The organism is Actinoplanes nipponensis (genome assembly GCF_016862275.1).
Lineage (GTDB): Bacteria > Actinomycetota > Actinomycetes > Mycobacteriales > Micromonosporaceae > Actinoplanes > Actinoplanes nipponensis.
The window spans coordinates 1-112,362 of record NZ_BOMQ01000081.1; the positions used below are offsets into that span (position 1 = coordinate 1).

Annotated in this window: 95 protein-coding genes and 3 pseudogenes; 28 read left to right on the top strand and 70 right to left on the bottom strand. The window is 73.4% G+C overall.

From position 1 onward, the window contains the following. Nucleotides 1–277: 277 nt before the first annotated feature. Complete coding sequence (rny, locus tag Ani05nite_RS33750; RefSeq protein ID WP_203775123.1) at nucleotides 278–2,002, bottom strand: ribonuclease Y; 1,725 nt, start codon at nucleotides 2,000–2,002, stop codon at nucleotides 278–280. 376 nt (nucleotides 2,003–2,378) lie between these two features. Then, nucleotides 2,379–2,969 carry a hypothetical protein gene (locus tag Ani05nite_RS33755; RefSeq protein WP_203775125.1) on the bottom strand — a complete coding sequence of 197 codons (591 nt, stop codon included), beginning with the start codon at nucleotides 2,967–2,969 and terminating at the stop codon, nucleotides 2,379–2,381. A gap of 612 nt (nucleotides 2,970–3,581) precedes the next feature. Between Ani05nite_RS33755 and Ani05nite_RS33760 the strand changes: the two genes are divergently transcribed. Continuing rightward, a complete protein-coding gene (locus Ani05nite_RS33760; protein WP_203775127.1) occupies nucleotides 3,582–3,968 on the top strand; it encodes a hypothetical protein in 387 nt (128 codons plus the stop codon). 422 nt (nucleotides 3,969–4,390) lie between these two features. On the opposite strand, the gene Ani05nite_RS33765 is transcribed toward Ani05nite_RS33760, so the two are convergent. The 6 genes and pseudogenes from Ani05nite_RS33765 to Ani05nite_RS33790 form a co-directional block, all read right to left on the bottom strand. Beyond that, nucleotides 4,391–5,110, bottom strand: a complete 720-nt coding sequence (locus Ani05nite_RS33765) for a hypothetical protein (protein ID WP_203775129.1) — start codon at nucleotides 5,108–5,110, stop codon at nucleotides 4,391–4,393. A gap of 732 nt (nucleotides 5,111–5,842) precedes the next feature. Further along, a pseudogene (locus Ani05nite_RS33770) lies at nucleotides 5,843–6,469 on the bottom strand (regulatory protein RecX); the annotation flags it as partial. A gap of 720 nt (nucleotides 6,470–7,189) precedes the next feature. Continuing rightward, nucleotides 7,190–8,236, bottom strand: coding sequence for a recombinase RecA (gene recA / locus Ani05nite_RS33775; RefSeq protein ID WP_203775131.1), 1,047 nt, complete (start codon nucleotides 8,234–8,236; stop codon nucleotides 7,190–7,192). A gap of 198 nt (nucleotides 8,237–8,434) precedes the next feature. Then, nucleotides 8,435–8,635: a DUF3046 domain-containing protein gene (locus Ani05nite_RS33780; RefSeq protein WP_203775133.1), complete on the bottom strand. Its 201-nt coding sequence runs from the start codon at nucleotides 8,633–8,635 to the stop codon at nucleotides 8,435–8,437. Nucleotides 8,636–8,872: 237 nt separating this feature from the next. Next, a complete protein-coding gene (locus Ani05nite_RS33785; RefSeq protein WP_203775135.1) occupies nucleotides 8,873–9,535 on the bottom strand; it encodes a UdgX family uracil-DNA binding protein in 663 nt (220 codons plus the stop codon). A 177-nt stretch (nucleotides 9,536–9,712) separates the two neighbouring features. Further along, a complete protein-coding gene (locus tag Ani05nite_RS33790) occupies nucleotides 9,713–11,059 on the bottom strand; it encodes an aminotransferase class I/II-fold pyridoxal phosphate-dependent enzyme (protein WP_203775137.1) in 1,347 nt (448 codons plus the stop codon). 46 nt (nucleotides 11,060–11,105) lie between these two features. Here Ani05nite_RS33790 and Ani05nite_RS33795 point away from each other — a divergent pair, with 46 nt between their 5' ends. Further along, a complete protein-coding gene (locus Ani05nite_RS33795) occupies nucleotides 11,106–12,344 on the top strand; it encodes a bifunctional pyridoxamine 5'-phosphate oxidase family protein/GNAT family N-acetyltransferase (protein ID WP_239130903.1) in 1,239 nt (412 codons plus the stop codon). 148 nt (nucleotides 12,345–12,492) lie between these two features. Then, nucleotides 12,493–13,185 (top strand): leucine efflux protein LeuE, encoded by a 693-nt coding sequence (leuE, locus tag Ani05nite_RS33800; protein WP_203775139.1) that lies wholly within the window; start codon nucleotides 12,493–12,495, stop codon nucleotides 13,183–13,185. A 141-nt stretch (nucleotides 13,186–13,326) separates the two neighbouring features. On the opposite strand, the gene Ani05nite_RS33805 is transcribed toward leuE, so the two are convergent. From Ani05nite_RS33805 to Ani05nite_RS33835, 7 genes are all read right to left on the bottom strand, one after another. Next, entirely contained in the window at nucleotides 13,327–14,106 is a 780-nt protein-coding gene (locus Ani05nite_RS33805) for a sporulation protein (protein ID WP_203775141.1), read from the bottom strand. Beyond that, on the bottom strand, nucleotides 14,106–15,161 hold the full coding sequence (locus Ani05nite_RS33810) for a hemolysin family protein (RefSeq protein ID WP_203775143.1): 1,056 nt from the start codon (nucleotides 15,159–15,161) through the stop codon (nucleotides 14,106–14,108). Before Ani05nite_RS33810 ends, Ani05nite_RS33805 begins: the two co-directional genes overlap by 1 nt. Next, nucleotides 15,158–16,504, bottom strand: coding sequence for a hemolysin family protein (locus tag Ani05nite_RS33815; RefSeq protein WP_203775145.1), 1,347 nt, complete (start codon nucleotides 16,502–16,504; stop codon nucleotides 15,158–15,160). Before Ani05nite_RS33815 ends, Ani05nite_RS33810 begins: the two co-directional genes overlap by 4 nt. 147 nt (nucleotides 16,505–16,651) lie before the next feature. Continuing rightward, nucleotides 16,652–18,157 carry a M28 family metallopeptidase gene (locus tag Ani05nite_RS33820; RefSeq protein ID WP_377882337.1) on the bottom strand — a complete coding sequence of 502 codons (1,506 nt, stop codon included), beginning with the start codon at nucleotides 18,155–18,157 and terminating at the stop codon, nucleotides 16,652–16,654. 126 nt (nucleotides 18,158–18,283) lie between these two features. Next, complete coding sequence (locus Ani05nite_RS33825) at nucleotides 18,284–20,074, bottom strand: serine/threonine-protein kinase (protein ID WP_203775149.1); 1,791 nt, start codon at nucleotides 20,072–20,074, stop codon at nucleotides 18,284–18,286. A 63-nt stretch (nucleotides 20,075–20,137) separates the two neighbouring features. Then, a complete protein-coding gene (locus tag Ani05nite_RS33830) occupies nucleotides 20,138–20,866 on the bottom strand; it encodes a class F sortase (RefSeq protein ID WP_239130904.1) in 729 nt (242 codons plus the stop codon). An 11-nt stretch (nucleotides 20,867–20,877) separates the two neighbouring features. Continuing rightward, nucleotides 20,878–21,732 carry a DUF4397 domain-containing protein gene (locus Ani05nite_RS33835; protein WP_239130905.1) on the bottom strand — a complete coding sequence of 285 codons (855 nt, stop codon included), beginning with the start codon at nucleotides 21,730–21,732 and terminating at the stop codon, nucleotides 20,878–20,880. Between the two features lie 257 nt (nucleotides 21,733–21,989). Here Ani05nite_RS33835 and Ani05nite_RS33840 point away from each other — a divergent pair, with 257 nt between their 5' ends. Continuing rightward, nucleotides 21,990–26,510 carry an ATP-dependent helicase gene (locus Ani05nite_RS33840; protein WP_203775285.1) on the top strand — a complete coding sequence of 1,507 codons (4,521 nt, stop codon included), beginning with the start codon at nucleotides 21,990–21,992 and terminating at the stop codon, nucleotides 26,508–26,510. Between the two features lie 39 nt (nucleotides 26,511–26,549). Here Ani05nite_RS33840 and Ani05nite_RS33845 read toward each other — a convergent pair whose 3' ends face one another. Further along, complete coding sequence (locus tag Ani05nite_RS33845; protein WP_239130907.1) at nucleotides 26,550–27,074, bottom strand: GNAT family N-acetyltransferase; 525 nt, start codon at nucleotides 27,072–27,074, stop codon at nucleotides 26,550–26,552. A gap of 1,131 nt (nucleotides 27,075–28,205) precedes the next feature. Continuing rightward, the gene (locus Ani05nite_RS33850) at nucleotides 28,206–29,135 is read right to left on the bottom strand and encodes an LLM class F420-dependent oxidoreductase (protein WP_203775155.1); all 930 of its coding nucleotides are present in this window, start codon (nucleotides 29,133–29,135) and stop codon (nucleotides 28,206–28,208) included. 82 nt (nucleotides 29,136–29,217) lie between these two features. Here Ani05nite_RS33850 and Ani05nite_RS33855 point away from each other — a divergent pair, with 82 nt between their 5' ends. After that, nucleotides 29,218–30,003, top strand: coding sequence for an SAM hydrolase/SAM-dependent halogenase family protein (locus Ani05nite_RS33855; RefSeq protein ID WP_203775157.1), 786 nt, complete (start codon nucleotides 29,218–29,220; stop codon nucleotides 30,001–30,003). Between the two features lie 44 nt (nucleotides 30,004–30,047). Here Ani05nite_RS33855 and Ani05nite_RS33860 read toward each other — a convergent pair whose 3' ends face one another. After that, the gene (locus Ani05nite_RS33860; RefSeq protein WP_203775159.1) at nucleotides 30,048–30,746 is read right to left on the bottom strand and encodes a hemerythrin domain-containing protein; all 699 of its coding nucleotides are present in this window, start codon (nucleotides 30,744–30,746) and stop codon (nucleotides 30,048–30,050) included. Between the two features lie 67 nt (nucleotides 30,747–30,813). On the opposite strand from Ani05nite_RS33860, the gene Ani05nite_RS33865 reads away from it, so the two are divergent. Both Ani05nite_RS33865 and Ani05nite_RS33870 read left to right on the top strand, forming a co-directional pair. Beyond that, the gene (locus tag Ani05nite_RS33865; RefSeq protein ID WP_203775161.1) at nucleotides 30,814–33,618 is read left to right on the top strand and encodes an AfsR/SARP family transcriptional regulator; all 2,805 of its coding nucleotides are present in this window, start codon (nucleotides 30,814–30,816) and stop codon (nucleotides 33,616–33,618) included. Continuing rightward, on the top strand, nucleotides 33,605–34,390 hold the full coding sequence (locus Ani05nite_RS33870; protein WP_203775163.1) for a DNA-formamidopyrimidine glycosylase family protein: 786 nt from the start codon (nucleotides 33,605–33,607) through the stop codon (nucleotides 34,388–34,390). The genes Ani05nite_RS33865 and Ani05nite_RS33870 overlap by 14 nt, the downstream gene beginning before the upstream one ends. A 68-nt stretch (nucleotides 34,391–34,458) precedes the next feature. On the opposite strand, the gene Ani05nite_RS33875 is transcribed toward Ani05nite_RS33870, so the two are convergent. The 9 genes from Ani05nite_RS33875 to Ani05nite_RS33915 all read right to left on the bottom strand — a co-directional run bounded on the left by Ani05nite_RS33875 (nucleotide 34,459) and on the right by Ani05nite_RS33915 (nucleotide 44,446). Continuing rightward, a complete protein-coding gene (locus Ani05nite_RS33875) occupies nucleotides 34,459–35,040 on the bottom strand; it encodes a dihydrofolate reductase family protein (protein WP_203775165.1) in 582 nt (193 codons plus the stop codon). 63 nt (nucleotides 35,041–35,103) lie between these two features. Beyond that, nucleotides 35,104–35,943, bottom strand: a complete 840-nt coding sequence (locus Ani05nite_RS33880; RefSeq protein ID WP_239130908.1) for a helix-turn-helix domain-containing protein — start codon at nucleotides 35,941–35,943, stop codon at nucleotides 35,104–35,106. A gap of 144 nt (nucleotides 35,944–36,087) precedes the next feature. After that, nucleotides 36,088–36,840 (bottom strand): phage shock envelope stress response protein PspM, encoded by a 753-nt coding sequence (gene pspM, locus Ani05nite_RS33885; protein ID WP_203775167.1) that lies wholly within the window; start codon nucleotides 36,838–36,840, stop codon nucleotides 36,088–36,090. 25 nt (nucleotides 36,841–36,865) lie between these two features. Continuing rightward, nucleotides 36,866–37,735: a PspA/IM30 family protein gene (locus Ani05nite_RS33890; protein WP_203775169.1), complete on the bottom strand. Its 870-nt coding sequence runs from the start codon at nucleotides 37,733–37,735 to the stop codon at nucleotides 36,866–36,868. Nucleotides 37,736–37,954: 219 nt separating this feature from the next. Further along, on the bottom strand, nucleotides 37,955–38,434 hold the full coding sequence (locus tag Ani05nite_RS33895) for a helix-turn-helix domain-containing protein (RefSeq protein WP_203775171.1): 480 nt from the start codon (nucleotides 38,432–38,434) through the stop codon (nucleotides 37,955–37,957). A gap of 192 nt (nucleotides 38,435–38,626) precedes the next feature. Continuing rightward, nucleotides 38,627–39,142 carry a CinA family protein gene (locus Ani05nite_RS33900; RefSeq protein WP_203775173.1) on the bottom strand — a complete coding sequence of 172 codons (516 nt, stop codon included), beginning with the start codon at nucleotides 39,140–39,142 and terminating at the stop codon, nucleotides 38,627–38,629. Between the two features lie 35 nt (nucleotides 39,143–39,177). Further along, nucleotides 39,178–39,771 (bottom strand): CDP-diacylglycerol--glycerol-3-phosphate 3-phosphatidyltransferase, encoded by a 594-nt coding sequence (gene pgsA, locus Ani05nite_RS33905; protein WP_203775175.1) that lies wholly within the window; start codon nucleotides 39,769–39,771, stop codon nucleotides 39,178–39,180. Continuing rightward, complete coding sequence (gene rimO / locus Ani05nite_RS33910; RefSeq protein ID WP_203775177.1) at nucleotides 39,768–41,249, bottom strand: 30S ribosomal protein S12 methylthiotransferase RimO; 1,482 nt, start codon at nucleotides 41,247–41,249, stop codon at nucleotides 39,768–39,770. The genes pgsA and rimO overlap by 4 nt, the downstream gene beginning before the upstream one ends. A 635-nt stretch (nucleotides 41,250–41,884) precedes the next feature. Then, entirely contained in the window at nucleotides 41,885–44,446 is a 2,562-nt protein-coding gene (locus Ani05nite_RS33915) for an FtsK/SpoIIIE family DNA translocase (RefSeq protein WP_203775179.1), read from the bottom strand. A gap of 88 nt (nucleotides 44,447–44,534) precedes the next feature. Here Ani05nite_RS33915 and Ani05nite_RS33920 point away from each other — a divergent pair, with 88 nt between their 5' ends. After that, entirely contained in the window at nucleotides 44,535–44,948 is a 414-nt protein-coding gene (locus tag Ani05nite_RS33920) for a type III secretion system chaperone family protein (protein WP_239130909.1), read from the top strand. Between the two features lie 21 nt (nucleotides 44,949–44,969). Here Ani05nite_RS33920 and Ani05nite_RS42300 read toward each other — a convergent pair. The 6 genes and pseudogenes from Ani05nite_RS42300 to Ani05nite_RS33950 all read right to left on the bottom strand — a co-directional run. Then, nucleotides 44,970–45,287: pseudogene (locus tag Ani05nite_RS42300) on the bottom strand (DUF2784 domain-containing protein); the annotation flags it as partial. Nucleotides 45,288–45,366: 79 nt separating this feature from the next. Next, entirely contained in the window at nucleotides 45,367–46,674 is a 1,308-nt protein-coding gene (locus Ani05nite_RS33930; RefSeq protein ID WP_203775181.1) for a S1 family peptidase, read from the bottom strand. A gap of 113 nt (nucleotides 46,675–46,787) precedes the next feature. After that, nucleotides 46,788–48,476, bottom strand: a complete 1,689-nt coding sequence (locus tag Ani05nite_RS33935; protein ID WP_203775183.1) for a ribonuclease J — start codon at nucleotides 48,474–48,476, stop codon at nucleotides 46,788–46,790. Between the two features lie 13 nt (nucleotides 48,477–48,489). After that, nucleotides 48,490–49,395, bottom strand: coding sequence for a 4-hydroxy-tetrahydrodipicolinate synthase (gene dapA, locus Ani05nite_RS33940; protein ID WP_203775185.1), 906 nt, complete (start codon nucleotides 49,393–49,395; stop codon nucleotides 48,490–48,492). A 52-nt stretch (nucleotides 49,396–49,447) separates the two neighbouring features. Continuing rightward, entirely contained in the window at nucleotides 49,448–49,981 is a 534-nt protein-coding gene (locus Ani05nite_RS33945) for a DUF2752 domain-containing protein (protein ID WP_203775187.1), read from the bottom strand. Nucleotides 49,982–49,986: 5 nt separating this feature from the next. Further along, on the bottom strand, nucleotides 49,987–51,219 hold the full coding sequence (locus Ani05nite_RS33950; protein ID WP_203775189.1) for a winged helix-turn-helix domain-containing protein: 1,233 nt from the start codon (nucleotides 51,217–51,219) through the stop codon (nucleotides 49,987–49,989). Between the two features lie 40 nt (nucleotides 51,220–51,259). Here Ani05nite_RS33950 and Ani05nite_RS33955 point away from each other — a divergent pair, with 40 nt between their 5' ends. Genes Ani05nite_RS33955 through Ani05nite_RS33965 form a run of 3 tightly spaced genes read left to right on the top strand, consistent with a single transcriptional unit; the run spans nucleotide 51,260 to nucleotide 54,364 of the window. After that, nucleotides 51,260–51,781 (top strand): GNAT family N-acetyltransferase, encoded by a 522-nt coding sequence (locus Ani05nite_RS33955; RefSeq protein ID WP_203775191.1) that lies wholly within the window; start codon nucleotides 51,260–51,262, stop codon nucleotides 51,779–51,781. 10 nt (nucleotides 51,782–51,791) lie between these two features. Further along, the gene (locus Ani05nite_RS33960; protein WP_203775193.1) at nucleotides 51,792–52,370 is read left to right on the top strand and encodes a GNAT family N-acetyltransferase; all 579 of its coding nucleotides are present in this window, start codon (nucleotides 51,792–51,794) and stop codon (nucleotides 52,368–52,370) included. Between the two features lie 2 nt (nucleotides 52,371–52,372). After that, nucleotides 52,373–54,364, top strand: a complete 1,992-nt coding sequence (locus Ani05nite_RS33965; RefSeq protein WP_203775195.1) for an amylo-alpha-1,6-glucosidase — start codon at nucleotides 52,373–52,375, stop codon at nucleotides 54,362–54,364. Between the two features lie 35 nt (nucleotides 54,365–54,399). Here Ani05nite_RS33965 and dapB read toward each other — a convergent pair whose 3' ends face one another. The 6 genes from dapB to Ani05nite_RS33995 all read right to left on the bottom strand — a co-directional run bounded on the left by dapB (nucleotide 54,400) and on the right by Ani05nite_RS33995 (nucleotide 61,386). Next, nucleotides 54,400–55,158 carry a 4-hydroxy-tetrahydrodipicolinate reductase gene (dapB, locus tag Ani05nite_RS33970; RefSeq protein ID WP_203775197.1) on the bottom strand — a complete coding sequence of 253 codons (759 nt, stop codon included), beginning with the start codon at nucleotides 55,156–55,158 and terminating at the stop codon, nucleotides 54,400–54,402. Then, a complete protein-coding gene (locus tag Ani05nite_RS33975; protein ID WP_239130929.1) occupies nucleotides 55,155–56,042 on the bottom strand; it encodes a phosphatase PAP2 family protein in 888 nt (295 codons plus the stop codon). The genes dapB and Ani05nite_RS33975 overlap by 4 nt, the downstream gene beginning before the upstream one ends. A gap of 80 nt (nucleotides 56,043–56,122) precedes the next feature. Beyond that, a complete protein-coding gene (locus Ani05nite_RS33980) occupies nucleotides 56,123–57,418 on the bottom strand; it encodes a M16 family metallopeptidase (protein ID WP_239130910.1) in 1,296 nt (431 codons plus the stop codon). Nucleotides 57,419–57,509: 91 nt separating this feature from the next. Further along, on the bottom strand, nucleotides 57,510–59,843 hold the full coding sequence (locus Ani05nite_RS33985; RefSeq protein WP_203775203.1) for a polyribonucleotide nucleotidyltransferase: 2,334 nt from the start codon (nucleotides 59,841–59,843) through the stop codon (nucleotides 57,510–57,512). A gap of 192 nt (nucleotides 59,844–60,035) precedes the next feature. After that, nucleotides 60,036–60,305 carry a 30S ribosomal protein S15 gene (gene rpsO / locus Ani05nite_RS33990; protein WP_023561775.1) on the bottom strand — a complete coding sequence of 90 codons (270 nt, stop codon included), beginning with the start codon at nucleotides 60,303–60,305 and terminating at the stop codon, nucleotides 60,036–60,038. A gap of 136 nt (nucleotides 60,306–60,441) precedes the next feature. Further along, nucleotides 60,442–61,386: a bifunctional riboflavin kinase/FAD synthetase gene (locus Ani05nite_RS33995; protein ID WP_203775205.1), complete on the bottom strand. Its 945-nt coding sequence runs from the start codon at nucleotides 61,384–61,386 to the stop codon at nucleotides 60,442–60,444. Nucleotides 61,387–61,464: 78 nt separating this feature from the next. Here Ani05nite_RS33995 and Ani05nite_RS34000 point away from each other — a divergent pair, with 78 nt between their 5' ends. Further along, complete coding sequence (locus tag Ani05nite_RS34000) at nucleotides 61,465–64,116, top strand: response regulator (protein WP_203775207.1); 2,652 nt, start codon at nucleotides 61,465–61,467, stop codon at nucleotides 64,114–64,116. Further along, nucleotides 64,113–64,535, top strand: a complete 423-nt coding sequence (locus Ani05nite_RS34005; RefSeq protein WP_203775209.1) for a response regulator — start codon at nucleotides 64,113–64,115, stop codon at nucleotides 64,533–64,535. Before Ani05nite_RS34000 ends, Ani05nite_RS34005 begins: the two co-directional genes overlap by 4 nt. Nucleotides 64,536–64,540: 5 nt before the next feature. On the opposite strand, the gene truB is transcribed toward Ani05nite_RS34005, so the two are convergent. Beyond that, nucleotides 64,541–65,428, bottom strand: coding sequence for a tRNA pseudouridine(55) synthase TruB (gene truB, locus Ani05nite_RS34010; protein WP_203775291.1), 888 nt, complete (start codon nucleotides 65,426–65,428; stop codon nucleotides 64,541–64,543). 34 nt (nucleotides 65,429–65,462) lie between these two features. Next, nucleotides 65,463–65,858, bottom strand: coding sequence for a MarR family winged helix-turn-helix transcriptional regulator (locus tag Ani05nite_RS34015; RefSeq protein WP_203775211.1), 396 nt, complete (start codon nucleotides 65,856–65,858; stop codon nucleotides 65,463–65,465). A 50-nt stretch (nucleotides 65,859–65,908) separates the two neighbouring features. On the opposite strand from Ani05nite_RS34015, the gene Ani05nite_RS34020 reads away from it, so the two are divergent. After that, nucleotides 65,909–66,364 carry a MarR family winged helix-turn-helix transcriptional regulator gene (locus Ani05nite_RS34020; protein WP_203775213.1) on the top strand — a complete coding sequence of 152 codons (456 nt, stop codon included), beginning with the start codon at nucleotides 65,909–65,911 and terminating at the stop codon, nucleotides 66,362–66,364. Here the strand turns inward: Ani05nite_RS34020 and Ani05nite_RS34025 are convergent. The 9 genes from Ani05nite_RS34025 to rimP form a co-directional block, all read right to left on the bottom strand. Then, a complete protein-coding gene (locus Ani05nite_RS34025) occupies nucleotides 66,354–67,670 on the bottom strand; it encodes an MATE family efflux transporter (RefSeq protein ID WP_203775215.1) in 1,317 nt (438 codons plus the stop codon). The genes Ani05nite_RS34020 and Ani05nite_RS34025 overlap by 11 nt on opposite strands. Nucleotides 67,671–68,108: 438 nt before the next feature. Next, a complete protein-coding gene (locus Ani05nite_RS34030; RefSeq protein ID WP_203775217.1) occupies nucleotides 68,109–69,143 on the bottom strand; it encodes a DHH family phosphoesterase in 1,035 nt (344 codons plus the stop codon). Next, entirely contained in the window at nucleotides 69,140–69,607 is a 468-nt protein-coding gene (gene rbfA / locus Ani05nite_RS34035) for a 30S ribosome-binding factor RbfA (protein ID WP_203775219.1), read from the bottom strand. Before rbfA ends, Ani05nite_RS34030 begins: the two co-directional genes overlap by 4 nt. A gap of 128 nt (nucleotides 69,608–69,735) precedes the next feature. Then, a complete protein-coding gene (locus Ani05nite_RS34040; protein WP_203775221.1) occupies nucleotides 69,736–70,029 on the bottom strand; it encodes a DUF503 domain-containing protein in 294 nt (97 codons plus the stop codon). 34 nt (nucleotides 70,030–70,063) lie between these two features. After that, nucleotides 70,064–71,089 carry a TRM11 family methyltransferase gene (locus Ani05nite_RS34045; RefSeq protein ID WP_203775223.1) on the bottom strand — a complete coding sequence of 342 codons (1,026 nt, stop codon included), beginning with the start codon at nucleotides 71,087–71,089 and terminating at the stop codon, nucleotides 70,064–70,066. Between the two features lie 61 nt (nucleotides 71,090–71,150). Then, nucleotides 71,151–74,225, bottom strand: a complete 3,075-nt coding sequence (gene infB, locus Ani05nite_RS34050; RefSeq protein WP_203775293.1) for a translation initiation factor IF-2 — start codon at nucleotides 74,223–74,225, stop codon at nucleotides 71,151–71,153. A 132-nt stretch (nucleotides 74,226–74,357) separates the two neighbouring features. Beyond that, nucleotides 74,358–74,717: a YlxR family protein gene (locus Ani05nite_RS34055; RefSeq protein WP_203775225.1), complete on the bottom strand. Its 360-nt coding sequence runs from the start codon at nucleotides 74,715–74,717 to the stop codon at nucleotides 74,358–74,360. Then, a complete protein-coding gene (nusA, locus tag Ani05nite_RS34060; protein ID WP_203775227.1) occupies nucleotides 74,695–75,714 on the bottom strand; it encodes a transcription termination factor NusA in 1,020 nt (339 codons plus the stop codon). The genes Ani05nite_RS34055 and nusA overlap by 23 nt, the downstream gene beginning before the upstream one ends. Next, the gene (gene rimP / locus Ani05nite_RS34065) at nucleotides 75,711–76,379 is read right to left on the bottom strand and encodes a ribosome maturation factor RimP (protein WP_203775229.1); all 669 of its coding nucleotides are present in this window, start codon (nucleotides 76,377–76,379) and stop codon (nucleotides 75,711–75,713) included. The genes nusA and rimP overlap by 4 nt, the downstream gene beginning before the upstream one ends. A 287-nt stretch (nucleotides 76,380–76,666) precedes the next feature. Here rimP and Ani05nite_RS34070 point away from each other — a divergent pair, with 287 nt between their 5' ends. From Ani05nite_RS34070 to Ani05nite_RS34085, 4 genes are read left to right on the top strand one after another with little or no spacing between them, the layout of a single operon-like run. Then, nucleotides 76,667–77,122: a hypothetical protein gene (locus Ani05nite_RS34070; RefSeq protein ID WP_239130911.1), complete on the top strand. Its 456-nt coding sequence runs from the start codon at nucleotides 76,667–76,669 to the stop codon at nucleotides 77,120–77,122. After that, nucleotides 77,119–77,283: a hypothetical protein gene (locus Ani05nite_RS34075; protein ID WP_203775233.1), complete on the top strand. Its 165-nt coding sequence runs from the start codon at nucleotides 77,119–77,121 to the stop codon at nucleotides 77,281–77,283. Before Ani05nite_RS34070 ends, Ani05nite_RS34075 begins: the two co-directional genes overlap by 4 nt. Next, nucleotides 77,280–77,702: a ferritin-like domain-containing protein gene (locus Ani05nite_RS34080; RefSeq protein WP_203775235.1), complete on the top strand. Its 423-nt coding sequence runs from the start codon at nucleotides 77,280–77,282 to the stop codon at nucleotides 77,700–77,702. Before Ani05nite_RS34075 ends, Ani05nite_RS34080 begins: the two co-directional genes overlap by 4 nt. A 59-nt stretch (nucleotides 77,703–77,761) precedes the next feature. Continuing rightward, nucleotides 77,762–78,490 (top strand): nucleotidyltransferase domain-containing protein, encoded by a 729-nt coding sequence (locus Ani05nite_RS34085; protein ID WP_203775237.1) that lies wholly within the window; start codon nucleotides 77,762–77,764, stop codon nucleotides 78,488–78,490. A gap of 6 nt (nucleotides 78,491–78,496) precedes the next feature. On the opposite strand, the gene Ani05nite_RS34090 is transcribed toward Ani05nite_RS34085, so the two are convergent. Both Ani05nite_RS34090 and map read right to left on the bottom strand, forming a co-directional pair. Beyond that, on the bottom strand, nucleotides 78,497–79,189 hold the full coding sequence (locus tag Ani05nite_RS34090; RefSeq protein ID WP_275410690.1) for a VIT1/CCC1 transporter family protein: 693 nt from the start codon (nucleotides 79,187–79,189) through the stop codon (nucleotides 78,497–78,499). Beyond that, the gene (gene map, locus Ani05nite_RS34095; RefSeq protein WP_203775239.1) at nucleotides 79,186–80,043 is read right to left on the bottom strand and encodes a type I methionyl aminopeptidase; all 858 of its coding nucleotides are present in this window, start codon (nucleotides 80,041–80,043) and stop codon (nucleotides 79,186–79,188) included. The genes Ani05nite_RS34090 and map overlap by 4 nt, the downstream gene beginning before the upstream one ends. 118 nt (nucleotides 80,044–80,161) lie before the next feature. On the opposite strand from map, the gene Ani05nite_RS34100 reads away from it, so the two are divergent. After that, on the top strand, nucleotides 80,162–80,485 hold the full coding sequence (locus Ani05nite_RS34100; protein WP_239130915.1) for an STAS domain-containing protein: 324 nt from the start codon (nucleotides 80,162–80,164) through the stop codon (nucleotides 80,483–80,485). A gap of 3 nt (nucleotides 80,486–80,488) precedes the next feature. Here Ani05nite_RS34100 and Ani05nite_RS34105 read toward each other — a convergent pair whose 3' ends face one another. Beyond that, complete coding sequence (locus Ani05nite_RS34105) at nucleotides 80,489–84,130, bottom strand: SpoIIE family protein phosphatase (RefSeq protein WP_239130917.1); 3,642 nt, start codon at nucleotides 84,128–84,130, stop codon at nucleotides 80,489–80,491. Between the two features lie 96 nt (nucleotides 84,131–84,226). Between Ani05nite_RS34105 and Ani05nite_RS34110 the strand changes: the two genes are divergently transcribed. Further along, complete coding sequence (locus Ani05nite_RS34110) at nucleotides 84,227–84,799, top strand: HD domain-containing protein (RefSeq protein ID WP_203775241.1); 573 nt, start codon at nucleotides 84,227–84,229, stop codon at nucleotides 84,797–84,799. Between the two features lie 6 nt (nucleotides 84,800–84,805). Here the strand turns inward: Ani05nite_RS34110 and Ani05nite_RS34115 are convergent, their stop codons facing one another. The 6 genes from Ani05nite_RS34115 to Ani05nite_RS34140 all read right to left on the bottom strand — a co-directional run bounded on the left by Ani05nite_RS34115 (nucleotide 84,806) and on the right by Ani05nite_RS34140 (nucleotide 91,625). Further along, nucleotides 84,806–85,555, bottom strand: coding sequence for a gamma-glutamyl-gamma-aminobutyrate hydrolase family protein (locus tag Ani05nite_RS34115; RefSeq protein WP_203775243.1), 750 nt, complete (start codon nucleotides 85,553–85,555; stop codon nucleotides 84,806–84,808). 58 nt (nucleotides 85,556–85,613) lie between these two features. Then, the gene (locus Ani05nite_RS34120) at nucleotides 85,614–86,300 is read right to left on the bottom strand and encodes a gamma-glutamyl-gamma-aminobutyrate hydrolase family protein (RefSeq protein ID WP_203775245.1); all 687 of its coding nucleotides are present in this window, start codon (nucleotides 86,298–86,300) and stop codon (nucleotides 85,614–85,616) included. Nucleotides 86,301–86,518: 218 nt separating this feature from the next. Continuing rightward, nucleotides 86,519–87,283, bottom strand: coding sequence for a 3-oxoacyl-ACP reductase (locus Ani05nite_RS34125; RefSeq protein ID WP_203775247.1), 765 nt, complete (start codon nucleotides 87,281–87,283; stop codon nucleotides 86,519–86,521). 10 nt (nucleotides 87,284–87,293) lie between these two features. Then, nucleotides 87,294–88,658 carry an aldehyde dehydrogenase family protein gene (locus tag Ani05nite_RS34130; protein ID WP_203775249.1) on the bottom strand — a complete coding sequence of 455 codons (1,365 nt, stop codon included), beginning with the start codon at nucleotides 88,656–88,658 and terminating at the stop codon, nucleotides 87,294–87,296. Between the two features lie 38 nt (nucleotides 88,659–88,696). Then, a complete protein-coding gene (locus Ani05nite_RS34135; protein ID WP_203775251.1) occupies nucleotides 88,697–90,043 on the bottom strand; it encodes a glutamine synthetase family protein in 1,347 nt (448 codons plus the stop codon). Nucleotides 90,044–90,098: 55 nt separating this feature from the next. Then, nucleotides 90,099–91,625 carry an amino acid permease gene (locus tag Ani05nite_RS34140; RefSeq protein WP_203775253.1) on the bottom strand — a complete coding sequence of 509 codons (1,527 nt, stop codon included), beginning with the start codon at nucleotides 91,623–91,625 and terminating at the stop codon, nucleotides 90,099–90,101. A gap of 620 nt (nucleotides 91,626–92,245) precedes the next feature. On the opposite strand from Ani05nite_RS34140, the gene Ani05nite_RS34145 reads away from it, so the two are divergent. Continuing rightward, a complete protein-coding gene (locus tag Ani05nite_RS34145) occupies nucleotides 92,246–92,644 on the top strand; it encodes a helix-turn-helix domain-containing protein (protein WP_203775255.1) in 399 nt (132 codons plus the stop codon). On the opposite strand, the gene Ani05nite_RS34150 is transcribed toward Ani05nite_RS34145, so the two are convergent. After that, on the bottom strand, nucleotides 92,602–93,450 hold the full coding sequence (locus Ani05nite_RS34150) for an SDR family NAD(P)-dependent oxidoreductase (protein WP_239130919.1): 849 nt from the start codon (nucleotides 93,448–93,450) through the stop codon (nucleotides 92,602–92,604). The two genes, Ani05nite_RS34145 and Ani05nite_RS34150, sit on opposite strands and share 43 nt — an antisense overlap. Nucleotides 93,451–93,498: 48 nt before the next feature. On the opposite strand from Ani05nite_RS34150, the gene Ani05nite_RS34155 reads away from it, so the two are divergent. Continuing rightward, nucleotides 93,499–94,173, top strand: coding sequence for a DUF998 domain-containing protein (locus Ani05nite_RS34155; RefSeq protein ID WP_203775257.1), 675 nt, complete (start codon nucleotides 93,499–93,501; stop codon nucleotides 94,171–94,173). Here Ani05nite_RS34155 and Ani05nite_RS34160 read toward each other — a convergent pair. Genes Ani05nite_RS34160 through Ani05nite_RS34170 form a run of 3 tightly spaced genes read right to left on the bottom strand, consistent with a single transcriptional unit; the run spans nucleotide 94,151 to nucleotide 97,685 of the window. Then, nucleotides 94,151–94,738 (bottom strand): TetR/AcrR family transcriptional regulator, encoded by a 588-nt coding sequence (locus tag Ani05nite_RS34160; RefSeq protein WP_203775300.1) that lies wholly within the window; start codon nucleotides 94,736–94,738, stop codon nucleotides 94,151–94,153. The two genes, Ani05nite_RS34155 and Ani05nite_RS34160, sit on opposite strands and share 23 nt — an antisense overlap. 2 nt (nucleotides 94,739–94,740) lie before the next feature. Further along, nucleotides 94,741–96,885 (bottom strand): YhgE/Pip domain-containing protein, encoded by a 2,145-nt coding sequence (locus tag Ani05nite_RS34165; RefSeq protein ID WP_239130921.1) that lies wholly within the window; start codon nucleotides 96,883–96,885, stop codon nucleotides 94,741–94,743. Continuing rightward, nucleotides 96,882–97,685, bottom strand: a complete 804-nt coding sequence (locus tag Ani05nite_RS34170) for an ABC transporter ATP-binding protein (protein ID WP_203775259.1) — start codon at nucleotides 97,683–97,685, stop codon at nucleotides 96,882–96,884. The genes Ani05nite_RS34165 and Ani05nite_RS34170 overlap by 4 nt, the downstream gene beginning before the upstream one ends. 129 nt (nucleotides 97,686–97,814) lie before the next feature. Here Ani05nite_RS34170 and Ani05nite_RS34175 point away from each other — a divergent pair, with 129 nt between their 5' ends. Then, nucleotides 97,815–98,780, top strand: coding sequence for an LLM class F420-dependent oxidoreductase (locus Ani05nite_RS34175; protein ID WP_203775302.1), 966 nt, complete (start codon nucleotides 97,815–97,817; stop codon nucleotides 98,778–98,780). Nucleotides 98,781–98,799: 19 nt separating this feature from the next. Here the strand turns inward: Ani05nite_RS34175 and Ani05nite_RS34180 are convergent, their stop codons facing one another. Continuing rightward, nucleotides 98,800–99,639, bottom strand: a complete 840-nt coding sequence (locus Ani05nite_RS34180; protein ID WP_203775261.1) for a GNAT family N-acetyltransferase — start codon at nucleotides 99,637–99,639, stop codon at nucleotides 98,800–98,802. Between the two features lie 124 nt (nucleotides 99,640–99,763). Between Ani05nite_RS34180 and Ani05nite_RS34185 the strand changes: the two genes are divergently transcribed. Continuing rightward, nucleotides 99,764–100,375: a PadR family transcriptional regulator gene (locus tag Ani05nite_RS34185; RefSeq protein WP_239130923.1), complete on the top strand. Its 612-nt coding sequence runs from the start codon at nucleotides 99,764–99,766 to the stop codon at nucleotides 100,373–100,375. A 267-nt stretch (nucleotides 100,376–100,642) separates the two neighbouring features. On the opposite strand, the gene Ani05nite_RS34190 is transcribed toward Ani05nite_RS34185, so the two are convergent. Next, entirely contained in the window at nucleotides 100,643–101,293 is a 651-nt protein-coding gene (locus Ani05nite_RS34190) for a class I SAM-dependent methyltransferase (RefSeq protein ID WP_203775263.1), read from the bottom strand. Nucleotides 101,294–101,447: 154 nt separating this feature from the next. Here Ani05nite_RS34190 and Ani05nite_RS34195 point away from each other — a divergent pair, with 154 nt between their 5' ends. After that, nucleotides 101,448–102,380 carry an AraC family transcriptional regulator gene (locus Ani05nite_RS34195; RefSeq protein ID WP_203775306.1) on the top strand — a complete coding sequence of 311 codons (933 nt, stop codon included), beginning with the start codon at nucleotides 101,448–101,450 and terminating at the stop codon, nucleotides 102,378–102,380. Nucleotides 102,381–102,556: 176 nt separating this feature from the next. Here the strand turns inward: Ani05nite_RS34195 and ispG are convergent, their stop codons facing one another. From ispG to Ani05nite_RS34215, 4 genes are read right to left on the bottom strand one after another with little or no spacing between them, the layout of a single operon-like run. Then, a complete protein-coding gene (gene ispG, locus Ani05nite_RS34200) occupies nucleotides 102,557–103,729 on the bottom strand; it encodes a flavodoxin-dependent (E)-4-hydroxy-3-methylbut-2-enyl-diphosphate synthase (protein ID WP_203775265.1) in 1,173 nt (390 codons plus the stop codon). Nucleotides 103,730–103,739: 10 nt separating this feature from the next. Then, nucleotides 103,740–104,996, bottom strand: a complete 1,257-nt coding sequence (locus Ani05nite_RS34205; protein WP_203775267.1) for a M50 family metallopeptidase — start codon at nucleotides 104,994–104,996, stop codon at nucleotides 103,740–103,742. Continuing rightward, nucleotides 104,996–106,207, bottom strand: coding sequence for a 1-deoxy-D-xylulose-5-phosphate reductoisomerase (dxr, locus tag Ani05nite_RS34210; protein WP_203775269.1), 1,212 nt, complete (start codon nucleotides 106,205–106,207; stop codon nucleotides 104,996–104,998). The genes Ani05nite_RS34205 and dxr overlap by 1 nt, the downstream gene beginning before the upstream one ends. Nucleotides 106,208–106,221: 14 nt before the next feature. Beyond that, nucleotides 106,222–106,800: a YcxB family protein gene (locus Ani05nite_RS34215; protein ID WP_203775271.1), complete on the bottom strand. Its 579-nt coding sequence runs from the start codon at nucleotides 106,798–106,800 to the stop codon at nucleotides 106,222–106,224. A 42-nt stretch (nucleotides 106,801–106,842) separates the two neighbouring features. On the opposite strand from Ani05nite_RS34215, the pseudogene Ani05nite_RS34220 reads away from it, so the two are divergent. After that, nucleotides 106,843–107,682 (top strand): annotated as a pseudogene (locus tag Ani05nite_RS34220) (YhjD/YihY/BrkB family envelope integrity protein); the annotation flags it as partial. On the opposite strand, the gene Ani05nite_RS34225 reads toward Ani05nite_RS34220, so the two are convergent. Further along, nucleotides 107,666–109,804: an MMPL family transporter gene (locus Ani05nite_RS34225; protein ID WP_203775273.1), complete on the bottom strand. Its 2,139-nt coding sequence runs from the start codon at nucleotides 109,802–109,804 to the stop codon at nucleotides 107,666–107,668. The pseudogene Ani05nite_RS34220 and the gene Ani05nite_RS34225 overlap by 17 nt on opposite strands. Nucleotides 109,805–109,912: 108 nt before the next feature. Here Ani05nite_RS34225 and Ani05nite_RS34230 point away from each other — a divergent pair, with 108 nt between their 5' ends. Continuing rightward, nucleotides 109,913–110,620 carry a TetR/AcrR family transcriptional regulator gene (locus Ani05nite_RS34230; protein ID WP_203775275.1) on the top strand — a complete coding sequence of 236 codons (708 nt, stop codon included), beginning with the start codon at nucleotides 109,913–109,915 and terminating at the stop codon, nucleotides 110,618–110,620. An 11-nt stretch (nucleotides 110,621–110,631) separates the two neighbouring features. Beyond that, nucleotides 110,632–112,227: a phytoene desaturase family protein gene (locus tag Ani05nite_RS34235; protein ID WP_203775277.1), complete on the top strand. Its 1,596-nt coding sequence runs from the start codon at nucleotides 110,632–110,634 to the stop codon at nucleotides 112,225–112,227. Nucleotides 112,228–112,362 lie beyond the last annotated feature (135 nt).

A 112,362-nucleotide genomic window follows, 5' to 3' on the forward strand; every position in this document is an offset into this window, starting at 1 on the left:
GCCTGCCTGCCTGCCTGCCTGCCTGCATCTTGATGAGTTCGTCCGTGCGTTGAGGTCCAAGCGCTTCAAGATCCAGCGAGGGAGGCAGGTCAATCCGCCTCGCGGGTTCGGAAAACCGCGCCCCTCACCGGCTGTGCCGGCGCTAGACAAGCCCGGCCAGGCAACCAGCTCGAACCGGATGGGACAAAGCACGGACCTTGCGTTCGGCGGGAGCGACGGTCGGTGCCATGCAATCAGGCACGACATCGCCTTCAAGATTTTGATCTTGAACCGGTCGTTACCGTGCCAGCTCCGTCACCCGGGATTCGCGGACGACCGTCACGCGGATTTGTCCGGGATAGGTGAGTTCTTCCTCGATCTGCTTGGCGACGTCGCGGGCGAGCACCGCCGCGCCGATGTCGTCCACGTCCTCGGGCCGGACCATGACGCGGATCTCGCGGCCGGCCTGCATCGCGAAGACCTTGTCGACGCCGACCTTGCCGGCGGCGATCTCCTCGATGCGCTCCAGGCGCTTCACGTAGGCCTCGAGGCTTTCGCGGCGCGCGCCCGGCCGGCCGCCGGAGCAGGCGTCCGCGGCCTGGGTCAGCACGGCCTCGATCGTCTGCGGCTGGACCTCGTTGTGATGCGCTTCGATGGCGTGCACGACGTCGTCGGACTCGCCGTACTTGCGGGCCAGGTCCGCGCCGATCAGCGCGTGGCTGCCCTCGACCTCGTGGGTCAGCGCCTTGCCGATGTCGTGCAGGAAGGCCGACCGCTTGATGGTCGGGACGTCGAGGCCGAGTTCGGCGGCCATGATGCCGGCGATGTGGGCCGTTTCGACCAGGTGCTTGAGCACGTTCTGGCCGTAGCTGGTGCGGTAGCGCAGGCGGCCCAGCAGCGTGGCCAGTTCCGGGTGGATGTCGGTGATGCCGACGTCGACCAGGGCCTCCTCGGCGGCGCGCTCGCAGAGCCGGTCGACCTCGCTGCGGGCGCTGTCGAAGACCTCCTCGATGCGGTGCGGGTGGATGCGGCCGTCCAGGACCAGTTTCTCCAGCGTGAGGCGGCCCACCTCGCGGCGCACCGGGTCGAAGCAGGAGAGCAGCACCGCTTCCGGGGTGTCGTCGATGATCAGGTTGACGCCGGTCGTCGACTCGAAGGCGCGGATGTTGCGGCCCTCGCGGCCGATGATCCGGCCCTTCATCTCGTCGCTGGGCAGGTGCAGGACGCTGACCACGCTCTCGGAGGTCTGCTCGCTGGCGATCCGCTGGATGGCGTCGACCACGATGTGCCGGGCGCGGGTGTCGGCGGTGTGCTTGGCTTCGCTCTCGATGTCGCGGATCAGGATCGCAGCCTCGCGCTTGGCCTGGTTCTCGATCGAGTCGATGAGCTCGGCGCGGGCGGCGTCCGCGGTCAGGCCGGCCACCCGCTCGAGCTCCTTGCGGCGGCTCTCCTCCGCGGCGGTCAGCTCGGCCTCGCGGACGGACAGCGCGGCCTCCCGCGCGGCCAGGTCGGTGTCCATCGCGGCGAGCCGGCGCTCCCGCTCGACCAGGCGTTCCACCTCGTCGGCGTGCAGGCGTTCGCGCTCGTCGATGCGGGCCGCGCGGCGCTCGACCTCCGCGGCGTGCTCCTTGGCCGTCGCGTTCAGCAGGGCGACCTCGCGCTCGCCGCTGCGCCGGGCGGCCGCGCGGACCTGCTCGGCGTCGGACTCGGCCTGGCGGTGCGCGTGCTCGAGGATCGTGTCGGCCTCCTCGTGGGCGGCCTCCAGAACCCGGCGGGCCTCGGCCCGGGCGGAGGTGGCCTCCGCCTTGGCGGCGGCGGCTTCCGCGCGTACGGACGCAGCCTTCGCGTTCGCGTCGTCGACCTTGGCCTTGGCGGCGTCGAGTGTCTGCTCGCGACGATCCCGGTCGGCGGTTTTCGTCTCCTGCAGTTGCCGCAGGGCGCGCAGACCCAGGGACAGCCCGACCACCAGGAAGACGGCGAGAACGACGAACGCCACTACGAGTACCCACTCCAGGGCGGTCATCTCGCCGAGTCTCCCTTCGCCGCGCCGCATCACTGCGTCGGCTGCCTGAGGGGTTGCCCGACCAAGGCGACGGAACCGCAGGCGTGAACAGCCGTCGGCGCCACAAGTGGCGTCGATGGCCGACCGCCGGGTATGTCTGGCCCCCACCCGCGCGGTCTGCGGGCGGCGGAGGCATCGACGGCGCCCTGCGCCTGGAAGTGATGCCGTAATGTAATGCGATCTATGTTGTGCGATTAGCCTGCGATGGTCGAGCAAACCTTGTGTAACGCGAGGCTAGGTCGCGAGTGCCGCTTCGGTCAAGGACTCATGATTCGGCAGCGGATGGGACGTAGGGCACAGACCTGCTCACGCCCTGCTCAGGAACGTTGGGGGCAATTCAGGCGTAGCGGGCCCAGACGTCGCGCATCGGCTCCCACTTCTGCCCGGTCCCTTCCTTCCAGTACGCGAGCAGGTAGGCGGCCACCGGAGTGGCCGAGTCGTCCCACCAGATGCCGCTGACAGTCCGGCCGGCTGTCTGGTACGCGTACTCCACGTAGTTGCCGTTGGTCCGGCCCGAAGGGCTGGCCCGCTCGACGGCGGCATCCGCGACGCCCGGGGTGAGGGTGCGCGCATCGACGTTCTGACCGAGCGTCTTCACCCGGGCCTTGTCGCGATCGGCGACGGTCATGTACTCCACGAAGATCACACTCATGGCGTCCATCTCGCAGCGGACGCGGGTCTTCTCGCCCTTGTTGAGCACCGGGCCGTCCTTCTCCCCGCTGCGGGAACAGCCGGAAAGCTGCGGAAGCCAACCCTGGGCGACCACGGCGAGCGGGCCGGTGAACTTCGGCTGGTTGATCGTCACCTGGTTCTGCTCGTACGGCGGCAGGGCGGCGGCGCTGGGGGCCGGGGCGGCCTGGGTGGGGGTGGGATCCGGGGCGTCGGCGGTGGAACGGCCGAGGAACCAGCCGCCGGTTCCGAAGATCACGAGGCCGGCGAGGAGGCCGGCCAGGGCGGGGAGGAGGAGGCGGCTTCTGGGCTGCTTGGGGGTGGGCTCGATGCGGGGGCCCGGGTTGTAGGAGAAGCCGTACGGGTCGGCGAGGGGGGTGCTGCCGGAGATCGGGTCGGCGGCGGACCAGTTCGGTGGGGCTGAGGTGGGGCCGGATCCCGAGGTGGGGATTGGTCCGTACGGGGAGTTTGCTCCTGAGGTCGGGTAGGAATCGGTCGGTGGGGGTGGGCTTGCTCCTGGCGGTGCGGTTGCGCCGAAGGTTGGGCCTGGTCCTGGCGGTGGGGGCGCGCCGAAGGTTGGGCCTGCTCCTGGCGGTGGCGTCGCGCCGAAGGTTGCGCCGTAGGCCGGGTCTGCTTCGAGGGGCGCGTCGGCTTGGGGAGGCGGTGGGGCGCCTTCGGGGGCGGGGTTCGTTCCCGACGGGTCGGTGTTCCAGGCGGCGGGCGTTGCGGTGGGATAGCCAGGTGTGCCGCTTGTGGCCCTATTTGCAGGGGCGGGCGGGGTCGTTGCGCCGAGGGCTGTCGGATAGGGAGCGGGTCCGGGGCCGGCCGCCTGGGGATGGATCGCCGGCGCGACGGGCCGGTAGGTCTGCGGGTGACCGGGCTGGTGGGCCGGATCGGGGTAGTGAGCAGGCACTTCGGCGGCCAGGGGCGGGGCCTCGGGCTGGCCGGCGGGCGCGGTGTGCTGGACGACGTGAGCCGTCGCGTCGGCGTCCTCGCGAAGCGGGCCGCCACCGCGCTGAGCAGGGTGGAAGTCGTCTGTCACGACGCAGCAGATTACCAGCCCTGGGCGATCGGGGAGGTCCCGGAAGATCAGCTGTGGATTGTGGATCTGCAGGTTGGTGGGGGTGGGCGGGGTTCGGGGTGGGGTGTTCTTTCGGGGCCGTGGTGGTGGTTATGGCTCATCAGGGTGCGTGATGGGCGGTCGGCGTTGGCCGTGCTGGGCGGGGGCTTTGCTGGCAATCGGCGGGGCCTTTGCTGAGCGACTGGGGCGGTCCCCCGCTGGGCAACCGGCCTTGCTGAGCAACCATCCCGCGCCCTTTGCCGAGCCACCAGCCCGGACCTTTGCTGAGGAACCATCCCGCGTTCCTGCGCCGAGCCATCAGCCGGGACTCTTGCTGAGCCGTCAGCCCGAGACTTGCCGAGGCACCAGCACGGACTCTTGCGGAGAGCTCGGCGCGGGCTCTTGCCGGGGCACCGGCACGGACTCTTGCTGAGGCACCGGTGCCAGCCTTTCTGAGCAACCAGCCCGGACGGGTGCGGGTCGGGGTCGGCTCGGCTGGGTGGTGATCGTCGATCGATGCGGAGCTGTCGGGCGTACCGGTCAGGTCCTGGTGGTGTTGGCAGGGCGAGTGCCCGGTCCGGTTCGGACCGGGCACTCGCAGCCGAATGATCCGGATCGGATCAGGCGTCCGCGCCTTCGGGACGACGACGCCGCGTCACGAGGACGAGGCCCACGCCGCCCGCGGCGATCGCGGCGCCGAGGCCCGCGATGCCGATGGCGTTGGCGCCGGTCACCGGGAGGCCACCGCCGCCGCCGTTGGAACCGCCGCCGTTGCCTGCGGTGTTCGAGTCGCCGTTGTCGCCGCCGTTGCCGGAACCGCCACCGTTGCCGGAATCAGTGTCGGAGCCGGAACCGCCGCCCGTGCCGGAGTCAGGCGGAGTGGTCGGGTCGGTGGGACCGGAGCCTCCCCCTGGCTCCTCACCGCCGGGGCTTCCCGGGTCCTCACCACCGGGGTTGCCGGGGTCCTCGCCACCCGGGTTGCCGGGGTCCTCACCGCCCGGGTTACCCGGGTCCTCACCGCCCGGGTTACCCGGGTCCTCACCGCCCGGGTTACCCGGGTCCTCACCGCCCGGGTTACCCGGGTCCTCGCCACCCGGGTTACCCGGGTCCTCGGTGCCACCGCCGCCTCCCGGCGGATCCTCCTCGGCCTTGGTCACCGTGCCGTCGTCGCCGGTGGCCGGCTCGGCGAGCACGGCGACGCCCCGCAGGGAGTCCGTGACGGTCGCGGCGCTGGCGGCGTTGGCGCCCGCGAACGCAGCCACACCAACGGCACCGATGATGACGCCCAATCGAGCCGCAGCACGCACGCCGCGATGGCGCGCGAGTCGATTCGTCTTCATTTTCCTCCCCGTACCGTGGAAGGACCGCCGTCCGCAATGGACAGCGGTCCCCTTAGTCCGGGCTGCAACCTACCGGGAAACAGCGCCCGACTTCTATCCACGGTTGACAATATGGCAGAAGTCGGACAACTCTCGCCGACGGGCAGTCGCGGGCGTTTTCGAACCGGCCGCAGCCATGGCGGAAAGGCGCCGGCCAAGGCGTACGGGCGCCAGAGGATTACACGCAGAGCCATCTCGGGCACATCGGCGCCGCGGAAAGGGCGCACACTCCGGTGCAGTCACACCGACATGCTTCCGTTCGGACCCATCGACGGCCCCGCGGGCGCTGGGCGCCGGGCTGGGGAGCGGCGAGGTGGGTCCGAACCCGAGAACTAAATCCAGGTCACCGCTGCGCGAGACCAGTTGCTTAACGGTGGGCGGTGAACGGTTCTTGAAGGCCGGCGGGTGGGGCTCGCCAAGGTTCGCCGATGTCCATAGTGAGCGGTGACGGCGCCTGTCTCGCCACGGGGTTGGCGAGGCGGACATGGTGCATCGAGATTCGCGGACGGTTCGCGAGCGCCTATTTGGTTGTCGACGCGCATCTGCCCGCCTTCGAGTTCACCAGATGACGAAGGGCACCGCTCGCCACCACCACGGACATCATGCACTCGCCGGGACGACGAAGAGCGCCGCTTACCGGGACGGGGGAACAGCCGGTTTTATCGCGGCGGCAAGAGGAGACGACTCGAGCTGTCAGGACAGGGAATCGGTTGCCTCGTCCGCGAGGGCGTCGGCGTCGATCTGGTCGGCGAATTCGGCGGCCTCCTCGTCTCGTGCCGCGAGCGCTTCCTTCACCGCCTGGATGGCCACGCCGGCCGGATAACCCTTGCGGGCCAGCATGCCGACGAGCCGGCGGAACACCTGGTCCGGTGTGCCCCGCGCGGAGCGCAGCTTGCGGTCCACCAGGGCACGCGCGGTGGTCGCCTCCGCCTCGTCGTCGAGGGTCTCCAGCGCCTCGGTGGCCACCTCGGACTCCACGCCGTGCTGGCGCAGCTCGTTGGCGAGGGCCCGGCGGGCCAGCCCGCGCCCCTGGTGCCGGGTCGACACCCACATCCGCGCGAAGGCCGCGTCGTCGATGATCCCGACTTCGTCGTAACGGTCGAGGACCTCCGCGATCACCTCTTCGGAGATCTCCTTGCGGGCCAGCACCTTCGCCAGCTCGGCGCGGGTGCGGGGGCGCACGGCGAGTTGCCGGAGGCAGATGTCCCGTGCCACCTCGGATTCGCTGCGCGGAGGCTCGGGGGGCCGCTCGGTGGCGCCCTTCCCGCCGCGGCCGCCGCTGCCGGCACGCCAGCGACCGCCGGCACCTTTGCCACGGCTGTCGGTGAGTCCGTCGTCTTCCCACGCGCCCCGGCCGCGGTCCCCGGCACGTCCGTCGAGGTCTCCGGCATGTCCGTCGGAGTCGCCGGCGCGTCCGCCACCGGCCTCGGTGTGACCGTCACGGGCCTCGGTGTGACCGTCACGAGCCTCGGCGCGGTCGCCGCGGTCGCCGCGGTCGTCGGTGCGGTCGCCGCGGCTTGCGAGGCGTCTGCCGGCGGCGGAGCGGCTTCCGCTGCCGAAGGCGCGACTGCCGGATGCGCCGAAGGCTCCGGACGAGGATCCGCCTGACGAGCCGAAGCGGCGCCGGCCTGCGCCGTTGCCGCGTTCGGAGTCGTCGGGGCCGAGTTCAGCATCGGGAGACTCGTCCGCCGTCGGCCGTGGGGGGATCGCATCCCAGCCTCGTCCCGACCTGGCGCCACGCCGACCGGCCATGTCTCAGCTCCACCCCGGCAGAGAGATGGATCTCGCCATTTCTGCGGGCGAGAGCTCCATCGTCAGTGCGTTCTCAGGACTTTCGTGAGGCGTTGGGAGAGAAGACGGCGGGAACTTCGAGGCGGGCAGAGGTGTTCTGACCACACGCACCGTAGTTCTCACGGCATTCCGCTCTTCCGCGCTTACCTCATCTGATCGGACCGCAGGCCACAGCCCGGCGGCTCGCCGGGTCGAACCCGGCCCTCGCGGGCCGGGTTCGATGGACGGTGGCGTCGGCATGGGTACGGATCAGAAGTCGACCGGGGGCAGTTCCGGGCCGCCGGCGGCGTCGCCGGTGGTCTGGCCGACGCCCAGCTTCTCGAGGATCTTCTTCTCGATTTCGGCGGCTACGTCCGGGTTCTCCTTCAGGAACTCGCGCGCCTTCTCCTTGCCCTGGCCCAGCTGGTCACCGTCGTACGTGTACCAGGCGCCGGACTTGCGCACGATGCTCTGCTCGACGCCGACGTCGATCAGCGAGCCCTCGCGGGAGATGCCCTTGCCGTACATGATGTCGAACTCGGCCTGCTTGAAGGGCGCGGCGACCTTGTTCTTCACGACCTTGACCCGGGTGCGGTTACCCACCACGTCCGTGCCGTCCTTGAGGCTCTCGATGCGGCGCACATCGAGACGCACCGACGAGTAGAACTTCAGCGCCCGGCCACCGGTGGTGGTCTCGGGCGAGCCGAACATGACGCCGATCTTCTCGCGGAGCTGGTTGATGAAGATCGCGGTCGTGCCGGAGTTGTTCAGGATGCCGGTGATCTTGCGGAGCGCCTGGCTCATCAGGCGGGCCTGCAGACCGACGTGGCTGTCGCCCATCTCGCCCTCGATCTCGGCGCGCGGCACGAGCGCGGCCACCGAGTCGATGACGATGATGTCGAGCGCGCCGGAACGGATCAGCATGTCCGCGATCTCCAGCGCCTGCTCACCGGTGTCGGGCTGGGACACGAGCAGCGCGTCCGTGTCGACGCCGAGGTTGCGCGCATACTCCGGGTCGAGCGCGTGCTCCGCGTCGATGAACGCCGCGATGCCGCCGTTGCGCTGGGCGTTCGCCACCGCGTGCAGGGCCACCGTCGTCTTACCGCTGGACTCCGGTCCGTAGACCTCGATGACGCGGCCGCGCGGCAGGCCGCCGACGCCGAGCGCGATGTCGAGCGCGATGGAGCCGGTGGGGATGACGGCCATCTGGATGACCGGCCGTTCCCCGAGGCGCATCACCGAGCCCTTGCCGAACTGCTTGTCGATCTGCGCGAGAGCAAGATCTAGCGCCTTGTCCCGGTCAGGTCCTGCCACCATGTCCGCCACCCCTGTATTCGACTTCCCAGGCGTCTTCGCCGAAGAGCTTCTGTTCACCACGCGGGTCACGCTAGACCTTGGGTCTGACAAAAACCGGCGGCCGGCCCTGACCTGTGGATGACTACGCCGCCGAGGAGAATAGCCGAACAGGTGTACGACTACGAGCGACACGCCAGAACAAGCGTACGAAAAAAGACGTCAGCGCAGGCGGGAAGGCACCCGATCGGGGTACGCGGAAACCACCGCACGCCAGATAGTAACCGTCTCCACACCCTGAGCTATGGATTCGTTAATGGTGCGTCCGCCGAGGGCGGAAAACGTCTGGTCCGCGGCGAGACTCCGCGCATAGGCGGGGCCGAAGGCCTGTTCAAGGCGCCCCCAGAAGTCCGTCAACCGCACGGGGAAAGCGTACCCGCGGCGGCCGAGAGGCCCTCCTTGCCACCACGCTGAGATGCACGTCACTTTGACGGAAGACTGTGGACCTTTTGCCGAGCGCACGCCGGGGAGCGCCACGGCAGTCGGCGGCTCGTGGGGTCTCGCGTCGGATTTACCCCGTCTTGAGCGGGTTCAGCCAGGCTGGCGGCCCGGCCGGTCGCTCTTGCCGCGAGACAGCACCGGCGAGGTGCGCGTACCCCGTCAGGCCAGCACCTCCGCGGCGACCTTGAGGTCGTCGACCAGGCCGCGGTAGGCGGCGTCCCGGTCGTCGGCCCGCAGCACCGCGGACGGATGGATCGTGGCCAGGGCGCGCGACTCGGCGACCGGGAAGTCCTGCGGCCGCTGGGCCGAGGCCGGCCAGGGCAGCAGCTCGCCGCGCGACCTGGTGACCCGGAACGACGGTCCGAACAGGGCCTTGGCCGCGGTCGCGCCGAGCGCCACCACCAGATCCGGCTTCAGCAGCGAGAACTCCGCGACCAGCCACGGCCGGCAGGCGGTGATGTGCGCCGGGCCCGGCGTCTGGTGGATGCGGCGCTTGCCGCGCAGCTCGAAACGGAAGTGCTTCACCGTGTTGGTCAGATAGATGACCGACGGGTCGATGCCCGCGTCGCCGACCGCATCGCGCAGCAGCCGTCCCGCCGGGCCCACGAACGGCAGGCCCTGCTGGTCCTCGATGTCCCCGGGCTGCTCCCCCACCAGCACCAGCCGGGCGTGTTCGGCGCCTCGGCCGAAGACCACCTGGGTGGCGTCCTCGTAGAGCTCGCAGCCGCGGCAGGCGGGCGCCGCCGCCTTGAGCTCGCCGAGGCTGTGCGCGTCGGCGGGGATGAACTCCTGGGCACCGGGCGGGGCTTGCGTCGTAGCCATGCAGACGTTCTACCCCTTGGCGGGCGGTCCACGCGCGGGGCTCACCGGATCGAGCATGATCGACATGCGGGCTCGATGCGGCAGCCGTGGCTGGTGCCCTCGGGAGAACGACTCGCGTGCGGAAATCGGGCGGTGTTGGTGGATTCCGGATCGTCGCGGCCGACGACGCGGCGGGGATCATCGCGAGGGAGCCGACACGGCGGTGGGCCGGGCCGCAGCGGCGACCTTGTCGGCCAGGGCCTCGATCGCGTCATCATCCACGGGGCTCACTGTCAGCCGTACGCCGGGAGGCGCCTGCATGCGGAACAAGGAACCCGGAGCGACCGCATAGCCGGCGTCGCGCAGGCTGGCCACCATGCTGGTCTCGTCCTCGACGGTGACCCAGATGTTGATGCCGGTGGCACCGCGCGCCCGCACTCCCCTGGCCCCGAGCGCCTCGCACAGCGAACGGCGCCGCCGGTCGTAGTCCGCGCCTGCCGCGACGATGTGGGCCTGGGCTTCCTCGTCCAGCCACAGCCTCAGCAGGAGGCGTTGCAGCAATGTGGACACCCAACCGGCCCCGATGCGCATGCGGCCCACCACGCGGGCGATCGTCGCCTCGTCGCCGGCCAGGACGGCGATGCGCAGATCGGGACCGAACGGCTTCGAGGCGGACCGGACGAACGCCCACGACCTGGTCACGCCACCGAGGCAGTGCAGGGGTACACCGGCCAGCTCGGCGGCGTGGTCGTCCTCGATGAGGAGCACGTCGGGTCGGTCGGCGAGAACGGCGCGTAGCTCGGTGGCACGCTCGGCGCTGACTGCGGCTCCGGTGGGGTTCTGCGCGCGCGCAGTGATCACCGCCGCGCCCACACCGGAGGCGAGAGCGGCCCCGAGGTGATCGGGCAGCGGACCGTCGTCGTCGACGGCGACCGGGACGGCGGTGAGGCCCAGGGCGGCCAGGAGGTCGAGCAGGTTGGCCCAGCCCGGGTCCTCCACCGCGACCGAGTCGCCGGGTCGCAGATGGGCCGTCAGGAGTCGCTCGATGGCGTCGAGAGTGCCGTTGGTGACGGTGATGGCGGCGTCGTCGACGGGCACCCCGTCGGCGGCGAGACGGGGCCGGGCCGCGTCCACGAGCTGGGGCATCGCGCCGGCTGCCGCGTACCCCAGGGGTGGACCGACCTCCTCGGACACCGCCCGCAGATGCCTGCCCAGGGCCGGCAGCAGCCGGGTGTCCGGGTCGCCGGCCGAGAGGTCGAGCGCGCCCGGCGGCACCGGCAGGCGCAGCGCGGAACGCGGGCCGGCCACCGCCGGCCGGACCCTGATCCGGGTGCCCTGCCGGCCCACGGACTCGACGATGCCGCGCTGCCGCAGCTCCTGATAGGCCTTGGCGACCGTCGCCGGGCTGACGTGCAGGTTGTCGGCGAGGACCCGGATGGGCGGCAGTCGATCGCCCCATCCCCAGTCGCCGTGACGGACCCCGGCCTCGATGCTCGCGGAAATCGAGGCGGCGCTGGAACCGGTGACCTGATACTGTGCTGACACACGAGAGATTGTGTACTAGTACAAGCTTCAACGCAAGGAGGGTCCCGTGACCGGCCTCTACCAGCCCACCGCTCGGACCACGGCGACCCGGAACCGCGACCGCATGCACTACGAGCGGGAGAAGGCGCACGCCATTCTCGACGAGGCGTACGACTGTTCCGTCGCCTTCGTGGTCGACGGTGAGCCGCGGGTTCTGCCCACACTGCACGTGCGTGTGGAGGACACCTTGTACCTGCACGCCTCCACGGGCGGACGCCTCGGGTTGCAGGCCCGTGCCGACGGCGTGCCGGTCGCCGTGTCGGTGACGCTGCTCGACGGCATCGTCTACGCCCGCTCCCAGTTCCACCACAGTGCGAACTATCGGTCGGTGGTGGTGCACGGCAACGCCCGGCCGGTTGCGGACGAGGCCGAGAAGCGGGCAGCGATGAACGCCCTGGTGGAGCGGATGGGCCGCGGCCGCAGCGCGGAGAGCAGACCGCCGACGGCCCGGGAACTGGCGACGACCACGGTGCTGGCGCTGCCGCTCGTCGAGGTCTCCGTACGGGCCCGCACCGGTGGCGTCGCCGACGACATCGAGGACGCGTCCCTGTCGCACTGGGCCGGCGTGCTGCCGCTCCGCCGGATCGCCGGGCCGCCCGAGCCGGATGCCGGAGTGAGCGGGCCACCGCCCGCCTACCTGCCGGGACCGACGTCGCCGTGGCACCTCGCGGCGCCGATGCGCGGAGAACACGTCGCGCTGGAGCCCCTCGCTCCCGGGCACGCGGACGGACTGCTCGCGGCGTTGGGGGACGACGAGGTGTGGCAGTTCCTGCCCACCGAACGGCCGCGCGGCGTCGCCGAGATCAGCGAACTCATCACCGTCGCCGCCCGCCAGCAGTGGGAAGGCGAGCGGGTGTCGTGGGCGCAGGTGGATCCGCGGACCGGCGAGGTGATGGGCATGACGAGCTATCACGACATCGATACGGAACGGCGGGCCGTCGGCATCGGCCACACCGTCCTGGGGCGCCGGTGGTGGCGTACCGGGGTGAACACCGAGGCGAAGCTGATGTTGCTCCGGCGGGCCTTCGAGGTGCTCGGCGCGGAACGGGTGTTCTGGTACACCGACATCCGCAACGAGCGGTCGCAGCGGGCCATCGCGCGGCTGGGCGCGACGCGGGACGGAGTGATTCGGCGGCATCGGCTGCGGCCTGACGGCACGTGGCGGGACACGGTGCTGTTCGCCATGACGGTGGAGGAATGGCCCGCCGCGGCCGAACGGCTCCGGGCCCGGCTGGCGGCGGCGTGACGGCTGGGCCGTGGCCTGACGGGCTGACGGGCTGACGGGCTGACGGGCTGACGGGCTGACGGGCGGTGACAGCGTCCTTGGCGCCGTGGGCAAGGCCACAACGTTCTGACTCTCCGGGCACTGCCGGCCCGGCGCCGACACGCTGAGGATGGGAGCCGTGCTGGGAATCACCGACTTCTGGACGTACGTGCTGGGCACTGCCGCGATCGTGCTGTTGCCCGGGCCCAACTCGATCTTCGTGTTGACCGTTGGCGCGCAACGCGGGGTCCGCGCGGGATATCGGGCCGCCGCCGGGGTGTTCATCGGCGACGCCGTGCTCATGGCGCTGGCCGCCGCCGGGGTCGCATCCCTGCTCCGGGCCTATCCGCCGGTCTTCATGGTGATCAAATACGCTGGCGCCGCCTACCTGGCGTGGGTGGGGCTCGGCATCATCCGCGGCGCTTGGCGCAAGGTGCGGGACGCTGAGGGTCACAGGCAGACAGACGAACGCAAGCGGTTGGCGGAGGACGGGCGGCCGACCGGGCTCAGCGCCGGCCTGCAGCGGCCGTTCCGCCGAGCCCTGGTCGTCAGTCTGCTCAACCCGAAGGCGATCCTGTTCGTGGTCTCGTTCTTCATCCAGTTCGTCGAGCCGGGGTACGCCCATCCCGCGCTCTCGTTCCTGGTCCTCGGCGCCGTCCTGCAGGTGTTCAGCGCGCTCTACCTCACCGCACTGATCTTCGGGGGCCAGTTCCTGGCCGGCCAGTTCCGGCGCCGGCGGCGACTCTCCGCGGGCGTCGCTACCGGGGTGGGGGCGGTTTTCGTCGGCTTCGGCGTCAAACTCGCCACTGCTACCACCGGCTGACCACCGGTTCGGGCCGGCGCGCCACCTATCGGGCAAAGCTCGAGGTCTGGCTCCGGGGCTGTGGCGCGGTTCGGGAGCCATGGAAGCGCAAGCCACACAACCCCATCAAACGGAGACAGCGCCCCACACAAAACCGAACCGCTACCCCGCCCCACCCCGAAGCGAAACAACCCCCCGCCGAACCCACCCCTCCACCACCGAGACCACATCAACCCCCGAGACGTCCCCATGCGCCACCCGGTACCGCGCATAGGAGTCCCGCCCCTCCCGCAACAACCCCCCACGCTTGTCGAACTCCAGGATCACCTCGACACCCTCGCGGTCGGCCACGAACGTCACCTCCACCTCGTCCATCGACGAGGCGTGCTCCGGCGGGGCCGCGTACTCGATCTCCTGGTAGAACGGCAGCTCCTGGCGTACCCCGTAGATCCCGCCGCGTTCGACGTCGGCGTGCCTCAGCTGGAAGCCCAGGCGGTCGAAGGCCGCCAGGATGGTTTCCTGGGCCGGCAGCGGGTGGATCTCCACCGCGTCCAGGTCGCCGCGGTCGACCGATTTCGCCACCGACAGCTCGGTGCGCACGCCCATCGTCATGCCCGCGAGCGGCTTGCCGGCCAGGTGGGTCACCGGCGTCTCCCACGGCACCGCCAGGGTGAACGGGATGTCCTCGCGGGCGCCGGCGGCCAGCGTGAAGTTGCCCGCCACCGACGCCCGGTGGAAGTCCAGCAGCGCTTCGCCGTCCTCCGCCTCCGCGCGGGTCACCAGGGCCAGCACGATGTTGTCGATCAGCACGTCGTAGTCGCCGCCGGCCACCCGCACCGTGCCGGTCAGCGTGCCGCCGGGGCGGGAGGCCGGATCGGCCAGGACCGTGTCGACGCTCGGGCCGCCGACCCCGAACGCCCGCCGCATTCTCGCGAAGACCATCAGCGCATGCGCCTTCCCACCGGCACCGGGTCCGTCTCGTCGTCGAACTCGCCGATCACCTGCTCCAGCAGGTCCTCCAGGGCCACGAAGCCGACCCGGGCCCGGGCCCGGGTGACCAGCGCGAACTGCGCGCGGGCGGCGCGCATCCGGGTCACCGCGTCGGTCACCGTCACCGCCGCCTCCAGGGTGAACGGCGGGTCCATCAGCTCGGCCGCGGTCGCGGAGCCGCCCGGGGTGGTGACCCGGATCGCGTCCCGGACGTGCACGACGCCGAGCACCTCGCCGGACGGCATCACCACGGCCAGCCGGGACCGGCCGCTGCGCAGCGAGGCCGCCTCCACCTCCAGCGCCGGGGCGTCCGGCGGGATCGTCACCAGCTGGTCGTCGGGGGTCATGACGTCGCCGACCTTGGTGTCCTGCAGCTTCAGCATGCTGGTCAGCAGCTCCGTCTGCTCCGCGCCGATCAGGCCCTCCGCCCGGGAGCGTTCCAGCAGGATGTGCATCTCCTGCGGGCCGTGCGCCTGGGCGAGCTGGTCCTGCGGGTGCACCCCGAACGGCTTCAGGGCCAGGTTGGCCAGCGCGTTCAGCGCCACCAGGGCCGGGCGGACCAGCCGGACGAAGCCGCGGAACGGCAGCGCCAGCAGCGTCACCGAGCGTTCCGGGTCGGTGATCGCCCACGACTTCGGCATCATCTCGCCCAGCACCAGGTGCAGGAACGTGACGACGAGCAGCGCCAGCAGGAACGCGATGATGCCGCTGGGCACGTCCGGCAGGCCGATGCCGTGCAGCAGCGGGTGGACCAGGTGTTCGATGGCCGGCTCGGCCAGCGCGCCCAGGCCCAGCGAGCACAGGGTGATGCCGAGCTGGGCGGCGGCCAGCATCAGGGACAGCTCGCGGCTGCCGTCCAGGGCCGCCCGCGCGGCGCGGCTGCCCCCGGCGGCGGCGTGTTCCAGCCGGTAGCGCTTGCTGGCCACCAGGGCGAACTCGGCGGCGACGAAGAACGCGTTCCCGGCGAGCAGCAGCACGGAGCTGATCGCGGCCCAGGTGGGGCTCATCGGGACTGCTCCTCGTGGGCGCGGGCGGTGGCGGAGACGGCGCGGGCCGGGGTGGCGGACAGGCGTACGGCCTGCGGCACGTGCCGGTCCACCGACAGCACCGCCAGGTCGGTGCCGGAGGCCAGCGACACCGCGTCGCCCACCTGCGGCACCCGGCCCAGGGCCGACATCACCAGGCCGGACACCGTGTCGTACTCGTCGCTCTCGGGCAGGTCGACGCCGGTCGCGTCGCTCACCTCGTCGATGCGCCAGCGGGCCGGGACGATCCACGAGCCGTCCTGCTGCCGGGCCGGCGCGGGCTCGGGCAGGTCGTCCTCGTCGCGGATCGGGCCGACCAGTTCCTCGGCGATGTCCTCCAGGGTGATGATGCCGGCGAAGCCGCCGTACTCGTCGACGACGCAGGCCAGCTGGCGGTGGTCGCCGCGCAGCCGGTCCAGCACCCCGGGCAGCCGCAGCGAGGACGGCACGAACAGCGGCGGCACGATCAGCGTCTCGACCGGCACCGTCGCGCGGTCGGCCGCGGGCACCGCCAGCACGTCGGCGATGCCGACCACCCCGATGATCTCGTCCACGCCGGCGTCGGCGCGGACCGGGAACCGGGAGCGGCCGGTGTCCAGCAGCTGCACCACGCGCGCAGCCGGGTCGCTGCCGCGGACCGTGTGCACGTCCACCCGGGGCACCATCACCTCGGCCGCGGTCCGGCGGCGGAAGTCCAGGCCGCGGTCGAGCAGCGCGGACAGCTCCGGGTCGAGGTGGCCCTCGGCACGGGACTCGGCGATGATCTGCTCGAGGTCCTCCTCGGTGGCGCCCTCGGGCAGCTCCTCGATCGGCTCGATGCCGACCCGGCGCAGCAGCTTGGCCGCGGCGACGTCGAAGAGTCTGATGACCGGCCCGAAGACCGCCAGATACAGCAGCGTGGAGCGGCCGAGCGCCTTGGCCAGCGACTCGGCGCGGGCGATGGCGAAGTTCTTCGGGGCCAGCTCGCCCAGGACCATCTGCACGACGGTGGCGATGAGCAGGGCCAGCACGATCGCGAGCGGCATGCTCACCGCGGCCGGCACGCCGGCCACGCCGAGCAGGTCCGCGAGCCCCTCACCGAGGAACGGCTCCGCGACGTAGCCGACGATCAGGGCGGTGACGGTGATGCCGAGCTGCGCGCCGGACAGCACGAACGAGAGCCGTTCGGTGACCCGGAGCGCCCGGAGCGCGGCCTTGTCGCCGTGCTCGGCCTGCTGGCGCAGGCGGCTGCGGTCGACCGCGACGTAGCCGAACTCCTGGGCGACGAAGTAGCCCGTCACGGCCGTCACCAGGATGACAAGAAGAAGGCCGACCAGGATCAACATGGCCGGACCGGGAAGACCAGAAGCCGGGCCGAGCCCGGCTGGATACTGCCGCTCATCGACAAAAGATAGCAGCGGGGGCTGCGCGGTCGCTGGGAGAAACCCGAGCGGGGGTACGGCCTGAGCCGCACCCCCGCCTGGCCCCGTGCGTCAGGCCCGGGTGATGGTGACGTTGTCCACAGCCGCCTCGACGAGGCTGGCCGTGCCGGTGTCCGCCGCCTCGACCTGGAGCCGGATCGACTGCCCGGCGTACGCGGAGAGGTTGACGGTGGCCGTCTGCCACGCGGCGGCCCGGTTGCTGGCCGCCCCGGCCTGGGTGAAGACCGTGGTGGTGGTCGTGCCGGAGATCACCCGGACCCGGAAGTAGTCGCCGCTCGTGGCGTTGTTCAGGTGGGCCAGGTACCACGAGAACGACAGGCTCAGCGTGCCGGTGGGCAGCGTGATCGCCGGGGACCGGACGGTGGTGGCGCCGCCGTCCACGTCGTTGGCGCCGGCGCTGGCACCCGCCGCCGCGCCGGTGACCAGGTCGTTGCTGCCGCTCACGGTGGTGCCGAGCTGGGTCGCCACGCCGGAGGTGGTGGCCGCCGGGTCGCCGCGCTCGAACTGACCCAGGGTGGCCGTGTCCGTGCCGCCCGCGTTGGTGGTCCAGCCGGTGGCGGTCTCGAACGTGTCCGAGTACACCGTCTCGCCGGTGGGCGGCGGCACGGTGCCGGAGGACAGCGACCACACGGCCGAGGCGATCGCGTCGGAGTTGCGGTCCAGCGCCGTGTCGTTGAGGTTCGCGATGGTGTCGCAGGCGGCGTGGTAGCAGGGGTCGAACGCGCCGGTCGTACCGCCCCAGAGGCTGACCTGGGCCGAGGTCTTGCGGCCCTCCGCACCGGTGAAGATGCCGCCGGCGGGGATGCCCGCCGAGATGAACGGGCCGTAGTCGCTGCGCCCGTCGAAGTCGGTGCCCCGGGTCGGCACGCCGATCGAGGCGAAGTACGCCTCCAGCGTGTCCTCGATCTCGGCGGAGCCCGCGGGGCCGGGGCCCGCGCCGGTGCCGTCGGAGTTGTCGCCGTCGTACAGGAAGTAGCCGGGGTTCGGCGAGGCGACCATGTCGAAGTTCAGGTACGCGCCGATGGCGGCCTTCTGGGCCGAGCTCAGCGAGTTCACGTATGCCGTGGAGCCGCGCAGGCCCAGTTCCTCGGCGCCCCACCAGCCGAAGCGCAGGTGCCGGGTGGGCTGGAAGCCGGTACGGGCGACCGCGAGGGCCACCTCGAGGTTGGCCGCGGAGCCGGAGCCGTTGTCGTTGATGCCGGGCCCGGCCGTGACGCTGTCCAGGTGCGCGCCGATCATCACCGTGTCCGAGGTGTCCCCGCCGGGCCAGTCCGCGATGAGGTTGTACCCGGTCGCGCCGTTGTAGGTGAACGACTGCTGCTGGGTGGTGAAGCCGGCGGCGTCGAGCAGGCCCTTGACGTAGGTGACCGAGGCCAGGTAGCCGGGCCGGCCGTGCGCGCGGTTGCCGCCGTTGGCGGTGGCGATCGACTGGAGCTGGTTCAGGTGCGCCTTGACGTTCGCGACGGCGATGTCCGGCGGGGCCGCCGCGGCCGCCAGGACGGGGGCGGCCTGGGCGGGAATGGCGAAGAGGGCGCCGACCAGGGCTGTAGCGCCGATGAAGGGGACTGCTCTCACGGGGTGTCCTCCGCGGGGCTCGGGGCGCCGTCGCCGAGGGTGTGGCGACGGCCACGCCGAGCATGGCAGAGAGGGCGGTCTATGGACTCATACCGCTTGAGCCATATCTCAGGAGTCCGTGAAGAAGGTGCTCTGGATCATGCCCCACTTCTCGAAGTTGCCGGGCCAGTCCAGGTCCAGGGTCATCAGGCCGATCGCGTACGCCTTGCCGTCGTCGGCCGTCCGCCACCGGGTCATCGCGTGCACCCGCGCGCCGTCGCGCCCGTCGTACGTGTATTCCCAGTCGGCCGCCCGGGCCAGCCCGGGCACCCGGTCGATCCGCAGCTGGGTGTAGTTCCTCAGGTCGCCGGCGGCCCGCAGCCGGCTCACCTCGCGGCGGCAGGCCTGCACCGGGTCGCCCTGCGGGCTGCGGCCGGGATCGATGCTGAGGATCCGCGGACCGGCCGGGTCGCGGAAGCAGATGGTCGTGCCGATCGTCTGGTATGTCCAGCCGTCCGGCACCGCGATGTGGAAGCCGGCGTCGCTGAAGTACGACCAGCCGGGGTAGAGGGCCCAGCCGTCGCGCAGCTTGCCGGCCCCCGCGACCGGCGTGCGGGGCAGGCCGGCGGGCGCCGGGCTGGAGCAGTTGACCGGGCTGAAACCGCCGGAGCTGCCGCCGGTGCCCGACGACGTGACCGCGCCCGGGGTCCGGCCGGTGGCGCCGGGCAGGGCCGCCGAGGGTTCGGCGTCGCCGCGCAGGGCCAGGCCGGTGGCGATGCCGCCGCCGGCCAGCACGGCCACGACCAGCCCGGAGACGAGCATGCGGCGGCGCGGGCGCGGCGGGACGGGCGCGGCCGGGGCGTCGTGAGCGGGTGGGATCGGCGGCTCGAGCGGAGGATCCTGTGCGGCCGTGACCGGCGCAGGACCCATGCCGGGCGCGGCCGTGGCCGGCGCCCCGGGGCCGCCGCCGTTCGGCCCGGTCCTCGCCTGGACCGGCCGGGGGTCCGGTGCGGGCTGATCGTCGGCGGGCCGGCGCGGCGCGGGTACGACCGCGCGGCCGGACGTCGTCCCGGGCGTCCTCGGGGCCGGTGGGATCGCCCCCGCCCCGGCCGCGATCACCGCGAGCCGCTCGGCGACCTCGGCCCCGGTGAGCCGTTCCGTCGGTTCCCGGCGCAGCAGCCCGGCCAGCACCGGCGCCAGCGCCCCGGCCCGGACCGGCGGATCCGGCTCGTCGGTGGCCAGCGCCATCAGCGTCGCCATCGCGCTGTCCCGGGCCAGCGGCGACCGCCCCTCGACGGCGAAGTACAGGGTCGCGCCGAACGACCACAGGTCGGACTCCACGGTCGACGCCCCCTCGCGGGCGCGTTCCGGGGAGACGTACTGCGGGGAGCCGACGACCATGCCGGGACCGGTCACCGAGCCGTCGTCGACGAACGTGGCCAGCCCGAAGTCGGTCAGCACGACCCGGCCGTCCGGGCCGATCAGCACGTTGTGCGGCTTGACGTCGCGGTGCAGCACGCCGGCGCGGTGCGCGGCGGTGATCGCCTCCAGCACGTCCAGGCCGATCCGGGCCGCCTCGGCCGCCGGGAACGGGCCGTCCTCGTCGACCACCTGGTGCAGCGAGCGCGACGGGACGTACTCCATGACGATCCAGGGCAGGTCGTCGGCGTGCACCACGTCGTAGATGCGGACCACGTGCGGGTGGTTGAGCCGGGCGGCGCTGCGGGCCTCGCGCAGCGTACGGGTGCGCAGCCGGGCCTGTTCCTCGTCGGTCATCCACTCCGGCGGGACGAACTCCTTGACGGCCACGTCCCGGTCGAGCATCTCGTCGCGCGCCAGCCAGACCCGTCCCATACCGCCGGAGCCGACCGGCTCCAGCAGACGGTACCGACCGGCGATGAGCATGCGCCTGACCGCCATCAGCCTCCACCCGTCGCCTCTCCGGCCAGGATAGTCACCGGCGGCCGGCCCACGGAACGTCGATCACCCGGCCACCGCGTAGACCACCAGGTTGTCCCGGTACGACCGCAGCGTCCGGTCGAACACCCCGCCGCACGTGATCAGCCGCAGCTGCCGGTCCGGGGTGGGCCCGTAGACCTCGTCCGTGGGGAAGGCCTTCTTCGGGTACCAGGCCGTGGCCGTGACCGTGAAGGTGACCGTGCGGCCGCCCCGGACCACCTCGATCTTGTCGCCCGTGGTGAGCTCGCGGAGCCGGTAGAACACGGCCGGGCCGCGCCGGGAGTCGACGTGGCCGGCCAGCACCGCGGGGCCGACGTCGCCCGGGGCCGTGCCGTCGGCGTACCAGCCGGCCCGCTCGTTGGTGCGGGGCGGCTGAAGAGCGCCGTCCGTGCCGAGCTTCAGGGTCTCGAGCGCGGTGTCCACCCCGATCGCCGCGACCCGCAGGCGGGCCGGCGGGCCGCTGAGGTCCGAGGGCACGGTACGGAACGGGTTGGGCGCACCCGTCATGTTCTCCGCCGGCGGCGCCGAGGCCGGGGCGCCGGCCCAGCGGCCCAGGCCCGCGGGGTCACGGGGCTCGCGGATCAGCAGGTACCCGGTCGCCACGATCAGCGCCACCAGGAGCGGCACCACGATCGGCAGCAGGAGGCGCGGCGCTCCGGGGCGTACCGCCGGCTTCTCCGGCGCCGCGGCCCGGTCCGGCCGCAGCGGGCCGGACCCGGCATCGCGGGCGCTCGCGGGGGTGTCGATGGTCATCCGGTACGCCGTCAGCGGAAGCGGGAGCGGCGCCGGAGCGCGACGATCCCGCCGCCGGTCACCAGCGCTGTGCCCCCGGCGAGCAGCAGCGCCATGGGCATCGGCGACTGTGGCTGCGTGCCGCCCGCGCCGGTGGCCACGCCGCCCTGTGGCACGCCGCCCTGGCGGGCCGCGTCGATGTGCAGCTCCGGCCTCAGGCCCCCGTTCCGGTCGTCGAGCACGAGCAGCGAGTACACGTTGCCGGCGCCGAGCGTGCACGGCAGGTCGCTGGGGTCACCGCCGCCGGTGGGCTGGACGCGGACGGTCCATTTGCCCGGGTTGACCGGGCGGTAGGCGGTCGTGGTGGCGAACTGCACGCCGTCGGCGATCTTCCGGCCGTTGGCGCCGCCGACGTCGAGGACCGGCGCGCGCACCGAGGCCTGGATGATCCGGATCTTGGACTCGCCCGCCCGCGGCAGTTTCAGGTCGTCCTTGAGCACGCGCAGGCCCAGGTCGGCGTAGCGGCCGACGCCGGCCACCGTGTACGCCGCGCCGTTCTCGACCGTGACCTGCGTGGTCAGCACCGGCGGGGTGCTCGCCGCGGCGCCGGCCTTGCGCATCGCCACCGAGTACGTGCCCGTCGGCAGGCGCAGGTAGTCCGACATGGCGCCGTACGCGACGCCGTCGAACTTCTGGGCCCCGGCGGCGCCGGAGTCGGACTTGAGGTACACGTCGACGGCGGGCGTGTCCGGCGAGAGATGGGCAAGCCGGACGTAACCGTCACCGGCCGCCCGGGCCGGGCTCACGGCGAGGACGACGGTCGCCAGCGCGGCGAGCGCGGCCGCCGCGCCGCCGAGGCGCCGTAGGGCGGGTACGCGGTGGGTCACGGTGCCTCCTGATCGTGGAGCCTGTACGGCATCGGCGGTGGCGGCCCTTGATGTGCGGCACGTCACTGTGCCTGCACCATGGTCCGCCGGGTGGCCGGTCGACGCCGGCCGAGTGCCCATCCTGTGGGCCAACGTCTGATTGATGCCCCTCCCCGAAGGCCATTCACCTCTGGTTCGGAGCCGTGGCCCGGACGGATGTTTTCGCCGGCCCCCCGATTTCTGTCACACCCCGGGGGCACCATGGACACGTGTCAGACGTGCTGGAGCAGTTCGGCCTCGCCACCCGGGAGTGGTTCCGGGCCGCCTTCGCCGCGCCCACGGCCGCGCAGGCCGGCGCGTGGCGGTCGATCGGCGCCGGGCGCAACGCGCTGGTGGTCGCGCCGACCGGCTCGGGCAAGACGCTGGCCGCCTTCCTGTGGTCGATCGACCGGCTCGCCCACGAGAGCGTCCCGGCCGAGCCCAAGCACCGCTGCCGGGTGCTCTACATCAGCCCGCTCAAGGCGCTGGCCGTCGACGTCGAGCGCAACCTGCGGGCGCCGCTGACCGGCATCCGGCAGGCGTCCGGCCGGCTCGGCCTGCCGCCGCCGGACATCACCGTCGGCATGCGCACCGGCGACACCCCGGCCGACGAGCGCCGGGCCTTCAGCCGCACCCCGCCGGACATCCTCATCACCACGCCCGAGTCGCTGTTCCTGCTGCTCACCTCGGCCGCCCGGGAATCACTCAAGGGCGTCGAGACGGTGATCATCGACGAGGTGCACGCGGTCGCGGCCACCAAGCGCGGCGCCCACCTGGCGCTCTCCCTGGAGCGCCTCGACGCGATGCTGGGCCGCCCGGCCCAGCGGGTCGGGCTGTCGGCCACCGTACGGCCGATCGACGAGACGGCCCGGTTCCTCGGCGGCGCCCGCGACGTCGAGATCGTGCAGCCGCGCAGCGCCAAGACGATCGAGGTCTCGGTGACGGTCCCGGTCGAGGACATGACCCGGCTGGACGAGGTGCCCGAGGTGGACGCGGACGACCCGGGCGCGACCCGGCGCACCGCGTCGATCTGGCCGGCCGTCGAGGAACGCGTGCTCGAGCTGATCCAGCAGCACCGCTCGACCATCGTGTTCACCAACTCCCGGCGCGGCGCCGAGCGCCTCTGCGCCCGGATCAACGAGCTGGCCGCCGAGGCCGCCGCCCCGCCGGCCGAGATGCCCGCCGCCATGATGGCCCAGTCGCCCGTCGCCACCGGCGCGGCGCCGGTCGTCGCGCGCGCCCACCACGGCAGCGTCTCCCGCGAGGAGCGCAAGCAGATCGAGGAGGCGCTCAAGTCGGGCCGGCTGCCGGCCGTGGTCGCCACCTCCAGCCTGGAGCTGGGCATCGACATGGGCGCCGTCGACCTGGTGGTGCAGATCGAGGCGCCGCCCTCGGTCGCCGCCGGGCTGCAGCGCATCGGCCGGGCCGGGCACCAGGTCGGCGCCGTCTCCCGCGGCGTCGTGTTCCCCAAGCACCGGGGCGACCTGGTCAGCTGCGCGGTCGTCGCCGAGCGGATGAGCGAAGGCGCGATCGAGGAGCTGCGCTATCCCCGCAACCCGCTGGACGTGCTGGCCCAGCAGATCGTCGCCATGGTCGCGCTCGACGCATGGCCGGTCGACGAGCTGGCCGCGCTGGTGCGCCGGGCCGCGCCGTACGCGGAGCTGCCCGACTCCGCCCTGCACGCCGTGCTCGACATGCTGTCCGGGCGCTATCCGTCCACCGCGTTCGCGGAGCTGCGTCCCCGCCTGGTCTGGGACCGCACCACCGACGAGCTGACCGGCCGGCCGGGCGCGCAGCGCCTCGCCGTCACCAGCGGCGGCACGATTCCCGACCGCGGCATGTTCGGCGTCTTCCTGGCCGGCTCCGAGAAGGCCTCGCGGGTCGGCGAGCTCGACGAGGAGATGGTCTACGAGTCCCGGGTGGGCGACGTCTTCCTGCTCGGCTCGACCTCGTGGCGGATCGAGGACATCACCCCCGACCGGGTGCTGGTCTCCCCCGCGCCGGGCGCCCCGGCCAAGATGCCGTTCTGGAAGGGTGACGCGCTGGGCCGCCCGATCGAGCTGGGCCGGGCCATCGGCGCCCGGCTGCGCTCGCTGACCCGCGCCGGCGACCCGGAGGCGATCGCCTCGCTGCGCACCTCGGGCCTGGACGAGTGGGCGGCCGACAACCTGGTGGCCTACCTGCGCGAGCAGCGCGAGGCCACCCGCAACCTGCCCGACGACCGCACCATCGTGGTCGAGCGCTTCCGCGACGAGCTCGGCGACTGGCGGATGACGGTGCACTGCGTGCTCGGCGCCCGGGTCAACGCGCCCTGGGCGCTGGCCATCGCCCGCCGGCTGTCCGAGCGGTACGGCGTCGACGGCCAGGTCATGCCCTCCGACGACGGCATCGTGGTGCGGCTGCCGGACACCGCCGAGGAGCCGCCCGGCGCCGAGCTGGTCGCCTTCGACCCGGAGGAGATCGCCCAGATCGTCGAGGAGTCCGTCGGCACGTCGGCGCTGTTCGCCTCCCGGTTCCGCGAGTGCGCCGCCCGGTCGCTGCTGCTGCCGCGCCGCGACCCGCGCCGGCGCCAGCCGCTCTGGCAGCAGCGCCAGCGCTCGGCCCAGCTGCTCGACGTGGCCCGCGAGTTCGCCGACTTCCCGGTGACCCTGGAGGCGGCCCGCGAGTGCCTGCAGGACGTCTTCGACGTGCCCGGCCTGGTCGGGCTCATGCGCGAGATCGGCGGGCGCAAGGTCCGGCTGGTCGAGGCCGAGACGCCGCGGCCGTCGCCGTTCGCCCGCTCGCTGCTCTTCGGCTACGTGGGCGCCTTCCTCTACGAGGGCGACGCGCCGCTGGCCGAGCGGCGCGCCGCGGCGCTGGCCCTCGACTCGACGCTGCTGGGTGAGCTGCTCGGCCGGGTCGACCTGCGCGAGCTGCTCGACCCGACGGTGGTGGCCGAGACCGAGGCCCAGCTGCAGTGGCTCACCACCAACCGCAGCCCGCGCGACCCGGAGGACGCGGCCGAGCTGCTGCGCCTGCTCGGCGACCTGTCGGCGGCCGACCTCACCGCCCGCGGCGTCGAGCTCGACTGGGCGTCGACGCTGCAGGCCAACCGCCGGGCGATCCAGGTCCGGATCGCCGGCGAGGAACGCTGGATCGGCGTCGAGGACGCGGGCCGCTACCGCGACGCCCTCGGCGTGGCCCTGCCGGTCGGCGTCGCGGAGGCCTACCTCGAGCCGGTGGCCGACCCGCTCGGCGACCTCGTCGCCCGGTACGCCCGCACCCACGGCCCGTTCGCGGCGGCCACCTGCGCGGCCCGCTTCGGGCTCGGCGTCTTCGTCGTCGAGCAGGCCCTCAAGCGGCTCAGCGCCACCGGCCGGGTGGTCTCCGGCGAGTTCTCCCCCGGCGGCGCCGGCACCGAGTGGTGCGACGCCGAGGTGCTGCGCATGCTGCGCCGCCGGTCGCTGGCCGCGCTGCGCAAGGAGATCGAGCCGGTGCCGCCGCGAGTGCTGGCCGCATTCCTGCCCCGCTGGCACCAGATCGGCGGCAACGCCCGCGGCGTGGACGCGCTGGCCGCCACCATCGAGCAGCTGCAGTCCGTGGCCGTGCCGGCCTCGGCGTGGGAGCGGCTGGTGCTGCCGGCCCGGATCGCCGACTACGCGCCGCCCCAGCTCGACGAGCTCTGCGCGAGCGGCGAGGTGCTGTGGGCGGGCTCGGGCTCCATCGCCGGCGGCGACGGCTGGGTGACGCTGGCGTACGCCGACAGCGCCCCCCTGCTGCTCCCGCCACCCGACGACGGGCTGACCCTGACCGAGCAACACCAGTCGGTGCTCGACGCGCTGGCCGACGGCCAGGCGCTGTTCTTCCGCAACCTTTCCGACAAGGTGCGCGCCACCGACGACACCGCCCTGGCCGCGACGATCTGGGAGCTGGTCTGGGCCGGGCACCTGACCAACGACACGTTCGCCCCGCTGCGCGCCCTGCTCGGCGGCAGCGGCGCACACAAGGCCAAGGCGGCGCCGGCCCGCACCCGCTACCGGCGTCCCGGCCGGCCGACGATGCCGGCCCGGTCGGGTCCGCTGATGATGGCCGGCCGCTGGTCCCGCCTGCCGGAACGCGACCTCGACCCCACCCGGCGGGCGGCGGCCCTGGCCGACCTGCTGCTGGAACGGCACGGGGTGGTGACCCGCGGCGCGGTGATGGCCGAGGGCGTCACCGGCGGCTTCGCGGCGGTGTATCCGGTGCTGGGGGCGCTGGAGGAGCGCGGCGCGGCCCGGCGCGGGTACTTCGTGGAGGGGCTGGGCGCGGCCCAGTTCGCGGTCCCGGGGGCGGTGGACCGGCTACGCGCCCTGGCCGAGCCGGCGGAGCTGGCGAAACGCACGGGCACGAGCGCCGTGGTGCTGGCGGCGACGGACCCGGCCAACCCGTACGGGGCGGCGCTGCCCTGGCCGGAACGCGTGGTCGACAGCGGCAACGGCGAGACGACACCGGCGACCGGCCACCGGGCGGGCCGCAAGGCAGGAGCCCTGGTCGTCCTGGTCGGCGGCGACCTCGTGCTGTACGTCGAGCGCGGCGGCCGCACCCTGCTGTCCTACGTGGACGACACCGAGGCGCTGACGGCGGCCGGGCAGGCGCTGGCGGGATCGGTACGGTCCGGGGCGCTGGGCCCGATGTCGGTGGAGCGGGCCGACGGGGAGTCGGTGCATTCCTCGCCGCTGCGGGACGCGTTGACCGGAGCCGGTTTCCGCGCTACGCCGAGAGGACTGCGGCTGCGCGGGTGACGGCGGCTCGATCCATGTCCCGCCGCCGGCCGGTTGGCGTCAGGACCGGTCGGCGGGCCACCGCGTGACGAAGAGCCAGTCGGGGCCGTCCTCGCCCTCATCGTCCAGGTGCTCGGCTCGGCTCAGGCCCGCCCGCAGCGCCACCCGCTGCGACGCGACGTTGGCCGGGCGGACCCGGGCGAGAATCGGCCAGTCCGGCAGGTGCTGCCCGGCCCAGGAGACGACCGCGGTCGCCGCCTCGGTTGCCACGGCGTTGCCCCAGGCCGCCGGGTCGAGGCGGTAGAAGAGGTTCAGCACCTCGATCTCGCGGAAGCGGACCACCTTCAGCCCGGCGAAGCCCAGGATCTTCCGGGACCCGCGCTCCTCGACCACCCAGTAGCCGAAGCCGTGCCGGCGCCAGTGATCGTCCCACCGGCTGTACAGGTGTTCCGCGTCGGCCACGGTGACGAGCAGGTCCGACGGGTTGTGCCGGCAGGCCTCGGGATCGCGGTGGATCGCGAAGATCGTTTCGAGGTCGGCGGGCTCGGGGCGACGCAAAGCGAGTCGCGCGGTGACAATCTCCACGCAACAGACTTTAGGCCCCGAGCCCGGACAGCTCCGTCCCGCCACCATCAAGACCGTCCCCACCAGGGCCAACCGCCCGCAATGACTGGCGCCTGGCTGGGGGTGCGGGATGTGGGGGTGCGGGATGTGGGGATGTGGGGGTGCCGGATTTGTGGGAAGGCGGGGGACGGCGTGGGCGTGGGAACGCTGGGGGTGCGGGGGTGCGGGGGTGCGGGGGTGCGGGGGTGCGGAGGCGTGAGGTGCGGAGGCGTGAGGCGCGGAAGGGCGAAGCCCGGGAGCCCGGAAGCGCGGAAGCGCGAGCCCGGAAGCGCGAAACCCGGAAGCCCGGAGGCGCGGAAGCCCGGAAGCGCGGAAGCGAGGAAGCGCGGAAGCGCGGAAGCCCGGAAGCGCGGAAGCCCGGAAGCGCGGAAGCCCGGAAGCGCGGAAGCGCGGAAGCCCGGAGACCCGGAGCGCAGAATCACGCAAGCGTGGGAATCGTGGGAACGGAAAGAGACGCGGGTGTGGAAACGCGCGGGAGTGGACACGCGGCACAGCGCGGCAGCGCGGCGCCCCGCAAGCGCGGGAGTGCAGAGGCGCATAGGCGCGGAAACACGTAGACCGCAGGCGCGGGAGCGTGAGAGCGCGCAGGCCAGCAGACGCAGAATCGCGCGGGCGCGGAAACGCGGAATCGTGGGGCCCGGAAGCGAGTAGGCCGCAGGCACGGAAGCGCGCGGGACCATGGGCGCGGAAGCCCGCAGCCACGGAAGGGCGGGAGCACGCTGGCGCGCATACCCGCAGGCGTGCAGCCCGCAGGCGCGGAAGCATACCGGCGCGCAAGCCCACAGAAGCGCAAACCCGCAGGCGCGGAGGTGCGGGCGCGGAGGGTGCAGGCGCGGAGGGTGCAGCCCTGCAGCCCCGCAGCTCCGCAACTCCGCAATCCTTCGACGCGCAGCACCCGCAGACGCGACAGGCACGCAAAGCCCGGAGAAGGAAAAGCGCGGACCCCCGCAAAGCCGCAAACACGCGAAAACGCAACCTCAGCTCAAACCGGCCCAGCACCCACCCGCGCTACAGCCCAAAAAGGACAGCAACCTCAACGCCCCGATGACCAACTGCCCTCAAGGCCCGCCTCAACCACCACCACCCCAGCCCTCACCCCACCTGCCCCATGACCTCCGCAGCCACCAACTCCACCTGCTCCAGATCCCCCAGATCCAGCACCTGCAGATAAACCCGCGAAGCCCCCGCCTCCCCGTACCGCCCCAGAATCTCCACCGCCTGATCCGGCGTCCCCACCACCCCGCCGTTCTCCCGCATCTCCCCGACCTCGCGTCCGATCGCCGCCGCCCGCCGCCGTACCTCGGCGTCGTCGCGGCCGACGCAGAGCACCGCCGCTGCCGACAGGGCCGGCGGCTGTTCCCGGCCGATCTGTTCGCTCGCCGCGCGGACCCGGTCGAACATCTCCGGCAGGTCCTCGAGCTTCGCGAAGGGGGCGTTGAACTCGTCGGCGAAGCGGGCCGCCAGGGCGGGGGTGCGCTTCTTGCCCCCGCCGCCCACGATGATCGGCGGGCGCGGGGACTGGACCGGTTTGGGCAGGGCCGGGGAGTCCGTCACCTGGTAGTGGCGGCCGGTGAAGGTGTACTGCTCGCCGGGCGGGGTCGTCCACAGGCCCTCGATGATTTCCAGTTGTTCCTCGAGGCGGTCGAAGCGCTCGCCCAGCGGCGGGAACGGGATGCCGTAGGCGGCGTGCTCGCGCTCGAACCAGCCGCCGCCGAGTCCGAGTTCGACGCGGCCGCCGCTCATCGCGTCGACCTGGGCGACGCCGATCGCCAGGGGGCCGGGCAGCCGGAACGTCGCCGAGGTGACCAGCGTGCCGAGCCGGATGCGGGAGGTCTGCACGGCCAGCGCGGCCAGGGTCAGCCACGCGTCGGTCGGGCCGGGCGTGCCGTCGCCGCCCATCGCGACGTAGTGGTCGGAGCGGAAGAAGCCGTCGTAGCCGGTCTGCTCCGCAAGCTGGGCCACCCGCCGCAGGTCGTCGTAGGCGGCACCCTGCTGGGGTTCGGTGAAGATGACAAGACGCATAGATCAACAGTGCCAGATGCCGCCCGACGCGCCCGGCGGCGTTCCGGACACCGAGCGTGCCGGGGCAGTAACGTGGACCACCATGGGCGGCTATGGATGGATCAGCTTCACCACCGACTACGGCACCTTCGACGGTTTCGCCGCCGCGTGCCGCGGGGTGATCGCGCGCATCGCCCCGGAGGTGCGCATCAACGACATCACCCACCACGTGCCGCCCGCCGACGTGCCGCGCGGCGCGGCGGTGCTCGCGCAGACCGCGCCGCACCTGCCGGCGTCGGTGCATCTCGCGGTGGTCGACCCGGGCGTCGGCACCCAGCGCCGCGGCATCGCGGTCGGCACCCCGGGCGGGGTCCTGGTCGGCCCGGACAACGGGCTGCTGATCTGGGCCGCCGAGGCCCTGGGGGGCATCGACACGGTGGTCGAGCTGGCCAACAAGGAGTGGCTGCTGGGCGACGTCTCGCGGACCTTCCACGGCCGGGACGTGTTCGCGCCCGCCGCCGCGCGCCTGGCGCTGGGCGCGCCGCTGAGCGAGGCCGGGCCGGCGGTCGCCCCGGCGACGCTGGTGCGGCTGCCCGATCCGATCGTCGCCGTCGGCGACGGCTGGATCGAGTCCGAGGTCGTCACGGTCGACCGGTTCGGCAACGTGCAGCTCGCGGCCGGCGGCGGCACGCTCGCCGGGCTCGGCCCGGACCTGGTGATCGGCGGGATCAAGGCCCGGCGGGCGCAGACCTTCGCCGAGGCCCAGCCGGGCGAGATGATCGTGTACGAGGACTCGGCCGGCCGGGTGGCGATCGCGGTCAACGGCGGCCGCGCCGTCGTCCTGCTCTCGGTGCGCCCGGGCGACGTCGTCCGCGTCGCCGAACGCTGACGCCCCACCCGCGCCCCGGCGCGGAGCCGGCAGGGGACGGAGGGTCACCCCCGGCGGATCGCGTCCCGCGACTTCGCGTACGTGCGGGGCCCGAACAGCCGCCACAGCACCCGGGCCGGCGCGGGGAGCTGCGCCAGGAACTTCCTGGCCTCCAGCGGGTTCGCCTCCTCCAGGATCGCGCCGACGAAGACCAGCGCCAGCTTGTTCTTCGGGATCGCCTCCCGGGCCCGCTCGTTGAGCGCGTCCCACTCGGCCGGCGTCACGTGCTCCGACACCAGCGGCAACAGCTCGCGTTCCTCGTCGCCGAGGTGTTCGTCCAGGCCGCCCGACGCCTGCGCGAGCACGTCGGCCAGTTCGTCGCGGACGTCGGCGGCGGCGTGCGCCCGCCAGCGGGCGGTCAGGTCGTCGATGCGGGTCAGCAGGCCGGCCAGGCGCTCGTGCTGGGCCTCCATCCGGTGCACCAGGTCGGCCCGCAGCCCGACCCGGTTCAGCATGACCGGCCAGAGCAGCTCGTCCTCGGCCGCGTGGTGGTGGTGCAGCGCCCCGGCCACGTTGGCCAGGTGTGAGCCGATGGTCTCGGCGCGGGCGGTGTCGCCGGGCGGCGCCGCCCGGATCAGCGCGGGCAGGATGCGGAACTCGCGGCGGAACACCCGGTGCACGAGCACCATCTCCCAGGTGTCGACGCGCGCGGTCTGGTCACGGACCTGGGTGGGTTCCCCGCCACGGTGGGGCTCAGTCGTCATGGGGCTCAGGGTGCCGGGGTCGGCTTGCAGACTGCCTGCAACCGGCCTGCGTTTGTATGCTCCACCCGTGCTGACCTGCCGCGTTCTCGGGCCGACCGAGCTGGGCGCGGGCCGCGGGCCGGTCGAGCTCGGCGGCCCGCTGCCCCGCCGGCTGGTCACCGCGCTCGTCGCGGCGGCCGGGCGGCCGGTCGGCGGGGACGCGCTGGCCCAGGCCGTGTGGGGGGACGAGCCGCCGGCCAGCCCGGAGGTGTCGCTGCAGGCGTACGTGTCGCGGTTGCGCCGGGCGCTGGGGCCCGGGCACCGCGACGCGCTGGAACGCGTCGGCGACGGCTACCGGCTGACCGGCGCGCAGACGGATGCGGCGGCGTTCGAGGCGGAGGTCGCCCGCGGCCGCGAGCTGCTCGACGCCGAGCGGCCGGCCGAGGCCGTCCGCGTCTTCGACGCGGCCCTGCGGCTGTGGCGCGGGGAGGCCTTCGCGGATCTGGCCGGGACCGCCGTGGTCGAGGCCCCGCGGGCCCGGCTGGAGGAGCTGCGCCAGGTCGCGGTCGAGGAACGGCTGGCGGCGCGCCTGGCCGCGGGCGACGCGCCCGGGGCGGTGGCCGAGCTGGCCCCGGCGGTACGCGCGGAGCCGTACCGGGAACGCCGCTGGGAGCTGCTCATCCTCGGTCTCTACCGCAGCGCCCGCCAGGCCGAGGCGCTGTCCGCCCTGCGGCAGGTCCGCGCCCTGCTCGCCGACGACCTGGGGGTGGATCCCGGTCCCGCCCTGCAGAGCCTGGAGCGCCGCCTGCTCGCCCAGGACCCGGGCCTGCTGCTCCCCAGCCGTCCCCCCGCGCGGCCACGCCCGGCGGCGCCTCGGCCGGTGGTGACGCGCCCGCTGTCCACGTTCGTCGGCCGCGCCGCGGAGATCGCCACGCTGGCCGCCACCGGGCCGTCGGCGCGCCTGCTCACGCTGGTCGGCCCGGGCGGCGCCGGCAAGACCCGGCTGGCGGTGGAGTACGCGGCCACCCGCCACGACGGCGCCGGCGACGGCCCCTGGCTGGTCCGGCTGGCCGACGTCACCGAGCCCGCCCTGCTGACCTCGGCGGTTGCGGCGGCGGCCGGCGTGCACCAGCCGGCTGAGCCGGGCCCGGACGGCCTGGCGCTGGCCCTGGCCGACCGGGCGGCGCTGCTGATCCTCGACAACTGCGAGCACCTCGTCGCCGCGGTCGCCGACCTGGTCGTCGCCCTGCTGGCCCGCTGCCCCCGGCTGCGGATCCTGGCGACCAGCCGCGAACCGCTCGGCGTCGACGGCGAACGGCTGCTGCCGGTGGCGCCGCTGCCGCCGGAGGACGCCGTGGCGCTGCTGGTCGACCGGATCGGCACGGTCCGGCCGGGCTGGCGCCCCGACCCCGGCGAGCAGGCGCAGCTGGAGAGGCTGGCGGGCGCGCTGGACGGCATACCGCTGGCCCTCGAGCTGGCCGCCGCGCGGGCCCGGGTGCTGGGTCTCGGCGAGCTGGTGACGCTGCTCGGTGAGCGGTTCCCCGCGCTGGGCCGGGTGCCGCGGGGCGCGCTGGCCCCGCACGCCACGCTGGAGGCGGCGGTGGCCTGGAGCGTCGACCTGCTGCCGGCCGCCGACCGGGCGCTGCTGCTGCGGCTGTGGCCGTTCGAGGGCGGGTTCACGATGGAGGCGGCGGTGTCCGTCGGCTCCGACCTGGAGGCGTTGTCCTCGCTGGTCACCCGGTCGGTGGTGGCCGCCGACACGACCGTCGCGCCCACCCGCTACCGGCTGCTGGGCATCATCCGGGCGTACTGCCGCGAGCACGACCCCGATCCGGCGGCGAGCCGGGCCGCGCACGCCGCCTGGGTCCGCGCGCTGATCGAGCGCTCCGCGCCGGAGCTGCGCGGGGAACGCTCCGCGCACGCCATCCGGCTCCTCAACCGGGAGGTGCCCAACCTGCGCGCCGGCCTGACCCACGACCTGGGCGCCGACCCGGCGGCGGCGCTGCGGTCGGCGGGCCTGCTGGAGTGGTTCTGGTTCCGCGGCGGGCACGTGAGCGAGGGTCTGCGGATGCTGACCGCGGCCCTGACCGCCGCGCCGGACGCGCCGGCCGTCGACCGGGCGCTCGCGCTGGCCGGCTGCGGGATCCTGCGGTTCATCGGCGGCGACATCGACGGCGCCGCCGAATGCCTGTGGCAGGCCAAGGCCCTGCTGGCCGAGCCGGACAGCCAGGACGGCCGGCGCCTGGTCAGCCAGCTGCTGTACTACGAGGCGCTGCTGTGGGCGGCGACCGGGGACTACGCGACCGGGGCCGCCCGGGCCCGGGAGTCGATGGCCGTGAGCGAGCGGATCGGTGAGCGGTGGGCCACCCCGGCGGGCGAGATGGCGCTGGGCGGGGCGCTCGCCGGCTCCGGTGAGCTGGCCGAGGGCCGCCGGGTGCTGGAGGCCGCCGCCGCGCACGCCGGGGAGCTGCGGCAGAACTGGATCGCCGCGATGAGCGAGCTGCTGCTGGCCCGGGCCTGGCTGGCCCCGGCCGACCCCGATCCGGCGGCGGCGCTGCGGGCGCTCGGCGCCGCGCTGGAACGCTTCCGCGAGGAGGACGACGTCGGCAACGTGCTGTCCTGCCTGCACACCGGCGCGTACGCGGTCACGCTGAGCGGCCGCCCGGCGCAGGGCGCGACGTTGCTGGCCGCCGTACGCCGGCACGGGTCCCGCCGCGGGCTGCGACCCGACGCCACCGACCCGGCCACCACGACGTCCCTGGCCGCCGCCCTGGACGAGGCCCTCGATCCGGTGACCCGGGCGGCCGCCGAGGCCGACGGGGCCGCCCTCGACGAGGCCGCGATGATTGCGACGCTGTGGGCGGGGCAGGAGCAGAGCCATGCCCGAAGGTGACACCGTATGGAACACCGCGCGCGTCCTCGAACGCGCCCTGCAGGGCGACGTGCTCACCGGCTCCGACTTCCGGGTGCCGCAGCTCGCGACGACCGACCTGACCGGCTGGACGGTGGCCGAGTCGGCCAGCCGCGGCAAACACCTGCTGCTGCGACTGACCCACGGCGAGCGGGAAATGACGCTGCACTCGCATCTGCGGATGGACGGCGCGTGGCGGGCGTACGCGCCGGGTGAGCGCTGGACCGGCCGGCCCGCGTACCTGATCCGGGTGGTGTTGCGCACCAAGCGGTCGGTGGCGGTCGGCTACCACCTGCACGAGGTGGCGCTCTATCCCACCGCGGAGGAGGGCCGGCACCTCGACCACCTCGGCCCGGACCTGCTCGGCGCCGACTGGGACACCGACGAGGCGGTCCGCCGGATCGCCGCGAAGCCGGACGTGCCGATCGGCGAGGCGCTGCTGGACCAGCGCAACCTGGCCGGGGTGGGCAACCTCTACAAGGCCGAGACGCTGTTCCTGCGCGGGCTGTGGCCGTGGACGCCGGTCGCCGCGGTGCCCGACCTGGCCGGAACGGTGCAGCTCGCGCAGAAGCTCGTGGCGTCGAACCGCGGGCGCTGGACCCAGACCACCACCGGCTCCCTGCGCCGGGGCCAGACCAGCTACGTCTACGGGCGCCGGGCGCAGCCGTGCCGGCGGTGCGGCTCGGCCATCCAGAAACAGGACACCGAGGAGCGGATCACCTACTGGTGCCCCCGCTGCCAGCCGAAACCCTGACATTCTCCGGTACGCGCCCAGGCCCGAGCCTGCCGTTGACGGCCTCCGTCGGTCCGTTGTCAGACCGGTCAAAGGCGCACCCGATAGCGCAGGTGAAGCACCCGGTTGCCCTGAACAACCACGTCTGGGCCTGCCAGCAGGTGCTGCGCCTCGACGGAGCCGAAGTAGCGCTTACCCGACCCGAACACGACGGGTACGACGTCCATGCGCACCTCGTCGACCAGACCTGCCGCGAGCACCTGCCCACCGACGTCGCCGGCGGCGACCTCGACCATGCGGTCACCCGCGAGCTCCTTCGCCTTGGCCACGGCCGCCTCGACGCCGTGGACGAAGTGAAACGGCGCGGCGGGGTCCCATCCCTCGGGCGCCGGCCGGTGTGTCACGACGACTACGTGGTCGATCCCGCTCGGGGGCTTTCCGTCCCAGCCGTCCGTGATGTCGAAGACGTGGCGGCCGGCGATTGTCGCCCCGATCTGGTCCCAGTACGGCCGGATGTGGTCGTAGGACGCTTGCGACACGTTCAGTACGCCGCTGTCGTCCAACGGCACGCCACCGCTGACCAACCATGCGAACAGTGGACCGGGATCGTCGTTCTCAGCCGCGATGAAGCCGTCCACCGAGACCGACGCGTTCATGACCACTTTCCCCATGGGTTCCTCCTCTGTTCGGAGTCCCCAGTCTCGGGTGGCGTGAGTGGTCGCTCTTGTACGAAATCAATCGACTGGCAGCGGCCAGCCATCCAGCGCGTGGTCGGGATGTTCGCGGAGGAAGCGTTGCCGGACCTCGACATACCGGGTCGGCGTGAGCCCGGTGAACTCCCGGAACTCGCGCACGAAGTGGGCCTGGTCGAAGTAGCCCGCGCCGGCGGCGACGTCGCCCCAGTCGATCGGTGCAGCCACGTCGAGCGCCAACACGGTGGAGCTGAAGCGGTAGCTGCGAGCCAGCCGCTTCGGCGTGACGCCGATGATCTCCTTGAACCGCTTCGCCAGGTACGTGCTGCTGACGCGGGCTGCCACGCCGAAGTTGCTGATCGGTACCGCTCCGCCGGTATCCGCGATGGCGCTGCTCATGTGGCGGACGATGTCCAGGCCGTTGATCGCGCGCAGCCGTCGCACCAGCTCCCCCTCGAGCACCATCAGCATCTCGTGCGGTACGTCCGCCAGGGTCAGCCGGTGTCGCAACTCAGCGACAGCGGGCCGGCCCCAGATCTGCTCCACCGTCGCAGGTCGGTCGCACAACTCGGCCGCCGGCATCGGAAGGAACGGCGCCAGCCCCCACGGCTTGAAGTGGACGCCCAAGGACCGGGTCGGGGTCGGGTAGCCGAACTCCCAGGCACGCGTGGGCGTGGTGACCGCGCAGCCGTCGGCGTACTCCACGGCGTCGACGTCGGTGCCTGCGCGGATGAGAAACGGCGCCCCGAGGTTGACGATGAGCAGAGGCGCGGGCGCCGCCGGCAGCAGCAACCGGGGGTACGGCGGGGCGCCCTCCAGGTAGTAGAGGTCGTCGATCAGCCCGTCCAGCGGCGAACCGGGCACCCTGGACACATACTCCACACCGACATCATCGCCGACGGCGCAACCCCGACACCCGGCCAGCCCGGCGGCAGATCCCCGGCCCGGAGTGGCACCGGCGAAAGGCCGCCCGACGCCAGCCCCGCGATTGCGGTCGGGGACTCCGGCACGCGTACCGGAAAAGACCTAAGCCGCCGGGCGGCGCAGCTCGGACAGACCGTCCGCGATGCCGCGCAGGCGGTCGGTCGCCTCGACCAGGCCGCTCAGCGCCGGGTGCTGCGCCGAGGCCGGCTGACCCTCCTCGGCCACGTAGCTCGCCGCGGCCGCGACCAGCCGCTCGTAGGCGGTCACGCCCTCGGTGAACTGTTTGGCCAGGCTCTGGTGCGCGTGCTCGATCCCGGCGCGCTGGTCGGGCGGGGACAGCGGGATCGCCCGTTCGACGCTGGCCACCCGCTGCCCGAGGTCGCGCAGCCACTGCTCGGCCACGGCGGCCTCCAGCATCGCGGCCTCGCCGGGGCCGGTCAGCCGGCCGGCCAGGCCGGTCAGCGTGATCGCGGCCCGGTCCAGCCTGTCCCAGGCCTGGGCCACGGCGGAACCGCGCAGCGCGTAGCGCTCCTTGTGCCGGCGGACCTCCTGGAGGACCTGCCGGCCGGCCGGGAACCGCTCGACGGCGGCCACCAGCCGCTGGCCGGGAATGGCCGGCGGGGCGGGCGGCGGGGCCGGGATCGCGGCCAGGGCGCGGTGGTCGCTCCAGCGCCACCAGGCCAGGGCCGCCGACGCACCCGCCGACGCGGCCCAGGCCGCGTCGGCGAGCCCGATGCCCGCGTACGGGGTGAGCACGGCGGCGGCCGCGGTGAGCCCGCCGCCGACGACGCTCCACCGCCGCGCCGACCCGCGCAGCTTCCTGAGCCGGCGGAAGTACCGGGTCCGCTCGTCCACCGTTCACTCCTTCGGGAGCGGGGACTCAGCCTGCGGCCGAGGTGTCCCCGCGCTTGGCGTTCATGCTGGCCCTGATCTCGTCGAGCCGCGCCACGCTGGCCGGGTCGGCCGCCGGGGCGGCGCCGGTGCTGCCCGCCTCCACGGCCGGCTTCGCCGCGGCGCCGCCGAGCTGCTCGCCGGCCATGCTCGCCCGGATCTGCTCGAGCCGGGACGAACCGGCCATGTCGAGGCTCGACTTCTGCACCTCGAGCATGCGGCCCTCGACGGAGTTCGACGCCAGCTCGGCGCGGCCCATCGCGTTGGCGTACCGCTGCTCGATCTTGTCGCGGACCTCGTCCAGGGACGGGGTGTTGCCCGGCGCGGAGAGCGAGGACATCGACTCCAGCGACTTGGCCACCGTCTCCTGCATCTTGGCCTGCTCGAGCTGGCTGAGCAGGCGGGAGCGCTCGGCGATGCGCTGCTGGAGCACCATCGCGTTGTTCTCCACCGCCTTGCGGGCCTGCCCGGCCGCCGACAGCGCCTGGTCGTGCAGCGTCTTCAGGTCTTCCATCGACTGCTCGCCGGAGACCAGCTGGGTGGCCAGCGTCTGTGCGGTCGACTCGTACTTCTGCGCCTCGGCCTCGTCGCCGCCGGCCCGGGCCCGGTCGGCCAGCACCAGGGCCTGGCGGGCCATGCCCTGCAGCTTCTCGACCTCGGACATCTGCCGGGACAGCTTCATCTCCAGCTGCCGCTGGTTGCCGATCACGGCGGCGGCCTGCTGCACGAGCGCCTGGTGCTGGCGCTGGGCATCCTCGATGGCCTGCTGGATCTGCACCTTGGGGTCGGCGTACTCATCGATCTTGGCGCCGAACAGCGCCATCATGTAGCGCCAGCCCTTGACGAACGGGTTCGCCATATCCGCGGTATCCCCTCAATGTCGCTCAGTCGGACGCGCCACCGACGCGGGACCGAGGGGTCTTCACGATGGCGCGGAGTCCATCGTGTCAGCTCCACGCCACCGGCGTCACGTGACCTCGGGGGGATCTCAGGGTCTAGCGAGGGTTCCCCCGACAACGAGGCTACGCGCCGATACGCGTTCCGGCGACGCCGGAACGCGTAGCGGTCGGTGCGGGGATCAGGCTGCGTACACGACGTCGCGGCCGCGCTTGCGGGTCGCGTGCAGAGTGGCCTTGAGCGGCGACTCCTGGCGGACGGAGACGGAGACCGTCCCGTCGGAGGTGACCTGGCGCACGGCCGGGGCCTCGCTGTGCTTGCCCGGCGCGGCCTTGAGCGGCGCGCCCTTGAGCGGGACGGGGCTCGCGCCGGCGCCGCTGGTTCCGACCGGGACGGGCTCCAGCGGGGCGAGCACGCCGTCGACGCCCTCGGCGAGCGCGAGCGTGCCACTGACCTCGCCCAGCACCTCGGACAGGCGGGCGCCGAGCGCCTCGCAGATCGCGGCGAGCAGCTCGCTGGACGCTTCCTTCTGGCCACGTTCGATCTCGGAGAGATACCCCAGGCTGACGTTGGCGGCGGTCGACACCTCACGCAGCGTGCGATGCTGACCCTGCCTGCGCGCCCGAAGTGCGTCACCGATAACCCGGCGTAGCAGGACCATGGCACCTCCTCCTGCGGCGGGGCCGCCGGCAACCGCCGGAGGCTTCCCGCAACCGTACCCGCTGAGGGCTACACCGACATCCCGCCCCGCCGAAATCCTCCGGCCGGCGGGGACGCCCGACCGCCCGCGGGGCTGCTGATACAGCCGGTGGGCAGCCCGCGCCCACTCACCCGTACGGGGCAACGCGGCAGCTCAGCTCGCGATTCCCGCGGTCGATCCGCGCAGCTCGGCGACGAGCAGCGACAGGACGGAGGTCACAGTCGCATTCCGGACGTCCGCCCGGGAGCCCGGCAGGCGCAGCTCCCGGACGGTGGCGCCGCCCGGCCCGGCGACCGCCACGAAGACCAGCCCGACCGGCTTGCCGTCCTGCGGTTCGGGGCCGGCGACCCCGGTCGTGGCCAGGCCCCAGTCGCTGCCGCAGCGCTCCCGCGCCCCCTCGGCCAGCGCCAGCGCGACATCGGCGTCGACCGGCCCGCGCTCGTCCAGCAGCTGCCGCGGCACGCCGGCCAGCGTGTGCTTCAGCTCGGTGGCGTAGACCACCAGGCCGCCCCGGAACACGGCGCTGACCCCGGCGATCTCCACGATCGTGGCCGCCAGCAGGCCCCCGGTCAGCGACTCCGCGACCGCCAGGGTCTGGCGCCGCTCGACCAGCGCGTGCACCGCCGCGGCGGCGGCCACCCCGGGATCGTCGATCTGCTCCTCGCTCATGCCCCGATTGTGCCAACCGCGGGCGGGGCGCCGGGTCAGACCCGCTCGGCCCGCCGGCGCAACCGCAGCGCCTGCAGCACGTAGTCCGCCCCCGTGACCACGGTCACGATGAGCGCCGCGATCATCAGCACCGGGCCGACCACGTCGAACGGCTCCGGCACCGGCCACAGGAACCAGGCGATCGCCGCGATCTGCAGCACCGTCTTGAGCTTGCCGCCGCGGCTGGCCGGGATGACGCCGTACCGGATCACCCAGAAGCGCAGCGCCGTGACGCCCCACTCGCGCAGCAGGATCAGCCCGGTCACCCACCACGACAACCGGTCGTACGCCGACAGCAGCACCAGCGCGCTGCCGGTCAGCGCCTTGTCGGCGATCGGATCCGCGACCTTGCCGAAGGACGTGACCAGCTGGTAGCGCCGGGCGATCCAGCCGTCGGCGAAGTCGGTGGCCGACGCCACGCAGAAGGTCAGGCAGGCCAGGATCCGCCAGCCGGACCCGGTCATCCCGGAGACGATGACGAACGCGACGAACACGGGGACGAGCACGATGCGGGCGGCCGTGAGCAGGTTGGCCGGGTTGTAGAGCGAGACCGGCCGCGGGGAGGCCACCGGCACCGGCTCGTCGGTCACGACGCTGCCGTCGCTACCGCGGAGACCGCCCCCGACGCGGCGGAGATCATGGCGACCGGCACGGCGACCAGGTCGACGCCCTCGGTGCCGGTGACCCGGGCCCGCACGAAGTCGCCGGGGCGCAGCACCGCCAGGTCGACGCCCTCGTCGCCGGCGACCAGCGTGGTCGAGCCGTCCACCTCGGGCGCCTGGTGCGCGGCGCGGCCCTCGATCTCGCCGTCGTCGACGGTGTCCACCAGGACCTCGACGATCGAGCCCAGCCGGTCCTCGGCCCGCTGAGCGCACAGCTCGTCGGCCAGGTCACTGATCCGGGCGTACCGGCGCTTGATGGTGTCCTCGCGGACCTTGCCGGGCAGCCCGGCGGCCTCGGTGCCGTCCTCGTCGCTGTAGTCGAAGACGCCGATGGCGTCGAGCCGGGCCGCGGTCAGGAACCGGACCAGCTCGTCCACGTCCTGCCGGGTCTCGCCGGGGAAGCCGACGATGAAGTTGCTGCGCGCGCCCGCCTCGGGGGCCAGCGCGCGGGCGGAGGCCAGCAGGTCGAGGAACCGGTCGGTGGAGCCGAACCGGCGCATCCGGCGCAGCACGGGCTCGCTGGAATGCTGGAAGGACAGGTCGTAGTACGCCGCGACGCCCGGCGTGGTGGCGATCGTCTCGACCAGGCCGGGCCGGGTCTCGGCGGGCTGCAGGTAGCTGGCCCGGACCCGGACGATGCCGGGCACCGCGGCCAGCTGGGGCAGCAGCTTCTCCAGCGCGCGCGGGTCGCCGAGGTCCTTGCCGTAGGAGGTGCTGTTCTCGCTGACCAGCACCAGCTCGCGGACGCCGGTGCCGGCCAGCCACTCGGCCTCGGCCAGCAGCTCCTGCGGGTCCCGGGAGACGAAGGCGCCGCGGAACGCGGGGATGGCGCAGAACGTGCACCGCCGGTCGCAGCCGCTGGCCAGCTTGAGGCTGGCCACCGGGCCGTTGTCCAGCCGGCGGCGCAGCACCTGGCGCAGGTGCGCGGGGGTGTGCTCGTCGACGGTGGCGTGGCCGGGCACGACCACCTTGGCCGCCTGCCGGGCGACCGGGGTCAGCGGCAGCAGCTCGCGGCGGTCCCGCGGGGTGTGCGCGTCGAACCGCTCGCCGGCCAGCACGCCGTCGAGCCGGGCGGCGATGTCGGTGTAGTCGTCGAAGCCGAGCACGGCCTGCGCCTCGGGCAGGCTGTCGGCGAGCTCCTTGCCGTACCGCTCGGCCATGCAGCCGGCGGCGACCACCTTGGCCCCGGTCTCGGCCGCGGCCAGCAGCGTCTCGATGGAGTCCTGCTTGGCCTTCTCGACGAAGCCGCACGTGTTGACGAGCACCACGTCGGCGCTGTCGGCATCGGTGCTGACCTGCCAGCCACCGGCGTCGAGCCGGGCGGCCAGCTCCTCGGAGTCGACCTCGTTGCGGGCACAGCCGAGGGTGAGCAGGGCGACACGGCGGGGGGCAGGGGTTACCGACACTCCGACAAGGCTACCGGGCGCGCGTTGTCCTGCCTTCGCCCGTCCAGCCAGCGGCCGAATATCGATCCAACCCCCACCGATACGAAACCCGATCCGGCACGAAACCCGATCCAGTACGAAACCCGATCCGGTACGCCGACACCCCGCCCCAACCGCACCACCACCTCCCGCCCCGACGAACCGACCCCCTGCCGGGCCACCCGCCGGGCCGGCGCGCCGGGCTGACCGCGCGATCCCCCGCCACCGGTGCCCGCCGATCCCGCAAGTGTTGATCTTGGGCGGCGCCCGACTGACGCGGCCGGGCCCTGCCCGTGCCGCTGGCCCGCGGGCCGGGGCGGCGCCGGAAGCCGGACAGGCAGCGGCGAGCAGCGAAGACAACGAGGCGGACCCGGACGGCCGCGGGCCGTCGAGCACCGTCCTCGCCGACCCGGGACCTCTAGGCCGCCCTCACCGGTGATCACGAGCCGCTTCGACGCGAGCAGACGCAGAGGGCTCGCCGGGTTCAGCTCTCAGCCCGGAACGGGCCGCACTTCGGTGACCGACCCCACAAGTCGCTCCGTGAGGCGGAGACGTGGTGTTGCAGTTGTGGCGTTGGTGCGCCGTACCGGATAAGGCCTGAAGCCCCCCGGAAAGCCTCAGTCGACCCTCAGTGTTGCGAGCGTTTCCTCGAGTTCGTCGGGTTTGATCAGCACCTCGCGGGCCTTGGACCCCTCCGACGGCCCGACGATCCCGCGGGTCTCCATCAGGTCCATCAGCCGGCCGGCCTTGGCGAAGCCGACCCGCAGCTTGCGCTGGAGCATGGAGGTCGAGCCGAACTGCGAGGTGACCACCAGCTCGATGGCCTGCAGCAGCACCTCGAGGTCCTCGCCGACCTCCTCGTCGATCTGCTTCTTCTTGCTCTCCGGCGGCGCGGTCACGTCCGGGCGGAACTCCGGCTCGCGCTGGTCCTTGCAGAACTTGACGACGTCGGCGATCTCCGACTCGTCCACCCAGGCGCCCTGGAACCGGGCCGGTTTGCTGGCCCCCATGGGCAGGAACAGGCCGTCGCCGCGGCCCAGCAGCTTCTCGGCGCCGGGCTGGTCGAGGATGACCCGGGAGTCGGCCAGCGAGCTGGTGGCGAAGGCCAGCCGGGACGGGACGTTGGCCTTGATCAGGCCGGTGACCACGTCGACGCTGGGTCGCTGGGTGGCCAGGACCAGGTGGATGCCCGCGGCGCGGGCGAGCTGGGTGATCCGGACCACCGAGTCCTCGACGTCGCGCGGGGCGACCATCATCAGGTCGGCCAGCTCGTCGACGATCACCAGCAGGTACGGGTACGGCTTCATCACCCGGTCGACGCCCGGCGGAGCCGTGATCTCGCCGCTGCGCACCTTGCGGTTGAAGTCGTCGATGTGGCGTACCCCGTTGGCGGCGAGGTCGTCGTAGCGCATGTCCATCTCGCGGACGACCCATTCGAGGGCGTCGGCGGCCTTCTTGGCGTTGGTGACGATCGGCGTGACCAGGTGCGGGATGCCCTCGTAGGCGGTCATCTCGACCCGCTTGGGGTCGACCAGCAGCAGCCGCACCTCGTCCGGGGTGGCCCGGGTGAGGATCGACACGAGCAGCGAGTTGAGGCAGGAGCTCTTGCCCGCGCCGGTCGCGCCGGCGATCAGGATGTGCGGCATCTTGGCCAGATTGGCCACCACGAACCGGCCCTCGATGTCCTTGCCCAGGGCCACCAGCATCGGGTGGTGGTCGGCGGTGGCCGCGTGCGAGCGCAGCACGTCGCCGAGCGACACGTTCTCCGGGTCGGTGTTGGGGATCTCCACGCCGACCGCGCTCTTGCCCGGGATCGGGCTGAGGATCCGCACGTCGGGCGACTTGACCGCGTAGGCGATGTTGCGGGAGAGCTGGGTGATCCGCTCGACCTTGACGCCCGGGCCGACCTCCACCTCGTAGCGGGTGACCGTCGGGCCGCGGGTGAAGCCGGTGACCTGGGCGTCCAGGTTGAACTGGTCGAAGACGCCGGTCAGCGCGGCCATGATCTCGTCGTTGGCCTTGCTGCGGGACTTCGGCGCCGCGCCCTTGCCCAGCAGGCTCGGCGGCGGCAGCCGGTAGTCGCCCTCGACGGCCGAGATGTCGAGCTGCTCGGCCCGGGTGGGCAGCGGCGAGTGCTCCGGCGGCTCGGGTGTCTTGCGGCTGGCCGGCACCTTCTTGCCCCGCGGGACCAGCACCGTGTCGTGCACGATCGGGTCCTCGTCGAAGACCACGGCGGGCCCGTCGTCGGGATCCGGGGCCAGCCCGATGTCGGCCAGCGAACCCTGCCGGCGGCGGGCCGGGGCCCGCCGCTTGCTCTCGCCGTCGCCGGGCTCGTCGAGGTCGGGCAGGTCGGGGTCGGCCCCGGGCAGCGGCGCGCGGGCCGACGAGCGGCCGAGCAGCACGTCGGTGAGCAGCATCAGCCGCTCCGGGATCCGGTTGATCGGCGTCGCGGTGATGACCAGCAGACCGAAGATCAACAGCAACACCAACAGCGGTACGGCCACCCACGCCGTCACCGCGTTCTCCAGCAGGGCGCCCACGCCGAAGCCGATCAGCCCGCCCGCGCCGTTCAGCTCGACGTCGTCGGCCGGCCGCTGGGCCACGTGCAGCAGGCTGGCCGTGGCGACGATCAGCGCGCCCCAGCCGACGACGGACCGGCCCCGGTGCTCCGGATCGGCGGGCTTGCGCATGAGCCGGACCGCGCCGTAGAGCAGCAGCAGCGGCAGGAACACCGACAGGGCGCCGAAGAACAGCCGGACCGCGTCGGCCAGCCGGGCGCCGACCGGACCCGCGGAACCGGCCCAGACCGCCACCCCGACCAGGATGGCCAGGCCCAGCATGAGCAGCCCGGCGCCGTCGCGGCGGTGCTCCGGGTCGATCTCCTTGGCCGTCGCGGCCTGCCGGCCGACCCCGCGGGCGACCCAGCCGACGCTGTGGGCCAGGCCCATCCAGAGGGCGCCGACGCCGCGGCCGACCCCGCCGGCCAGCGCCGAGCCGACGCCGGGCCGGGCGCGGGTGGCGCTGCGGGCCCGGCTACGGGCAGCCGGACGCGCCGCCTTCTTCGCCGCCGTCTTGCGGGCGGGCTGACGCGCCGCCGGTTGCCGGGCACGCGCCGACGCGGCACCGCGCGTGGTGGACGCGGCGCGGCCCCGGCTCGCCGGAGGAGTACGGCCCGCCATGGGCACTACCGTAACGGGATCACTCTCGCGAGTCCGCGCGCCGCACCGTGACCAGGTTTCACTTTTTCCCCCGTTTAGGATCAACGGCATGTCCGATTCGCCGCAACCGCTCAGCCACGACATGATCATCGACGCGCTGAACGCCCGCGAGTTCGCCCACTTCGTCGACGACGACGGTGACATCGGCGGGAACTGGCAAGGCTGCCTGATCTACTTCTTCCGGCTCGGGAAGGAGGCGGAGGTCCTGCAGGTCCGTACGCTCACCCGGACGGTCTTCAGCACCGACGACGTGCCCCGGCTCTACGCCTTCTGCAACGCCTGGAACCACGACCGGCTGTGGCCCAAGGCGTACGTGCACACGGCCGACGACGGCACCGTCCGGGTGGTCGGGGAGGTCGTCGGCGACTGGGAGCGCGGGGTCACGCCGGCGCAGCTCGACCAGCTGATGATCTGCGGCATCGCGACCGGCTGCGAGCTGGCCGACGCGGTCGCGGAGCTGTGAGCGGAGGGCGAAGCCGGCCCACGAGATGAGCACGAGCACGGCCACCGCGATCCGGGCCGCCCACTCGTAGCCGTGCGGGTAGAACACGCCCGCGACGTGGTTGTCCAGGAAGCCGCCCGCCAGCGGGCCGAGTCCCAGGCCCTCCCGGCCGCGGTCCTCCAGCCAGGTCAGCGGGCAGTACCACTGGGCCACCACGATCACCACCAGCCAGCCGGCGGCCGCCGCCTGGAGCCAGATCAGCTTGCGCCAGCGCCAGGCGAGGAAGCCGCCGAAGATGCCGAAGGCCAGGAAGGCGAAGTGCGCGCCCACGGCCGCGGCGATCAGGATTCGGTAGCCCACGGGTCCACGGTAGGCGACGCAGCACTGCCCGCGCAGGACGGAGGATGGCCCGCGCGGGCAGCACGTCTACGGTGGCGCGTCAGTTGCGGTGACCGCGGCGGTGGTGACCGTTGCCCCGGCCGTTGCCGTTGCCGTTGCCGGCCGGCGCCCCGGTCGCCGCGGCGGGCGGGGCCGTGGTGGCCTCGGCCGGCGGGGCGGCCGCGACCGCGGCGCCGCCACCGGTGGTGAGCAGCGTGAGGCCGTTGGTCTCGAGGATCTCGGTGATCGGCTGGAAGAACGTCTCGCCGCCGACCGTGCAGTCGCCGGAGCCGCCGGAGGTCACGCCCTGGGCCTGGTCGCCGGAGAGCCACGGGCCGCCGGAGTCACCGCCCTCGGCGCAGACGTCCGTCCGGGTCAGGCCGGTGACCGCGCCCTCCGGGTAGTTCACCGTCTGGTTCTTGGCCAGGATGGTGCCGCAGAACGTGCCCGTGGTGGAACCGGAACGGCAGACCGCGGCCCCGACCGGCGCCTCCGTGCTGCCGCCGACCGGCAGCGCGTTGCCGTCGAAGTCGTTGACGAACGGCTGCAGCGTCACGCCGGCGTTGGTCTGCACCACGCCCATGTCGGCGTTGCCGGGGAACACCGACGCCACGACGACGCCCTGGTCGAGGTTCTCGCGGTCGGTGGTCCGGGTGCCCTCGGCGCCGCAGTGCCCGGCGGTGACGAAGCCGCCCTCCACCGCGAACCCGATCGAGCACCGCGCCTGGCCGCCGCCGAGGTTCACGAAGTACGGCTCGGCCCCGATGACGTCGGCGAGCGGCTTCGGCGCCGCCTTGGTGACGACCACCTTCACGGCCGCGTCCGGGATGCCGGCGTCGTCGGCGAGCTCCTCGGCGTGCTCGGTGTCACCGGGCAGCGCCTGGATGACGACCTGGTTGGCGGCGACGTCGACGTACCAGCCGGGCAGGTCCCGGTCGGCCCTGGTGGCCTCGGCGTCCAGCGCCCTCTTGGCGCTGTCCAGCTCGGCCACGCTGCGCTCGACGACCCGCGGCGTGGCGCCGGCCGCGCGCACCCGGCCGGCCAGGCCGGCGTCGGTGATCGCGATGTTCAGCGTCGTGCCGTCCTTGCCGAGCCAGGAGCCCGCGTACGAGTCACCGGTCGCGCTGCGCAGCTGCGCCGCCACCCCGCTGGCCCACGCGGCCCGCTTGACCCGGGCCGCGGCCTGGTCGGCGCTGACGCCGAGGTCTCGTTGCATCGCGGCGAGCAGCTGGGGTGCCACTGCGCCGGTCGACTGCGACGCGGGGCGGCGGCCGGCGTTCGTGCCCGCCATGGACGGCAGCGTGAACGCCACCGCCGCTCCCGCTGCCGTCACCGTCGCCGCGAGCGCGACGACCGTTCTCCGCTGCATCCGTAACTCCCCTCGCATTCAGTGCCGTGGGGGCGGCACCGTGCCCTCAGATACGCAAGGGGGTCGCGGCCGGATCAAAAAATCCGGTATTCACAGAAAACTATGGCTGCCGATCACACCTCCACGACGGTCGGCACGATCATCGGCCGGCGGCGGTAGGCGTCGTTCACCCAGCGGCCGACCGTGCGCCGGACCACCTGTTGCAGCTGGTGGGTGTCGCTGATGCCGTCCTCGGCCGAACGGTGCAGGGCGGCGGTCAGCAGCGGGATCACCGGGTTGAACGCCTGCGGGTCCTCGGAGAAGCCCTTGGCCGAGATGCTGGGCTCGCCGACCACCTTGCCGGTGACCGAGTCGATCACCACGGTGGCCGAGATGAAGCCGCCGTCGCCGAGGATGCGCCGCTCGGTGAGCAGCGACTCGCTGACGTCGCCCACGGCCAGGCCGTCGACGTACACGTAGCGGTTCTTGACCCGGCCCACGTGCCGGGCGTGCCCCTCCACCAGGTCGACCACGTCGCCGTCCTCGCAGAGCACGACCCGGTCCGGGGCGACCCCGGACTCGATGCCCAGCTGGGCGTGGGCGCGCAGGTGCCGCCACTCGCCGTGCACCGGCATCAGGTTGCTCGGGCGGACGACGTTGAGCAGGTAGAGCAGCTCGCCGGCCGGGGCGTGCCCGGAGACGTGCACCTTGGCGGTGTCCTTGTGCACGACGGTGGCGCCGGCCCGGGCCAGCTGGTTGATCACCCGGTAGACCGAGGTCTCGTTGCCCGGCACCAGCGAGCTGGCCAGCACCACGGTGTCGCCGGACTCGATGGTGATGTGCCGGTGGTCGCCGGTCGACATCCGGCCCAGCGCGCTCATCGGCTCACCCTGCGAACCGGTGGACATGAAGACGATCTCGTCGTGCGGCATCTTCGCCGCCTCGTCCAGACCGACCAGCAGGTTGTCCGGGATGCGGAGCAACCCGAGATCACGGGCGATGCCCATGTTGCGGACCATCGACCGGCCGATCAGGGCCACCTTGCGCTCGTACTCGTACGCGGCGTCCATCACCTGCTGGACCCGGTGCACGTGGGAGGCGAAGCTGGCCACGATGATCCGGCCGCGGGCCTTGCCGAAGATGGCGCCGAGCACCGGGCCGATGTCGCGTTCCGGGGTCACGAAGCCGGGGATCTCGGCGTTGGTCGAGTCCGACAGCAGCAGGTCGACGCCCTCGGCGCCGAGCCGGGCGAAGCCGGCCAGGTCGGTGATCCGCCCGTCCAGCGGGACCTGGTCCATCTTGAAGTCGCCGGTGTGCAGCACCAGCCCGGCCGGCGTCCGCACGGCCACCGCCAGCGCGTCCGGGATGGAGTGGTTGACGGCGAAGAACTCGCACTCGAACGGCCCCAGCCGCTCGGTCTGCCCCTCGCGCACCGTCAGCGTGTACGGGTCCAGCCGGCGCTCGGCCAGCTTCGCCTCGACCAGCGCCAGGGTGAACTCCGAGCCGACCAGCGGGATGTCCGGCTTGAGGGCCAGCAGGTACGGCACCGCGCCGATGTGGTCCTCGTGCCCGTGGGTCAGCACGATCGCCTGGACGTCCTCCAGCCGGTCCCGGATCGGGTCGAAGTCCGGCAGGATCAGGTCGACGCCGGGTTGCTCGACGTCCGGGAAGAGCACTCCGCAGTCGACGACCAGCAACTTGCCGTCGAACTCGAAAATCGTCATGTTGCGGCCGATGGCCCCGAGACCTCCGAGCGGGATGACGCGCAGGGCGCCCTCCGGCAGCGGGGGTGGTGGTTCCAGCTCGACGTGTGCCTGGCTCAAATGCGAGGCCTCTCTAATTGGTGCCGAGGTGCTGTCCCGCCGCGGCGGCGTCCTCGAGCAGTTGGTTCGTTTCGGCCTCGGTGGCATCGACCAGCGGCGAGCGCACGGGGCCGGCGGGCAGCCCGAGCAGGCGCAGGCCGGCCTTGACGAGGATGGTGCCCTGGGTCCGGAAGATGCCGGTGAACAGCGGCAGCAGCTGCCGGTGCAGGGCCAGCGCGCCGGCGTTGTCGCCGCGCTCGTACGCCTCGATCATGGCCTTGGTCTGCGGGCCGATGAAGTGGGTGGAGGTGCCGACCACGCCGACCGCGCCGATCGACAGCAGCGGCAGGACGGCCGCGTCCTCGCCGGAGTAGTACGCGAGATCCGTGCGGCGCAGCACGTCGGCGCTGCCGGCCAGGTCGCCCTTGGCGTCCTTGACCGCGACGATGCCGGGGTGCTCGGCCAGCCGCACCAGCGTCTCGGTGGCGATCGGCACGCCGGCGCGGTGCGGGATGTCGTAGAGCATGATCGGCAGGCCGACGGCGTCGGCGACGGTGGTGAAGTGCCGGATCAGGCCGGCCTGCGGCGGCTTGTTGTAGTACGGCGTCACGACCAGCAGGCCGTGCGCGCCGGCCTTCTCCGCCGCCCGGGACAGCTCGACCGTGTGGGCGGTGTTGTTGGTGCCGACCCCGGCGATGATCCGGGCCCGGTCCCCCACCGCCTCGACGACGACGCGGAGCAGGGTCTCCTTCTCCGCGTCGGAGGTGGTGGGCGACTCGCCGCCGGTGCCGCTGATCACCAGGGCGTCGTGGTCCTGCTCGTCGACCAGCCACGTGGCCAGCCTGGCCGCGCCGTCGACGTCGAGCGAGCCGTCCGCCCTGAACGGGGTCGCCATGGCCGTGACGAGCCGGCCGAAGGGCCGCGCGAGGTCGTGCGTCATACCGACAACTTATCGGACGGCCGGAGAGGTTTCCCCGTCGCCGGTGGGGAGCTCAGACGTAGAAGGCGGTGAACGGGGCCCACGGGAGGTTGCGCAGCACGCTGAAGACTCCCCAGACGGCGATGAAGGCGCCGATCACGCCCGGGCTCAGGTCGAGCTGCGGCAGCCGCCAGCCGAAGAGGCGGCGGCCGGCCCAGGCGACGTACATGTAGAGCAGGAACGGGACGACGAAGACGAACAGCGCGTGGTGGCGGGCCGCCGCCGGGACGTCGCCGTGCAGCAGATACCACGCCGCGCGGGTGCCGCCGCAGCCCGGGCAGATGAAACCGGTGGTGTACTTCAGCAGGCAGCTCGGTGTCGCGCCCGCGTTGGCCTCGGTGGGGCTGGTGGCCAGCGTGTAGCCGACCGCGCCGGCCATGCAGACCAGCATCGCCGCCGGGGCCACCCAGATCGGCGACTCGCGCCATTTGCGCTGGATGAACCGGGTGACCCGGTCGGGCTGGGCGGGCTCCCACGGCGGCGGGCCGTAGACCGGCGGCCCGTCGGGTCGCGGGTGGACCGCTACGGGATCGGTCGTGCTGCTCATGGGCGTCACGGTACACCCGCGGAGGCAAGCTTCAGCGCGCTCGTGAGCGGGCCCGCGAGGTCACCGCGCTGCGGTGCGGCCACGCTCTCCAGGCCCAGCCAGCCGGCCAGCCGGTGCAGCTCGGCGGCCAGCGCGGCCGCGGTCTCCTCCTGATCGGCGGTGGGCTCGAGCCAGGCCGCGGGGATCCGCAGCACCCCGGCCTTGCGGTCGGCCTTGAGGTCGACCCGGGCGGCGAACCGGTCGCCGAGCAGGAACGGCAACACGTAGTAGCCGTACAGCCGCTGGGCGGCCGGGACGTAGATCTCGATCCGGTAGTTCATCGCGAACAGCCGCTCGGTGCGGGCCCGCTCCCAGATCAGCGGGTCGAACGGGCTGACCAGGGTCGCGGCGCCGACCCGGCGGGGAAGCCGGGCCTCGTGGTGCAGGTGCACCGGGCCCTTCCAGCCCGCCACCGTCACCGGCAGCAGCACCCGGTCCTCCACCAGCTCGGCCACGGCCTGCTTGAAGCCGGCCACCGGCAGCCGGAAGTAGTCGCGCAGCTCCGGCTCGGCGGCCACCCCGAGCGACCGGGCGGCCAGGGCGACCAGGGCCCGGAACGCGTCCTGCGGCGCCGGGGTGGGTGTCGCCAGCACCTCGGCCGGCAGGACCCGCTCGGTCAGGTCGTAGCGGCGGGCGAACGACGTGGTGCGCTCGGCGGCGGAGATCTGGCCCGTGTAGAACAGCCACTCCAGGGCCTGCTTGACCGCCGACCAGTTCCAGCCCCAGTTGTCCTTCGACCGCGGCACGTCGTGCTCGATCTGGGCGGCGGTGAGCGGGCCCCGGTCGCGGACCTCGCCGAGCACCCGGGCGACCAGCGCGGGCTGCTGCTGCGCGACGCGCACCATGCCGCCCCAGGCGTACTCGGCCGCGTTCTGCATCCGCCACCGGAACAGCGGCTGCAGATCGGTCGTGAGCAGCGAGGCCTCGTGCCCCCAGTACTCGAAGAGCTCCCGGGGGCGCTGGTAGGCGGCCCGGTCCAGCAGCGCCGTCGGATAGGGACCCAGGCGGCTGTAGAGCGGCAGGTAGTGGGCGCGCTGCAGGACGTTGACCGAGTCCATCTGGATCAGGTGCAGGCGGCGCAGCACCCGGCGCAGGTGGCGCAGGTCCAGGGAGCCGCCCGGGCGGGGATCGGTGAAGCCCTGCGCGGCCAGCGCGACGCGCCGGGCCTGGGCGGCGGAGAGCGATTCGGGTACGGCCACGGGTCAGCACGCTAGCCCAGGGGTGTGACAAAGTCGCCGGATGGCCGTCCTCCGCCCGCTCACCGACGCCGACATCGACGCGGTGGCCGCCGTCCACGTCCGCGCCTGGCAGATCGGCTACGCCGGCATCCTCCCGCCCGACTACCTGGCCGGGCTCGACCCGGCCGCGTTCGCCCGGCACCGCCGCGAGCGCACGCCCCCGCCCGGGGCCCGGACGCTGGTGGCGGTGGACGACGACACGGTCATCGGCTTCACCTCGTTCGGCCCGTACCGGGTGGACAGCGGCGCGGGGTTCAACCCGGCGATCGGCGAGCTCTACGCCATCTACGTGGACCCCGCCCGGTGGAGCGGTGGCACCGGCCGCAAGCTGCTGGCCGCCGCCCGGGCCGGGCTGGCCGAGGCGGGCCATCCGGCGATGCGGCTCTGGGTCTTCGCGGACAACCAGCGGGCCCGCCGGTTCTACGAGCGGGCCGGGCTGACGCCGGACGGGGCCCGGCAGTTCTACACCCCCCGCGGCCGCACGGAGCAACTGCCCGAGGTGCGCTACTCGGCGCGTCTGTAGGCTGCCGGGCATGGCACTCGGTTTCGTCCGTCCCGCCCGTCCCGAGGACGCCGGCGAGATCGCCCGCATCCAGCTGACGACCTGGCGGACCGCATACCGGCGGCTGTTCCCGGCGCACGTGCTGGCCAACCTGGACGAGGCGTACCTGGCCCGGGGCTGGACCGAGGCGATCGGCGCCCCGCCGTCGCCGCGGCACCGGGTGCTGATCGCCGTCGAGCAGGGCGAGGCGGCGTCCCACGTGGTCGGCTTCGCGGCCTCCGGGCCGGCCGACGAGCAGGCGCTCGCGCCCGAGGAGCCACCGCTGCCCGACGACGTCGCGGCGATCACCGACCTGCTGGTCGAGCCCCGCTGGGGCCGGCGCGGGCACGGCAGCCGGCTGCTCGCGGCCACCGTCGACCTGTGGCGCGAGGACGCCTTCAAGGCCGCCGTGGCCTGGGCGTACGACGCGGACGAGGCGATGCGGAAGTTCCTGGTCTCGACCGGCTGGGAGCCCGACGGGGCCGGCCGCGCGCTGGACGTCGACGACATGCTCGTCCCGCAGCTCCGCCTGCACGTCGCCGTCGATCCCCAGGCGCGCGGAGCGTCCTAGGGGTGCACCGCCTCCAGCCGCTCCTGCACGAGCTCGTGGCCACCGTCGCGGCGCCGACCACGGCGCTGTCCGGCGCGGACGGGCAGATCCGGGCGGCGGGCGTGCAGGGGGCGTTCCACGCGGACGTGCGGGTGCTCTCCACGGCCGTGCTGCGCCTGGACGAGCGGGAGCCCGAGCCGATCGGCCACGCGGACGCGGGCGCGGGCACCACCCGCTTCGTCTCGCTGGCCCGCTGGCTGGGTGATCCCGGCACCGACCCGACCGTCCGGATCGAGCGGGCCCGCACGGTGACACCCGCGCGGGTGGCCGAGGAGATCCGGCTCAGCTCCACGGCCGCGGCGAGCGTCCGCACCACGGTCACCGTCGAGCTGGCGGCCGATCTGGCGCCGATCGAGCTGGTCCGGTCCGGCGGCCGCGGGACGCCGGTGGCCGCGACCCGCTCGGCCGGGGGCCTGAGCTGGGCGCGCGACGGCGTCGCGGTCACGGTCACCGCCGCTGGGGCCGAGCTCGACGAGCGCGGGCGGCTGCGCTGGGCGGTCACGCTCGGGCCCCGGGGCGACCGGACCCTGAGCTTCACGGTACGGGTGGACGACCCGTCCGCCGTGGTGCACGCGCCCGCCCGGGCCCGCGACTGGAGCGCGGCGCGGGTCAGCTCGGGCGACCAGCGGCTGGGCCGCCTGGTGGCCCGCTCGCTGGACGACCTGCACGCGTTGCGCCTGGCCGACGGCGACGACGTCTACCTGGGCGCCGGGGTGCCGTGGTATCTGACGCTGTTCGGCCGCGACAGCATCTGGGCGGCCCGGATGCTGCTGCCGCTGGGCACCGGCCCGGCCGCGGGCACGCTGCGCGTCCTCGCCCGCCGGCAGGGCGCCCGCACCGACCCGCAGTCCGGCGAGGCCCCCGGCAAGATCCTGCACGAGCTGCGCCGGCACGAGTTCGCCCTGCCCGGTACCGGCCTGCGGCTGCCCGCGGCGTACTACGGCAGCGTCGACGCCACCCCGCTCTGGGTCAGCCTGCTGCACGACGCCTGGCGCTGGGGGCTGCCGGAGGCCGAGGTCGGCGCGCTGCTGCCGCACCTGGAGGCGGCGCTGGGCTGGCTCGCCGGGTACGCCGGCGGCTTCCTGACCTACCACGACACCACCGGGCACGGCCTGGCCAACCAGGGCTGGAAGGATTCCGCCGACGCGCTGGGCCACGCCGAGCCGCCGATCGCCCTGGCCGAGGCGCAGGGCTACGCGCACCGGGCCGCCCTGGACGGCGCGGCGCTGCTGGCGGCGTTCGGCCGGCCCGGCGGCGACCGGTGGCGGGAGTACGCGGCCACGCTCGCGGACCGGTTCCGCTCGGCGTTCTGGCTCGACGGCGGCTACCCGGCGCCGGCCCTGGACCGCGACCAGCGCCCGGTCGACGCGCTGACCAGCAACATCGGGCACCTGCTGGGCACCGGGCTGCTGAACGCGGCCGAGGAGCGGGCGGTGGCCACGGCGCTGGGCGGCGAGGCGATGTCCGGCGCGTACGGGCTGCGCACGATGTCGGCGCGCGACGCCGGGTACGCGCCGCTGTCGTACCACTGCGGCTCGGTCTGGGCGCACGACACCGCGATCGTGGCGGCCGGGCTGGCCCGGGCCGGCTTCGACGGCGAGGCGACCACGCTGATCGACGGGCTGCTGACCGCCGCGGAGGCGTTCGGCTACCGGCTGCCCGAGCTGCACGCCGGGGACGCCCGGGCGGCGCTGAGCCGGCCGATGCCGTACCCGGCGGCGTGCCGGCCGCAGGCGTGGTCGGCGGCCGCGGCGGTGCTCCTGACGCAGGCGGCGCTGGGCCTGGAGCCCGACGTGCCGGGTGGGCGGGTCCGCCTGCGGCCGCTCGCCGGGACGCCGTTCGGGCCGCTCGACGTGCGCGGCCTGCGCATCGCCGGCGAGCCGGTGGACGTGCGGGTGGACGCCACGGGCGCCGCCACGATGACCGGCCGGCCCGCCGGACTGCGGCTCGACTGAGCCGGTGGGCGATCGGCGGCCGCCGGCCCGGTCGCTCAGTCGAGGAGCGGGTCGAGGCCGATGGTCAGGCCCGGGCGGGACACGATCGAGCGGATCCCCAGCAGCACACCCGGCATGAACGAGGCGCGGTCCAGGCTGTCGTGCCGGATGGTCAGCGTCTCGCCGGTCGTGCCGAACAGGACCTCCTGGTGGGCGACCAGGCCGGCGGCCCGCACCGCGTGCACCCGCACGCCGTCGATGTCGGCGCCGCGGGCGCCGGGCGCCTCCTCCTTGGTGGCGTCGGGCATCGCGCCGAGCCCCGCCTCGGCCCGGGCCGCGGCGATCAGCTTCGCCGTGTGGGTCGCCGTGCCGCTCGGGGCGTCCAGCTTGCGCGGGTGATGCTGCTCGATGATCTCGGCGGACTCGAAGTAGCGGGCCGCGCGCGCCGCGAACTGCATCATCAGCACCGCGCCGAGCCCGAAGTTCGGGGCGATCAGCACGCCCACCCCGGGCTTGTCGGCCAGCCAGCCGCGCACCTGCTCCAGGCGCTGCTCGGTGAAGCCGGTCGTGCCGACGACCGTGTGGATGCCCTGGTCGACCGCCCACCGCAGGTTGTCCATCACCACGTCGGGGGTGGTGAAGTCGACGAGCACCTGGGCGCTCGCCTCCGAGGCGTTGAACAGCCGGTCGCCCTGGTCGACCATCGCCACCAGCTCGAGGTCGGCGGCGGCGTCGACGGCCTTGCACACCTCGAGGCCCATGCGGCCGCGGGCGCCGAGCACGCCCACCCGGATCGGTTGCTGCGCGTCTGTCACGAGGTCAACCTACTGCGGTTGGCCCACCAGCGTTCGCCCAGCCCCACCACGAGGAACACCGCCGCCACGTAGGCCCAGCCGACCAGCACGTCGATCACGTAGTGCTCGCCGGTGTAGACCAGCGTGAAGGTCATCGCCAGCGGGTACGCGAGCAGCACCGGCCACCACCGGCGGCGCACCACCGGCAGGAAGAACGCCACGGCCATCATCGCCCACGCGGTGTGCAGCGACGGCATGGCGGCCACCGGGTTGGACGCGTCCACCTGCAACGCGTTCAGGGTGTTGCCGGCGCCGTGCAGCCCGATCGCGTCCCAGCCGTTGGTGGAGATGCGCTCGACGTGCTCGGGCAGGTAGCCGTACTTGTACGCCCACCACGGCGGCGCCGCCGGGTAGAGGAAGTAGGTGACCAGCCCGAAGACGCAGAGCGTGAACCAGCGGCGGACGAACCGGGCCCACTGCGCGCGGGAGCGCACCCAGAGGATCACCGCGACCGTCGGCACGGTGAGGAAGTGGGAGACGTAGACCAGGGTGACCACGACCTCCCACCACTGCACCACGCCGGGCTGGTAGAGGTGCTCCTGCAGCCAGGTGGTCGGGACCTGACCGCCGGTGAGCCACCCGAACATCGCCTCGTCGGCGTGGATCAGCTCGGTGACGTGCGGCTGGAACAGGTCGTCGGCCCACGCGCGGGAGACGTTGTAGATCACCAGCAGCAGGGCGATCGGCAACCAGTCACGCAGGAACAGCAGGTGCTGCCGCCAGGGCAGCTCGCTGCGCCAGGCGATCGTGGCCAGCCACAGCCAGCCAAAGGCGATCAGCGGGTCGCTGGTCGGCACGCCGATGAAGTACGTGCCGACCGCGAACAGCACCGCCCAGATCAGCATGCCGACGGTGCGCCGGCGACGGTCCGGCGACGTCTTCTCCGGTACGGGCGCGGGGCTCAGGATGGTCACGGCGTCCCAGGTTAGCGGTGGGTCGGAAACGCGTCGTCGGCGAACGGCCCGACGACCGCCAGCGACATCGGCTGGGACAGCAGCTCCGCGGCGAGCGCGTTCACCTCGTCGAGGGTGACCGCGTCCACCTGGGCCAGCAGCTCGTCGACGGCCATCAGGTCGCCGTGCAGCAGCTCGGACTTGGCCAGCCGGCTCATCCGCGAGCTGGTGTCCTCCAGGCCCAGCACGTACGAGCCCTTCACCATGCCCTTGCCCCGGGCCAGCTCGTCGGCGGTGATCCCCTCGGCCGCCACCGTGGCCAGCTCGGCCCGGATCAGGTCGAGCACCTCCTCGGCCTTGCCCGGCGCGCAGCCGGCGTAGACCGCGAACAGGCCGGCGTCGGCGTACTGGCTGCCGTAGGAGTAGACCGAGTAGGCCAGGCCGCGCTTCTCCCGGATCTCCTGGAACAGCCGGCTGGACATGCCGCCGCCGAGCACGTTGTTCAGCACGCCGAGCGCGAACCGCCGGTCGTCGGCCCGGTTGATGCCGGCGCAGCCGAGCACGATGTGCGCCTGCTCGGTGTCGCGGTGGCGGATCAGCGTGACCGGCTTGCGCGGGCGGCCGCCCCCGGTCGACGGGCGCTTGGGGGCGGGCACGCCGGTCCCGGCGTCGAGCGGGCTGCCGGCCACGGCGGCCCGGACCAGTTTGACGACGCGGGCGTGGTCCAGGTTGCCGGCCGCCGTGATGACGATCTGCGGCGCCTTGTACCGGGCGCGGTAGAAGCGGTTGATCTGCGTGCGGGTCATCGGGGAGATGGTCTCCTCGGTGCCCGAGATCAGCCGGCCCAGCGGGGTGTCCGGACCGAAGACCGCCTCGATGAAGACGTCGTGCACCTCGTCACCGGGCTCGTCGTCGTGCATGGCGATCTCCTCGAGGATCACGCCCCGCTCGGTCTCCACGTCCGCCGGGTCGAGCAGCGAGCCGGCGACCGCGTCGCAGAGCACGTCGACGGCCAGCGGCAGGTCGGCGTCCAGCACCCGCGCGTAGTAGCAGGTGTACTCCTTCGTGGTGAAGGCGTTGGTCTCGCCGCCGACCGCCTCGATCTCCGCGGAGATCTCCAGCGCGGTGCGCTTGGCGGTGCCCTTGAAGAGCAGGTGCTCGAGGAAGTGCGAGGCGCCCGACATGGCCGGGGTCTCGTCGCGTGAGCCGACCGCCACCCAGACGCCGAGGGCGGCGCTGCGGGTGGTGGGGATCGACTCGGTGAGAATGCGCAGACCAGAGGGCAGCACGGTGCGTTTCACGCCGTCCTGCAGGGTTTGGGTTTTCATCCGGTTGAGGGCGGTGGTGGGGCGGTCGGAAGGGGTGACAACGCGGGCCGGCCTTTCGGCCGGCCCGCGGTTGCTCGCTGTCATGCGTGGATCAGTTGCGGTCGCCGCTGGGACGCTGACGCCGGCGGCGGGGCTCGCCGCCACCCTCGCCACGGGGACCGCGGTCCTCGCGCTCGCGCGGCGGGCGGCCACCCTCGGCGCCCTCGCCACCGGAGGCGGCGGGAGCGTCCGCGGGCGCCTCGGCGCCCTCGGGACGGACCTTGTCCAGGTAGATCTTGCCGCGGTTGTCGATGTCCGCGATCGAGACCTCGACCTTGTCGCCGACGTTGAGGAAGTCCTCGACCTTGTCGACCCGCTTGCCGTCGCCCACCTTGGAGATGTGCAGCAGGCCGTCGCGGCCGGGCAGCAGCGAGATGAAGGCGCCGAACGCGGCCGTCTTCACCACCGTGCCGAGGAACTTGTCGCCGGCCTTCGGCATCGTCGGGTTGGCGATGGCGTTGATCCGCTCCACCGCGGCCTCGGCCGCCGGGCCGTTGGTCGCGCCGACGTAGATGGTGCCGTCGTCCTCGATCGAGATGTCGGCGCCGGTCTCGTCCTGGATCGCGTTGATCGTCTGGCCCTTCGGGCCGATGACCATGCCGATCTTGTCGACCGGGATCTTGACGCTGGTGACGCGCGGGGCGTACTCGCTCATCTCGGCCGGGCTGTTGATGGCCTCGTCCATGACGGCCAGGATCGTCGCCCGGGCGTCGTGCGCCTGCTGCAGGGCGGCGGCCAGCACGTCCGACGGGATGCCGTCGAGCTTGGTGTCGAGCTGCAGCGCGGTGACGAACTCCGGGGTGCCGGCGACCTTGAAGTCCATGTCGCCGAACGCGTCCTCGGCGCCCAGGATGTCGGTCAGCGTGACGTACTGGGTCTTGCCGTCGACCTCGTCGGAGATGAGGCCCATGGCGATGCCGGCGACGTGCGCCTTCAGCGGCACACCGGCGCTGAGCAGGGCCAGCGTCGAGGCGCAGACCGAGCCCATCGAGGTCGAGCCGTTGGAGCTCAGGGCCTCGGAGACCTGGCGGATCGCGTACGGGAACTCCTCGCGCGTCGGCAGCACCGGCACCAGGGCCCGCTCGGCCAGCGCGCCGTGACCGATCTCGCGCCGCTTCGGCGAACCGACCCGGCCGGTCTCACCGGTCGAGTACGGCGGGAAGTTGTAGTTGTGCATGTAGCGCTTGGACTTCTCGGGGGCGAGGGTGTCCAGCGACTGCTCCAGGCGGAGCATGTTCAGCGTGGTGACGCCCAGGATCTGGGTCTCGCCGCGCTCGAACAGCGCCGAGCCGTGCACCCGGGGCAGGACGCCGACCTCGGCGGTCAGCGGCCGGATGTCACGCGGGCCGCGGCCGTCCATGCGGACCTGGTCGCGCAGCACCCGGTTGCGCACCTCGGTCTTGGTGACCGAGCGGAACGCGGCGCTGATCTCCTTCTCGCGGCCCTCGAACTGACCGCCGACGGCCTCGACGACCTTGGCCTTGACGCGGTCCAGGGCCTCCTCGCGGTCCGCCTTCTGGACGATCTTCAGCGCCTCGGCGAGCTCGCCCTTGGCGGCGTCGGCGACGGCGGCGTAGACGTCGTCCTGGTAGTCCAGGAAGACCGGGAACTCCTGCACCGGCTTCGCGGCGACCTCGGCCAGCTCGCTCTGCGCGCGGCACAGCTCGCGGATGGCCGGCTTGGCGGCCTCGAGGCCGCTGGCCACGACCTCCTCGGTCGGCGCGACGGCGCCGGCCTGGATCAGCTTGATCGCGTGCGGGGTGGCCTCGGCCTCGACCATCATGATGGCCACATCGCCGTCGGCGAGCACGCGGCCCGCGACGACCATGTCGAAGGTGGCCCGCTCGAGCTCCTCCAGGGTCGGGAACGCGACCCACTGGCCCTCGACGTGCGCGACGCGCGTCGAGCCGACCGGGCCGCTGAACGGCAGGCCGGAGAGCTTGGTCGACATCGAGGCGCCGTTCATGGCGACGACGTCGTACGGGTGCTGCGGGTCGAGCGCGAGGACGGTCTCGACGACCTGGACCTCGTTGCGCAGGCCCTTGGTGAACGACGGGCGCAGCGGCCGGTCGATCAGGCGGCAGGTGAGGATGGCGTCCTCGCTGGGACGGCCCTCGCGCCGGAAGAACGAGCCGGGGATGCGGCCCACGGCGTACATGCGCTCCTCGACGTCGACCGTCAGCGGGAAGAAGTCGAAGTGCTCCTTCGGCTGCTTGCCGGCCGTGGTCGCCGAGAGCACGGTGGTCTCGCCCAGCTGGACGATGACCGAGCCGGCGGCCTGGCGGGCCAGCTTGCCGGTGGAGAAGGTCACCTCACGGGTCCCGAAGGAGCCGTTGTCGATGATCGCGGTGCGGGATTCGGTGCCGAGAGCCTTCTGCTCAGACATGTGGTGCGGTACTCCTTCGTCGAGGACCCGGCGGTTCACACAGCGCGGAAGAGGCTGGCCGGTCTTCGATCGAAGTGCCCGAGATTGTGATGCTCGGGAACCACTACCGAGGACCGGGGCCGGAGGCCTGGTGCCGCGCGGGTCCGTGGGTAGAGCTCGGGGGAGCGGCCAGACGGCCACTCCCCCGTCGAATCAGCGGCGCAGGCCGAGACGCTCGATCAGCGTCCGGTAGCGCGCGATGTCCTTCTTCTGGACGTAGTTCAGCAGGCGGCGGCGCCGGCCGACCAGCAGCAGCAGACCACGACGGCTGTGGTGGTCGTGCTTGTGCACCTTGAGGTGCTCGGTGAGGTCGGCGATCCGCTTGGTGAGCATCGCGACCTGCACCTCGGGCGAACCGGTGTCGCCTTCGAGGGTCGCGTACTCGGTCATGATCTTGGTCTTGGTCTCTTGGTCGAGCGCCATGTTCTCCGTGATTCTGTGTTGCCGATTCAAACGGTGTCCCGCCCGGGAACCGGGCGGGCTCGCGGCCCGCGGCGTCGGGCAGGCAGGCGAGTCCGGTCGTCGGAATAGCCGACGTCACGGCAAGCTTATCAGCAGCTTAGATCGGCGCCCCGCCGAGCACGCGCCGGGTCTGCTCGACGTCCTCGCGGATCTGCGCGACCAGCGGCTCGATGCCGGTGTAGACCCGCTGTTCGCGCAGGTGGGCCACGAAGTCGAGGCTGACCCGCTCGCCGTACAGGTCGCCGGCGAAGTCCAGCACGTAGGCCTCGACCCGGCGCTCCCGGCCGGAGAACGTGGGGTTCGTCCCGATCGACACCGAGGCCGGCTGCGGTCCGCCCTGCCGGCCGCCGCGCACGAGCCAGGCGGCGTAGACGCCGTCGGCCGGGATGGCCGCGTACCGGTGACACATGAGGTTCGCGGTCGGGAAGCCGATCTCGCGCCCGCGCTGGTCGCCGCGGACGACCACGCCGCCCAGGCGGTGCGGCCGGCCGAGCGCGGCGGCCGCGGCCGAGACGTCCCCGGCGTCGACGCAACTGCGGATGTACGTCGAGGAGTAGACCAGGCCCTCCTCGGCCACCAGCGGCGCCTCCTCGACCGTGAAGCCGAACGTGCGTCCCAGCCGGGTCAGCATGGCCAGGTCACCGGCCGCCTTGTGGCCGAAGCGGAAGTTGTCCCCCTCCACCACGACCGCGGCGTGCAGCGCGTCGACCAGCACGTCGTGCACGAAGGCCTCCGCGCTGAGCTGGGAGAAGGCGGGGGTGAAGGGCACCACGCAGAGGGCGTCGACGCCCAGCTGCTCGATCAGCTCGGCCTTGCGGACCGGCTCGGTCAGCACGGCCGGGTGCGAGCCGGGCCGGACCACCTCGGCGGGGTGCGGGTCGAAGGTCACCACGACCGAGTGCAGGCCGAGGTCACGGGCCCGCTTCACGGCGTGCCCGATGATCGCCTGATGGCCGCGGTGCACGCCGTCGAAGACGCCGATGGTGACCACCGACCGCCCGAACCCGCCCGGTACGGCTTCGTATCCGCGCCACCGCTGCATTCCACGCCCTTCCTGGAGAACCCGGGGGTAAGCGTATCGGTCTCCACGACTGCCTCAAACGCTACAGTTGATCCCGATATGCGTGCTGACTGGAGCGACCTTGTCCTGCTCGCGGCCGAGTTCACCTTCGCCGTGCTCTTCCTGCGCGCCTTGATCGGCTACCTGCGCCGCCGCGACCCCTTGCAGCGCGACGTCACGCTCGTGTTCGCGCCGTGCACGGTGCTGTTCTGCGCCGACGTGGCCCGCCGGCTCCACGAGGGCCCCCTGCCCGCGTGGGTGAGTGTCATCACGCTCACCGCGCTGCTGGCTCAGCCGTACCTCACCGTCCGGCTCGCCGCCCGGCTGCGCTCGGTCCCCCGCTGGCTGCAGCGGGGCGTCCTGCTCGTGCTGGGCACGGTCGCCGTCTGGCTGGCGTTCGAGCCCTGGCCGCTGCACCCGGTCCAGCTGTCCGCCGCGGTGACGGCGTTCCTGACGGCGGAGCTGATCGCCGCGGCGCTGCTGTTCGGCAAGGCCCGCACCCGGACCGGCGCCAACCGGGCCCGGCTGATGATCGCGGCCGGCGCGACCGGCGCGTTCGGCCTGATGATCGTGCTGATCGGCATCGGCGCGGTGCCCGGCACCAGCCCGGCGTTCGACACCGCCAACCGGGTGCTGGCCATGATCAGCGGGCTCGGCTACCTGGCCGCCTTCGTGCCGCCGCGCGGGCTGCGCCGGATCTTCGCGGCGTCCGCCGCCCAGTCGGTCACCGAGCGGCTGCTGCGGGCCCCGGCCGAGTCCGCCGAGCAGGTCTGGCAGATCTACGCCGACATCATGCGGGAGCAGACCGGCACCGACGCGGTGGCGGTGCTGATGCCCCGGGCCGACGGCATGCTGGCCCCGGCCGCGTACGCCGGTCCCCCGGTGACCACCCCCGACCAGCTCGGCTTCGCCGACATCACGGCGCTGATCCGGGCCGGCCAGCCCGCCCGGCTGCGGGACAGCGACGCGGCGCTGGTCGCCCACTACGGCGACGATCTCGGCGACGACTTCGTGACCGTGGTGAGCATGCCCGTGCCGCCGGACGCCGAGGGCGCGGTGCTGCTGTTCAACCGGCACCGCAGCCTGTTCAGCGACGACGACCTGCGGCTGCTGGCCGCGCTCGGCGGCCAGGCCGGCATCCTGGCCGAACGCCAGGCCGTCACCGCCGCCGGCCGCCGGCTGACCGCCGAGCTCAGCGAGTCGGTCGAGGCGCTGACCCGGGCCAGCCAGGCGAAGAGCTCGTTCCTGGCCAACATGAGCCACGAGCTGCGCACGCCGCTCAACGCGATCATCGGCTTCAGCGACCTGATGCGCCTCGAGGAGCCCGACGGCGACCGGCGCCGGGTGCCCGCCGAGTGGGTCGACCACATCCACACCAGCGGCCGGCACCTGCTCGGCCTGATCAACGACATCCTCGACCTGGCCAAGGTGGAGGCCGGGCGCCTCGACCTGCGGCTGGCCCCGCTGCGGGTCGACACCGCCGTCGCCGAGTTGCTGACCGGCCTGTCGCCGCTGCTGACCACCAAGCACCTCGCCGTCACCACCGAGCTGGCCGAGACCACCGCGCTCGCGGACCGGGTCCGGTTCCGGCAGATCGTCGAGAACCTGCTCTCCAACGCGATCAAGTTCACCCCCGAGGGCGGCTCGATCACGGTCACGGCCGCCCCGGCCGGCGAGCTGGTCGAGGTCACCGTGGCCGACACCGGCGTCGGCATCGCGGCGGCCGACCTGGACCGCGTCTTCGAGGAGTTCCAGCAGGTCGGCGACGCGGACCGGCAGCGCGCCGGCACCGGCCTGGGGCTCGCCCTGACCCGGCGGCTGGTGCACGCGCACGACGGCGAGATCACCGTGGTGTCGGCGCCGGGCCGGGGCAGCGCCTTCACCGTGCGGCTGCCCGCCGCGCCGGTCCTGCAGCTCGACCACGGCCCGGCCGGCGGCGCCCGGGTGCTGCTGGTCGAGGACGACCCGCAGTCCGCGGAGCTGCTCAGCACCCAGCTCGCCGGCGCGGGCTACCACGTCGAGGTGGCCGGCACCGGCGAGGCCGGCCTGGCCGCCGCGGGCGCGCACCCGCCCGACGCGATCGTGCTCGACGTCGCCCTGCCCGGCATCGACGGCTTCGAGGTCCTCCGCCGGCTCAAGGCCGACGCGCGGCTCACCGACATCCCCGTCTTCTTCGCCACCATCATCGACGAGCGGCAGGCCGGGCTGGCCCTGGGCGCGGACGACTACTTCGTCAAGCCGGTCGACCAGGCCGCCCTGCTCGGCGCGCTGGCCCGCCGGATCGCGCACCGGCCGGTCCCCCGGGTGCTGGTGGTCGACCACGACGACGACGTCCGGCACGCGATCGAGGACGGCCTGCGGGCGGGCGGCGCCGACGTGGTCGCCTGCGCCGACGGCCGCGACGGCCTGGTCCTGAGCCGGGAGAGCCACTTCGACCTGATCGTCTGCGACATGCACTCGGCCGAGGTGGACGGGCTGAGCATGCTGGCCGCGATCGAGCAGGACCCGGCCACCCGGCACACCCCCGTGCTCGGGCTGACCGGGGTGGCCGGCCCGGAGCGGCGGGCCGGCACGGCCGCCCCCCTGGTCGCGACGGCGCTGGCCGGCGGCGTGCTGGCGACCGCGATGGCGGGCCGGGCCGGCTGGGAGACCCTCGCGCCGCTGCTGGCCGGATCCGCGACCGCCGGACCGGACGAGAGGGAGAACCCGTGACGGCCGAGAACCCGCGCATCCTGCTGGTGGAGGACGAGGAACTGAACCGCACCCTGGTCAAGGCCGTCCTCTCCCGGGCCCAAATCGCGGCCGTCCGCGGCGCCGAGGTGCTGGACGCGTCGACGCTGGCCGGCGCCCGCGCGCAGCTCGACGCCGAGGACATCGACCTGATCCTGCTCGACATGAACCTGCCCGACGGCAACGGGCTCACGCTGGCCGGCGAGCTCGCGGCCGGCCGGATCGGCGGGGGCCGCCCCCGGCCGACCGTCGTCGCGGTCACCGCGAGCGTGCTGCCGCAGGACCGCGAGGCGGCGCTGGCGGCGGGGTGCGACGGCTTCCTGGACAAGCCGTACGCGGCGGCGGACCTGGTCGCGACGGTCGCCGACCACCTGGCTCGCCGCGCCGGCGCGGCGAGCTAAGTGGTCTAGGCGGGGGCCAGCACGATCTCGGCGCGGGCCCGGCCGTCGCGCTCGGAGACGATCGCGAGCACCTCGCCGGTGGGGCCGAAGACCGCGTACGGTCCCTCGATGCCGACCGGCGGCAGCGGCCCGCCGTGGCTGAGCACCCGGGTCTCCTCCGCGTCGGCCTCGCGCTGCGGGAAGGCCCGCCGGGCCGCCGCGGCGATCGGCAGCGAGATCACGTCGGGCGCGCGTTCCTCGAGCTCGGAGAGGGTGGACGCCTCGGCCAGCGTGAGGTCGCCGACGGCCGTGCGGCGCAGCGCGGTCAGGTGCCCGCCGACGCCGAGGGTGCGCCCCAGGTCCCGCGCGATGGCCCGGATGTACGTGCCGCTGGAACAGGTCACGTCGACATCCACGTCGACGAAGTCGCCGTCGGCCGGGCGCCGCACGGCCAGCACCTCCAGCCGGGAGACGGTGACCCGGCGGGCGGCCAGCTCGACCTGCTCGCCGTCGCGTACCCGCTTGTAGGCGCGCTGGCCGTTGACCTTGATGGCGCTGACCGCGCTCGGCACCTGCTCGATCTCGCCGGTCTGGGCGGCCAGCCCGGCCCTGATCGCCTCCTCGGTGACACCGCCGGCGGGCACGGTGGCGGTGACCTCGCCCTCGGCGTCGTCGGTCACCGTGGTCTGGCCGAGCCGGATGGTGGCGGTGTAGCTCTTGCCGGAACCGATCACGTACGTCAGCAGCCGGGTGGCCTTGTTGACCCCGATGATCAGCACGCCGGTGGCCATCGGGTCGAGGGTGCCGCCGTGCCCCACCCGTCGGGTCCGGGCCAGCCTCCTGATCCGGGCGACCACGTCGTGGGAGGTCATCCCGGCCGGCTTGTCCACAACGATGAGCCCGTCCACGTTCACGGGCACCAGCCAACCAGACCGCCCGGGAGCCGGGTCAGGCCGGGGTGAGGTTGCCGGCCACCCGCTCGAGCAGGGTGATCAGCGTGCGGTAGTCCTGCGCCGACAGGCCCTCGGTGACCCGGGCGCGGAACGCCTCGACCTGCTCGGCCAGCCGGTCGTGGGCCGCGCGCCCGGCCGGGGTGAGCGTCACCGTGCCGGCGGTCTCGGCCGCCCAGCCGCGGTCGACGAGATCGTCGACCTGGGGGCGCACGGTCGGCGCGAACGGAGCCAGCGCCGCGTCCAGCTCCGTCCCGGCGACGGCCGGCCGCTGCGCGAGGGTGGTCAGGACCTGCCAGTGCCGCCGGGTGACGCCCTCGGCCGCCAGCACCCGACCGAACTCCGCCTCGACCCGGCGGTCGATCTCCTTGATCCAGTACCCCAGCGGTCGCATCGCCGGCCCCCATTAGATGTCATCGTACATATAGTTGTACGGTAACATCCATGGAGCCGGAAGACATCCTGGTGACCGTCGAGCGGGCGATGATCGCCATTCGCCGCAGCCAGAGCCGGCGGGCCCTGAGCCGGCTCGTGCCGCAGGCGGACCAGGTGATCTTCGGCGTGCTGGACGCGCTGGAGGAGCTGGGCCGCCCGGCCACGGTGGGTGACGTGGCGGCCGCCTTGGGCGTCGATCAGCCGCGGGCCAGCCGGCTCGTGGCCCGCGCGGTGGAGCAGGGCCTCGTGGTCCGCCGGGCCGATCAGCGGGACGGCCGCCGGACGCTGCTCGCCCTGACCGAGCCGGGACGGTCCCACCTCGCGAGCGCCCACCGCACCCGGCAGCAGGTCTTCGCCGGGGCCATGGCCGACTGGCCGGCGGCGGACCGGGCGACCTTCGCCCGGCTGCTCAGCTCGTTCACCACCGCGCTCGGCGCCCGCACCGAGCGCGGGCCTACCGGGTGACCCCGAGCACCGCCCACCGCGCGTTCCGCCACCGCACCAGCAGGAACGCCAGCCGGATGAGCATGAACAACGCCAGCCCGAACCAGACCCCGGACAGACCCCAGTCCAGCGCGAAGGCTAGCCAGATGGCCGGCAGGAAGCCCAGCAGCGCCGCCGCCAGCGTCATCGTGCGCAGGTAGCCCACGTCCCCGGCGCCGATCAGCACGCCGTCGAGCGCGTAGACCACCCCGGCGAACGGCAGCATCCCCACGAACCAGGGCCAGACGTTCGCCGCCTGCTCGTGCACCGCCCGGTCGCCGGTGAACCAGCCGGGCACCACCCCGGCCCCCGCCGCCGCCAGCACCGCGAAGCCGACACCGGCCACCGCGCCGACCGCGGTGACCCGCCGGGCCACCGCCCGCGCCGCGGTGTCGTCACCCGCGCCCAGGGCCGCCCCGACCAGGGACTGCGCCGCGATGGCCACCGCGTCCAGGGCCAGGGCGCAGAAGAACCAGAGCTGCAGGCCGATCTGGTGGGCGCCGACGGCCGCCACGCCGAACCGGGCCGCCACGGCGGTCGCCGACAGCCAGCAGGCCTGGAACGCGGCGCCGCGGATCAGCAGGTCCCGGCCCAGCACCAGCTGGCGGACGATCACCGCCGGGCTGGGCCGCAGCGGCGCCCGTTCGCGGATCACCGCCCACAGGAACAGGCCGCCGGTGGCCGACTGGGCGACCACGTTGGCCACGGCCGAGCCGGTCAGGCCCCAGCCCGCCGGGTAGACCAGCACCGGGCACAGCACCGCGGAGAGCACGTTGGCGCCGAGCACGTACAGCAGCGGGCGGCGGGTGTCCTGGACCCCGCGCATCCAGCCGTTGCCGGCCGCGGCCAGCAGCAGGCCGGGGACGCCGAGGGACGCGATGCGCAGCCAGCCCGCGGCGGCCTCGGCGGCCGCGGGGTCGGCGGCGAGGGCCCGGGTGACGGGCGCGGCGAAGAGCTGGGCGAGCAGCACGAGCAGGGCGCCGGTGGCCAGCGCCAGCCAGGAGGCCTGGACACCCTCGGCGACGGCGGCGGTACGGTCACCCGCGCCGAACCTGCGGGCGGCGCGGCCGGTCGTGCCGTACGCCATCAGCGTGCCGAACCAGACCGCCACCGACATCACGGTGCCGCCGACGGCCACCGCCGCGAGCTCCACGCGGCCGAGATGGCCCACCACGGCGGTGTCCACCAGCACGTACAGCGGCTCGGCGGCCAGCACGACCAGGGCGGGCAGGGCCAGCGCGGCGATGCGCCGGGTGAGGGTGCGGGGCTCCACGGCGGGCGGGCTCATGAACAGTCATGATGCCCGCCGCGCCGTAAGGGGCGCAACGCGCCCAGGCCAGTTACTGGCGCGTGTCCAGCGACGTCTGCAGCGCGCGGCGGGCCTGCTCGCGGGCGTCGTCGGAGGGCTGGGGCTTGGGCTTGGCAGCCATGATCGTGGTCCTTCCACGGCGGGACGGGTGCGGACACCCACTGATCGATCGAGCGGCGTGTCGCGAGGGGCCGGTCCGGGATCGCCGGACGGGTGGCGGGGCGACACAGCCCGGGATGGTGGACCCGGGTGGCTCGAGGCTGCTGCGGCGGTCGGTGGTAGCGCCCGTGCAGAAACCAAATCACCGTTAACTCAAACTATCGTTCAGTCCCGCTGTCTGCTCATCGTGTCCCGCACTACGGGACACGGATCAACGACAAAGGGCCGGCCCGCAGGCCGGCCCCGTCGTAGCGGCGATCACCCGATGAGGTGCCGGGGCAGCTCGTCACGAACCGCCGTGACCACCTCACCGGGCGCGCCGTACCCGGTGAAGCCCGCGGCCAGCCGGTGCCCGCCGCCGCCCAGCGCGACCGCCACGGCGCTCACGTCGACCGCGCCCTTGCTGCGCAGCGACACCGCCCACTCGCGCTCGGCCAGCTGCTTGACCACCACGGACACGTCGACCTCGGCCACACACCGCACCGGGTCGATCAGCGCGTCCAGCACGTACGGCCGCTGCCCGTGCCGCTCGAGGTCCTCCAGGGTCGCGTACGTCCACACCATCCCGTGCCCGCCCGCCGCCGTGGGATCGAGCTGGGCCCGGCCCAGCACGTCGGCCGAGAGTTTCATCGCGCCGAACGGGCGGCTGTCGAAGACCCGGCGGGAGATGTCCCCCGGGCGCAGGCCGGTGGCGATCAGCCGGGCGGCCATCTCGTGCACCCGGGGCGTGGTCATGTCGAACCGGAACGAGCCGGTGTCCGTGGCCAGCGCCACGTACAGGCACTCCGCGATCTCCACGTCCAGCGGCACGTCCAGCCGGTTCAGCAGCTCCTCGGCGACCACCGCGGTGGCGGCCGCGCCCGGGTCGACCAGGTTGACACCCGCGAAGCCGGTGTGGGAGGCGTGGTGGTCCAGCGACACCGTGGCCCGCGCGCGGGGCAGCCGGTCGGCCAGCGCCCCGAGCCGGGACTCGGCGGCCACGTCGAAGACGATCACCAGGTCGGGCCGGGGCTCCGCCTGCTCCTCGCCGACCAGCAGGTCGAGGCCGGGCAGCTCGGCGAACGGCTCCGGGATCTCGAACGGGCCGGGGAAGGTCGCCTGCACCTGGGACACCCCGAGCCGGCGCAGCCCCAGGCCGAAGCCGAGCATGCTGCCGAGGGCGTCGCCGTCGGGGCTGACATGGCAGATCAGCAGCACCCGGCCGGCCGGCGCCAGCTGGAGGATCGCCGCGACCGCCGCCGGGAAGTCGGCGGTCGCGGGCGGGTCCGCCGACACGGTGACCGCCTCGGTCACCCCTGGTCCTCGCGGGCGCCGACCCGCTCGTCGACGTCCTCGTCGTCCTCGTCGTCGGCCTTGTACGGGTCCGGGTCGCCGGCGTACTGCTTGCCGGCGGCCAGCCGCTGCACCTCGGCGTCGCGGTGCCGGGCCGCGGCCAGCAGCTCGTCGATCTCCTTGGCGTGGTCCAGGACGTTGTCCAGGACGAACGCGAGGCTCGGCGAGTGCCGCAGGCCCAGCGCGTGCCCGACCCGGGTGCGCAGCATGCCCTTGGCGCTCTCCAGCGCCGCCGCGGTGGCCGCCTGCTCGGTCTGGTCGCCCAGAACGGTGTAGTACACGTGGGCGTCGCGCAGGTCACCCGTGATCCGGGCGTCCGTCACCGTCACCATGCCGAGCCGGGGATCCTTGATCTCTCGCACCAGCGATGCCACCAGCTCGCGGATGCGCTCCGCGTGCCGACGCGTCTTGGCTGGGTCCGACATATCGCCCACCTCCGACAACCGAGCCTCCGGGGCGAACCACCCCGTCCAACGCCTGAAGCCTACCCATGACCGCCCGGGCCCGAACGTCCCGCCGGTCCGTCGCCGGCCGCGGCCATGACCAGGCCGGATCAGTCGTCGTCGCCGTGCAGCCGGCGCTTCACCGAGAGAAGTTCGATCTCCGGCCGGCCGGCCATCTGGTGCTCGCACGTGTCGATCACCGCGCGCGCCTGGGCGGGCTCGGCGGCCACCACGGCCACCCCGATCCTGGCCCGGCCGTGCAGGTCGTGATCGCCCACCTCGGCCACGCTGACCTCGTACTTGCGCAGCATCGCGATGATCGGGCGGACGTAGGAACGCTTCTGCTTGAGCGAGCGGGAGTCGCCGGGCAGCAGCAGGTCGAAGAGTGCGGTCTCGATATACATCAGCGGGAAAGACTACGCGGGCGGGCGCCGCGGGTCAGCTCGATTTCCGGGCCACCACGACATCGCGCTCGATGCCCTGGTCCACCCGGTGGCTCAGGTCCTCGTACGGCACCAGCGCCAGGCCGTTGGCGACCAGGATGTCCTCGGCCAGCTCCCGCCGGGCCACCTTGGTGTTCCAGGACAGGCCGATGGCGCCGCCGGGGCGCAGCAGGTGCACCCACTGCGGCACGGCCCGCTCCAGCAGGTCCAGCGGCCGGCGGGACATGCCGCCCTCGTCCTCGTAGCTGGCGTGCGCGACCCCGTACGGCAGGTCGACCACCAGCACGTCCACGCAGTTGGCCCGGAGCAGGCCGTCGAGCTGGGTGGTGTCGGCGTTGAGCATCGTCACCTTCTGCACCGCGCCGGCCTTGTGGTCCTCCTTGCTCGCCGCCAGGGTGATCTCCAGCCGGCGGGCCGCCTTCCGGCCCTGCCGGCGGACCGGGTTGAGCTCGGCGGTGTGCTTGAGGCGCTTGCGCTTGAGCCAGGTCTGCAGGAACAGCTTGTACGCCTCGACGTCCTTGCCGTCCAGCTCGACCCCGACCGCGTCGTAGCCGTACATCAGCGCCTGGTTGAGCGTGGTGCCGCGGCCGGCCAGGAAGTCGCCGACGATCACCGGGCCGTCGAGCATCCGGCGGGCCGAGCCGGAGGCCAGCAGCGTCAGGTTGAGCAGCAGCTTGGTGAACTGCTCGTTGGTCTTGCCGGCGTACTTGGGGATGGTGATCAGGTCGCTGTCGTAGCGGGCCAGCGGGGTCAGCTCCAGCGGCCGCAGCAGCTCCTCGCCCTCGCGCTCGAACAGGGCGTAGGCCGCCGACATGTTCGACAGGTAGGCGACGTCCCGGGGCTGCAGGTCCGCGGTGAAGGTCAGGTACTCGACCCCGCCGATCCGGGTCGCGTCGACGTCCGCCACCTCCGAGGACAGCACCTTGCGGAAGGCGGCCAGCTCGGCGCGGGACAGACGGCCCGCCTGATCGGCGTAGACGCGGTTGGCGGAGGGCGCGAGGAGCAGGGCGTAGCGAGACATTCCAGTAGTAAAGACAACGGCCCCCGGCGCCTGAGCGCCGGGGGCCGTCAACCGTGGACTGTTACGCCCGCGGCTTCTCCCGCATCTCGAACGTCTCGATCACGTCGCCGGTCTGCGGCGAGCCGAAACCGGACAGGGTCAGACCGCACTCGAAGCCCTCGCGGACCTCGGTGGCGTCGTCCTTGAACCGCTTCAGCGAGCTGATCGTGACGTTGTCCGCCACCACGGTGCCGTCGCGCAGGATGCGCGCCTTGGCGTTGCGGCGGATGAGGCCCGAGCGGACCACACAGCCGGCGATGAGGCCGATCTTGGACGAGCGGAACACCTCGCGGATCTCCGCCGTGCCCTGCTCGACCTCCTCGAACTCCGGCTTGAGCAGGCCCTTGAGCGCCGCCTCGATCTCCTCGATGGCCTGGTAGATCACGCTGTAGTAGCGGATCTCCACGCCGGCGCGGTCGGCCATCTCCTTGACCTTGTTGCTGGCCCGGACATTGAAGCCGATGATCGTGGCGGTCTGGTCCGAGGACGCCGACGCCAGGTTGACGTCGCTCTCGGTGATCGCACCGACGCCGCGGTGGATGACCTTGAGCTGCACCTCGTCCGGAATCTCGATCTTGAACAGCGCGTCCTCGAGCGCCTCGACCGAACCCGAGCCGTCGCCCTTGAGCACCAGGGTGAGCGAGGTCTTCTCGCCCTCCTTGAGCTGCTCCATGAGCGTCTCGAGCGTGGCCTTGCCCTTCGAGTTCGCGAAGCTCGCCGCACGGCGGCGAGCCTGCCGCTGCTCGGCGATCTGCCGGACCGTGCGGTCGTCCTCGGCGGCGAGGAACGTGTCGCCCGCGCCGGGCACCGAGGTCAGACCCAGGACGAGCACCGGCCGGGCCGGACCCGCCTCGGTGACCTGCTGGCCGTTCTCGTCGAGCATGGCCCGGACGCGACCGTGCGCGCCACCCGCCACGATCGAGTCGCCGGCCCGCAGCGTGCCCCGCTGCACCAGCACCGTGGCCACCGCGCCCCGGCCCTTGTCCAGGTGGGCCTCGACCGCGACACCCTGCGCCGGCCCGTCGATCGGAGCGGTGAGCTCCAGCGACGCGTCGGCGGTCAGCAGCACGGCCTCGAGCAGGTCGTCGATGCCGAGACCCGGCTTGGCGGCCACGTTGACGAACATCGTGTCGCCGCCGTACTCCTCGGCGAGCAGGCCGTAGTCCGTCAGCTGCTGGCGGACCTTGTCCGGGTTGGCGTCCGGCTTGTCGACCTTGTTGACCGCGACCACGATCGGCACCTCGGCCGCCTTGGCGTGGTTCAACGCCTCGACCGTCTGCGGCATGACGCCGTCGTCGGCCGCGACCACCAGGATCACGATGTCGGTCACCTGGGCGCCACGGGCACGCATGGCGGTGAACGCCTCGTGGCCCGGGGTGTCGATGAAGGTGATCGCGCGCTCTTCACCCTGGTGCGGGACGACGACCTGGTAGGCGCCGATGTGCTGGGTGATGCCACCCGCCTCGCCGGCGACCACGTTGGTCTTGCGGATCGCGTCGAGCAGCTTCGTCTTGCCGTGGTCGACGTGACCCATGACGGTCACGACCGGCGGCCGGGTGACGAGGCGGTCCTCGGCGATCTCGGCGTCGAGGTCGATGTTGAACCGCGACAGCAGCTCGCGGTCCTCGTCCTCGGGGCTGACGATCTGCACGTCGAAGCCCAGGTGCTCGCCGAGCAGCAGCAACGTGTCGTCGGAGCACGACTGCGTCGCCGTCACCATCTCGCCCAGGTTGAACATCTCCTGGACCAGCGAACCGGGGTTGGCATTGATCTTGTCGGCGAAGTCGGAGAGGGACGCGCCACGCGACAGCCGGACCTCCTGGCCCGAGCCGCGGGGAGCACCCGACGACATCTGCGGAGCCGACAGGTTGTCGAACTCCTGACGCCGCTGCTTCTTCGACTTGCGGCCCCGCGTGGGCCGGCCACCCGGACGCCCGAAGGCACCCGCGGCGCCGCCGCCACGACCGCGACCGCCACCACCCGGACGACCGGGGGCACCGCCGACGGGACCGCCGCCACCGGGGCGGAAGCCGCCACCGGCACCAGCACCGCCGCCGCCACCGGGGCCACCGCGGTAGCCACCGCCGCCACCAGCGCCGGCACCGCCACCGCGGTAACCGCCGCCACCAGCGCCGGCGCCGCCACCGGGACGGAAACCGCCACCGGCGCCGCCACCCGGACCGCCACGACCGCCACCGGGACCGCCGGGACGGCCGGCGCCACCGCCGGGACCGCCACGACCGGCGCCGGGACCGGCGGGACGCTGCGAGGGCATGGACGCGGGACTGGGCCGCGGCGGCATCGAGGCCGGGCTCGGCCGCGGCGGCATGCCCGGCTGGTTGGGCCGGGGCATCGCCGACGGAGTCGGCCGCTGGGCGCCACCGGAGACGCCGAACGGGTTGTTACCGGGACCGCGCGCCGGCGGGCGCGGCGAGCCGCCCGGGCCGGGACGGCCGGTAGTGGGCGCGCCCGGGGCTCCGGGACGCGTTGCGGCGGGAGAGCCGGGACGCGGCGGCACCGTGCCCGGGCCCGGGGGCCGCGGACGGGTGGCGCCGTCGGCCGGAGGCTGCTGCGCCCGGCGCTCGGCGTCCCGCGTGCGGGCCGCCTGGGCAGCCTTGACGGCGGCCTCCTGCTCGGCCTTCAGCGCCGAGGCGCGTGCCTCGGCGGCCGCCACCTCGATGTCATGGGCACTCGCCGGCTTGGCGACCGGACCGGGCACCGGGCCCGGACGGCCGGGGACCGGCGGCTTGGGTCGCAGCTGGGGGCCGGGTGACGGCGCCGAGGACGTGGGGGCGCTGGTGGGCGCTCCCGCGGTCGGCGCGGCCGGACGGCGCGGAGGCTGCGGCCGCATGGCCGATGGGTTGGCCCGGGGGGCGCTGGGCGCGCTCGGGGCGCTCGGCGCGGCGGGTGCGGGAGCCGCCGGAGCGGCACCACCCGGAGCGTCGAGGGCACCACGAAGTCGCCGGGCCACCGGGGCCTCGACCGTGCTGGATGCGGATTTGACGAACTCGCCCATCTCCTTGAGCTTGGCGAGAACGGTCTTGCTGTCGACCCCGAGCTCTTTGGCGAGCTCGTGAACGCGGGCCTTGCCTGGCACTGCACTCCTCATCTCGAGGTCGTACGAGCAGCGCCCGCCGACCTCACTCGTGCACTAGAAGCCTGGTCATTTCAGGGACTTCATCGTGTGCTCATCTGGGTCGTCCTACCTTGCTGGACATGGACGGGACGCCTACGTCTCGTCATCGGTGGTTCCGGACGGCACGGTGACCGCTCGGATGTGCTCGGCAAGCAAGCCGGTGTCAGCAACACCGGTGAGTCGCAGCGCACGCCCGAAGGCGCGACGCCGCTCCGCCTGCGCGAAGCAGGCCGGATCAGGATGCACATGTGCTCCCCGGCCCGGCAGCCGGCGGTCCGGATCGGGCTGGAGCCGGAGTTGACCTCCCGCTCCGACCGCGACGAACCGCAGTAATTCGGAGGCCGGCACGCGTGAGCGACAGCCAACACAGGTGCGTGTCGGACCGGCCACCCGAAAGTCTACCCCGCGTGCTCCGTACGCGCGTATCCGGTCAGCTTCCGGTCTCGGCGGCATCGCGCTCAGGGGCCGGATCCGGCTGCTCGTTGTCCGGGCGGATGTCGATGCGCCAGCCGGTCAGCCGGGCCGCCAGGCGGGCGTTCTGCCCCTCCCGGCCGATCGCCAGCGACAGCTGGAAGTCCGGCACGGTCACCCGGGCGGTGCGGGTGGCCGCATCGACCACCTCGACCCGCAGGGCCTTGGCCGGGGACAACGCGTTCCCCACGAACTGGGCCGGGTCGTCGGAGTAGTCGATGATGTCGATCTTCTCGCCGTGCAGCTCGCTCATCACGGCCCGCACGCGCTGACCCATCGGGCCGATGCAGGCGCCCTTGGCGTTGACCCCCTGCACCCGGGAGTGCACCGCGATCTTCGAACGGTGACCTGCCTCACGGGCGATGGCGGCGATCTCCACGGTGCCGTCGGCGATCTCCGGCACCTCCAGCGCGAACAGCTTCTTGACCAGCGCCGGATGGGTCCGCGACAGGGTGATCTGCGGCCCGCGGAAGCCCTTGGCCACGTGCACCACGACGCAGCGGATCCGCGACCCGTGCTCGTACGTCTCGCCCGGCACTTGCTCGGCCTGCGGCAGCACCGCCTCGAGCTTGCCGAGGTCGACGATCACGATGCCCTTCTCGGCGCGCGCCGCGTCGGCCTGCACGATGCCCGTGACCAGGTCACCGTCGCGGCCCGCGTACTCGCCGAAGTGCACCTCGTCGGTGGCCTCGCGCAGCCGCTGGAGGATCACCTGCTTGGCGGTCATCGCGGCGATCCGGCCGAAGTCGTGCGGGGTGTCGTCCCACTCCCGGACGATCGTCCCGTCCGCGTCCAGCTCCTGGGCGAAGACCTGGGCCGAGCCGGTCTTGCGGTCGATCTCCACCCGGGCGTGGCCCTCGGCCCCGTCCGTGTGCCGGTACGCGGTCAGCAGCGCCGTCTCGATCGCCGCGAGGATCGTGTCGAACGGGATCTCCCGCTCGCGCTCCAGGGCGCGCAGCGCCGCGAGGTCGATGTTCATCTGTCCTCGCCCTCCCCATCCTCGTCATCGGTTTCTTCATCGTCGTCGTCCTCGTCGCCCGCGTCGGGCTCGTCGGGGAAGACGGCCTCGTCCAGCCGCTTGAACTCGATCTGGACCTTGCCCGGCCCCAGCTCGGGGTACGGGACCTCCCGGCTCGTGCCGTCGACGTCGAGCACCACGCCGGTCTCGTCGGCCGCCGTGACCCGCCCGGTCAGCGACCGACCGGCGACGGTGACCGTGACCAGCCGGCTGACGTTGCGCCGCCAGTGCCGGGGCAGGGTCAGCGGGCGGTCCACGCCGGGCGAGCCGACCTCGAGCTGATACTCGCCCGCCAGCACCTCGCCCTGGGACTCCTCCGCCGTGTCGAGCGCCGCCGAGATCTCCCGGGAGACGACCGCCACGTCGTCGAGGCTGATGCCCCCGTCCGCGTCGACCAGCACCCGCAGCACGTGCCGGCGGCCCGCGCGGGACAGGGCGACGTCCTCGAGGTCGAACCCCGCGGCCACCACGACCGGCTCGATCACCGCGCGCACGCGGGACCTCGCGGCCACCAGGTCGATGCGCGGAGCAGCGGGCTGACGCGTCTCCTCGGCGGCCTCTCGGCCCCGGCCGGCGCCGGGGCGGCGGCTCGCCGGCCGGGCTCCGCCGCGACCACGCTGCGTCATGGGGCCCAACCCTTCTGCTCGAATGCGGCCCGCGGCAGGTGCTCCGCGCGCCGTTCGCCGGCAACACCGGCATGCCACCGGGGCGGAAATCCCCGGCGGCTGATGCAGAGCGTAACGCGCCGGGGGCGGCGACCGGCCGCCGCCGCTCCGATTCCGGATCCGGCCCAGGTCAACGACGCGCACGCCGGAGCCCGGGTCCCGGGTGTCGATCTCCGGTGCGGCGGCGCGCCCGCCCCGGCGCCGAGCGGGGCAGGCCCGGCCTGGCCCCGATGGTGTTGACTGACCGCGTGAAAAGACGTCACCTGATCGGCGTGGCCGCCGGTGGGGCGCTGAGCGCGACGGCACTGGGGGGCTGCGGGCTCTTCGACGGCGATCCGGAGCCCGCCCCGCCTCCCGACGCCCTGCAGCCCCTGCTCGACGAGGCCCTGACGCTGGCGGCGGCGTACGACCGGGCGGCGCTGGCCGAGCCCGGGCTGGCCGAGCGGCTGGCCCCACTGGCCGACGACCACCGGGTCCACGCCGCCGAGCTGTCCCGGGTGATCGGCCGGCCGGTCGCGTCCGGGGCGCCCGCCTCCGGCGCGCCGAGCGGAGGCGCGGCGGAGTCGGTGGCCACGCTGCGCAAGGCCGAGCAGGCGGCGCAGAAGACGGCGGCCGCGGCCTGCCGGACGGCGCCGGCCGACCGGGCCGGGCTGACCGGTTCCATCGCCGCCGCGCGGGCCGCGCACGCGGAGGCCCTGCGATGAGCGAGCCCACCTCCCCCACCGCCACGCCCGCGGCGGTGAAGCGCGGCAACGCGCCGCAGGCGTCCACCCCCGTCCAGCGCGACAACGCGCCCCGGTGGCCCACGAAGAGCAAACACCGCAACGCGCCACCGGCGGCGGCGCACCCGGCGGGGCCGGCATGAGCGCGCAGCTCGCGGCCGCGCTGGCGGCCGAGGAGGCGGCGATCTACGCCTACGGCGTGCTCGGGGTGAAGCTGACCGGCGCGGGCGACCGCGCCGAGGCCCGGGCCGCCGAGGCCGTCCACCGGGCCCGCCGCGACGTGCTGGTCAGCCGGCTGGCCGCGCTGCAGGCCAGCACCGCGCCGGCCCCGGCCGGGTACACGCTGCCGTTCGAGGTGACCGACCGGGCGAGTGCGATCAAGCTCGCCGCCCAGGTCGAGGACGGGGTCGCGCAGGCCTGGCGCGCCGTGCTCCCGGTGACCACCGGGGCGGACCGGGCGACCGGCCTGAACGCGCTGGTCGACGCCGCGGTCCGGGCGACCCGGTGGCGGCGCCTCGGCGCGCTCACCCCGGCGACGATGCCCTGGCCCGGCCGCGCCTGAGCGGACTATCGGGCCCGCCCGGGCCGGCGGCATCCGAGGACCTTTCACCCAAGGCCGCGATGCCCGACAATGACGCGGTGTCACAGGACGAGTACGACCTGGCCAATCCCCGCTGGCACCTGGCCACCCGGCTGCGCGACGTCATCCTGCGGCGCTGGTCGGCCGAGGTGCGGGCGATCGGCGTGCACGGCTCCCTGGCCCACGGCGACGACTCCGACAGCAGCGATCTCAACCTGCACGTCGTCACGTACCGCCCGAACGCCGGGCCGCGCGCCGCCCTGCGCAAGGTCGACGGCATCCTGGTCGATCTCAGCGTCGGCACCGCCGACGACGGCCTGCGCCGGGCCCGCGAGCTCACCCCCCGCTGGCCGCTGGAGGCCGACCGCTACCTGACCACCCGCGATCTGTTCGACCCGGGCGGCTGGTTCGCCGGCCAGCGCGACGCCCACCTGGGCAAGCTCGCCGAGACCAGGCCGGGCGAGTTCAGCGGGCTGGCCCGGCGCAACTGGTGCGTGGCCGCCGCGTCGCACGCCCGGGCGGTGCGGCTGGCCCAGTGGTACGAGACCGACGCGGCGCTCGTCCTGCTGGCCGAGGCGCGGCTGCACGCCGCGATGGTCACCGGGCTGCTCAGCCGCACGTACTTCCGGAACCGGGCCGACGCCGTGAAGCGCACCGGGCTGGCCGGCGTGGACATGACCGAGCTCGGCACGGTGCTCAAGACCCAGGCCGACGATCTGACCGCCCGGGGCCGCCCGGTCGACGGCCCGCTCAGCGCCCTCTTCGACTGACCCCGGCTAGGAGACGCCGACGCCGATCAGGGCGCCGATCACGTACGTGGCCCCGGCCGCCGCGGCGCCCAGCGTCAGCTGCCACAGACCGCTGCGCCACCACGCCCGCCCGGTGAAGCGGGCGATGAGCGCGCCCGCCCCGAACAGCCCCGCCCCGCCGACGAGCAGCGCGGCGAGCAGGCTGTCGTAGCCCAGCAGGTAGGTCAGCAAGGGCACTGCCGCCCCGATCGCGAAACACACGAACGAGCTCAGCGCCGCGGTCCACGGGCTCGGCAGCTCGTCCGGGACGACCCCCAGCTCCTCCTGCGCGTGCACCCGCAACGCCTGCTCCGGGTGGGCCTTGAGCACGTCGGCGACCTGCCGGGCGAGCGGGCCGGGCAGCCCCCGCGCGGTCCACATCTCGACCAGCTCGTCGGCCTCGCCCTCCGGGTTGAGCCGCAGCTCGCGCAGTTCCTTGTCGAGCTCGGCGGCCACCTGGTCGTTCTGGGTGCGGACGCTGGTGTACTCGCCCAGGCCCATCGAGATCGCCCCGGCGACCAGGCCGGCCACGCCGGTGAGGATCAGGGTGTGCCGGCTCACGCCGCCCCCGCCCACGCCGGCGATCAGGGCGATGTTGGTGACCAGGCCGTCCATCGCGCCGAAGGTGGCCGCCCGCAGCCAGCCGCCCGACACGTCCGCGTGGTGCTCGGGCACGATCACGGAAGGGTGAGGATCTCGTAGCCGTCCTCCGTCACCACCAGCGTGTGCTCGAACTGGGCGGTCCACTTGCGGTCCTTGGTGACCACGGTCCAGCCGTCGGCCCACATCTCGTACTCGTGGGTGCCGAGGGTGATCATCGGCTCGATGGTGAACGTCATGCCGGGCTCCATCACGGTGTCGAGCCGCGGGTTGTCGTAGTGCGGGATGTAGAGGCCGCTGTGGAACGTCTCGCCGATGCCGTGGCCGGTGAAGTCGCGGACCACGCCGTAGCCGAAGCGGCGGGCGTACGCCTCGATGACCCGGCCGATCGCGTTGATCTGCCGGCCCGGGGCGACCGCGCGGATGCCGCGCATCATCGCCTCGTGGGTGCGCTCGACCAGCAGCCGGGCCTCCTCGCTGACCTCGCCGACGCAGAAGGTCGCGTCGGTGTCGCCGTGCACCCCGTCGAGGTACGCGGTCACGTCGACGTTGACGATGTCGCCGTCGGACAGCACCGTCGTGTCCGGGATGCCGTGGCAGATGACCTCGTTGAGTGACGTGCAGCACGACTTGGGGAAGCCCTTGTAGCCCAGCGTCGACGGGTAGGCCCCGTGGTCGACCAGGAACTCGTGCACCACCCGGTCGATCTCGTCGGTGCTGACGCCCGGCTTGCAGTGCTCGCCCGCGAGCTGGGTGGCCTGCGCCGCGAGCCGCCCGGCGACCCGCATCTTCTCGATGGTCCCGGGCGTCTGCACATGCGACCCGCGCCACTCTTTCGGGCGCTTCTTGCCGACGTACTCGGGGCGGACGATGTGCGGCGGCACCGCCCGCCAGGGTGAGAGCTTTCCCGGAACGAGAGGGGCACGAACGGTCATCGGCCCAGCTTATCGTCGCCTCCCGGACGGGCCCGAGGTAGTGACGGCGGCGCCCGGCCGGGCCGGGATGCTCCGGCCGGTTGTTGCCGCTCCTGGGCGCCTGTGTAATCGTGTCAGCGTGGATCAAGACGGCGCCGGGACTGACTTCTCGGCCAGTTCCTCGGTGGCGGGCGACCGCACCACCGTGGTGGTGCGCGGCGAGGTGGACATGTCCACGGCCGACGCGATGTACCAGGCCGCGGCCGGCGCCGGCGTCGGCCGCGCCGTCCTCGACCTGCGGGGCGTCACGTTCTTCGACTCCGCCGCCATCCACGCGCTGATCCGGCTGGTCGACCGCTTCCCGCAGGGCTTCGAGGTGATCCCGTCGCCGCAGGTGCGCCGGGTGCTCGACATCTCGGGCCTGAGCACCCAGCCCTGGCTGGCGGGTGACGAGCCCGGCTGACCGTCAGGCGGGGCTGAACGTCCGCCGCAGCGTCACGGCCGTGCCGGCCTCCGTACGGGCCACCGACAGCTCCGACAGCGCGCCGATCAACGCCAGCCCGCGCCCGCGGAAGCCGGCCGCCCCGGCCGGGCGCCAGCTCCCGGTGTCCCGCACGGTGGCCAGCACCGCCTCGTCGTCCAGCGACACCTCGATCGTGATCACCGGCTCGGCCGGGTCGACGGGGTGCTCGATGGCGTTGGCGGCGGCCTCGGAGATGGCCACGGTCAGGTCGAAGATGTCGTTCTCGGGCACGGCGTGCGCGGTCAGGAAGTCCTCCAGCCGCCGGCGCAGCACGCTCAGCCGGGTCGGGTCGGCGGGCAGCCGCAGCACGAACTCGCGCGGCTCGGTGGCCTGCAGGACGAGCAGGGCGATGTCGTCGCGGCGGGTCTGCTGCGCGGCCTTGGCCAGCAGGCTGTCCAGCAGGTCCTCGACGTGCTCGGCCGGCTTGGCCAGGTCGGCGCGCAGCTCGGCCAGGCCGGTGTCGATGCCCAGCCGGCGGTCCTCGACCAGCCCGTCGGTGTAGAGCAGCAGCCGCTGACCGGGCCGCAGGACCGCGGCGAGCGTGGGGTACGTCACGTCGCTGAGCGCGCCCACCGGCGGCCCGAGCGCGCTGGTGTGGAGCAGCTCGCCCTCCTCCCCCGGCGCGGCCAGCATCGGCGACGGGTGCCCGGCCGAGGAGAAGTGCAGCTCCCGGCTGCTGGGGTCGAAACGGACGCAGACCACGGTGGCGAACTGGCGCCGGCCCAGGTTGTCGACCAGCCGGTTCAGCCGGGTCAGCGCCTCGCCGCAGTCGAACCCCTCGAGGATGTACGCCCGCAGCGCGTTGCGCAGCTGACCCATTCCGGCGGCGGCCTGCACCCCCTTGCCCACCACGTCGCCGATCACCAGGAAGAGCTGGTGGTCGGGGGCGAGGATGACGTCGTACCAGTCGCCGCCCACCTCGGCCTCGGTGCTGCCCGGCAGGTAGCGGCTGGCCACGATGGCGCCGGGCACCCGGGGCAGCGACTGCGGCAGCAGGCTGTGCTGCAGGGTGCTGGCGATGCGGTGTTCGGCCTCGTAGAGCCGGGCGTTCTCCAGCCGCAGGCCGACCAGCCGGGCGAGCTGGGTGAGCAGCACCGGCTCGGGCGGGCCGTCGGGGCCGGACCAGACACTCAGCTCGCCGAGGGCGGCGCCAGAGGTGTCGGGCAGCGGCAGCACGGTGTCCGCGGGAGCCGAGCCGATCGCGCCGCCGTCGACCTCCGCGCGGGCCCCGGGCGTGGTCAGCACGACCCGGCCGGCCGAGGTCATCGCCCGCACGTGCCGGGCGGCCACGTCGAGCACCTCGGCGGTGGTGCTGACCGTGTTGACCGCCGCGGCGGCGTCGACCAGGCCCCGCAGCCGGCTGATGATCTGCCGGCGGGTCTGGCCCAGTTCGAGGTTGGCCCGGACCCGGGCGGTGAGGTCCCGCACCGAGAACGGCTTGACCAGGTAGTCGTCCGCGCCCGCGGCGAGGCCCTCGACGGACGACTCCTCGCCGGCGCGGGCGGAGAGCACCACGATCGGCACGTCGCGGGTGCGCTCGTCCGCGCGCAGCGCCTTGATCAGGCCGAAGCCGTCCAGCCGGGGCATCATCACGTCGGTCAGGACCAGGTCGAACTGCTCGGTCAGGGCCAGCTCCAGCGCCTCCTGACCGTCGTTGACGCTGGTCACGTCGTAGGACGGGCGCAGCAGCCGGGCCACGTGGTCGCGCAGGTCCGCATTGTCGTCGGCGAGCAGCACCCGGCCGCGCCGGCCCGCGTGCACCTCGCCGGGCGCCACCGGGGCCGGCGCGGGCTCGCCGACCCACCAGTGCGCTTCCTCGACGTAGAGCCGGGACTGGTCCTCCGGCAGGTCGGCCGGGCCCTCGTCCAGGATCCGTTCGGCCTGCAGGTGGGCGGTGCCGAGCGGGACGCTGACGGTGAACGTGCTGCCCTGGCCGAGCCGGCTGGTCGCGGTCGCCGTGCCGCCGTGCAGCTCGGCCAGCTCGCGCACCAGGGCCAGCCCGATGCCGGTGCCCTCGTGGCTGCGGGACCAGGCGCCGGTGACGCGGTGGAAGCGGTCGAAGAGCAGCCGCTGCTCGTGCTCGGAGACGCCCACCCCGGTGTCGCTCACCTCCAGCACAGCGGCGCGGTCCCGCTGGCGGACCCGGACGGTGATCCGGCCGGCGGGGGTGTACTTGACCGCGTTGGAGAGCAGATTGAAGACGATCTTCTCCCACATCTCGCGGTCCACGTGCACCGGCGCGGCCAGCGGCGGGCAGTCGACCTCGAGGCGCAGCCCGGCCCGTTCGGCCGCGGAGCGGAACGTGCTGGCCAGCCGGGCGGTGTAGTCGGCCAGGTCGGTCGGCCGGTAGGCGGCGCGCAGCCGGCCCGACTCCAGGCGGGAGAAGTCCAGCACGGTGTTGACCAGCTTGAGCAGGCGCAGGCCGTTGCGGTGCATCGGCGCCAGCCGTTCGCGCTGCTCGGCGGTGAGGCCGCGGCTCTCCAGCAGCTCCTCGAGCGGGCCGAGGATCAGGGTCAACGGGGTGCGGAACTCGTGGCTCACGTTGGAGAAGAAGTTGGTCTTGGCGGTGTCCAGGGCGGCGAGCTCGGCCGCCCGGCGGCGCTCCTGCTCGTAGGCGCGCACGTTGGCCACCGCGCGGGAGATCTGCGCGGTGGCGAGCTCGAGGAAGTCGCGGTATCCGCGGTCCATCGCCAGGAACCGGCTCACCCCGACCACCAGCGCGCCGACCCCGCTGGTGCCGGCGCCGATGGGCAGCACCAACGCCTCGTCGGCGGCCGACGACGGCGCGGGCCGGGCCGCGTCGGCGACCGCGAGCGTGCCGGGCCGGTCGGCGCGCATGACCGCCTCGACCTGTTCGCGGGCCCGCGCGCTCAGCGGCCAGCAGGCGGCCGGCGGCAGCCCGCACGAGCCGGCCAGGGTCAGTTCGCCGGTCCCGTCCGGGGCGTTCAGGTAGAGGGCCGCGAACGGCACGTCGGCGTCGTTCTCGCCGAGGACCTGCGCGACCTGGATGCCCAGGCCGCGCTGGTCGGGCGCGTCGGCCAGGCGGGACCCGAGGGCGCTGAGGGTACGGAACCGACGGTTGGCCAGCACCCGGCCGGTGGTGTCGCTGACGACGCAGAAGACGCCGCCCACGGTGCCGTCGTCCAGCCGGATCGGGTCGTAGGAGATGTCGAAGTACGTCTCCTCGAGGAAGCCGAAGCGCTCGATCATGAACAGGTAGTCGGTGGCCCAGAACGACTCGTCGCGGGCCCGTACGCCGTCGAACAGCTCCTGGAGCACCGACCACGTCTCGGCCCACATCTCCCGGCCCGGCCGGCCCACGTGACCCGGATGCTTGACGCCCATGGTGGGGATGTAGGCGTCGTTGTAGAGCGCGCAGTAGTCCGGGCCCCAGAAGAGCACCATCTGGGCCCGGGAGGCGAGCATCGTGGCGACGGCGTCGGCGAGCTCCGCCGGCCAGCCGGCCGGGGAGCCGAGCGGGGTCGACGGCCAGTCCAGCTCCAGCATCCGGCGGCCCATCTCGCCGCCGCGCTCGAAAGCCGTCCGCAACCGCCGCGGCAGCGCCCGATCCGCGCTGGCCCCCATACGTCCTCCTGCGGAAGTTCCGGCCGACAGGATCTGCACGGTAACACCGACCGGTGCGGCTTTCCGTCGCAGCCGGGGGTCTCTAGCCTTGCCCGGGTGACGTCGTCCGCCCTCGACCGCGCCCTGACCGACTCCCCGTTGCGGCCGCTGCCCGCGACGGCCGCCGAGCTGTTGCGGGCGCTGGACGCGCCGCCCCGGCTCGGCGCGCACCTGCGGGCGGTGCACGACGTCGCCTGGTCGCTCACCGACGCGCTCGGGCGGCGCCGGCCGGAGCTGCGGTTCGACACCGCCGCGGTGCTGTTCGGCGCGGCCACCCACGACATCGGCAAGGTGCTGCACGTGGCCGAGCTGTCCGGGCCCGGCCACCGGCACGAGGAGGCCGGCCGGGACCTGCTGCTGCGCTACGGCGTGCCGGCGCACCTGGCGCGGTTCGCGGGCAGCCACGGCAGCTGGACGGCGCCGGAGGCCACGCTGGACGATCTGCTCGTCAGCCTGGCCGACAAGGTGTGGAAGGCGGCCCGGATCCCGGAGCTGGAGGAACGGGTCGGCCTCCACCTGGGCGGCGCCCCGTGGGAGGCGTTCCTGGTGCTGGACGACGTGCTCCAGGAGCTGGCGGCCGGCGCGGACGAGCGCCTGGCGTTCCAGGCGGCCCACCCGGTCGCGGCCTGAGCCCGGTCAGGCGGCCAGGGCGGTCCGGCCGAGCCCGGCGCGGGCCGCGGCGGCCTCCGCGAGGGCGGCGAAGACCCGCAGGTCGCCGGTGCGCTCGGGGTGCCACTGCACGCCCAGCGCGAACGACCGCGCGCGGTCCTCGATGATCTCGATGACCCGGTCGTCGGGGCACCGGCCGACCACCGTGAACGTGCCGGGGTCGTCGATGGCCTGGTGGTGGAACGAGTTCACGGTCAGCCGGGGACCGAGCAGGGCCCGCGCCGCCGAGCCGGGGGTGAGCACCACGTCGTGCCGGCCGAAGGCCGAGGAGTCCACGGCGAGCGGGTCGGTGCCGGGCGCCGCCCGGTGCCGGTCGTGGCCGACCAGGTCGGGCAGGTGCTGGTGCAGGGAGCCGCCGGTGGCCACGGCCATCACCTGCAGGCCGCGGCAGACGCCGAGCACGGGCAGGTCCGCGGCCAGGGCGGCGCGCATGAGGATCAGCTCGGAGGCGTCCCGGACCGGGTCGGCGTCGGTGGCCGGGTGCCGTTCGGCGCCCCAGTTGGCCGGGTCGACGTCGCCGCCGCCGGCGAAGACGATGCCGTCGAGCGACTCGAGCACGTCCGTGCCGGGGTCGTCGGGGGTGATCAGGACCGCGCGACCGCCGGTGGCGTGCACCGCCCGGACGTATGACATCGGCAGCATGCCGACGACTTGCTCATTGCTGCCGTACTGGACCTGTTGGGCGTACGCGGTCAATCCGATCAGGGGCCTTCGCATGCTCCGGTGCTCCTCCTTCGTCCGTAGAACCTGCGTATCGGCGGGCTCACCGGATGTCTTAGGCCGTCGCGGCGGCCACCAGGGCGCCGAACAGCCGCTTGTCCCGGGTCACTTCCGGGTGCCACTGCACGCCGAGCACGAACCGGTGCGCCGGGTCCTCCACCGCCTCGGGCAGGCCGTCCTCGGCCCGGCCGGTGACGGTCAGCGTGCCGGGATCGGCGACGCCCTGGTGATGGAAGCAGTGCACCCGGGTGTCGTCGTCCATCAGGTCGGCGATCCGGCTGCCCGGGGTGAACCGGGCCTCGTGCTCGCCGTAGACCCCCGGGGCCGGGCGGTGCCGATCGTGCCCGAGCACGTCGGGCAGGTGCTGGTGCAGGCGGCCGCCGGCGGCGACGGTGAGCAGCTGCATGCCCCGGCAGACGCCCAGCACCGGCAGGTCCCGGGTCAGGGCCGCCCGGGCCAGCAGCATCTCGGCGGTGTCCCGGTCGGGCCGGGTGTCCGTCTCCGGGCCGGGCTCGGCGCCGTACAGCTCCGGGCCGACGTCGGCGCCGCCGCTGAGCACCAGGCCGTCGAGGATGCGCAGCACGTCGGTGTCGAGGTCGTCGGGCGGCAGCAGGACCGCCCGTCCGCCGGCTGCGGTGACGGCGGCGACGTAGTCGTGCGGCACCAGCGTGGTGGGCAGGTTGTGCCACACACCCCAGGTGGCCGGTTCCACATAGGTGGTGATGCCGATGACGGGTCGCATCTTCACCACGGTATCCACGATCGGCGGCGGACCGGATCAACCGTGCGGGTGATCCGGAGAGGGAGTGCGCGGCGCCGGCTCGATGAGTCGGCGCCGCACCCGGGTCCTCGGACCCACCCGTGCAGCGATCGCAGCGTGCGCGAGCGGAGATTCGACCCCTTCGCCCGGCGTGAACTGGGCGTGTTCGCTTGGTCCCCGCCGATTGCGGGGTTCAAACACTACAGAGGGGTCACATACGCGCCGGTGATACCTCCGTCGACGACGAATTGCGAAGCGGTCATGAAGGAGGCGTCGTCGCTGGCCAGGAAGGCCACCGCGGCGGCGATCTCTTCGGGCTCGGCGAACCGGCCCATCGGCACGTGCACCAGCCGGCGCGCGGCCCGCTCCGGATCCTTGGCGAACAGGTCCATGAGCAGCGGCGTGGCGACCGGCCCGGGGCACAGCGCGTTGATCCGGATGCCCTCGCGGGCGAACTGCACGCCCAGCTCCCGGGTCATCGCCAGCACGCCGCCCTTGCTCGCGGTGTACGCGATCTGCGAGGTCGCCGCCCCCAGCAGCGCCACGAACGAGGCCGTGTTGATGATCGACCCCTTGCCCTGGCGCTGCATGTGCGGGATCGCGTACTTGCAGCAGAAGAACACGCTGGTGGTGTTCACCCGCAGCACCCGCTCCCACGCCTCCAGCCCGGTGACCAGAATGGAGTCGTCGTCGGGCGGGGAGATGCCGGCGTTGTTGAAGGCGATGTCGACCCGGCCGTACCGCTCGGCCACCCCGTCGAACAGCGACCGGACCGCCTCCTCGTCGCTGACGTCGCAGGCGACGAAGTCGCCGCCCACCTCGCCGGCCGCGGCCTTGCCGGCGTCCGCCGAGATGTCCACGCAGACGACCTTGGCCCCCTCGGCCGCGAACCGCCGCGCGGTGGCCAGCCCGATGCCGCTTCCGGCGCCGGTGATGACGGCGACGCGATCCTGCAAACGCTCCACAGCTGACCCCTCAGGATTCCGTCGAGATGAACACGTTCTTGACGTCGGTGAACGCCAGCACCGCGTCGGGGCCGAGCTCCCGGCCGAGGCCGGACTGCTTCATGCCGCCGAACGGGGTCCAGTAGCGCACCGACGAGTGCGAGTTGACGCTGAGGTTGCCGGTCTCCACGCCCCGGGAGACCCGCAGCGCCCGGCCGAGGTCGCGGGTCCACACCGAACCGGAGAGGCCGTACTCGGTGTCGTTGGCCAGCCGGACGGCCTCCTCCTCGTCGCGGAACGGCAGGACCGACAGCACCGGCCCGAAGACCTCCTCGCGCCAGTGCCGGTCCTGGGCCGAGCCGGCGAGCAGCACGGTCGGCGGGAACCACCAGCCGTCGCCGGTGGGCGCCTCGCCGGCGAACGCCACGTCGGCGCCCTCGGTGTAGGACGCCACGGTGGCGCGGTGCCCGGCCGAGATCAGCGGGCCCATCTCGGCGGTCTCCAGCGCCGGGTCCTGCACCCGGTACGCCTTGACCGCCGGCTCCAGCAAAGCCAGGAAGCGGTCGTACACCGAGTCCTGGACCAGCAGCCGGGAGCGGGCGCAGCAGTCCTGACCGGCGTTGTCGAAGACGCCGCCGGGCGCCGCCGCGGCGGCCTTCTCCAGGTCGGCGTCGGCGAAGACGATGTTGGCACTCTTGCCGCCCAGCTCCAGGGTGACGCGTTTCACCTGGTCCGCGCAGCCCGCCATGATCGACTTCCCGACCTCGGTGGAGCCGGTGAAGCACACCTTGCGTACCGCCGGGTGGGTGACGAAGCGCTGCCCGACCACGCTGCCCTTGCCCGGCAGCACGGTGAACACGCCCTCCGGCAGCCCGGCCGTCAGCGCCAGCTCACCGAGCCGGATCGCGGTCAGCGGGGTGAGCTCGGCCGGCTTGAGCACGACGGTGTTGCCCGCCGCCAGCGCCGGCGCGAAGCCCCAGCCCGCGATCGGCATCGGGAAGTTCCACGGCACGATGATGCCGACCACGCCGAGCGGCTCGTGGAAGGTGACGTCGAGGCCGCCGGCCACCGGGATCTGCCGCCCGGAGAGCCGCTCCGGCGCGCCCGCGTAGTAGTCGAGCACGTCGCGGACGTTGCCCGCCTCCCAGCGGGCGTTGCCGATGGTGTGCCCGGCGTTGCCGACCTCCAGCCGGGCGAGCTCCTCACGGTGGTCGTCCACGACCGCGGCGAAGCGCCGCAGCAGCCGCGCCCGGTCCCCGGGCGCCACCAGCCGCCAGGAGGCGAAGGCTTGCTGCGCCCGTTCGATCGCGGCGTCGGTCTCAGCGGTACCCAGCGACGGTACGGACGTGAGCACAGTCCCCGTAGCCGGATTGATCACGTCTGTCACAGGCCCCATCCAACCACCCCGCCACCGCCCTTGACCTGCCTGAAGACTCACAGCCTTTCGAAACCTCGCTTGAGTTCCCAGTCGGTCACCGCCGCGTCGAACGCGGCCAGCTCGATCCTGCCCATGTTGGCATAGTGCGCGACCACCTCCGGGCCGAACGCCGCCGCCGCCACCGGGCTGAGGTCCCACAGCTCGACCGCGTCCCGCAGATGCGCGGGCACCCGCGGCGCCGAGGCGTCCTCGTAGGCGTTGCCCCGGAACTCCGGCTCCAGCTCCAGCTCGTTCTCCAGCCCGTGCAGCGCCCCCGCCACCAGCGCCGCGATGGCCAGGTACGGGTTCACGTCCCCGCCCGGCACCCGGTTCTCCACCCGCATGCCCTGGCCGTGTCCGGCCATCCGCAGCGAGCAGGTGCGGTTGTCGACGCCCCAGCGCAGCGCGGTCGGCGCGAACGAGCCGGGCTGGTAGCGCTTGTACGAGTTGATGTTGGGCGCGAAGAGCAGGCTGAACTCGCGCATGGTGGCGAGCAGGCCGGCCACCACCCGCTGCCCGACGGGGCTCAGGTGGGCCGGGCCGTCACCGAGCATCGCCGAGCGGCCCTCCCGGTCGCGCAGCGAGAAGTGGATGTGGCAGGAGTTGCCCTCGCGCTCGTTCGGCTTGGCCATGAAGGTCAGCGCCATGCCCTCCTGGGCGGCGATCTCCTTGGCCCCGTTCTTGTAGATCACGTGGTTGTCGGCGCAGGTGAGCGCGTCGGCGTAGCGGAACGCGATCTCGTGCTGGCCCAGGTTGCACTCGCCCTTGGCGCTCTCCGGGATCAGGCCGGCGCCGTACATCTCGTTGCGGATGCGGCGCAGCAGCGGCTCGACCCGGGCGGTGCCCAGCAGCGAATAGTCCACGTTGTACTGGTTCGCCGGGGTCAGCCGCCGGTAGTCCTGGCTGAACGCCTGCTCGTAGGAGTCGCGGTAGAGCACGAACTCCAGCTCGGTGCCCGCGTACGCGGTCAGGCCGTGCTCGGCCAGCCGGTCGAGCTGGCGGCGCAGGATCTGCCGGGGCGAGGCGTAGACGGCCTGACCGTCGGTGGTCTCCAGGTCGGCCAGCACCATCGCCGTGCCGGGCTGCCACGGCACGCGGCGCAGCGTGGCGAAGTCGGGGCGCATCACGAAGTCGCCGTAACCGCTGTTCCACGACGACATGGCGTACCCGTCGACGGTGTTCATGTCCACGTCGACCGCGAGCAGGTAGTTGCAGCCCTCGCTGCCGCCCGAGACCACCTCGTCCATGAAGAACCTGCTGTGCAGCCGCTTGCCCTGGAGCCGGCCCTGCATGTCGGTGAGCGCGAGCAGAACGGTGTCGATGCTGCCGTTCGAGACGGCGACGTCCAGGTCTTCGAGATCCATCCGGTTCCCTCCAGGGGACGTGGGGCCGGGCGGCCGCCCGGCCCCCTCTAATAGATCACTCCCCGGCCGGCAGCGTCGGCTCTCCGTGTGCCGCCTTCTCGATCAGGTTCTGTTTCGGCCCGGTGAACCACTTGCGGGCGCTGGCGAACCACCACACCGTCGCCCCGCCGACCACCACCGCCACCGCGACGATCGTGTAGTTGAAGTTCGCCGCGGTGATCGGGCCGGCCACCGGCAGCACGAACAGCACGCAGATGGCCACCACCCAGACGATCGCGATCCAGCCGACCGCGGCGCTCCACCGGCCCAGGTTCCACGGGCCCGGGGTGAAGTCGTCGCTCATCCGGCGCAGCAGCACCGGACCCACGTAGGCGATGTAGAGGCCGATGACGGCGATCGAGGTCGCGGCCGCGTACGCCGTGGTGTTCCACAGCGACGGCAGCACCAGCAGGGTGGAGATGGTCACGCAGAGCCAGATCGAGTTGGTCGGCGTACCGGTGCGGGGGTTGACCTTCTTCCACAGCCGGGAGCCGGGCAGCGCGCCGTCCCGGGCGAAGGCGTACGACATGCGGGAGTTCGCCGTCACCGACGCCATGCCGCAGAAGAACTGGGCGACCACGCAGATGAACAGCAGGAACGTGCCCAGGTTGTGCCCGGCCGCGTCGATGAAGATCTGCGCGGGCGGCAGCCCCAGGTCGGTGGTCCGCTCGGCGTCGTAGTCCTGGATCGACCAGGTGATGGCCACCAGCAGCACGAAGCCGGCGATGACCGAGACGACGACGGAGAGCACGATGCCGCGCGGCGCGGCCCGGGCGGCGTCGTGGGTCTCCTCGGCCACATGCGCGGAGGCGTCGTAGCCCGTGTACGTGTACTGGGCCATCAGCAGGCCGATCAGCACGGCGTAGATCGCGGCGCCCTGGAAGGTGAAGCCGGTCTCGTTGCGGACCTCGAAGAACACCTCCGAGATGGGCTTGTGCTGGTCCGGCACGAAGGCGAGCACGACCACGATCACCGCGACGCCGATCAGGTGCCACCAGGCGCTGACGTCGGAGAGCAGCCGCACCAGGCTGACCCCGAAGGTGTTCAGCAGCCCGTGGATGACGATCAGGACCAGGAAGATCAGGAACGTCCGGCCCTTGGTGACCTCCATGTCGAAGGTCAGGCTGAGGAACGCCGACGTGGTGATGGCCGCGCCGAAGTCGATCGCCGCGGTGACGGCCACCTCGCCCAGGAAGTTGAACCAGCCGATGAACCAGGCCCACGCGGCCTTGTTGCGTTTGGCCAGCGCGGCGGCCCACCAGTAGAGGGCGCCGGCGGTGGGGTAGGCCGAGCACACCTCGGCCATGGCCAGGGCCACGAAGGTGACCATGATGCCGACGAAGAGCCAGCCGAGCGTGATGGCGACCGGGCCGCCGGCGTTCATGGCGATGCCGTACGACGTGATGGCGCCGGCCAGGATGGAGATGATCGAGAAGGAGACCGCGAAGTTCGAGAAGCCGGACAGTCGGCGGTGCAGTTCCTGCTGGTAGCCGAGCTGGGCGAGGCGTTCTTCGTCGGTGCTGGGGGCAGGGCTAACGCTCATTGCCACTCCCGTGATTCATGGGGCACTGTGACCTGGGCCACGGCTGTCCGGTGATGATCTACCCGAGGTGTTACGGCCGTCAATGAGCTGTGTTAATTGCGTTGCCCGGCGCGCGCGCCGGGCCGCACACTCGTATCCAGCGACCGGCCCTCGGCAGGCCTCGCGGACACCCGGGGAAGCCTCCGGCTCCCCTCCCGCGGCGGCGCGGGACGCGGTCACCTCTCTCGACACGGCATCGCGCTGTGCCATGCGCCCGTCCCGCGCCGCCGCCCCATTCGTCCAAAAAATCTACAGTGACGACTCTAGGATTTTTAGCTTGACAGGAATAACATCACAAGGGTCGGCGACGCACCGCCGACAGCAACTGGCACAGATTGGCTGAGTTGGTAAGGAGGACGAGATACCGCAGCAACGCGAACTCGTGAAGTCCCCGACCCGACAAGAGGTGATCGCAGCCGATGCCCATCACTCGCGCCGTCCGCTAGCGGCACGCAGGCGGAACGGCCGCGCCGACGACGGTCGGCCACAGAATTGAACAGCCAAGGCCCCGGTAACCCGCCGGGGCCTTGGACTGTCTCCCCCACCTGATCATGGGCACCGCCCCCGGCCCGGAAGGCAGCATGAGCACCACGTTCGACGACGCCGACTTCCCGGCGTACACCATGGGCCGCGCCGCCGACATGATCGGCGTGACGCCGGCCTTCCTGCGCAGCCTGGGCACGGCCGGCCTGATCGAGCCCGAACGCTCGCTGGGCGGGCACCGCCGCTACTCGCGGCACCAGCTGCGGCTCGCCGCCCGGGTCCGGCAGCTGCTGGACGAGGGCATGCCGCTCACCGCGGCCTGCCGGCTCGTGACCCTGGAGGACCGGCTGTCGGTGGCGCACCGGCGCATCGTCGAGCTGGGCGGCACGCTGACCGCCGACGACGACGCCGACCTGCCGACCGCCACCCATCCCGACATCGCCACCCCCAGCTACTACCCCTCGCCGCGCGGCGACCGGTCGGCCTCGGCGCCGTAGACGGCGGCCAGGCTCGCCTCCCAGAGCAGCCGGGCCCGCACCGGATCGACGGCGCGCCGGGTCGCCCCCAGCGGCCGGCGCCACGCGAAGTAGCCGCCCGGCACCGCGGCCGCCGGGTCGTCGGCCAGCCACAGCAGCGTGTCCGCGCCCTGCTCGGGGCCGCGGAAGACCAGCTTGCCCAGGGAGAAGAGCGGGCTGCGGCCGCCGAAGCGGCTGCGGATCAGGCCCGGGAAGAAGCAGGTCGGCACGATCCCGTACGGGCCCCAGCGCCGGGCCGCCTCGACGGTGAAGAGCAGGTTCGCCTGCTTGCCGGCCCCGTACGCCGCCCACCGGCTGAACTGGCGCCGGCCCGGGCGGCGCACGTCCAGCGTGCCCCACGCCTCCGCGATCGAGCCCGTCGTGACGATCCGCGCCGGCGCCGCCGCCCGCAACCGGTCCAGCAGCAGGTGGCTCAGCAGGAAGCCGCCGAGGTGGTTGATCTGCACGCCCGGGTCGTACCCGTCGGCCGTCAGCACCCGGGCCGGCGCGAGCTGCCCGGCGTTGTTCACCAGCACGTCGATCCGCTCGTGGGCCGCCGCCACCCGGGCGCCCACCGCCCGCACCTCGTCCAGCACCGCGAAGTCGGCCCGGTACGCCGCCGGGGTACGCCCGCCGGCCGCCCGGACCACCTCGACCGCGTGCCGCAGCCGCCCCGGATCCCGGCCGAGCAGCACCACCTCGGCGCCCCCGCGGGCGAACGCGGCGGCCGCGGCCAGCCCGATGCCCGAGCTGCCGCCGGTGACCACGATCGTGCGCCGCTCCGCCATGCCCCCATTGGATCAGCCCCGGCGGCCCGCCCGGCTACGGTTCAGATCATGGTTCCGCTCGCCCACCGCCCCGACCGGCTCGCCGCCTGGGCCGGCGCGGCGGTCCTGACCGGCGCCCTGACCATGCTGGCCGGGCTGGTCGCCGCCCCCGGGCCGTGGACGCAGGGCTACGTCAGCGAGGCCGGCACCGCCGGCATGCCGCTGGCCGCCGCGTACCGCTGGGGGCTGCTGGGGCTGGCCGTGGGCGTCGGCCTGCTGGGCGGGGTGCTGCGGCGCTCCTCGCGGCCGGTGGCGACGCTGCTCGGCCTGGCGGCGCTGCTGGCCGCCACCTCCGGCGTGGTGCCGTGCACCGCGGGCTGCCCGCTGCCGCCGTACGAGCAGACCACAGTCGCCGACGTCACCCACACGGCGGCCAGCGTCATCGGCATGGTGCTGCTGGCCGGGGCGATGGCGCTCATCGCCCTCTCCGCGCCGTTCGGCGCGGTGCTGCGGCGACTGGCGGCCGTGGCGGTGGCCGTCATCGTGCCGCTCGGCGCGACCCTCGGGCTCACCATGCTGCTGGCCGGCCGGGGACCGGCCGGCGCCACCCTGGAACGGGTGGCGCTGGTGGTGGCGGTGAGCTGGCTGATCGGCACGGCGGTGGTGCTCGCCCGGCCCGGCGCCGCCGGGCGGGACCCGGTGGCCGGGCCCGCGCCGACGCTCAGGCGACCCGGCGCACGATAGCGAGCAGGGACTGCTCGACGTCCTCGATGGCCCGCTCGGGCTGGAACACCAGCCAGTCCACGGCCACCACCAGGCCGACCCCGAACAGCGCCGACGAGGCCACCCGCACGTCCAGCTCCGGCGGCAGGTCGCCGGAGTCGACGCCGGCCCGCACGGTCTCCGCGATCACCCCGATGGCCTGCTCACGCAGCAGGACGAGGGTCTGCTGCCACTCCCGGTTGGTGCGCCACATCTCCGAGAGCAGCAGCTGGGCGAAGGCGCGGTACCGGCGGATGTACTCCAGCTGGGCCCGGATCAGGGCGGCGACCGCCTCCCGCGGCGGCAGCCCGGCGACCGCGGCCCGGAACTCGTCGGTCAGCAGCCCGATGCCGTGCCGCAGCAGCTCCTCGAAGAGCACCGACTTGGAGGCGAAGTTGTAGTAGACGGTCCCCTTGGCGACCCGGGCCCGCAGCGCGATGTCGTCCACCGTGGTGGCCGAGAAGCCCTGCTCGGCGATCAGCTCGACCGCCGCCTCGAACAGGCGCTGCCGGGTGTCCTCGCGCCTGCGGGTCCGTCCGTCCACGATTGTCAGATCACCAGCTCCGGATGCAGGCCGGACGGGGTCAGCCGCCGCGACCGGTGGGCCACCGCCACGGTCAGGACCAGCGCCGCGAGCCCGTAGCCGAGCAACGCCAGCACGCCGGTCACCACCGTACCGGCCGGGCCGCCGTCGATCGCGTGGCGCAGCGACTCCACCACGTAGGTCATCGGCAGCAGCGGGTGGACCGCCTGGAAGAAGCCCGGCGAGGTCTGCACCGGGTAGGTGCCGCCGGACGAGGTCAGCTGGAGCATGAGCAGGGCCAGCGCGACGATCCGGCCGGCCGGGCCGAGCGCGGCGCCGAGCACCTGGATGACCGCCGCGAACGCGGTGGCGGTGAGCATCAGCAGGCCCAGGGTGAGCAGCGGCTGCACCGGGCTGAGCCCGAGACCGAGGACCACCACGGCGTACAGCACCGCCGCCTGGGTCAGCCCGACCGCCACCGCCGGCAGCAGACCGGCCAGCGTCACCCGGTACGCCGGGGCGCCCGACACGACGTACCGGCGGTTCAGCGGGCGCAGCAGCATGTAGGTGAACATGGCGCCCACCCACAGCGCCAGCGCCAGGAAGTACGGGGCGAAGCCCACGCCGTACGTGGCGGCCGGGTGGCGCACCGTCCGGCTCACGGCCACCGGGTCGCTCAGCACGTCCGCGCGCCCGGACGGGTCGTCGCCGTACCCGGGAAGCCGGTCGGCCCCGTCGGCCAGGCCGGACGCCAGCTTCGCGGCGCCGCCCTGCAGGTCGCCCAGGCCGGCGGCGAGCTGGTGGCCGCCGGCGGTCAGCGTGTCCAGGCCGCCGTGCAGCTCGCGCGCGCCGGAGGCCAGCCGGAAGAGGCCCCCGCGCAGGTCGTCGGCGCCCGCCGCGGCGTTCGCGGCGCCGCTGTCGAGCCGCTGCGCCCCGGTGGCGAGCTGACCCAGGCCGGCGGCCAGCTCGTCCACGCTGCGGCGCGCGGCGGCGACGTCGTCGGCCAGGTGCGGCGCGGCCGCGGCGACCCGGCGCGCGGTCGCGGCTACCTCGTGCAGCCGGGCGCCGAGCGCGTCCAGGTCGGCGGAGTGGATCGTCGACTGCACCCGTTCGGCCGCGGTGACCAGTTGCCGGGCCAGCGTCTTCAGCTCGGCCCGGTTCGGCGTCCCGGCGGGCAGCGCGTCGATGCCGTCCCGCAGCTCCCGCGCCCGCCGCACCGCGTCGCCGGACGCGTCGTCCAGCTTGTCGAGGTTGCCGGCGAGCAGGTCGGCGCCGTCCGCCACCTGGCCGGCGGCGTCCGCGATGAGGCCGGCGTTCTGCCGCAGCAGCGGCTCGGCCTTGTCGGCGGCCGCGTCGACCGCGGTCGCCAGCCTCCGCCCGCCGGCCGCCGCCTGCTGGGTGCCGGTGGCGAGCTGGGCCGTACCGGCCCGCAGGGTGTCCAGGCCGTCGGCCAGCTCGTCGGCGCCCCGGGCGGCGCTGCCCAGTCCCCCGGCCAGCTGCCCGGCGCCCCGGTCGGCGTCGGCCAGGCCGTCCTCGAGCCGCTCGGCGCCGTCGCCGGCGTCGCTCAGCCCTTCCCGCAGCTTCCCGGCGCCCTCGGCCGCCCGCTCGGACTGTTCCTTGGCGTCGGTGAAGCCGACGAGCATCTTGTCGAAGTAGCCGGCCTGCGCGCTCTGCGCGGCGGCGGCCCGCACCTCCTCGAACGCGGTGCGGGAGAAGACCCCGGACAGGTAGTTGGTGGCGTCGTCGTTGACCACGACGAGCTGGGACGACCGCGGGTCGGCGGCCGGGTCCGGGCCGGTGGTGAGGTTCCGGGAGAAGTCGCGCGGGATGCGCAGCGACAGCTGGTAGCGGCCGTCGGCCAGGCCGGCCTCGGCGCCGCGCTCGTCGGTGACGTGCCAGTCGAAGACCTCCCGCTGGCGCAGCTCGTCGGCGAGGTCGCGCCCGGCGTGCACGGGGGTGCCGTCGCTCGCCGTGGCGCTGACGTCCTCGACGACCAGGGCGGCGGGAATGTGGTTGAGCCGGCCGTAGGGGTCCCAGAAGGCGTATAGGTAGAGGGCGCCGTAGAGCAGCGGGATGACGCAGAGCACGGCGAGGGCGGCGGCGGGCAGGCGGCCGCGCAGGAAGCGGCGCAGCTCGAAGCCCGCGAGGCGCACGCTGGACAATCCGGTCACGATTTCTTCCTGTTCCGCTCGTCGTCCGCGGCCTGCGGCCGGTCGTTGTCCGTGGGCGCGCGATCAGCCGCCTCGGCTTCCGCCTCGGCGTCCGCCGCCGGGTCGGGGTCCGCCGCCGGTTCAAGGTCCGCCGCCGGTTCGGGGTCCGCCGCCGGTTCGGGGTCCGCCTCGGCCGGCGCGTCGCCGGCCACCGCGGCGTCCCCGCCGGTCTCCGGGACGACCTCGGGCGCCGGCGAGCCGCCGAGGCGCACCACCGTGGACACCCGCGCCGGATCGATCTCCCGGGCCGTCACCAGCACCGCGATGCCCTCCGCGGCGATCGCGCCGAGCAGCGTCCACAGCCGGTCCGTCTCGGCCTCGTCCAGCCCCTCGTCCACCGCGTCCAGGGCGATGACGGCGGGACGTTCGAGCCGGGCGGTCACCAGGCCGAGCAGCTGGCGCTGGAACGGGCTGAGCTCGTACCCCCGGGTTCCGGGGTCGAGGCCGAGCAGCGGCACCCGGTCGGCCTCCCGCGGCCGGCGGCCGACGAGCAGCAGCCGTTCCTGGACGTGTTCCCGCACGGTGAGCACCGGTTCGGGCGCCGTCACGCCGGGTACCCAGCCCAGCGACGCCGACCCGGTCACCCGGCCGGCCGAGAGCCGGAAGCGGCGGGCCAGGGCGAGCAGCACCGTCGTGCGCCCGCTGCCCGGCGGGCCCACGATCGCGAGGATCTCCCCCGGCTCGACGCTCACGTCGAGGTCTTGGAAGAGCCACCGGCGGCGGTGACGAACACCCGCCCCGGCGGCGGTCAGAACCGGCATCACGACACCCACTTTTAATACTGACTGGTCAGTTCAAATAGTTGCGCGTGATCCTCGTCGATGGAAGCCGCAGTGGTGGACCTCACCACGATCACAGGGCAGGATCGGGACATGCCGACGCGATGGGGAATGACCGTACCGCTGGGCGGGGTACCGCTGGCCGAGCACGCCGCCGTGTTCGCGGCGCTGACCGACGCGGGCTTCACCGACCTGTGGTCGTCGGAGGTGGCCGGCGCCGACGCCTTCACCCCGCTGACGCTCGCCGCCGCCTGGCAGCCGCGCGCCCGGCTCGGCACGGCGATCACCCCGGTGTTCACCCGCGGCCCCGCGCTGCTGGCGATGACCGCGGCCGCGCTGGCCGAGACCGCCCCCGGCCGCTTCCAGCTCGGCATCGGCGCCTCGTCCCCGGTGGTCGTCGGCGACTGGAACGCCGCCGAGTTCACCCGGCCGTTCGCCCGCAGCCGCGACATGCTGCAGTTCCTGCGCGCGGCGCTGGCCGGCGAGGTGGTCGACCGCGAGTTCGAGACCTTCCGGGTGCGCCGCTTCCGGCTCGAGCGCCCGCCGGCGACACCGCCGGCGGTCCTGCTCGCCGCCCTGCGTCCCGGCATGCTGCGGCTGGCCGCCTCGGCCGCCGACGGCGTGATCCTGAACTGGCTGGCCGCCACCGACGTGCCCCGGGCGCTGGCCGAGGCCAAGTCCGACCGGCCGGACTTCGACGTGGTCGCGCGCATCTTCGTGTGCCCGACCGAGGACGCCGGCTACGCGCGCACCGTCGGGCGCCGGATGATCGCCGCCTACCTGACCGTGCCGGCGTACGCGGAGTTCCACCGGTGGCTGGGCCGCGGGCCCGCGCTGGATGCGATGTGGACGGCCTGGGCGGCGGGCGACCGGCGGGGCGCGCTCGCCGCGATCCCCGACGAGGTGGTGGACGAGCTGATCGTGCACGGCTCGCCGGAGCAGTGCCGCGCGCAGGTGGCGCGTTACGCGGCGGCCGGCGTCGACGTCCCGGTGATGGCCCTGGTGCCCACGCCGGAGCTGGAACAGGGTGGGGCGGCCACCCTCGCCGGCCTGATCCCGAGGCTGGGCCCGGCCTGACGGCGGGCCGGCCCGAGGCTCAGAACAGGACGGTCGCGAAGCTGCCGTTCGGCACGAATCCGCAGCGGGCGTACAACCGCCGGGCCGGCGCGTTGTAGTCGTTGACGTACAGGCTCACGGTGGGCGCGACCCGGCGCAGCGCGTCCCGCAGCACCGCCGCCATGGCCCCCGCGGCCAGCCCGCGCCCACGGAACTCCGGGTCCACCCACACGCCCTGCACCTGCGTGGTGCGCCGGGTGACGATGGCCAGCTCGGCCTTGAAGACGACCCGGTCGCCCACGAAGCGCGCGTACGCCCGCTTCGACCGCACCAGGTCGGAGATCCGCCGCTTGTAGCCCCGGCCACCGTCGTCGAGCAGGGGCGAGACGCCGACCTCCTCGGTGTACATCGCCACCGCGGCCGGGAACAGCTGCTCCACCTCGTCCGGCTGCACCAGGCGCACCTCCGGGTCGGGCGCGACCGGCGCCTCACGGTCGGCGACCAGCAGCGGCTGGTGCGGCCGGACGTCGCGGGCCGGGCCCCAGTGCCCGCCCAGGCGGTCCCAGAGCTCGAGCACCGCGTCGGACCGCCCGATGATCGACGAGCAGATGCGGGGCTCGGCGCCGAGCAGGTCGGCGAAGGCGGACACGGCCGCGGGGGTCGTGCACACCGGCACCAGGTGGGCGCCGGACCAGCAGATCGACTCGACGCGCCGGCCGGTGCCGTACCCGTAGATCCGGCCGTCCGAGCGCCACCAGTTGAGCCCGTGCGCCGCCACGCGCTCGGCGATCTGAGCGCCGGCGTAGGGGTCTTGGTCGAGGATCCGCTCGACCGTGGCCCGCTCGGACTCGCCGAGCTGGCGGATGGGCACCGTCAACACAGCTACCAGATTGCCAGATGGCCGGGCCGATGCACCCACACCGCCCCCTCGGATCCGAGAAAGCCTTGCGGCAAACATGTTGCCGATATATCGTCTAACTATCGACAACAGATCGGAGAAGATCATGCGACACCACCACATGCGCGAGGGCCACGTCCACCCCGGCAGCCTGCGCGAGGGTCTGATGCGCGGCTTCGGCTTCCCGCCCGGCTTCCCCTTCGGCCCCGGCGGCCCGGGCGGCTTCGGCGGCGGCTTCGGCCCCGGCGGCCCGGGCGGGCACGGCCATCGCCGCGGCGGCCGGGGCAGCCGGCCCAACGTGCGCCCCGCCCTGCTGGCGCTGCTGCTCGAGCGGCCCATGCACGGCTACGAGATGATCCAGGAGCTGGAGAGCCGCACCGGCGGCATCTGGCGGCCGAGCCCCGGCTCGGTCTACCCGACCCTCCAGCTGCTCGAGGACGAGGGCCTCATCGAGGCCGAGGCGACCGGCGGCCGCAAGCGCTTCACGCTGACCGACGCGGGCCGCGAGGAGGCCACCACCGCGGCGGAGAACCCGCCGTGGGCCCAGTTCAGCAACGACACGATGTCCCAGGTCCAGGACTTCCGCGACGCGGCGGTCGGGATCATGGACGCGCTGCGCCAGGTGGGCTTCAACGGCACGCCGGAGCAGCGCGACAAGGCCCTGGCCGTGCTGACGGAGACCAAGCGCAAGCTCTACGCCATCCTCGCCGACGAGTGAGGGTCCAGGGCTTCTTCCGGTACGGCGCCGGAAGTCCCCAACCGCAACACCGTCATCCACCCGCACACCGCGGGCCGCCCGGGACACCGGCTCATCAGCCGCCGCCGGGCTGAGAGCGGCGGCATCGCCGTCGCGCTCGCCGGCTCACCGCCGGCGAGCGCAGCGGCCAGCCGGCTCGGGCGTCCGCGTCACCGCTCGGCGCCGGTGCACCCGGCTCGGGCGTCCGCGTCACCCCTCGGCGCCGGTCTCCTGGCTCGGGCGTCCGCCTCACCGCTCGGCGCGGTAGAAGGCGTAGGCGCCGAAGCGGAACGTGTCCCGGCCGGTCATCGTGGGGTTCGTCAGGCCCGCCTCGGCCAGGGCCGCCAGCACCCGCTCGGGGACGCTGGCCGCCACGAGCGGGTGGCGAGGCTTCCGGCCGCGACCCGAAGCGTCCTCCGGCGGGGTGCCGTCAACGTCCACAATGTGCAGTTGACCGCCCGGGCGGAGCACCCTTCGCACCTCGCGCAGGGCGCGGAGCCGTTCGCCCTCGTCCAGGTGGTGCAGCATGAAGGCCGAGAGCACCCGGTCCACGTCGGCGTCGGGCAGCGGCAGCTCGCCGGCGAACGCCTGCTCGTAGCGGATCGGCAGGCCGCGCCGCGCCGCCTTGCGCCGCGCCCGGCGCAACGCGGCCGGATCCGGGTCGATGCCCACCGCGTCGACGTCCGGCCCGCGCCGCCCGAGCGACGTCAGCAGATTTCCGGTGCCGCAGCCGATCTCCAGGACCCGCTGGCCGGCCCGGAGGTCCGCGCGGTCGAGCAGCTGCTTGTGGATGCGCCCGACCCCGGCCAGCCGGGTGAACGGGTCGTAGAGCGGCAGCAGCCAGTGCTTGCCCATGGCCGGCAGGTAGTGCCGCTGGCCCCGGGCGGGCGTCTCCGTCATGGCCTGCTCCTCCTCGAATCCGACGAATTTCGGTCGTACTCTGAGCCTCATGCCAGGCGTGCGAGGGAACAACGGTGGATCCGTGGTTGCGATGCGACAATCTGTGGCCGTCGCCCCGGGGCTCGCCGGGCCGGTGGGCACGACCGGGCACGGGGTGCCGGTCATGTCCTTCGGGCACTCACCGGGCACGGCGCCGGTGGCGGTCGCGCGGTTCCCGCAGGACGCCCCGGCCGGGAACCCGCCGGCCATCGGCACGCACACCCACGATTTCCTGGTGCTCTTCTACGCCCACCGGGCCCACGGGACGGTGGTGCTGGACGATCGGCAGTGGACGGTCACCGACGGCGACCTGTTCGTCATCGCCCCCGGACAGGTCGTGTCCTTCACCGGACCGCCGGCGGAGATGGCCGTCGACGGGTGGCTGGCGTGGTTCCCCGCCGACGTGCTGCGGCCCGGCACGTCCGGGGCCTATGCGTCGTGGCGGGCCCACCCGCTGCTGTTCCCGTTCGCCCGCGGGATCGACCGGGCCCAGCGGCTGCGCATCCCCGCGGCCGACCGGGCCGGCTGGGTGGAACGCTTCGCCGCGCTGGAGGCCGAGCTGCGGGCCGGGCGCGACGGCTACCAGGAGGCCGCCCTCGCCCACCTGACCCTGCTGCTGGTGGCCGCGGCCCGGCTGTCGACCGACGTCGCCGACCAGCTCCGCGCCTCCGACGAGCCCCTGCTGGGTGCCGTCTTCGAGGTGGTCGAGCGGCGCTACCACGAGCCGATCTCGCTGGCCGACGTCGCCGCCGAGCTCGCCCTCACCGCCGGCCACCTCACCACGGTGGTACGCCGCAAGACCGGCCGCACGGTGCAGCAGTGGATCACCCAGCGACGGATGCAGCAGGCCCGGCTGCTGTTGACCGGCACGGACCTCACGGTGGCGGCGATCAGCCACCGGGTCGGCTATCCGGACGTCAGCTACTTCATCAAACGGTTCCGCGCCGAGCACCGGGCGACCCCGGCCCAGTGGCGCGACGCCGCCCGCCCCGGCGCCCGCCGAGCGGCACCAGAACGCACCGGGCGCCAGGGGCGGACGGGAACCTGACCGGCCCGGCGGGACCAGAACGCGCCGGGCGCCAGGGGCGAACGGGAACCTGACCGGCCCGGCGGGAGCAGGGAGCGGACAGGGACGGCGCCGACCGTCCCGGCCGTGCGGGCACCGAAGGCACCGGGTGGCCCAAAGGTGACGGGGTCAGCGGCGCTGACCCCGTACCGGAAGTGTCAGTGGACCGTGACCGTCGGGCCCGGGAGCAGCTCGCGGAGCTCGTCCGGCAGTTCCGCCCCCATCTGGTCGGCCAGCCGCAGCGCCTCCTCGACCAGCGTCTCCACGATGATCGACTCCGGGACCGTCTTGACGACCTGGCCCTTGACGAAGATCTGGCCCTTGCCGTTGCCCGACGCGACGCCCAGGTCGGCCTCGCGGGCCTCACCCGGCCCGTTGACGACGCAGCCCATGACCGCCACCCGCAGCGGCACCGGGAAGCCCTCGAGCGCCGCCGTCACCTGCTCGGCCAGCGTGTAGACGTCCACCTGGGCGCGGCCGCAGGACGGGCAGGACACGATCTCCAGCCCGCGCTCGCGCAGGCCCAGCGCCTCCAGGATGCCCTGGCCGACCTTGATCTCCTCGACCGGCGGGGCGGACAGCGAGACCCGGATGGTGTCGCCGATGCCCTCGGCCAGCAGCGCGCCGAACGCGACCGCGCTCTTGATGGTGCCCTGGAACGCCGGCCCAGCCTCGGTCACGCCCAGGTGCAGCGGGTAGTCGCACTGCTCGGCGAGCTGGCGGTACGCGCGGATCATCACGACCGGGTCGTTGTGCTTGACCGAGATCTTGATGTCGCGGAAGCCGTGCTCCTCGAACAGCGAGCACTCCCACAGGGCCGACTCCACCAGCGCCTCGGCGGTGGCCTTGCCGTACTTCTGCATGATCCGCTTGTCCAGCGAGCCCGCGTTGACGCCGATCCGGATCGGGACGTTCGCGTCGCCGGCGGCCTTCGCGATCTCCTTGACCTTGTCGTCGAACTGGCGGATGTTGCCCGGGTTGACCCGGACCGCCGCGCAGCCGGCGTCGATCGCCGCGAAGACGTACTTGGGCTGGAAGTGGATGTCGGCGATGACCGGGATCTGGGACTTCTTCGCGATGGCCGGCAGCGCCTCGACGTCGTCCTGCGACGGCACGGCGACCCGGACGATCTGGCAGCCCGAGGCGGTGAGCTCGGCGATCTGCTGCAGGGTCGCGTTGACGTCGGCGGTCAGCGTGGTGGTCATCGACTGCACGCTCACCGGCGCGCCCCCGCCGACCGGCACGTTGCCGACCATGATCTGGCGGCTGTGCCGGCGGGGGGCCAGCGGCGGCGGCGGTACGGCCGGCATACCGAGACTGACAGCGGTCATGTGCGCACTCTCACTTTGAGAAGATGGTAATCGGGTTGATCACGTCGGCCGTGGCGGTGAGCAGGGTGAACGCCCCACCGATCAGGATGACGGCGTAGGTCAGCGGCATGAGCTTGAAGTAGTCGACGCGGCCGGGATCGGGCTTGTGCAGCTTGCCGTAGATCCACGAGCGGACCCGCTCGTACCAGGCGATGGCGATGTGCCCACCGTCCAGCGGCAGCAGCGGCAGCAGGTTGAAGATGCCGATGAAGACGTTCAGCGAGATGAAGATCAGCAGGAAGATCTCGGGCACGCCGCGCTCGATCGCCTCGCCGCCCAGCCGGCTGGCGCCGATGACGCTGATCGGGGTGTTCGGGTCGCGCTCGTCGCCGGTGATCGAGTTCCACAGCGCCGGGATCTTCTCGGGGATCCGCTTCATCGCCACGAACGAGCCCTCGACCAGGCTCCAGTCGTAGCGCAGGCTGGCCCCGACGGCGTCGATCGGGCCGTAGGTGAGCGTGCCGGGAATGTCGATGCTCTGCCCGATGCCGACCACCGAGACCTCGGTGACCGGGCCCTCCGGGTCGGCCAGCGGCGGGCGCTTCGCGGCGATCATCGTCACCGTGGTGCTGCCGGGCCGGCCGTCGCGGGTGTACTCGAAGACCGTCGGGCCCGGCCTGGTGGCCCGGATCACGTCGGTGAGCTGGCCGTAGCTGGTGATCGGGGTGTTGCCGACCTTGGTGATGACGTCGCCCGTGCGCAGCCCGGCGGCGGCCGACGGGGCCGCCACGTCGGTGCCGGCGCCGGCCTTGCACTCCTGCTCGGAGAGCACGACCTGCACGCAGTCGGCCACGGTGATCCGGGCCGGCAGCGCGACCTGCTGCTGGACCGTCTGCGGCACGTCGGGGTTGGGCAGGCCGACGAAGACCGCGGCGCACCAGGCGGCCACGATGGCCAGGGCGAAGTGGGTGAGCGAGCCGGCCGACATGACGACCGTGCGCTTCCACACCGGGAAGCGCCACATGGCCCGCGGCTGGTCGGCCTCCGAGACGTCGTCGTCCTGCGGCGTCATGCCGACGATCTTGCAGAAGCCGCCGAGCGGGATGGCCTTGAGGCCGTACTCGGTCTCACCGCGGCGGAACGAGAAGATGGTCGGGCCGAACCCGACGAAGTACTGGGTGACCTTCATCCCGTACCGCTTGGCCGTGATCATGTGGCCGAGCTCGTGCAGGCTCACCGAGATCAAGATTGCCAGCGCGAAGGCCGCCGTCCCCAACCAGTACAGCATCAGGCTCCTTCAGCCGCAGTAGCGATCATCCGCTGCGCCTGGGCCCGCGCCCAGGCCTCCGCGGTCAGCACGTCTTCGACGGTACCCGGCTCGTCGAAATCCGGCGCCGCCGCGAGCACCGCCTCGAGGGTGTCGACGATGCCCAGAAAAGGTAGCCGACCGGACACGAACGCGGCCACACACTCCTCGTTGGCGGCGTTGTAGATCGCCGGGCGGCAGCGCCCCGCCGTGCCGGCGGCCTTGGCCAGCCGGACGGCCGGGAACGCCTCGTGGTCCAGCGGGCGCAGCTCCCAGTTGTGCGCGAGCGTCCAGTCGACCGCCGCCGCGGCGCCCGGCACCCGCTCCGGCCAGGCCAGCGCCAGCGCGATCGGCAGCCGCATGTCCGGCGGGCTGGCCTGGGCCAGCGTGGAGCCGTCGCCGAACTCGACCAGGGAGTGCAGCACCGACTGCGGGTGCACCATCACCTCGATGGCGTCGTACGGCACGTCGAACAGCTCGTGCGCCTCGATCACCTCGAGACCCTTGTTGACCATGGTCGCGGAGTTGATCGTCACCACCGGGCCCATGTCCCACGTCGGGTGCTTGAGCGCCTCCTCGGGTGTGACGTTCGTCAGCTCGGCGCGGCGCCTGTCCCGGAACGCTCCCCCGCTGGCGGTGAGGACCAGCCGCCGTACCTCCCCGGCCGAGCCGCCGCGCAGGCACTGGGCCAGCGCCGAGTGCTCCGAGTCGACCGGCACGATCTGCCCCGGCCGCGTCACCGCGGCCCGGACCAGCGGGCCGCCGGCGACGAGCGACTCCTTGTTGGCGAGCGCGAGGGTACGGCCGCAGCGCAGCGCCGCCAGCGTGGGCGGCAGCCCGAGACTGCCCACCACCCCGTTGAGCACGACGTCGCAGGGCCACGCGGCGAGCTCGGTCATCGCCTGCGGGCCGGCCACGATCTTCGGCAGCTTGAAGTCGCCGGTGGCCCAGCCGCGCTTCTGCGCCTCGGCGTAGAACGCGAGCTGCAGGTCCTGCACGACGCTGGAACGGGCCACCCCGACCACGTCGACGGCGAGCTCCAGCGCCTGCGCGGCGAGCAGCTCGACGTTGCCGCCGCCGGCGCCGAGCGCGACCACTCGGAACCTCTCCGGGTTGCGCCGGACGATGTCGATGGCCTGGGTGCCGATGGACCCGGTGGAGCCGAGCAGTACCAACTCACGCATGCCGTCCATCTTCCCCTGCCGGGTCACGGCGTCGGCGGGCGTACCCCGGGCGGTCCGGGCCGGTCCGCCGCGGGCCCGGACGCCGGGACCGGCGGCGGTACCGGCGGCGGGGCGGCCGCCGGCCGGCCGACGTTGCCGCTCAGCAGGGCCCGCAGCTCGGCGAGCTGCTCCCCGGTCAGGCCGCCGACCGGCACCGGGACGAAGCCGCCGCCGGCCAGCGCGAGGATGACCTGACCCGGCAGTTCCTCGGTGCTCCGGATCGCCGCCCAGCTCATCTCGGTGCGCACCAGCTCGGTGCCGACGCCCACACCGGCCGGCCCGAACCGGTAGGTCGTCGGCCGGGACACCCGCTTGACGCTCATCCGGGTCGCCTGCCGCGCGGCGAGCTCGACGAGAACCACCCCGAAGAACAGGGCGATGGCCAGCGTCAGGCCCAGCACCAGGTAGCTCCTGCTGCCGTCCAGGACCAGCCAGCAGAGCGAGCCGACCGCGCCCAGCAGCAGGCCCGCGACGCGCAGCACCATGAATCGCTGCCGGCTGACGTGGCGTACGGCGGCGCCCAGCAGACGCTCGTCCGGCTCGGCCGCGAAGGACAGTGGCATATCAGCTCCCATGATCGTGCGGATCCTAGCGCCACCGTGGGTATGGAGGGGGGCATGAGATCCCGGGTGGCGGACCTGCGCCGAAGACTGTCGGCGCCGTTCCGGCCCCTCCGCGGACGGGACCTGGCCCTGCACGCCGCCGCCGTGACCTTCTACGCCGGGATCGCCGTGGTGCCGGTGGCCCTGTTGGCGATCTGGATCACCGGCCTGGTCGCCGGGGCCGACCGGGTGCGCCGGCTGACCGGGCACACCATCCAGGCCCTGCCGGACGCGATCGGGGCGCCGCGGGCCCTGTCCGCGCTGATCGAGGCCGGCCTGCACCTGACCCCGATGCTCGCGGTGGCCAGCCTGCTCCCCGCCACCCTGTACGGCGAGGGCCTGCGCCGCGCGTTTGTGTCCCTGCGCGAGCCGGGCGAGGCGCTGGTCGGCTGGCGCGGCCGGATCCTCTGGCTGCCCCTGCTGGCCGCCTCCCCCGCGCTGCTGCTGGCGCTGTTCCTGGCCCTGCCCGTGACCAGCGGCCTCTGGGTCCGGGGCGGCTGGTACGCGGTGGCCGGGGTGGTGCTGTCGTTCTTCGCCGCCTGGCTGGTGCTGACCCCGGTGGTGATCTGGGTCTACCGCGGCGTGGCCCCGGGCCGGCCCGAGTGGCTGGCGACGGTGCTGGTCGGCTCGTTCACCGCGGCGAACCTGTCCGGGTTCCTGCACGGTTTCGTGCTGTTCTGCGCGCTGCCACTGGACCTCGGGGTGCCGTTCGGCGGCTTCACCGAGATCGGCGGCACGGTCGCCGTCGGGCTGTGGCTCTATCTCTTCCACGTGATCCTGCTGGCCGGCTTCGCCGCGACACAGAGCGCCAGCGCCTTCCAGCGGGCTAGACGGGCTCGGGCTGCCGATCCGGCGCCGGCGGCCGCGGATCCGTCTCGTGGATCCCGTAGCGGGAGTAGAAGCGGCCCAGCGGTCCCGGCGCCCACCAGTTCCACCGGCCCAGCAGCCGCATCGTCCCGGGGACCAGCAGCGCCCGGACCAGCGTCGCGTCCACGATGATGGCCACGATCATGCCGACCCCGATGGTCTTGATGACGGTCACCTCGCCGGTCGCGAAGCCGGCCACCACCGTGATCAGCAGCACCGCGGCGGCCGTGATGATGCCGCCGGTGCGCTGCAGGCCGGCGGCCACCGAAGCGGTGTTGTCGCCGGTGGCGTCCCACTCCTCGCGGACCCGGGAGAGCAGGAACACCTCGTAGTCGGTGGCCAGGCCGAACAGCACGGCGAGCACCAGGATCATGTTGCTCGGCTCGATGTAGCCGACGGAGGAGAACCGCAGCAGGCCCTCGAGGTGGCCCTCCTGGAAGATCCAGACGACCACGCCGAAGGACGCGCCGATCGAGACCAGGTTCATCAGCACGGCCTTGACCGGCAGCAGCACCGACCCGAAGGCCAGGAACAGCAGCACCATCGTGGCGACCGCCATGATCAGGGCCATCCAGGGCAGCCGGGCCGCGAGGCTCTCCAGCAGGTCGAGGTCGATGGCGGGCCGGCCGCCGACGAGCACCTCGGCGCCGGCCGGCGGGGGCAGGTCGCGGACCCGTGAGGCCAGGTCGCGCGCCTGCGCCCCGGACAGCGTGCGCGGATAGGTCACCGTGATCAGCGAGGCGGCGCCGCGCTCGGCGGTGACCGTGGCGGCGGTGACGTCCGGCAGCGCGGCGATCCGCCCGGCCAGGGCGCCGGCCGGCGCGCCGGTGACCAGCACGGTGATCGGGTTCTCGCCGCCGCCGGGGAAGTCGCCGGCCAGCCGCTCGCCGACGATCCGGGCCGAGCTGGCGGCGGGCAGCACCCGTTCGTCGAAGCCGCCGAACTCGACCCGCAGGAACGGCGCCGCGAAGGCGGTCAGCACGACGAGCACGCCGGCGACGTACAGCACCGGGCGGCGCATGACGCTGCGGGCGATCCGGGCCCAGCCGGCTCCGGGGCGCCCGCGCTGCGGCAGCGGGATGCGCAGCTTGTCGATGCGGTGGCCGAGCAGGGACAGGGCCGCGGGCAGGACGGTGAGGGCGGCCAGCATGGCGACCAGCACGGCGGCCATGCCGCCGATGGCCATGCCGCCCAGGAAGGGCTGCGGGAAGATCAGCAGGCTGGACAGCGCCAGCACGATGGTCAGGCCGGAGACCATGACGGTACGGCCGGCGGTCGCCACGGTGGCGCGGATGGCGCTGCCCACGTCGCGTCCGTTGGCCAGTTCCTCGCGGAAGCGGCTCACCACGAACAGCGAGTAGTCCACGGCCATGCCCAGGCCGAGCAGCGTGATGACGTTGATCGCGAAGACCGAGATGTCGGTGACGTAGGTCAGCGCCCGCACGGCGACGAACGCGCCGAGGATGGCGATGCCGCCGATGACCAGCGGGGACAGGGCGGCGATGAGCCCCCGGAAGATCAGCACCAGCAGCAGGAACAGGACCGGCAGCGAGAAGATCTCGGCCCGGGTGATGTCCTTCTTGGTCTGCGCGTTGGCCTGGTCGGTGAACGCGACCAGGCCACCGATCCGGGTGGTCAGCCCGGGCGCGGCCAGGGCCGGCTCGATCCGGTGGTACGCCGCCGCCCGGCCGTCCTCGGCCCCGGCGCGCAGGTAGACCGCCGCGTAGGTGGCCCGCCGGTCGTTGCTGACCAGCGTGGGCGGCGCGCCCCGGTCGGTGTACGCGGCGACCTGGGCCACGTCGGCCTCGGCGCGGATCTTCGCCACCGCCTCGGTCACCGCCGTCCGGAAGGCCGGGTCGGCCACGGTGAGCGTGTCGCTGGACCAGAGCACGACCAGGTCCGGGTCGCGCTGGCCGAGCTGGGCGGCGATGGCCCGGGCCGCCCGGTTGGACTGGCTGTCCGGGTCGTCGTAGCCGCCGCCGGTCAGCGCCCCGAAGACGCCCGCGCCCCAGGTCGCCCCGGCCACGACCAGGGCCAGCGCGGCGCCCAGAACCCACCAGCGCAGCCGGACGACCGCTCCGCCCCACCAGCCGAACATGTGCCTTCCTCCCGGAACGCCCGTTACAGTCGCCTCAGATTCCCGGCCACTATGGTGAACGCTGTTTACTCTCACAAGCGCCGTTCGCCCCCGTCAACGGAGCCCGCTATGACGACGACCACGCCCAGCCGCCGCGAACGGCTGCGCGCGGAGACCGTCACCGAGATCAAGGACGCCGCCCGCCGCCTGCTCGTCGCCGGCGGCCCCGCCGCCATCTCGCTGCGGGCCATCGCCCGCGACCTCGGCATGACCGCCCCCGCCCTGTACCGGTACTTCGCCAGCCTCGACGCCCTGGTGCTGGCCATCGTCACCGACCTCTTCGAGGACCTGCGGGCCACGGTCGCGGACGCCGCCACCGACCACGGCGACGAGGAACCGCTGGTCCGGGTCGGCCACATGGCCCGCGCCTTCCGCCGCTGGTCGCTGGACCGGCCCGCCGAGTTCGCGCTGATGTTCGGCAGCCCGGTGCCCGGGATCACCCCGTTCGCCGAGCAGTGCGGCCCGTTCAACGACGCCGGCGCGCGGTTCGGGGAGACCTTCTTCACTGTGCTGGGTGAGCACTATGCCCGCCACCCGTTCGGCGGAGCCGCCCCCGATCTGCCCGACCCGGCGCTGCGCGAGCTGTTCGCGCCGTACCTGGACACCTTCGGTGATCGTTTCCCGCTGCCGGTGATCTACCTGTTCGTGGCCGCCTGGACCCGGTTGTACGGGATCGTGGCGATGGAGGTGTTCGGTCACCTGAGGTGGGCCATGACGGACGTGGAGCCACTTTTCGAGGTCGAATTGGCGCGGATGGTCAGCCGAATGGCGCGCTAGGCTGCGCTGCCATGAGCTCTCTGCCCGAACGCGCGGACGTGGTGATCATCGGCGCCGGCCACAACGGCCTGGTCTCCGCGGTGCTGCTGGCCCGCGCCGGACTCGACGTCGTGGTGCTGGAGGCCGCCGGGGTGCTCGGCGGCGCCACCCGCACCGAGCGGCCGTTCGCCGGGGTGCCCGGCCTGGGCCAGTCCACCGGCTCGTACCTGCTCGGTCTCATGCCGCCGGAGCTGCTGCGCACGCTCGACGTGGACATCCCGGTGCTGCGCCGCGACCCGCACTACTTCCTGCCCACCCCGGGCGGGCCGGGGGCGCCGTACCTGCTCTTCGGCACCGACCGCGAGGCGACCCGGGCGCAGATGGAACGGTTCTTCTCGCCCCGCGACGTGGCCGCCGACGAGGCGATGCAGGTGGAGATCGCGGCGTTGCGCGCCGACCTGGCCCCGGCCTGGCTGCAGGAGCCCGGCACCGTCGAGCAGGTCGCCGACCGGCACATCCGCCCGCAGCTGCAGAGCACGTTCATCGACCTGGTCCGCGGCTCGGTCGCCGACTACCTCGCCCGGTTCGGCTTCAAGAGCGAACTGCTGATGAGCATGTACGCGGTGACCGACGGCCTGTCCGGGCTGAACGCGGGCCCCGACGACCCGGGCACCGGCCACAACTTCCTGGTCCACAACATGTGCCGGCTGCCCGGCTCGGACGGCACCTGGATGATCGCCCGGGGCGGGATGGGCACGGTGTCGCGCACGTTCGCCGACGCCGCCCGCGCGGCCGGCGCCGCGATCTTCACGAGCACGCCGGTGGCGTCCGTGACCGTGTCCCAGGGCGCCGCCACCGGCGTGGTCCTGGCCGACGGGCGGGCCGTGCAGGCCCCGGTGGTGCTGGGTTCCTGCGACCCGTACAGGCTGATGAGCCTGGTCCCGGACGGCGCGCTGCCCGCGGCCCTGACCGACCGGATGGCGGCGGTCCGCCGCCCCGGCACGACGCTGAAGGTGAACCTGGCCCTGCGCGGCCTGCCCCGCTTCGCCTGCCTGCCCGAGGACGCGCCGTCGCCGTTCGGCTCGACGATCCACCTGCTGCCCGGCTCGGCGGGCCTGGCCGGCCTGGCCGAGACGGACTCCCCGATGGCGGCGCTGCGCGCGATGTGGGCGGACGTGCAGGCGGGCCGGCTGCCGGCCGAACCCACGATCGAGTGGTACCTGCACACGACCGTCGACCCGTCGCTGCAGGACGAGGCGGGCCACCACTCGTCGGCCCTGTTCGTCCAGTCGGTGCCGTACGAGCTGGCCACCTCGACCTGGGACGCGGAGCTGCCCGGCTACGTGGACCGGCTGCTGGCCCTGGTGGACCGGTACGCGCCCGGAACCTCGGAGCTGGTGGCCGACACGATGCCGCTGACCCCGCCGGGCATCGAGAAACACTTCGGCATCACCGGCGGGCACATCCACCACGTCGACAACACGGTGGCCTTCAACGAGCGCATGCCGTACGCGACCGGCCTGGACGGGCTGTACGCGGGATCGGCCGGGGCGCACCCGGCGGGGAGCGTGATCGGCGCGGCGGGCCACAACGCGGCGAAGCGCATCCTGCGGGATCTGGGCCGCTGATCATTCGGGCGCGGCCCGGGCGGTGACCGGCTGGTGGGCTTGGGGGTGATGGGCGCAAGGCTACGGCCGCGGCGGCGCGGCGGCGGCCCGGACGGCGGCTCGACGACCCCGAGACGGCAGCCACGACGACGGCCC

Excerpts from the sequence above, each read along its gene's own strand:
- rny (WP_203775123.1), bottom strand. The coding sequence starts at position 2,002 with ATGACCGCCCTGGAGTGGGTACTCGTAGTGGCGTTCGTCGTTCTCGCC.
- Ani05nite_RS33765 (WP_203775129.1), bottom strand. The coding sequence starts at position 5,110 with ATGAAGACGAATCGACTCGCGCGCCATCGCGGCGTGCGTGCTGCGGCT.
- recA (WP_203775131.1), bottom strand. The coding sequence starts at position 8,236 with ATGGTGGCAGGACCTGACCGGGACAAGGCGCTAGATCTTGCTCTCGCG.
- Ani05nite_RS33785 (WP_203775135.1), bottom strand. The coding sequence starts at position 9,535 with ATGGCTACGACGCAAGCCCCGCCCGGTGCCCAGGAGTTCATCCCCGCC.
- leuE (WP_203775139.1), top strand. The coding sequence starts at position 12,493 with ATGGGAGCCGTGCTGGGAATCACCGACTTCTGGACGTACGTGCTGGGC.
- Ani05nite_RS33805 (WP_203775141.1), bottom strand. The coding sequence starts at position 14,106 with ATGGTCTTCGCGAGAATGCGGCGGGCGTTCGGGGTCGGCGGCCCGAGC.
- Ani05nite_RS33810 (WP_203775143.1), bottom strand. The coding sequence starts at position 15,161 with ATGAGCCCCACCTGGGCCGCGATCAGCTCCGTGCTGCTGCTCGCCGGG.
- Ani05nite_RS33815 (WP_203775145.1), bottom strand. The coding sequence starts at position 16,504 with ATGTTGATCCTGGTCGGCCTTCTTCTTGTCATCCTGGTGACGGCCGTG.
- Ani05nite_RS33825 (WP_203775149.1), bottom strand. The coding sequence starts at position 20,074 with ATGGCGGTCAGGCGCATGCTCATCGCCGGTCGGTACCGTCTGCTGGAG.
- Ani05nite_RS33830 (WP_239130904.1), bottom strand. The coding sequence starts at position 20,866 with ATGACCATCGACACCCCCGCGAGCGCCCGCGATGCCGGGTCCGGCCCG.
- Ani05nite_RS33850 (WP_203775155.1), bottom strand. The coding sequence starts at position 29,135 with ATGCGTCTTGTCATCTTCACCGAACCCCAGCAGGGTGCCGCCTACGAC.
- Ani05nite_RS33855 (WP_203775157.1), top strand. The coding sequence starts at position 29,218 with ATGGGCGGCTATGGATGGATCAGCTTCACCACCGACTACGGCACCTTC.
- Ani05nite_RS33860 (WP_203775159.1), bottom strand. The coding sequence starts at position 30,746 with ATGACGACTGAGCCCCACCGTGGCGGGGAACCCACCCAGGTCCGTGAC.
- Ani05nite_RS33870 (WP_203775163.1), top strand. The coding sequence starts at position 33,605 with ATGCCCGAAGGTGACACCGTATGGAACACCGCGCGCGTCCTCGAACGC.
- Ani05nite_RS33875 (WP_203775165.1), bottom strand. The coding sequence starts at position 35,040 with ATGGGGAAAGTGGTCATGAACGCGTCGGTCTCGGTGGACGGCTTCATC.
- Ani05nite_RS33890 (WP_203775169.1), bottom strand. The coding sequence starts at position 37,735 with ATGGCGAACCCGTTCGTCAAGGGCTGGCGCTACATGATGGCGCTGTTC.
- Ani05nite_RS33895 (WP_203775171.1), bottom strand. The coding sequence starts at position 38,434 with ATGGTCCTGCTACGCCGGGTTATCGGTGACGCACTTCGGGCGCGCAGG.
- Ani05nite_RS33900 (WP_203775173.1), bottom strand. The coding sequence starts at position 39,142 with ATGAGCGAGGAGCAGATCGACGATCCCGGGGTGGCCGCCGCCGCGGCG.
- Ani05nite_RS33915 (WP_203775179.1), bottom strand. The coding sequence starts at position 44,446 with ATGGCGGGCCGTACTCCTCCGGCGAGCCGGGGCCGCGCCGCGTCCACC.
- Ani05nite_RS33920 (WP_239130909.1), top strand. The coding sequence starts at position 44,535 with ATGTCCGATTCGCCGCAACCGCTCAGCCACGACATGATCATCGACGCG.
- Ani05nite_RS33930 (WP_203775181.1), bottom strand. The coding sequence starts at position 46,674 with ATGCAGCGGAGAACGGTCGTCGCGCTCGCGGCGACGGTGACGGCAGCG.
- dapA (WP_203775185.1), bottom strand. The coding sequence starts at position 49,395 with ATGACGCACGACCTCGCGCGGCCCTTCGGCCGGCTCGTCACGGCCATG.
- Ani05nite_RS33945 (WP_203775187.1), bottom strand. The coding sequence starts at position 49,981 with ATGAGCAGCACGACCGATCCCGTAGCGGTCCACCCGCGACCCGACGGG.
- Ani05nite_RS33955 (WP_203775191.1), top strand. The coding sequence starts at position 51,260 with ATGGCCGTCCTCCGCCCGCTCACCGACGCCGACATCGACGCGGTGGCC.
- Ani05nite_RS33960 (WP_203775193.1), top strand. The coding sequence starts at position 51,792 with ATGGCACTCGGTTTCGTCCGTCCCGCCCGTCCCGAGGACGCCGGCGAG.
- Ani05nite_RS33975 (WP_239130929.1), bottom strand. The coding sequence starts at position 56,042 with ATGCTGATCTGGGCGGTGCTGTTCGCGGTCGGCACGTACTTCATCGGC.
- Ani05nite_RS33980 (WP_239130910.1), bottom strand. The coding sequence starts at position 57,418 with ATGAAAACCCAAACCCTGCAGGACGGCGTGAAACGCACCGTGCTGCCC.
- Ani05nite_RS33985 (WP_203775203.1), bottom strand. The coding sequence starts at position 59,843 with ATGTCTGAGCAGAAGGCTCTCGGCACCGAATCCCGCACCGCGATCATC.
- rpsO (WP_023561775.1), bottom strand. The coding sequence starts at position 60,305 with ATGGCGCTCGACCAAGAGACCAAGACCAAGATCATGACCGAGTACGCG.
- Ani05nite_RS33995 (WP_203775205.1), bottom strand. The coding sequence starts at position 61,386 with ATGCAGCGGTGGCGCGGATACGAAGCCGTACCGGGCGGGTTCGGGCGG.
- Ani05nite_RS34000 (WP_203775207.1), top strand. The coding sequence starts at position 61,465 with ATGCGTGCTGACTGGAGCGACCTTGTCCTGCTCGCGGCCGAGTTCACC.
- Ani05nite_RS34015 (WP_203775211.1), bottom strand. The coding sequence starts at position 65,858 with ATGCGACCGCTGGGGTACTGGATCAAGGAGATCGACCGCCGGGTCGAG.
- Ani05nite_RS34020 (WP_203775213.1), top strand. The coding sequence starts at position 65,909 with ATGGAGCCGGAAGACATCCTGGTGACCGTCGAGCGGGCGATGATCGCC.
- Ani05nite_RS34025 (WP_203775215.1), bottom strand. The coding sequence starts at position 67,670 with ATGAGCCCGCCCGCCGTGGAGCCCCGCACCCTCACCCGGCGCATCGCC.
- rbfA (WP_203775219.1), bottom strand. The coding sequence starts at position 69,607 with ATGTCGGACCCAGCCAAGACGCGTCGGCACGCGGAGCGCATCCGCGAG.
- Ani05nite_RS34040 (WP_203775221.1), bottom strand. The coding sequence starts at position 70,029 with ATGTATATCGAGACCGCACTCTTCGACCTGCTGCTGCCCGGCGACTCC.
- Ani05nite_RS34045 (WP_203775223.1), bottom strand. The coding sequence starts at position 71,089 with ATGTCTCGCTACGCCCTGCTCCTCGCGCCCTCCGCCAACCGCGTCTAC.
- Ani05nite_RS34055 (WP_203775225.1), bottom strand. The coding sequence starts at position 74,717 with ATGCCGCCGAGACCGGAAGCTGACCGGATACGCGCGTACGGAGCACGC.
- nusA (WP_203775227.1), bottom strand. The coding sequence starts at position 75,714 with ATGAACATCGACCTCGCGGCGCTGCGCGCCCTGGAGCGCGAGCGGGAG.
- rimP (WP_203775229.1), bottom strand. The coding sequence starts at position 76,379 with ATGACGCAGCGTGGTCGCGGCGGAGCCCGGCCGGCGAGCCGCCGCCCC.
- Ani05nite_RS34075 (WP_203775233.1), top strand. The coding sequence starts at position 77,119 with ATGAGCGAGCCCACCTCCCCCACCGCCACGCCCGCGGCGGTGAAGCGC.
- Ani05nite_RS34080 (WP_203775235.1), top strand. The coding sequence starts at position 77,280 with ATGAGCGCGCAGCTCGCGGCCGCGCTGGCGGCCGAGGAGGCGGCGATC.
- Ani05nite_RS34085 (WP_203775237.1), top strand. The coding sequence starts at position 77,762 with ATGCCCGACAATGACGCGGTGTCACAGGACGAGTACGACCTGGCCAAT.
- map (WP_203775239.1), bottom strand. The coding sequence starts at position 80,043 with ATGACCGTTCGTGCCCCTCTCGTTCCGGGAAAGCTCTCACCCTGGCGG.
- Ani05nite_RS34105 (WP_239130917.1), bottom strand. The coding sequence starts at position 84,130 with ATGGGGGCCAGCGCGGATCGGGCGCTGCCGCGGCGGTTGCGGACGGCT.
- Ani05nite_RS34115 (WP_203775243.1), bottom strand. The coding sequence starts at position 85,555 with ATGCGAAGGCCCCTGATCGGATTGACCGCGTACGCCCAACAGGTCCAG.
- Ani05nite_RS34120 (WP_203775245.1), bottom strand. The coding sequence starts at position 86,300 with ATGCGACCCGTCATCGGCATCACCACCTATGTGGAACCGGCCACCTGG.
- Ani05nite_RS34130 (WP_203775249.1), bottom strand. The coding sequence starts at position 88,658 with ATGGGGCCTGTGACAGACGTGATCAATCCGGCTACGGGGACTGTGCTC.
- Ani05nite_RS34135 (WP_203775251.1), bottom strand. The coding sequence starts at position 90,043 with ATGGATCTCGAAGACCTGGACGTCGCCGTCTCGAACGGCAGCATCGAC.
- Ani05nite_RS34140 (WP_203775253.1), bottom strand. The coding sequence starts at position 91,625 with ATGAGCGTTAGCCCTGCCCCCAGCACCGACGAAGAACGCCTCGCCCAG.
- Ani05nite_RS34145 (WP_203775255.1), top strand. The coding sequence starts at position 92,246 with ATGAGCACCACGTTCGACGACGCCGACTTCCCGGCGTACACCATGGGC.
- Ani05nite_RS34150 (WP_239130919.1), bottom strand. The coding sequence starts at position 93,450 with ATGGCGGAGCGGCGCACGATCGTGGTCACCGGCGGCAGCTCGGGCATC.
- Ani05nite_RS34155 (WP_203775257.1), top strand. The coding sequence starts at position 93,499 with ATGGTTCCGCTCGCCCACCGCCCCGACCGGCTCGCCGCCTGGGCCGGC.
- Ani05nite_RS34170 (WP_203775259.1), bottom strand. The coding sequence starts at position 97,685 with ATGCCGGTTCTGACCGCCGCCGGGGCGGGTGTTCGTCACCGCCGCCGG.
- Ani05nite_RS34175 (WP_203775302.1), top strand. The coding sequence starts at position 97,815 with ATGACCGTACCGCTGGGCGGGGTACCGCTGGCCGAGCACGCCGCCGTG.
- Ani05nite_RS34185 (WP_239130923.1), top strand. The coding sequence starts at position 99,764 with ATGCGACACCACCACATGCGCGAGGGCCACGTCCACCCCGGCAGCCTG.
- Ani05nite_RS34190 (WP_203775263.1), bottom strand. The coding sequence starts at position 101,293 with ATGACGGAGACGCCCGCCCGGGGCCAGCGGCACTACCTGCCGGCCATG.
- ispG (WP_203775265.1), bottom strand. The coding sequence starts at position 103,729 with ATGACCGCTGTCAGTCTCGGTATGCCGGCCGTACCGCCGCCGCCGCTG.
- Ani05nite_RS34205 (WP_203775267.1), bottom strand. The coding sequence starts at position 104,996 with ATGCTGTACTGGTTGGGGACGGCGGCCTTCGCGCTGGCAATCTTGATC.
- dxr (WP_203775269.1), bottom strand. The coding sequence starts at position 106,207 with ATGGACGGCATGCGTGAGTTGGTACTGCTCGGCTCCACCGGGTCCATC.
- Ani05nite_RS34215 (WP_203775271.1), bottom strand. The coding sequence starts at position 106,800 with ATGCCACTGTCCTTCGCGGCCGAGCCGGACGAGCGTCTGCTGGGCGCC.
- Ani05nite_RS34225 (WP_203775273.1), bottom strand. The coding sequence starts at position 109,804 with ATGTTCGGCTGGTGGGGCGGAGCGGTCGTCCGGCTGCGCTGGTGGGTT.
- Ani05nite_RS34230 (WP_203775275.1), top strand. The coding sequence starts at position 109,913 with ATGACGACGACCACGCCCAGCCGCCGCGAACGGCTGCGCGCGGAGACC.
- Ani05nite_RS34235 (WP_203775277.1), top strand. The coding sequence starts at position 110,632 with ATGAGCTCTCTGCCCGAACGCGCGGACGTGGTGATCATCGGCGCCGGC.